A 112,700-nucleotide genomic window follows, 5' to 3' on the forward strand; every position below is an offset into this window, starting at 1 on the left:
AATCAGCATTACCGCCGGGACGAACACCTGGCTGACGCGGTCCACCAGCTTCTGGATGGGCGCCTTGGCCGCCTGTGCGTCTTCCACCAGGCGGATGATTCGCGCCAGCACGGTCTCACCACCAAGTGCCGTGGTACGCACCAGCAGACGCCCTTCGCCGTTGATGGCTCCTGCCGTGACGCGGTCGCCGGGCTGCTTGGGCACCGGCAGGCTCTCGCCGCTGATCAGCGCTTCGTCGGCGTGGCTTTGCCCTTCGCTGACCTCGCCGTCGGCGGGGAAGCGCTCGCCGGGCTTCACCACCAGCAGGTCACCAAGTTGCAAAGCGGCGATGGCGACGTCCTCCTCGCGGCCATCCCTAAGGCGAGTGGCGCGTTCCGGGCGCAGGGCTTCCAGGGCGCGGATGGCGGCGCTGGTCTGACGTTTGGCCCGGCTTTCCAGATATTTGCCCAGCAGAACCAGGGCAATCACCACGGCTGAGGCTTCGAAGTAGAGATGCGGTGTGTGGCCGGGATGCGCGGTCCACCATTGATAGAGGCTGAGGCCATAGCCGGCGCTGGTGCCAATGGCCACCAGCAAGTCCATGTTGCCGGCGCCTGCTTTCACCGCTTTCCAGGCTGCGCGGTAGAAGCGTGCGCCAAGGATGAACTGCACGGGCGTGGCCAGGGCGAACTGTGCCCAGGCCGGCAGCATCCAGTGCAGGCCGAACCATTCCAGCAGCATGGGGACCACCAGTGGCAGCGCCAGGGCGAGGGCAAGCAGGACGGCCCAGCGTTCACGGCTTAGGCGAGCTTCGGTGTCATCCACTGGTGGCTGATCTTCATCCACAAGGCTGGCGGTATAGCCGGCGGCTTCCACCGCCTGGACCAGGCGGGTGCCGTCGGGGGGGCCGAAGATTTGCAGGTGGGCGCGTTCGCTGGCCAGGTTCACGGTCACGTCGGCCACGCCCGGCACCTTGCGCAGGGCCCGCTCCACGCGACCGACGCAGCTGGCGCAGGTCATGCCGCCGATGGCCAGTTCCAGCCGCTGGGCGGGCACCTGGTAGCCCGCGGCTTCCACGGCCGCTACCAGGGCCGGCAGGCTGTCGCCCGAGGCTTTAACACGAGCCTGTTCGGTAGCCAGGTTGACGCTTGCGGCCTGCACGCCGGGCACTTTGGCCAGGGCGCGCTCCACTCGTCCGGCGCAGCTGGCGCAAGTCATCCCGGAGATGGGCAGGTCGAATGCGGTTGGGTTGGTCATGGGTCGATCCTCCTTGGCATGAACCTAGGATCAACCTTGACACGAGGGAAAGGTCAAGTGGTCATTGCACGGCGGCGGTCGGTACCAGATAGAGGCCTTCGGTGCTCTGCGCGAGGCGGTATTTGCGTACCTCGCCGGCCATCAGCGTGATGGTCTGCTGGCGCAACTGTTCGACCCCCGGCTTGCAGCGCCCGGGGCCGAGCAGGCTCAGTCGGATCGACAAGGGTCCCGGCGGCAGGTTGAAGGAAACGATCTGACCCTGCACCAGCCGCGCGGCCAACTGGTCTTCCAGATAGAGGCCGACGTCGCAGGCGGTGGCGAGTTCCAGGCGCTCCCGGGAGACGATCAGCACGCCATAGTCGACCGGAGGCTGGGCCTGGGCCAGCAGCGGTGCCGCCAGAAAAGCGAGCAGGGCAGGTCGGAAGCCGTACATGGCGAAAGTCTCCTGCAAGATGTTCAACCCAGTGTAGGACCAGCCCTTGACCTTGCCACGGTGGAAAGGATGAGACTGGCGTCAGGTTCCACTCACGAGGAGAACGACCATGCAGGTATTCAAGGTTCAAGGCATGTCTTGCGGGCACTGCGTCCGCGCCATCACCCAGGCTGTGCAGGCCCGCGACCAGGCGGCTGAAGTACAGGTGGACCTGGCGGCCGGCGAAGTGCGGGTCGCCAGCCGGCTTGCCGAAGAGCAGGTTCTGGAAGCGATCCGCGAAGAGGGTTATCAGGCCGAGGCGGCCTGAGGCCGGCCCCTGGATTTGGGAGCGATTTCAATCGCGAATGCATTCGCTCCCAACACCTTGGTTCTCAGTCCCAATCCTTCACCAGCCCCCGGAACAAGGCGTCCACCATGGGTTCGGCATCGGTCAGCGGGTCGAACAGCGCGGGGTCGCGGGTCCAGTCGCTGAACAGGCCGATCACCAAGCCATGCACCGCCCGGGACGCCACTAACGGCGTAATGCCCGGGCGCAGGCGCTCGTGGCAGGCGGGGCGGGCGAACAGCGCTTCGCTGAGCTGGATGAACTGATTGACGAAGGCGTAGTGACGCTCTTCGGCCTCGCGCAGCTCTTCGGTGAATTCGCAGCGGTGCAGCAGGATGTTGAAGATGCGTTTGCGCTGCTCGTCCCTTGCCAGGTTGACGATGGCTTCCAGGCACAGGTCGCGTAGCGACAGCATCGGGTCCTGGCCATTGCACCCGCAAAGCCGTTCGGTCATCTGCTCCTGGGGTAGGCGCACCTGGGAGAGCATCTCGTGGAACAGGTGGGCCTTGTTCTGGAAGTGCCAGTAGACCGCGCCACGGGTCACCCCGGCGGCGCGGGCAATCTGTTCCAGCGATGTATGTGCCACGCCGTTTTCCAGGAAAAGGTGTTCGGCGGCGTCGAGGATCGCCCCCCGGGTCTTCTCTGCTTCTTCTTTCGTTCTGCGCATAGCAGTTGGGCCAATAGTGACTAGGCTTCTTGTTTGGGGAGCGGAGTGTACCGATTTTGCTGGTACATGACCGTTACAGACACAAATGAATGTATAGCTCAGCGCCTGCTTCATTTGCCGATTCGGCACCGTATGGAGACACCTTATGCCGTTAACCCGCAGCCTTCCCTTCAGCCTTGCACTTCTCGCCGCAAGCGCCAGTTTTACCGGCCTTGCCGGTGCCGCTGATGCTCCGGGTGGCGCACCACCGGCCCCCGAAGTGGTGGTGGAGACCGCCAAGGCCGCGCCGCTCCCGCTTGTCCTCGAGTATGCCGGGCGTACAGCGGGATTCCGTGAAGTGGAGGTCCGGGCGCAAGTCAGCGGCATCCTCCAGCAACGCACCTACACCGAAGGCAGCCGGGTGAAGCAGGGCCAGATTCTGTTCCGTATCGACCCACGTACCTACGAAGCCGCCCTGGCTCGGGCCAAGGGCGCGCTGGCCCAGGAACAGGCGCGCTACCGGCAGACCGAGCGCGACCTCAAGCGAACCCGCGAGTTGCAGAAGAAGGGGTTCGCCAGCGAAAGCGAACTGGATAACGCGATTTCCAACTTCGAGCAGAGCAAGGCCAACGTCGAGGCCGCCCAGGCTGAGGTGAAGGCCCGTCAGATCGACCTCGACTACACCACGGTGGAAGCGCCCATTTCCGGCATGACCAGCAAGGAAACCCGATCCGAGGGCAGCCTCATCGTGGCAGGCGATCCGAATGGCAGCCTGCTGACCCAACTCACCCAGCTCGATCCCATCTACGTCAACTTCGCCTATCCCGATACCGAGGCCGAGCGCCTGCGCGAAGGTGTGAAGAACGGCAAGGTCGAGTTGCCGCCGGACGGATTGCTCAGTGCTGATCTGAGGTTTGGCGACGGTTCCACCTACCCGCTCTCCGGCCGGGTCGACTTCACCGACAGTTTCGTCAACACCGGCACCGGTACCGTCAGTGCGCGCGCCGTGGTACCCAATCCGGAGCAGAAGCTGTTGCCCGGTATGTTCGTGCGCGTGCTGGTGAAGGGCTTCACGCGGCCTCAGGCCATCACTCTCCCCGAACGTGCCCTTGCACAGGGGCCGCGCGGCACCTTCGTCTACGTGGTGGACAAGGACGGCATGGCGCGGGTGCGCCAGGTCAAGACCGGTGATACCCGCGACGGTCGCTGGGTGATCGAGTCCGGCGTCTCGACTGGCGACCGGGTGATAGTCGAAGGTCTGCCCAAGGTCCGCCCCGACTCGCCGGTAAAGGCCGTGGAGGCCAGCCAGGCCCCGGCCGAACAATCCGCCAAGCAATCCTGAAGGAGCGCCTAACGTGATCTCGCGCTTCTTTATCGACCGCCCGGTCTTCGCTGCGGTCATCTCCATCGTGATCGTGCTCGCCGGCCTTGCCGCCATGCGCGCGCTGCCGATCGCCCAGTACCCCGAAATCCTCCCGCCGCAAGTGTCGGTCTCTGCGGTCTATCCCGGTGCCAGTTCCCAGGTGATCGCAGAAACGGTTGCCGCCCCTCTCGAGCAGGAAATCAACGGCGTCGAGGGCATGATCTACCAGCTGTCCAACTCCGACAGCAGTGGTGCCATGAGCCTGACCGTGTATTTCGAAGTGGGCCGCGACCCCGACCAGGCCACCATCGACGTCAACAACAAGGTCCAGGCCGCGCTCGCCAAGTTGCCCGAAGAGGTGCGCCGGCAGGGCGTGAAGGTGGAGAAGAAATCCTCCGACATCCTCCAGGTGGTCACCCTCTTTTCGCCGGACAACTCCCGTGACCCGATCTTTATCAGCAACTACGCGCTGATCAACGTGATCGACGAGTTGAAGCGGATTCCCGGCGTGGGCGATGCCAGCCAGTTCGGCTCCAAGGACTATTCCATGCGTATCTGGCTGCGGCCGGACAAGCTGGCGCAGTACGACCTCACACCCAGCGACGTGGTCAGCGCCATCCGCGAGCAGAACTCCCAGTTCGCCGCCGGCAGCTTTGGCCAGCAACCGCTCAACCAGCCCCAGGACTTCACCTACACGGTGACCACCCAGGGTCGCTTCACCGATCCCAAGGAGTTCGAGGGCGTCATCCTGCGTTCCGACGCCACCGGCGCCAGCCTGTTGCTCAAAGATGTGGCGCGCGTGGAGCTGGGGGCCCAGGACTACTCCCTCATGACCTCCCTGAACGGCCAGCAGAACGCCGCCTTCGGTATCTACCTGCAACCGGGTGCCAACGCCCTGGATACCGCCGAAGCGGTCAACAACACGATGGAACGCCTGGCCAAGCGCTTCCCCGAGGGCATCGCCTACAAGATCCCCTATGACACGACCAAGTTCGTCGAGGTGTCGATCGAAGAGGTGATCCACACCTTCTTCGAAGCCTTGATTCTGGTGGTGCTGGTGGTCTTCATCTTCCTGCAGAACTGGCGGGCGACGCTGATCCCGGTGCTGGCGATCCCGGTGTCGTTGGTCGGTACCTTCGCCGGCATGTACGTGCTCGGTTTCTCCATCAACCTGCTGACGCTGTTCGGCATGGTGCTGGCCATCGGCATCGTGGTAGACGACGCCATCGTGGTGATCGAGAACGTCGAGCGGGTGATGGCGACGAAGAAGATCGGCCCGCGCGAAGCGGCGATCGAAGCCATGGAGGAGGTGACCGGGCCGATCATCGCCATCGTGCTGGTGCTCTGTGCGGTGTTCATCCCGGTAGGCTTCCTCGGCGGTCTGGCAGGACAGATGTACCAGCAGTTCGCGATCACAATTGCGGTATCCGTGGTGATTTCCGGCATCGTGGCGCTGACGCTTTCGCCAGCTCTCTGTGCCCTGATGCTCAAGCCTGGCCATGGCGAGCCGGCCGCGCCGTTCCGCTGGTTCAACCGCTTCTTCGAGCGCATGACCTCGGGCTATGGCGCTGGCGTGCAGTTCTTCCTCAAACGGTCGCTGATCGGCCTGTTGCTGTTTGGCGGCATGCTCGCCCTGCTGGTCATCCTCTTCGGCCGGGTGCCTGGCGCCCTGGTGCCGGATGAAGACCAGGGCTACGTGCTCAATGCCTACTTCCTGCCGCCGGCAGCCTCCCTGACCCGGACCGAGGAGCTCACCAGCGCCGTCGGAGAGCAGCTGATGAAACATCCGGCCGTGCAGGACGTGGTTACCTTCGCCGGCTTCGACATCCTCACCTTCGGCACGCGCAGCAACGCCGGGGTGTCCTTCGTGCCGCTGAAGGACTGGAGCGAGCGCACCACGCCCGAACTGGATGCGCGCAACCTCACGCACACTTTCATGGGCATGGGCGCCGGGCAGAAGGACGGCATTGTGCTGTCGTTCAACCCGCCTCCCATCACCGGCATGAGTACCACCGGCGGTTTCGAGTCCTATATCCAGGACCGTAGCGGCGGCACCGTGCAGCAACTGGAAGCGGTCGTGCAGAAGTTCGTTGCCGCGGCGTCGAAGCGGCCCGAGTTGGCCGGGGTGAACACCACCTTCAACGCCAACGTGCCGCAGTACTACATCGACCTGGACCGCACCAAGGCACGGGCCCTGGGCGTGGCGATCAACGACGTGTTCACCGCCATGCAGGCCACCTTCGGCAGCTACTACGTCAACGACTTCACGCTCTACGGCCGTACCTGGCAGGTGAGCCTTCAGTCGGAGCCGGAGTTCCGTCGCAAGCCGGATGACCTCAGCCAGGTCTATGTGCGTTCCACCACTGATGACCTGGTACCGCTGTCGTCACTGGTGCGCGTTGAGCGCATTCTGGGGCCGGACTCCTACGCCCGTTTCAACGTCTACCCGGCGGCCAAGGTGCTCGGCGGTCCGGCGCCTGGCTACAGCTCCGGCCAGGCGCTGGAGGCGATGCAGGAAGTGGCGAACGAGGTGCTGGGTGAGGACTACAGCCTTGGCTGGATCGGCTCGGCGTATCAGGAGCTGGCTACTCACGGTTCCGGTAGCACGGCGTTCATCTTCGGCCTGATCATGGTGTTCCTCATCCTTGCCGCCCAGTACGAGCGCTGGACCCTGCCGCTGGCGGTGGTCACCGCGGTGCCCTTCGCAGTGTTCGGCGCGATCCTCGCCGTGTGGTTGCGGGGTATCCAGAACGACGTGTACTTCCAGGTCGGCCTGGTGACCCTGATCGGCCTGGGGGCGAAGAACGCGATCCTCATCGTCGAATTCGCCGTGCTTTGCCGGGAACAGGGCATGGGGCCGGTGGAGGCCGCGCTTGAGGCTGCGAAGCTGCGCTTCCGCCCGATCGTGATGACCTCGCTGGCCTTCATCCTCGGTTGCGTGCCGCTGGCCATCAGCTCGGGTGCCGGCTCGGCAAGTCGTCATTCCATCGGCACCGGGGTGATCGGCGGCATGCTCGCCGCCACCGTGCTGGCGACCTTCCTGATCCCCATGTTCTTCATGCTGGTGGAGAAGGCCTCGGACTGGCTGGATCGCAAAAAGTCGTCCAAGGTCGAGCACGCGCATGAGGGTTAGGGGGGCCGTGGAGAGTCATTGTGGGAGCGAATTCATTCGCGAATGAATTCGCTCCCACGGACCAGCAGCCAAAGCCGCTTTTGCGCGAAATCCCCTGTTACTATCTGGCGCCTTAACCGCAAGGGATGGCGCCAGCCTCGACCATGACTTTCCGCATCCTCCTCCTGCTCGGGGCCCTCAGCGCCTTCGGGCCGATGGCCATCGATTTCTACCTGCCCAGCTTCCCGGCCATGGCCAAGGCCTTCGCCACCGATGTGGAGCATGTGCAGCTCACCCTGGCGTCCTACTTCATTGGCCTCGCACTCGGTCAACTGATCTATGGTCCGCTGGCGGATCGTTTCGGTCGGCGTCCGCCGCTGCTGGTGGGCGTGACCATTTTCACCCTGGCTTCGGTCGCCTGCTCCCTGGCACCCAGCCTGGAGTGGCTGGTCGGCGCACGCTTCGTCCAGGCCCTGGGCGGCTGTGCGGGGATGGTGGTGTCGCGGGCTGTGGTGCGTGACCTGTGCGATCCCATCGCCTCGGCCAAGGCCTTCTCGCAGTTGATGCTGGTGATGGGCCTGGCGCCGATCCTGGCGCCGCTGGGCGGAGGGCTGCTCCTTGAGCTTTTCGGCTGGCAGTCGATCTTCTGGGCGCTGACCCTGTTCAGCGCGCTGGTGCTGCTGGGAATCGCCTTCTGGCTGCCGGAGACGCTCTCCAACATCACTCCGCGTGCGCCATTGAGTGGCGCCCTCGGGCAGTACCGTCGGTTGCTCGGCGACTGGCAATTTCTCGCCTACGGCATGAGCGGTGGTTTCGCCATCGCCGGCATGTTCGCCTACATCGCCGGCTCCCCCTTCGTATTCATCCAGCTTTATGGCGTGCCGCCGGAGCACTATGGCTGGCTATTCGGCTCCAACGCCGCGGGCTTCATCCTGGTCGCCCAGATCAATGCCGTTTTGCTGCGCCGTCGCGGGCCGGCCTTCTGGATGCGACGGGTGATCTGGGTCTATCTGGTGTGCGCGTTGGCGCTGCTGGGGGTTTCCAGCTTGCAGACACAATCGCTGTGGCCGCTTCTGCTACCGCTGTTCGGCTGCATCGCCAGCCTGGGGTGCATCCTGCCCAACGCCTCGGCATGCGCAATGGCCGGCCAGGGCCAGAACGCGGGTAGCGCCTCGGCGCTGATGGGCAGTCTGCAGTTTGGAGTGGCGGCAGGAGCTGCCGCCCTTGTGGGCTGGTTGCACGATGGCAGTGCCATGCCCCTGGCCCTGGTCATCAGCCTGTGCGGCTGCGCGGCAGTCGCCTGTGCGCTGCTGACTTGGCGCCTCGACCGCAACGGCCAGGCGCCCCTGGGTTAACTCGCGATCCGTCTTGACCAGTCCGGTAGTACGTGGGGCGCCTTCAGGCGCTCCTCGAGGACGCTGACGAATCGGCGCGCTTCGGCCTCGCTACGAAAGCTCACCGCATGCTGGTCAAGGCAGACTTGCCAGCCAGAACCCTGAGGGGTGGCGGTCGGACGGACAAGAATTTTCACCTCGGTCATCTCCCAATCAAGTGGCGGGGAAGCTGAGTGTAGACCCGCCCAGATGACAGAAAATGACCAGCATCAAGCAGCCGACTGGTGGTCGATACCGTTCGTCCTGGCCCTGTTCGCCGCTGCTCGATCGCCGCTCCGGGGCGAGTTGGCCAAGGCTTTGCAGCAATTCCTGATAGCGATTCTCGCTCTGCCGGAGAGCGTCCCTCGCTGACTTCGGGGCACTGAAATCGATGTCGACGCAGTAGAGCTCCAACTGGTTGTGCAAGTTGCGCAGCACCAGGTGGCTGGAGAACACCGTCACCGGGTTGCCATCGCTGCGTTGCAGGGGCAATTCGCTGGCGCGGTTCCAGTGGATCACCCGACGCTGGCGATCGTAGCCCTGCACTGCGCTGCGGGGCGTCTGCTCGAACAACTGGCGGAAGCGCCGCTGACGAGGCCAGGAAAAATAAAAGTCTCTTACCCTCGCGTACCGGACCCTTCGCCAGCCCAACTGCTCGCCGGTCAGTGTCCAACTTGTAGGAGCGAGCTTGCTCGCGAACAGCCCGAGCGGAATCTTTCGCGAGCCGGCTCTCTTCTACAGAAATCGCCTCAGAAACCTTCCAGCACGATCTTGCCCTTAGCCTTGCCGCTTTCCAGCAGCACATGGGCACGGCGCAGGTTGGCGGCATTGATGGTGCCAAAGTGTTCGCCCACGGTGGTCTTCAGCACGCCCGCGTCGATCAGTTGGCTGACGCGCTCCAGCAGGCGGTGCTGCTCGAGGATGTCCGGGGTCTGGAACATCGAGCGTGTGTACATGAACTCCCAGTGCAGGGAGAGGCTCTTGCGCTTGAGCTTGGCCACATCCAGCGATGCCGGGTCGTCGATCAGGCCGAGGCGGCCCTGGGGCGCCAGGGCCTCTACCAACTGATCCAGGTGCTGGTCGGTCTGGGTCAGGCTGGCCACATGAGTAACCTGGGCGAGACCGGCGCGGCTCAGTTCATCGGCCAGGGGCTTGCTGTGATCCAGCACATGCTGGGCCCCCAGTTCGCGGACCCAGGACTGGGTTTCCGGACGCGAGGCAGTGCCAATCACGGTCAGGCCGGTGAGCTGTCGGGCCAGTTGTACGAGGATCGAACCCACGCCACCCGCGGCGCCCACCACCAGCAGGCTCTGGCCCAGGTCGGCCTTGCCTTCGGGGATCTGCAGACGGTCGAACAGCAGCTCCCAGGCGGTGATGGAGGTCAGTGGCAAAGCGGCGGCCTGGGCGAAGTCCAGGCTTTCGGGCATGTGGCCGACGATGCGTTCATCCACCCGATGGAACTCCGCGTTGCCGCCCGGACGGGTCAGGTCACCGGCGTAGAAAACGCGGTCGCCCGGCTGGAACAGGGTGACGTCGCTGCCCACCGACTTGACCACGCCGGCAACGTCCCAGCCCAGCACCTTGGGTTGCCCAGCCTCGGGAGGCGCGTTGCGGCGGACCTTGGTGTCCACCGGATTGACCGAGATGGCGCGTACCTCCACCAGCAGGTCGCGCGGGCCCGGTTGCGGCTCCGGCAGCAGGATGTCCTGCAGGGATTCGGGGTTGTCGATGGGCAGGTTGTGGAAGTAGGCGACGGCTTTCATCGGGATTCTCCGCGTGGGGCTTGATGGGCCGCATGGTCGGTTATTTCGCAGGCGAGAAAAATCGGCTAGAAAGCGACAGTCTTTCAATAGGAATTTGAAAATGCTGCGCCTCGACGACCTCGCTCTGTTCGTCAGTACCGCTGACCACGGTAGCCTCTCGGCCGCCGCCCGCAAGCTGGATGTCTCGCCCGCCGTGGCCAGTGCTGCGCTCAAGCGTCTCGAACAACAGCTCGAGGTCCGCCTGTTCGCTCGCTCTACCCGCAGCCTGCGCCTGACACCCGAGGGCGAGCAGTTCCTCGTCCATGCGCGCACTGCGCTGGCCAGTCTCGAGGAGGGGCAACGGCAACTGGCCGGCGGTCGCGAAGACATCGCAGGTGTGCTGCAGCTGTCCGCGCCCTCGGACTTCGGCCGCAATGTGCTGGTGCCCTGGCTCGATGACTTCCAGCGCGAGCATCCGCGCCTGGGCATTCGCCTGCACCTCAGCGACCGGGTGGCCGATCTGTTTCGCCAGTCGGTGGACATCGCCATCCGCTACGGCGAGCCGGAAGATTCCAGCCTGGTGGCGCTGCCATTGGCGGCCAGCAACCGCCGGGTGCTTTGCGCGTCCCCCGGCTATTTCGCCCGCCACGGCCGGCCCCAGCAGCCCGCGGAGCTGAAGGGGCACAACTGCTTGCTCTACCAGCTGGGCGGGCGTGTCCACGATCGCTGGAGCTTCAGCGAGGGCCGGCGCGAGCAAGTGGTGGCGGTAAGCGGCAACCGTGTCTGCGACGATGCCGATGTAGTGCGGCGCTGGGCCCTGGCTGGGCAGGGGCTCACCTACAAGTCCTGGCTGGATGTAGCCGGTGATATCCAGGCCGGGCGCCTGGAACTGGCCCTGCCGCAATACCGTGGCCAGGCCACGCCGCTGAACCTGATCTGCGCCCACCGCGCCCAGCTCAGCAAGCCGGTGCGGCTGCTCCGCGAGTTCGTCCAGGCACGTTGCGCCACGCTACTCGTCGGCGCGCCCTGGAGTTGAGTGTCGGTCTCGGCAATGCCGGCGTCTGATCGTCGAATTGCTCGGGCCCGAGGTTCCGCTATCGTCTGGATAAGCCGTGGCCTGCGTGGAGACTCCCGTGGCTGACTTGTGTCCGACCTGCTTGAATCCTGCCGGGCCCTCGCCCGGCGCCTGCCGTGGGGGTACCGGCTGATGCTGCGTAACCGCGAGCCTGGTGCTTTCCTGCCGACCGTGCTGCTGGCTTTCGCCGGCTACCTGCTGCTGGCCCTGGGGGCTGTCTGGCTGTCGCGCCAGCCCGGCAGCATTGCCACGCTCTGGTACGCCAACGCTTTCACCGTGGCGCTGCTCTGGGACCAGCCGTTGCGGCGCTGGGCGCCCCTGCTGACGGTGGCGATGCTGGCGGACCTGCTGGCGAACATAACGTTCGGCGATAGCCTCTTGCGGGCGGCGAGCTTCATCCCACCCAACCTGCTCGAAGTAGTACTGGCCGCGTCTCTTTTGCGGGTCAGCGGCGCCGCGTTGCGGATGAACGAAAGCCCCGGGGCCTTCCTGCAGTTCATATTCTTCGGCGCCCTGTTACCGCCGCTGGTGGGTGCCAGCCTGGGGGCGAGTATCCTTGCCTGGCAGGGGCTGGATTCCTTCGAGCGTGGCTGGATGTATTGGGTCGAGGGCGCCATGCTCGGCGCCGTCTCGGTGCTACCCCTGGCGGTCTGGCTGCGCCAGAACAGCGGGTGGGAGCTGATTGGCGAGCGCCGTCGCCACGAGTTGCTGCTCTACATCGGGCTGGTGTTGCTGGGCACGCCCTTCGCCCTGTTGCTGTTGCCATTCCCCTTCGTCTACCTGGCCCTGCCGCTGATCATCGCCGCGGTGCGTCTGACCTTCGCCAGCACCGCACTGCTGGTTGCGATGGCTTCGGTGAGCGGTGGCGCGATCATCGCCTTGGGCCTGCTTGAAGTACCAGTTCTGCAGAAGGGCTGGCGCGACCTGCTGATCTACCTGCCGTTGCTGCTGGCTCTGTTGCCGGCATTGCTGCTGGCTTCGGCGGTGGAGCAATTGCGTAGACGCCGGCGCGAACTGGCAGCCAGCGAATCGCGCTTTCGCGACGCCATGGACCACTCCGCCATCGGCATGGCGCTGGTGGGGCTGGATGGCCGCTGGCAGCGAGTCAACCGGGCGCTTTGCGACATGCTTGGCTATGCGGAGGAGGAACTCTCCAGCCTGAACTTCCAGGACGTCACCCACCCCGACGACCTGGCAGACGATCTCGAACTGGTGCGGGAGATCCTCGCCGGGCGGCGCCACAGCTACCGCCTGGAGAAGCGCTACCTGCACAAGAGTGGGCGGGAAATCTGGGGACTGCTGGCGGTATCCCTGGTGCGCGACCACGAGGGCGAGCCGCTGTACTTCATTTCGCAGATCGAGGACATCGACCGGCGCAAGCGTGCCGAGGAACGCGAGGCGGAACTGGCCCGTCGCTACTCGGTGGCGACCGAGGCCAGTGGCGTTGGCGTCTGGGAGTGGGATCTGGTCAACGATCGCCTGCTCTGGGACGAGGGTATGTATCGCCTCTATGGCCGCCGCCTGGGCGACGAGTTGTCCTTCGCCGACTGGCTGGCCCACCTGCATCCGGATGACGCGGCCCGTGCCGAACGTGAGGTGCTGGCTGCGCGAGAAGGTAGCCGGCGGCTGGACATCGAGTTCCGCATTCGTCGTGGCGATGGTGAACATCGGGTGCTCAAGGGGCACGCGCGTCTGGTCTGCGACGCCGGTGGCCAGCCGCTGCGCATGGTCGGCACCAACTGGGACGTCAGCGAGCTGCACCAGCTTGCCGAGCGCCTGCGAGATGAGCGCGAGCGCCTGCAGGTGACCCTCGATGCCATTGGCGACGGCGTCATCACCTCCGACCTGGAAGGCCGGGTCAGTTTCCTCAACCCGGTGGCCGAGCGCCTCAGTGGCTGGAGCAGCGACGAGGCCCGGGGTCTGCCCATCGAGCAGGTGCTGCTGCTGGAAGGAGAAGATGGGCGCCTGGTGCCCAACCCGGTGCGTGACTGCCTGGAGCGCGGCAGCGCTGCCAGCCTCCAGGGCCTGGCCTCGCTGCGTCACCCGGCAGGCGGCACCATCGCCCTGCGCGGCCAGGCGGCCCCCATGCGCGCAGGCGACGGCACCATGCTGGGGAGCGTGCTGGTGCTGACTGATGTCAGCGAAGCCCGGGCAATGCAAAAGCACCTGCGTTACGCCGCGACCCACGACGCGCTGACCGGCCTGCTCAATCGCCCTGCCTTCGAGGATGCCCTTGCCGAAAGCTGTCGCGAGGTGGTGCAGAACGACGGCAACAGCGTGCTCTGCTTCATCGACCTGGACCGCTTCAAGCAGGTAAACGACAACGCGGGCCACGCCGCCGGGGATGAATTGCTGCGCCAGCTCGCCAGGCTGATGCAGGCCCAGGTTCGCGCGGGGGACCAACTGGCGCGCCTGGGTGGCGACGAGTTCGCGCTGATCCTGCGCAGTTGCCCGTTGCCCCAGGCGGAACTGCTGGCGGCTCGGCTGATCGCCCAGGTCCAGGGCGTCGTGCTGGAGTGGGAAGGCCAGGAATATCGCGTGGGAGCCAGCGTTGGCATCGCCTGCATCCACGGCGCCAACGCGCAACCGGCGGAACTTCTGAAACAGGCTGATACAGCTTGCTACCGGGCCAAGCATGCAGGAAGGGGTCAATTCGCGGTCGAACGTCGCTGAGATCGGCAGGCCGGCATATGACAGCCCTCAGGGCCTGACCTACTCTCCATTGTCATGGCGGCAAATGAGAACGCCTTGCAATGTCTTCCGCATTACAACGTACGAATCGAGGTCGATACCATGCGTAAACTGCTGCTTCTTTCCCTGGCCCTCGTCAGCCCCCTGACCTTCGCCAAGACCGAGTGCACCACAGCCGACAAGGCTACCTGGCAAGACCAGACCAAGTTCCAGGAAGACCTCAAGAACCAGGGGTACGACATCAAGAAGTTCAAGGTGACCGATGGCAACTGCTATGAGATCTACGGCTGGGACAAGGACAAGCGCAAAGTCGAGATCTACTTCAACCCGGTCGACGGCAAGGTGGTCAAGCAGGAGATCGAGGACTGACCCGTGAGCACCGATACCGTTCGCCTCTGGGACCCGGTGGTGCGGATCGGCCACTGGTCCCTGGTGGCTGCCTTCATTGGTGACTACTTCCTCAATGAGGCAGGTGACGGCTGGCACCGCTGGCTCGGCTACTACGCCGTGGCGGTGGTGCTGGTGCGGCTGGCCTGGGGCTTCGTCGGCCCCCGGCCGGCGCGTTGGGCAGATTTCTGGCCGCGGCCGGCGCGCCTGGTGGCCCACGCCAGGGCACTGCTCACCGGCGGTCACATGCACCGCATGGGCCATTCACCCCTGGGCGGGCTGGTGATGATCCTCATGTTGCTGCTGATGTTCGGCCTGGGCGTCACCGGCTTCCTGATGGAAGAAGTCGACTACTTCTGGGGCGAGGACCTGCCCCGGGACATCCATGTCTTCATGGCCGACAGCCTGTTCTGGCTGGCCTGCCTGCACGTCGGCGCCGCGCTGGTGGAGAGTGTGCGCACGCGCGAGAACCTGCCCTGGTCCATGGTGACGGGGCGACGCAAGACGCTTCACGACTAAGGGCCGCATCGCGGCCCATTCCTTTTGCAGGGTCGAACTTGTTCGCCAAGGACAGCGAAGCTGACCCATGTGGGCAACACCAGGGCAGCCTTTCGGCCTGCTTGGCGAATGAATTCGCCCCTACTGCGTTATCGCCGTTGGATGCACGCGCCCGGGCAAAGCGTCTTTTCCTGACGCGTGGGTCAAGTTAGAATGCGCGCCGTCGTTGGCCATGGGGCCGCGACATGGGTTCCCTCACCCCATCGGCAAAAAGGATGCGAACCAACATGCCCGCTACAACGCCTTCGATCTGGCGTCCGGCACTGACCGGCCTGATCGCTTTCCACATCTTCATCATCATCGCCAGCAACTACCTGGTGCAGTTGCCGATCACTCTGTTCGGCTGGCACACCACTTGGGGCGCATTCAGCTTTCCGTTCATCTTCTTGGCCACTGACCTCACCGTACGCCTGATGGGCAAGGTCGCGGCACGCCGGGTCATCGCCCGGGTCATGGTGCCGGCGCTTCTGGCGTCCTATGTGGTGTCCGTGCTGTTCCAGGAAGCGAGCTTCCAGGGCTTCGCCGCACTCGGCGAGTTCAACCTGTTCGTCGCGCGGATTTCCCTGGCCAGCTTCCTCGCCTATGTATTGGGTCAGGTGCTGGATATCCAGGTCTTCGACCGCCTGCGCAAGATGCGCCAGTGGTGGGTAGCCCCGGTGGCCTCGACCATTGCCGGTAACCTGCTGGATACCTTCGCGTTCTTCTCCGTGGCCTTCTGGCGCAGCGACAACCCCTTCATGGCGGCGAACTGGGTAGAGATCGCCACCGTCGACTACGGCGTCAAACTGGCCATCAGCCTGGTGCTCTTCGTGCCGCTCTATGGTGTGTTGCTGGGCGGTCTTCTGCGCTTGCTGACGCCGAGTCCGGCGCGGGCTTCCTGAGGCGTCGCCACCACCATCCGCGCCTTTACGTCGGCTTCGCGGTCGACGTCCATTCCCAGCGATACCACCTCTACGCCGCTTTCCTCCAACCGCTCCATCCAGGCGAGCACACTGCTCAGCGTGCCCGCCAGGTTCAGGCTCATGCGGCCAGCGCCATCGCCATCCATGCGCTCAAGGGTGATTTCGGCATTGGCACTGGTCCTGGCAAGGAATCCGGGCAGTGCCGCGTTCGTAACGCGTTCGCCCGACGGGACGGAATTGGCTGGCAGGTTGGCCAGGTCGATCTGCAATTGAAGTTCCTCCTGATAATGACGTTCGGCGTGTTGCAAGGCTTGCTGCTGGGGCTGTCAGACCAGTTGCCAGGCCGAGGTGAGGCTGACCGACCTGCTGCATGCGCGCACGTACCTGGCGGCCAAGGTCGACGATGCGGCCCTCATCGACAATGACGATTCTGGTCTGCATGAAGAGGGAGCCTCGGTATCCATCGGGTTTTGGTCTTGTGGCGAAGACAGCGCGGGCGGTCTCGCAAGGCGATGGGAGGCATCTTAAGGGGCGCCGGAAGCGGGTCTGGTAGGGCGTCCATCCCGGACTACTTGGCTCTGGGAAATTTCCTACAAGCTACGGGCGAAGCCAGTGACCACTGGGCAATTTGAGGTTGGGGCAGGTGGCGATCCGCGAGCGCAGCGAAGCCCAACGATCCAGTGCCCAGAACCGGGCTCTGGCGTCGGGCCGTGCTGCGCCTGGCGCCGACCTGCGGTGACGATTACTTCACCAGGCGTGCGTCCAGGCTGTTCTGCGCCAGGCGCTTCGCCTGGTCCTCGGTCATGCCCAGGTGCTCGTGCAGGGCGGCGAAGTTCTCGGTGACGTAGCCGCCGAAATAGGCCGGGTCATCGGAGTTCACCGTTACCTTCACGCCGCGCTCCAGCATGTCGAGGATGTTGTGCTGGCGCATGTGGTCGAACACGCAGAGCTTGATGTTCGACAGCGGGCACACGGTGAGCGGGATCTGCTCGTCGATGATGCGCTGCATCAGCCGCTCATCCTCGATGGCGCGTACGCCGTGATCGATGCGTTCGATCTTGAGCAGGTCCAGGGCTTCCCAGATGTACTCCGGCGGACCTTCTTCGCCTGCGTGGGCGACAGTGAGGAAGCCTTCGGCGCGGGCACGATCGAACACGCGTTGGAACTTGCTAGGCGGGTGGCCCTTTTCCGAGCTGTCCAGGCCGACGGCGATGAAGGCGTCACGGAAGGGCAGGGCCTGGTCGAGGGTTTTCTGCGCTTCGTCTTCGGAGAGGTGGCGCAGGAAGCTGAGGATCAGCCCGGAGCTGATGCCCAGTTGCTCGCGACCGTCTTCCAGGGCCTGGCGAATGCCGGACAGCACCACCTCGAAGGGGATGCCCCGGTCGGTGTGGGTCTGCGGGTCGAAGAAGGGTTCAGTGTGGATAACGTTCTGCGCCTTGCAGCGCTCGAGGTAGGCCCAGGTCAGGTCGTAGAAGTCCTGCTCAGTGCGCAGCACGTCGGCGCCGGAGTAATAGAGGTCGAGGAACTCCTGCAGGTTGTTGAAGGCGTAGGCCTTGCGCAGGGTTTCCACATCGGCCCAGGGCAGCGCGACCCTGTTGCGTTCGGCCAGGGCGAACAGCAGTTCGGGCTCCAGCGAACCCTCCAGGTGCAGATGCAATTCAGCCTTGGGTAGGGCATTGAGCCAGTCGTACATGGTGGTTTCTCGTTTTCAGGCCAGATCGCCGGAAAGTTTAACTGGCTGGATGGGAATGTGCTGAGAGGGTGTCGGCCCGCCCGGGTTCACCAGGGAAGCTTTTTGGCTGTTTATTGATCATCCGCCTGCAAGTGCCGTGGCTCATGGGCTGCGGCGGATACTCCCAAGCTTATCCACAGTCTTTTCCCCGCTGGAGGTGGACAAGCGCGGCCACGAGGGTAGCCAGATGCGCAGCCTTGGTGCGCGTTGGAAAGTACCGAAAATCAGTTGCTTATCTTTGGTGCAAGAGAAAAGAGAGGGGGCTGGGCAAAAAGCGAACAACTCTCGCTAATCCGCACCACAGCGGCGTTACAGCGAGAAGTCCACGAGTTATCCACAGCCGGCTCCACAGAAATTGTGGGTGGGATTCGGAGCGGGTTCATTCTGTAGGGTGCGCTGCGCACACCAGGGATTCGGGGCCTGGGCTTGGTGCGCATGGCGCACCCTACGGCTGTGGATGGCTGATCGCCGAACCTTCGCTCCGGTTGGCGAATGAATTCATCCCTAGAGTCGTTTCACTTCCAGGCGTCCCCGACTGATGTCCCGCAGAACCTGTTCCAGCCCGGCGATGCGGCCATCGGGCAGGGCCAGGACCAGCTCGGCGCCTTCGGCATCGAAGCTTTCACTTTCCACCAGGGCTTCGAACTCGGCGAGGCGAGCCTTGAGTAGCGGTAGTTCGGCAAAACCGGGGTGGCAGCTGATGCGACTGCGCGCCACCAGCTCCACGCGTTGGCCGCCCTGCAGGCATTTGGCGGCGCTGCCGCCGTAGGCGCGTGCCAGACCGCCGGTGCCGAGTTGGATGCCACCGTAATAACGGATTACCAGCACTGCCACCTGGTCGCAATCCTGGCCTTCGATGGCGGCGAGGATGGGGCGTCCGGCGGTGCCTCCGGGTTCGCCGTCGTCGCTGAAACGATATTGGTTGCCCAGTTTCCAGGCCCAGCAGTTATGGGAAGCGCCGGGCTCGGACAGCCGTGCAATGAAGGCCTGGGCCTCCTCGACGCTGGCCACTTGTGCGGCGTGGGCGATGAAGCGGCTCTTCTTGATTTCCTCGCGGTATTCGGCGGGAGAGGACAGCGTGTATGGCATCAGGCGGTCGCGGGCGGCGTCAGGCCGCAGCCCTTGAGGATGATCTGGATGAGGTTCTGCGTGGCCGCTTCGAAATCGTCCTTGGTCAGGCGCTTGCGGCCGGTGACACGGCAGATCTGAGTGTTGAAGTCGGCGTAGTGCTGGGTGCTGCCCCAGAGCAGGAATATAAGGTTGACCGGGTCCACCGGATCCATCTTGCCAGCGGCGATCCAGGCTTCGAACACGCCTGCGCGTCCTTTGAACCACGTGCGGTAGTCCTGATCGAAGTGCTCTGCCAGGCAGCCGCCGCCGCTGATGATCTCCATGGCGAATATCTTCGACGCGAGCGGGTTGCGCCGGGAGAACTCCATCTTGGCGCGGATGTAGCGGGCCAGGGCCTCGGCTGGGTCGTCCTCGGCGGTCAGGGTATTGAAGGTGCTGTCCCAGAGTTCCAGTTGATTGCTCAACACCGCGACGTACAGACCCAGCTTGTTGGTGAAGTAGTAGTGCAGGTTGGCCTTCGGCAGCCCTGCGCGGACGGCGATGGTGTTCATGCTGGTGCCCTTGAATCCGTGGCGGGCGAACTCTTCTTCGGCGGCGGCAAGTATCAGTTCTTCGTTCTTCTGACGGATGCGTCCGGCGGGCTTCGCGGAAGGATTCGGGCTGTGGGCGGGCACCAGTGAGGTCATAGGCTTCCAGATTCTGAGATGGGGTGGCGACAGCACTGATAACTCAGGTTGGCGTGTCCGACAAGCCAAAACTGTAGCCGTGGTCAGGTTATTCGCGGGATTTGTCACGGCTGCACCCAAATGGGGCTGGGAAGCAGCCGTTTCGCACCGTCAGGTCGTCGCCGCCAGTGCTTCCAGGAAGCTCTCCAGCACCAGGTGCGGTCGGCGCCCCTTGCGGGTGACCGAGGCCAGCGACAGGTCGTAGAACCGGTTCGTCGGCTTCAGTGCCCGCAACCGCCCCTGTTGCACCCAGAAGGTGGCGTAATGGTCCGGCAGGTAGCCGATGTAGCGCCCGGTGAGGATCAGGAAGGCCATGCCTTCGCGGTCCGAGGCGCTGGCCGTGCTGTTGAGCACCTGATAGTGGGACTGGATGTCCGCCGGTAGACGGAAGGTGGGGGCAATGGCGTCCTGCTGATTCAGGCGCTCGTCGCTCAGTTGCGCATCGTCGGCGTAGAACAGCGGGTGACCGACGGCGCAGTAGAGCAGCGAACGTTCGCTGTACAGCGGTTGGTATTCCAGGCCGGAGAGGGCCGCGGTCTGGGGTACCACGCCGACATGCAGACGACCGTCGAGCACACCTTGCTCCACCTCGCTGGGTGGCGTCATGCGGATATTGATCTGCACATCCGGCCCGAGGGTCTTCAGACGGGCGAGCGCGTTGGTGATGCGCATGTGCGGCAGCGTCACCAGGTTGTCGGTGAGGCCGATGTTCAGCTCTCCGCGCAAATGCTGGTGCAGACCATTGACCTCGGTGCGGAAGGTTTCCAGTGCCGCCAGCAACTGCATGGATGACTGGAATACCTCGCGGCCTTCCTCGGTCAGCGCGAAGCCGGCGCGGCCGCGTTGGCACAGGCGCAGGCCGAGGCGTTGCTCGAGGTCGCTCATTTGCTGGCTGATGGCCGAGCGACCGATGCCCAGCACGCTCTCGGCGGCGGAGAAACCGCCGCATTCCACCACGCTGCGGAAGATGCGCAGCAGGCGGATATCGAAATCGCTGACCTGCGCCAGCGGCTCGGGGCGGCGGCTGCTCATGGTTTAGTAACCTCTGATCTAAAGATAAGTAAAGTTGGATTTTCGTGACTTTATGCCCGTGGCAATGTCGGCAGCAAGTAGCTCGTCGTTCCTCAGAACAAGACCCATTCGAGGCCACACATGAACATGCCGCAGACCGCCCAGCTTCCTCTCGCCAGCCAGCTCAAGCTGGACGCTCACTGGATGCCGTTTTCAGCCAACCGCAACTTCCAGCGCGACCCGCGCCTGATCGTCGCCGCTGAAGGCAGCTGGCTGATCGATGACCAGGGCCGTCGCATCTACGACAGCCTCTCCGGCCTGTGGACCTGTGGCGCCGGTCACTCGCGCAAGGAAATCCAGGAAGCCGTGGCCAAGCAGCTCGGCACCCTCGACTATTCGCCAGGCTTCCAGTACGGCCACCCGCTGTCCTTCCAGCTGGCCGAGAAGATTGCCAACCTCACTCCGGGCGAGCTGAACCACGTGTTCTTCACCGGTTCCGGTTCCGAGTGCGCCGACACCTCCATCAAGATGGCCCGCGCCTACTGGCGCCTCAAAGGCCAGCCGCAGAAGACCAAGCTGATCGGCCGCGCCCGTGGCTACCACGGCGTGAACGTCGCCGGCACCGCCCTGGGCGGCATTGGTGGCAACCGCAAGATGTTCGGCCAGTTGATGGACGTCGACCACCTGCCGCATACCCTGCAGCCGGGCATGGCCTTCACCAAGGGCGCAGCCGAAACCGGCGGCGTGGAGCTGGCCAACGAACTACTGAAACTGATCGAACTGCATGACGCGTCCAACATCGCCGCCGTGATCGTCGAGCCGATGTCCGGCTCCGCTGGCGTGATCGTGCCGCCGGCCGGCTACCTGCAACGCCTGCGCGAAATCTGCGACCAGAACAACATCCTGCTGATCTTCGACGAAGTGATCACCGCCTTCGGCCGCATGGGCAAGATGACCGGTGCCGAATACTTCGGCGTGACCCCGGACCTGATGAACGTGGCCAAGCAGATCACCAACGGCGCCATCCCCATGGGCGCGGTGATCGCCAGCCGCGAGATCTACCAGACCTTCATGAACCAGGCGACGCCCGAGTACGCCGTCGAGTTCACCCACGGCTACACCTACTCCGCGCATCCGGTTGCCTGCGCCGCCGGCCTGGCCGCCCTGGACCTGCTGGAGAAGGAAAACCTGGTGCAGCAATCGGCCGAACTGGCTCCGCACTTCGAGAAGGCCATCCACGGTCTGAAGGGCGCCAAGCACGTCGTCGACATCCGCAACTGCGGCCTGGCCGGTGCCCTGCAGATCGCCCCGCGTGACGGCGACGCCATCGTGCGTCCGTTCGAGGCCGGCATGGCCCTGTGGAAGGCCGGCTTCTACGTGCGCTTCGGCGGCGACACCCTGCAGTTCGGCCCAACCTTCAACGCCAAGCCGGAAGAGCTGGATCGCCTGTTCGACGCCGTCGGCCAGGCCCTGCAGGGCGTCAACTGATGAGCCAACGCCCGCAGGCCGTGCCCACCGTGCAGGTGGATAACGACGAGGTGATCGTCACCGAGTGGCGCTTCGCCCCCGGTGCCGAAACCGGTCGCCACCGCCATGGTTACGACTATGTCGTGGTGCCGATGACCAACGGCACCCTGCTGCTGGAAACCCCGGAGGGCGACAAGCACGCCCCCCTGGTGGCCGGCCAGAGTTACTTCCGCAAGGCAGGCGTCGAACACAACGTGATCAACGCCAGCGACCACGAAGTGGTCTTCGTGGAAACAGAAATCAAGTAATGCACGGTCTGCCCCCTCTCCCTCCAGGAGAGGGCTGGGGTGAGGGAAACCACCTCCCCTGCGGACCTACCGGACAAAATGCCCTACAAGAGACCCCACCCATGAGCCTCATTCCGCACCTGATCAACGGCGAACGTATCGACGACCAAGGCCGCACCGCGGACGTGTTCAACCCGTCCACCGGCGAAGCCCACCGCATGGTCGGCCTGGCCAGCCGCGCCACTATCCAGCAGGCCATCGACGCCGCCAAGGCCGCCTTCCCGGCATGGCGCAACACCCCGCCGGCCAAGCGCGCCCAGGTGCTGTTCCGCTTCAAGCAACTGCTGGAGCAGAACGAAGCAGTCATCGCCAAGCTGATCGCCGAAGAACACGGCAAGACCCTGGAAGACGCCGCCGGTGAGCTCAAGCGTGGTATCGAGAACGTCGAGTACGCCTGCGCCGCCCCGGAAATCCTCAAGGGCGAATACACCCGCAATGTCGGCCCGAACATCGACGCCTGGAGCGACTTCCAGCCGCTGGGCGTGGTCGCCGGCATCACCCCGTTCAACTTCCCGGCCATGGTGCCGCTGTGGATGTACCCGCTGGCCATCGCCTGCGGCAACACCTTCATCCTCAAGCCCTCCGAGCGTGACCCGAGCTCCACCCTGCTGATCGCCGAGCTCTTCCATCAGGCCGGCCTGCCCAAGGGCGTGCTGAACGTGGTCAACGGCGACAAGGAAGCCGTGGATGCGCTGATCGAAGCGCCCGAAGTGAAGGCCCTGAGCTTCGTTGGCTCGACCCCGATCGCCGAGTACATCTATGCCGAAGGCACCAAGCGCGGCAAGCGCGTGCAGGCCCTCGGCGGCGCCAAGAACCACGCCGTGCTGATGCCCGACGCCGACCTGGACAACGCCGTCAGCGCACTGATGGGGGCCGCCTACGGTTCCTGCGGCGAGCGCTGCATGGCCATTTCCGTGGCCGTGTGCGTGGGCGACCAGATCGCCGATGCCCTGGTGGACAAGATCGTTCCGCAGATCAAGGGCCTGAAGATCGGCGCCGGCACCCAATGCGGCCTGGACATGGGCCCGCTGGTCACCGCCGCCGCCCGCGACAAGGTGGTCGGCTACATCGACGACGGCGTCGCTGCTGGCGCCAAGCTGGTGGTGGACGGCCGTGGCTACCGCGTGGCCGGCCATGAAGACGGCTACTTCGTCGGCGGCACCCTGTTCGACCACGTCAAGGCCGACATGCGCATCTACCAGGAAGAAATCTTCGGCCCGGTGCTGTGCATCGTCCGCGTCGGCAGCCTGGAAGACGCCATGCAGCTGATCAACGACCACGAATACGGCAACGGCACCTGCATCTTCACCCGTGACGGCGAAGCCGCCCGCCTGTTCTGCGACGAAATCGAAGTGGGCATGGTCGGCGTCAACGTGCCGCTGCCGGTACCGGTGGCCTACCACAGCTTTGGCGGCTGGAAACGCTCCCTGTTCGGCGACCTGCACGCCTACGGCCCGGACGGCGTGCGCTTCTACACCCGTCGCAAGGCCATCACCCAGCGCTGGCCGCAGCGCGCCAGCCACGAGGCTGCGCAATTCGCCTTCCCCAGCAACGGTTGATTGACCCGTTGAACGAAAAGGCCCGGCATATTTGCCGGGCCTTTTTGTTTTGATGGGTAACTGAGCGGACAGTTACTTTCCGATCTTGCGGTTGCGCACGAACAGCACCTTTCCCCCAGTCGTGGTGGTTCCACGTTCCTCGAGCTCGAAGTGTTTCGGGTTCCCCTTGATCAGGTCGCTCAACTTCTTGAACCCGTACAGGCGCGGATCGAAGTCGGTGCGGATCTTGGTGATGTTGGAACCCACAGCTGCGAGGGGAGCCCAGCCGTCTTCTTCGTCTAGCCCGTCGATGACTGTTGCAATTGCGTTCACCGGAACTTTCTGCGGCTTCACCGGGGAGGGCTTATCAGTCGATTTGGGCGCCTCGGCCGGTTGCGGCGCTGCAACGGACGGCTTGTCACCGCTGGGGGTTGGCTCAGGCAGAAGCTCGGCGCGAAGTATCTCGGTGTAGATGAACTTGTCGCAGGCCGAGACAAAGGGCTTGGGTGTCTTCTCCTCACCGAATCCGTACACGGTCAGGCCTTCTTCCCGCAAGCGCGCGGCCAGGCGGGTGAAATCACTATCGCTGGAAACCAGGCAGAAACCGTCGAAGCGCCGGGTATAGAGCAGGTCCATGGCGTCGATGATCAGCGCACTGTCGGTGGCGTTCTTGCCCTTGGTGTAGGCGAACTGCTGGATGGGCTGGATGGAGTGGTCGAGCAACACTTTCTTCCAGCTGCCCAGTTGCGGGCCGGTCCAGTCGCCGTAAATGCGTTTCACGCTGGCCACGCCGTACTTGGCGATTTCTTCGAACAGGCCCTCGATGATAGCGGCCGGCGCGTTGTCGGCGTCGATCAGAACGGCCAGGTGCTTCTGCTGGCGAGGGGCTTGCTGCTTGATGGCCATGGTTCATCCTTGGGGTAGTGAATGCCTGACCATACTGCGGACCGGTGACTGGTGCCATGGCCAGCGATGGGTCGTTTTCGTAGGGTGGCGCAAGCTTCACCGGCTCACCGACGGAGGCTGGATGCGCATGTAAAGCGATGTCCCCCTGCAAGGCTGGCAGCGGTGCTGCGGGGATTGCAGGAGTTATGTCTGGTCACCTTGTTGGGCTTAGTTTCGCTCAGCGCCAACCTATGGAGCTTGCATCTATGACCCAACAAAAAGCCCGACAGATGCCGGGCTTTTGTCGGGGGGTAGAGACTTACACCTTGCGCACGAATTCCGATTTCAGCTTCATCGCGCCAATACCATCGATCTTGCAGTCGATGTCGTGGTCGCCGTCGACCAGGCGGATGTTCTTCACCTTGGTACCGACCTTCACTACCAGGGACGAGCCCTTGACCTTGAGGTCCTTGATCACGGTGATGGTGTCGCCGTCCTGCAGGACGTTGCCGACGGAGTCCTTGATCACCTTGTCGTCGCTGACTGCCTCAGCGCCGGTGTCGGCGGACCACTCGTGGGCGCACTCCGGGCAGATCAGCATTGCGCCATCTTCGTAGGTGTATTCGGAGTTGCATTTGGGGCAGGGCGGCAGGGTGCTCACGGTTTACCTCGACGTCGGTGTCACGAAAAACCATGGATTGTATAGGGTTTTGCCATCGCCTTGCCCATTTCTGCGCGTTCGTAATGCGTTTGTATCCGCCGCTTTACCGACTTGACCATGTCAAAATCTTCTCGGGAAAAGCGGCTGCTAGTCTGGCTCCATTGATAGTGCGCGGGCCTATCCCGCATCGAGGGTGCCATGCTGCAACGTGTGTTCTGGAAGCTGATCCCCAGGAAGCAGCGCAGTTTCCTGCGTAGCCGCCTGAGCGCGGTGGATCGTCAGGTAGTGAACCGGTCGATGTCCGCCAGGCTCGGGTTGCCGCCGCAGTTCAGCCTCAATGGTTGTCTCTTCATCCACGTCCCCAAGTTCGCCGGCAACAGCGTCAGCTCGGCGCTGTTCGGCAACTGGCGGCCGGGGCATGTGCCGCTGTACTGGTACGAGCAGCAGTTCCCCGAGCACTACGCGAGGGCGTTCAAGTTCACCTTCGTGCGCGACCCGCTGGAGCGCGCCTGTTCCGCCTACAGCACATGAACCACACGTTGCAGCGGCAGTCGGTCCCGGTGCGGGAATTCTGTTCGGCGCGCACTCGGCGCATAGTGCGCCGGGTCTATGCGCGAGATTACGAGTGGTTGGGCTATGAGTGAGGCAGTCACCTGCACGTTGGCCGTGCCTGCACGGGCCAGAGCTTCGATCAAGCATCAGCGTCCACGCTGCATCTGGCTGACCGGCCTGTCCGGCTCCGGCAAGTCCACCCTGGCCAATGCCCTGGAGCTTGAGCTCAACGCCCGTGGCCTGCACACCTATGTGCTGGATGGCGACAATCTGCGCGGTGGCCTCTGTCGCGGCCTGGGCATGAGTGCCGAGGATCGTCGCGAAAATGTCCGGCGCATCGCCGAAGTGGCACGGCTGATGGTGGATGCGGGGTTGATCGTGATCGTCGCGGCGATCTCGCCTTTTCGCGCTGACCGTGAAATGGCGCGGCAGTTGTTCAATCCGGGTGAATTCTTCTCTGTGTACGTCAGCACATCGTTCGATGTTTGTGCGCAGCGCGATCCGAAAGGCCTGTACCAGGCGGCGCTGGAAGGACGTATCCGTGACTTCACTGGCCTGGACAGTCCCTACGAGCCGCCGCTGGATGCGGACTGGGAAATTGATACCGGAGCTATTTCGCTGACGTCGGCGACTCACGAGCTGCTGGGATTCGTGCTGAGCACTTGAGGCTCAGGGCGTGTCGATGGGTTCGGGAATACTCAGAACGCCGGCGTCGGTGAAGCGCCGGGTTCCCCAGAAGCCGCCGCCCAGTTTGCCGCGCAGGGCGTAGGGCACGTTCTGGAACGGATGGGTGCCGCTGAGCGTCCAGGCCTGCCGCAGGACCGAAAAGGCCGAGATGGTCACCGGAACTTCGATCAGCGTCTCGCCAAATCCCGCCACCGTCCCGCCCTTGCTGCTGACCCCGCTGGCCATGGGCAGGTCGTTCAAGTCCAGTTCCAGGGCCACGCCGTTGTAATGGATGGCGCCCTCGTTGGGGTTCTGCACGCGGAGCTTGAGGTTGAAGCGCACTTCCAACCCCTCGCCGGGAATGGGCTCCATACCTGCCAGGTCGACCTGCAACGGGTCGCGTGTACCGAAGTCGGCACAGTCCGTCAGGAGCAGCAGGGGAATCAACAGGGCGGCAAGGCCGGTGGTGCGCATGGCGTGCTTCCTGCGTGAGGTCTTGCGTTGAAGTAAAGATCAGGCCCGTGAGGGCGTGCCCACATTTTCTGTGGAGCGAGCTGTGGATATCTTCTGGATGGATTGCCGCAAGGCCCGTGCCTGGCGGGTTGGCACTGGTTGCTCGTTTCATGTGCATGCGGGGTGCAACCCTATCCGCCTGAAGGCCTGCCGCAGATACTCACGGAATCTGTGGGGCAAGCTGTGGATAGCTTTGGGGTGGATGGCTACAGGCATTGAAGTGCGCGGCTTTCAGCGTGGTGGTTGGATTTTGCTCAGGTGTCTTGAGCTGCCTGGGCTGCGGGTTGCGATGGCTCTGAAACTCGCGAGTGAACTAGCTCCCATAACGCTAGGCATGCCCCCTGCTGCAGGTCAGGTAATGCGCATAAAAACTGTGGGTCGCTCTGTGGATATCTTTGGGGTAAATGCCGCTGTGGCCCGCGGGAGATGGGCTGGAAGCGCTTGCTCGGTTTTTCGGCGTCAGTCGTATTCAGCGGCTTCGTGATCGCCCATCAGGCGGCGCTGACGTGGAGAGCAGGCGGCCAGCACGTCCGGGTTGAAGCGGAAGGCGAGGTAGGGCGAGAACTTCTGCGCCACCATGCGTTGTCCGTAATGCACCTGCAGCAGGTAGCGAGTGCGGTCGGCTGTGCGATTGCGACTGCCGGTGTGCCAGAGCTCGCTGCGAAACACCAGCACATCGCCGGCCCTGCACAGCACGGCTTCGGCCGATTTGCCGCGCCAGCTGGTTTCTCCTGTGCAGGGCTTGCGTCCGGCGCGATGGCTGCCAGGAATCACCAGAGTGGGGCAGAGGTCGGCGTCGATATCGTCGAGGTAGAGGTGCGCTGTGCATATCTGCACCGGCAGCGAGAAGGCCGGGTCAGCCAGCAGGCTTTCCGGCAGTTCCATGGCCAGATGGTCCACGTGCAGTTCGCCGCCGATAAAGCCGGGGTGGCTTCGCCAGGCGGTCATGCCGACCAGGTGGCAGTCTCCGCCGAGTGCCGCTTCGGCCAGTTCGATCACTCCGGGCAGGTCGAGATATGGCAGCCACTCCGGGCCCCGGTTGAACACGCATTTGAAGTGGTCATCCACCAGGCCGATGTAGTCCCAGTGGATGGGCTGGAGTCGGTCCATCAGTGCGCGCAGGGTGGCGATGGCGGGGCCATCGAGTATGCCAGGAAGGAGGGTGAAACCCTGGTCGTGCAACGCCCGAAGGTGGTCGGTGGTGGACATGGGGATGTCCTCTTTCGCCGGTGGGGCTACCTGTAGGGTGGACCACGCGTCACCGGTCCACCATTCGAGCCCAGGCGTCAGCCCTTGAGCAGGCCGGCAAGGCGCTGGTGTAACGGCTCGATCTCGTCTTCCGTCAGGCTCAGCAGAAAGTCGTTTCTCAGCACTTCAACCAGTTCCGCTGCGTCTTCGATCTTACGGCTTTCCACCCGGCCATCGCGATGGCGCTTGTTGAAGGTGCCGTTGGCCAGGGTCAGGCGCCACTCGCCTTCGCTGCGGGCGGTCATCAGCATCTGCCGGAACACGCTATTGGGGTGGGTGGAGGTGTACCAGTTGCGCGGGATGCAATCGACCCAGGCGTTTACCTCCGCGCCGAAGCGATAGCAGGCCGCCCAGCCGGTTTCCGCGCGGAAGTTTTCCAGCTGCACTTCGCCGGTTCCGTCGTTCTGGGGGCGCAGGCGATAGGGGAGGTTGCCAGGCATTTCACCTGCCAGGGGCACGGCGCGCCAGGGGGTGGCGGAGCCGAAGCCGACATCCGCCAGGTAGGGGCCTTCCGGAAGCAGGACGCGCAGCATCAGGTGGGAAAGCATGGTCTGCGGTGCGTCCAGCGGCAGGCCCCAGCGCACCCGGCCGCCCAGCAGTTCGATCTGGTAGCCAAGGGCGAGCAGCAGGCGCGCGAAGAGATTGTTCAGCTCGTAGCAGTAGCCACCGCGTTGGCGCTCCACCACCTTGGCGAACACCGCGTCGGCGTCGATACGGATGGGGCGGTCGAGCAGTACGTCGACGTTCTCGAAGGCCACCCGGCGCTGATGAGCAGCGATGAGCCGGTCGAGGCTGGCAAGGTCGGGCTGCTTCGCAGCGGGGATGTCCAGATGGCGCAGGTAAGACTCGGTCTGTTGCGGGTTCAGCGCGTACATGCACGAAGGCTCCATGACGATGACGCCTGGATGCTAGCAGATGCCTTCCCACTGGCGATGAACGGTAGTTTGGTGTCGTTCTTAATCAACAGGCCATGTAAAAAATAAGAAACTAACAGGTCACGAGATGACGCGGAAAATAGAGATAAATCATGCGCTTGAGGTGATCTCTGTATTTTTGGCCAGAGTCGTTCTGTCGATTTTTTTGCTCATTGCTGCTGTATTTGTTTGACATATTTTACGTCTTTGGCAGACTTCGCTTCCGTGGTATCCGCCCGGTTCACTCCGTGCCGGGCTTCGCCGTCAATAACAAAAACTCCGTCAGTCGAGACTCCTGTCTCCCAGGTTTCCGGCCCCGACGGGCGTGCCTCTGGAACAAGAACAAATGCTTATCTGGTTTGTTGCGGTATACCTGCTGGTCACCGTCGGTGTCGGTTTCTACGCCGCCACCCGCGTCAAAAACTCCAAGGACTTCGCGGCCGGCGGCCGGAGCATGTCCTTCCCCCTGGTTGCGGCGATGGTGTTCGCCACCTGGTTCGGCTCGGAAGCCGTGCTGGGCATTCCCGCAAGCTTCATCGAGGAAGGATTCGCCGGGATCATCGAAGACCCCTTCGGCTCTTTCGGTTGCCTGATGCTGGTAGGCCTGGTGTTCGCCCGTCCCCTCTACCGCATGAACCTGCTGACCATCGGTGACTTCTTCAGGAAGCGCTTCGGTCCGAACGTCGAGCTGATCACCAGCCTGGTAATCATCGGTTCCTACCTGGGCTGGGTGGCTGCACAGCTCACCGCACTGGGCCTGGTGTTCAACGTGCTGTCCGACGGCTCCATTACCACTACCCAGGGCATGCTGATCGGCACCGGTATCGTGCTGCTCTACACCCTGTTCGGCGGTATGTGGTCCGTGGCCCTTACCGACTTCATGCAGATGATCATCATCGTCGTCGGCCTGGTGTACCTGACCTGGCTGATCGGTGACATGGCCGGTGGCGCCGACGTGGTGATCAGCCATGCCGCCAGCGAAGGCAAGTTCACCTTCATGCACGGCTTCGAGCCACGGGACATCGTCGCCTTCATCGGCGCGGCGGTGACCATGATGTTCGGCTCCATCCCGCAGCAGGACGTGTACGCCCGCGTAATGTCGGCCAAGACTGAGAACATCGCCGCCCGTGCCTCCATGACCGGCGCCGTGTTCTACCTCTCCTTCTGCATGCTGCCGATCTTCCTGACCTACGCTGCATCGCTGATCGACCCGGCCATGGTGCAGAAGTGGCTGGCCGAAGACTCGCAGATGATCCTGCCGCACCTGATCATGGAGCGCACTCCGCTGTTCGCCCAGATCATGTTCTTCGGCGCGTTGCTCTCGGCCATCATGTCCACTGCCTCCGGCACCCTGCTGGCACCGTCGGTGACCTTCACCGAGAACGTGCTCAAGCGCTTCATTCCGGACATGAACGACCGTCAGTTCCTGCTGGCCATGCGTCTGAGCGTGATCGCAATGACCATTGCGACCTCGCTGTTCGCCCTGTACTCGGATGCGAGCATCTACGAGATGGTGGGCAACGCCTACAAGGTGACCCTGGTCGCCGCCGTGGTGCCGCTGTTCGCAGGTCTTTTCTGGAAACGCGCCACCACCCAGGGCGCCCTGCTGGCAATCGCCGCGGGCCTGATCTCCTGGATCTTCCTGGAAGCCACCTACGCCGAAACCGACTTCTGGCCGCCGCAACTGGCTGGCCTGCTGTTCAGTGCCCTTGGCATGTTCGTGGGCTCGATGCTGCCGCAGTTCGTGCGCAGCCGTCGCGAGTCCCTGGAGCCTGTCGCGGCCTGATAGGTCGAGAAATGAAAAAGCCCCGCCAAGTGCGGGGCTTTTTCATTGGCGGCGAATGGCTTGTAGGGGCGAACTCATTCGCCAGGCAGGCCGAAGGTCTGCCCTACGAGGCTGAATGGGGTAGCTACGCCACCCTTGGCGAATGAATTCGCCCCCACAAATCAGGCTTCAGGCCACCAGTTCGACGAAGCCGCGCAGCACCGTGAGGCCGACGAATACGGCCATGGCAATCGAGCTGTTGCGGGGCACTTCGTCGCAGAGATTTCGGTAGTTGATGGGGGCGAAGAAAAGCTTCGGCCAGCAGGCGAAGATGGCGCAGAGGGCTATCAGGGAGAGTGCGGCGAGGCCGGAGGAGAAGTCGAAGGGCTCGCTGGCGAGGATGCAGCCGATGGGGGCGGCAATCGCGATGGCGATCCAGGCGCTGGAAACCAGTTTCTCACCCCGGGTGTGCGAAGTGGCTTGGGCGCTGTCGCTGGCCATCGGAAGGTTCCTTTTCTGACTGCAGGCTGAGACTGTCGCGCATTCTCTACCCGCCTTTTCCATGGTGCAAGACAGAGGGGCCCGACATTGTGCCGGGCCCCACAGGCATCAGAAATGCACCTTGGCCAGCAGGCTGAAGGTGTTCTGGTCGGTGCCGCCGAGGATCTCGTCGCCGAGGAAGCTGTTGTCGTCGATGGCGTACTTGTTCTTCCAGTAGTCGTACTCGATGCCGACGTAGAAGTGCTTCACCGCGCTCCAGCCCATGGCCTTGCCCAGGTCGTACTTGATCTGCGGGTTGAAGTGCAGGTTGGCGTGCAGGTCATTCGGACGGTCGGAAGTGGCGTCCTTGTTGTTCCATACCCAATCCATGAACCCGTCGATCAGGATGTCCGAATTGCCCACCGGAATGGTGTAGGACCACACCGGGGTGACCTGCCACTGGCCGGACGGGCTGTTGGTGATGCCGTCGGGCTTGCGGTAGTAGAAGTTCAGCTGGAAGTAGTCGAAGCCGGGGACCTTGAGGTCGAAGCCCGGGCCGAGCAGGTAGTTCTGGTTGCGGTTCTCGCCACGCTCGTAGGTCGCGGCCAGCAGCACGTCGCTGATGGGGCCCAATTCCAGCTTCTGGTCGAAGATCTTGCCGAAGGACAGGCGCGGGGAAATTTCGCCGTAGTAGGTGTTCTTGCCGGCGTTGGCGTCTTCCTCACCGTTGTAGTTGATCTGGTCGACGAAGATGAACAGGTCACCGAAGGTCCAGCCGCTGGCGTGCTCGAAGGTGAAGGTCTGCTGGATTTCAGGGTTGATCTCGAAACCCTTGCCGTAGAGGTAGGTCAGGCTGTTGTCCTGCCACAGCAGGGGGCCGTCGGCCAGGGCGTTGCCGGCCGCCAGCAGGCCACCAGCGAGCATCAGGGAGGAAAAGACGCGGTTCATCGGGTATTGGCTCCAGTGGTTTTAAGCTGTGTCTATCTGCGTAGAACTTGTCTGATTGGTCAGGTATGCCGGGCAGCAAAAAGAGCGCCAGGGTGCTCTGGGCAAACGACCGGGCGCGCGATTATCGGGTGAAGGCGAGGTTTTTCAAGCGGTTGTACGAGGTTCGCGGTGATTTCCCGACTGCTGGAAGCTGACCAGGTGCACAACTCTGGGGATGAATCTGACCGTGTGGGCGGTTTTGCCTTGAATTGGGGCGGCAGGGGGGCCATGTCTTAGGGGGGCCACGTTTCACCGGTCCACCATTCGGGGCGGGCATGGCGCCGCTGGTGGATGGAGAAGCGCTATCCACCCTACTGGGCTTGTGAGATTGAACGTCGGCTTGCTGAGCGTTGGGCCAATGCCAAACAAAAAAATCCCCCAGCCGCCCGACGCGACTGGGGGGAACTGGCGCTGAGCGATCAGCGTACGGTGATGTTGCCGGTGCGCACGCCTCCGAAGGTGGAGCGCACGGTGACCCCGGGGCTGGCGCTGGGGACGATAGCGGAGGAGTTATTCACCGACAGCTTCCAGCGGCCGTTCGCCGCCGGCGTGGCGGTGCCCAGCAGAGCGGTGCCTTGGGTACTGGTGACCTCGATGCGGATCTGGTTGTTCTGCGGCCGCGAGGTGGTGCCCTGGATATCCCAGGAGTAGCGGTTGTTGGAGCCCGCCTTCACTTGCGCCTGAGTGATCGCCAGGCTGTCGGCCGCCACGGCCGGGTTCACCGTCACGGTTACCGTTGCTGCCGACGAGGTGGCGCCGATCGAGTCCCGCGCCTGGTAATTGAAAGTGGTGGTAAAGGCGGTGGTCACGCTAGCCGGCGGGGCATAGGTCACCGTGGTGCCGTTGGTGTTGGTCGTACCGAGTCCTGTCGGCGGCTGGGTGAGGTTCACCACCGTCATCGGGTTGGCTTCCGGGTCTGCGTCATTGGCCAGCACATTGATCGTCACCGGTGCGCCGGCGCTGGTGGTCGCAGTGTCGTTGGCGACCACCGGCGGCAGGTTCGGTCGGACGGTGATGGTCACCAGGGCGGGGGCGGACAGGGCGCCCAGGTTGTCACGGACCTGATAGGTGAAAGTCTCTGTCTGGGTGTTCGCGACCTGGGGCGGCGGGGTGTAGATCACCGCACCGGTGCCGCTCTGTACCAGGGTGCCGAAGGTGACGCTGCCAAGGCTGGCGATGGACAGCGGCAGATTGCCGTCCGGGTCGCTGTCGTTGGCGGTCAGGGCCAGGGTCACAGTCACGCCGGCGGTCGTGCTGCCGCTGTCCGGGTTGGCCACGGGTGGCTGATTGGCCGGTTGGGTAACGGGGCTGCCTTCGATGACCACGAACTCCGTGTCGCTGCCGCCAGCGGCCGATTTCACCGTGACCTTCGCCGGGGGCTGCTCGATGCCGACGGCTACCAGGCGCTGGATCACACCGCTGACCGGCAGCAGGCGGCCGAAGCCTTCAGCGGCCATGGACGGAATTTCCACTTCGTCACTGGAGCGCGCCTCTACCGTCAGCGTCTTGTTCGGCCAGGAATAGCGCGCCTGGCTGATCTTGACGATATCGGTCAGTGGCTGGGTCAGGGTGGTGGCCGAGGCGTTGGTGTCTGTTGCGGTGATCAGCACGAAGGGCGGCAGGTTGGCCGGGGCCAGGTCCTGGCCGAAGAACAGCCCGCTGCCATCGCCGGTCATCTCGAACTGGCAAGGCGACGGCGGGTCACCCACCAGGTCGACGCTTTCGCGGAAGCACAGCGTTGCGCTGGCGCTGGAGTTGGCGAACACCGATATCCAGGTGCGCTGGGCGTCGCGGCTGTACGTGGCGCGGTCGACACCGACCTCGCTTGCGACGCCACCGGTGAAGAGCTTGCCGGACAGATTGAACAGGTCGGTCTGGATGGAAAGGCCATTGGGGCCGTCGATGCGCACGAAGTTGGTTCCGAAGGGACTGCCGGTTACCGCTTCGGTCAGGTTGGGGTCGCCGATGAAGGTTTCCAGTTCACCGGTCTCCGGGTTGGTTTCCTGGATGGGGCCTCCGGCTCGTGTCAGGAACGGGCCGATGTTCCCTGCCAGGGCACCGCTGAAGTTGCCGGGGGCGCCGATGCCAATGTCGCGGGTGATGTTGATGGCGCGACGCCCGGGCGCGGTAACGTTGAAGGTGTCCACGCCATAGGGATGGGTGACGGTATAAGTGCCGGCCACCGGCACCGTGGCGCGAATGCGGATGCGCGCGAAGCTCTGCTGGTCGCCCTGCCGCGGCACGCCGCCGGCGAAGGCCGCCTCGATGCCGGCCACATAGACATCCAGCTGCAGTCCGTTGCCGGGATCGTCGATGCTGGTTTCGGCGAGCATCCAGAAGCTTTCATCCGGGAAGTTGCCGGGGAAGGCCACGGGTTTGGTCTCGTCGAAGATGCCTGGGTTCGGCAGCAGGGTGCACATGAAATTACCCGGAGCCCGCGTGCTGAGGGTCTTGGACAGGCAAAGCTCCAGCGGCGTGCCCTGGGTGTCCTGATACCAGCGTGGGAAGTAGCCGCTGGCAGCGGTGTACGGACCGGGGTCCACCGCAGCCAGTTGCGCCTCGGCAACCGGGGCGCCGATAAGCACACCCAGCAACAGGGTGAGTATTCCTGGCCATTTGAACATGACTGCCTCCGTTCACTCGCCTGGGGCGGGTGAGTGTTGTTCTCAGGGGAGAATCAGGACTTCTTCGGTATCGGAACCGCCATTGGCCGAGCTCACATGGACGCTCGCCGGTGGAATGACGCCGGCCGGGAGATCCAGGTGTCCGGCTACCAGCGGGCCAAGTCCCTCCACTGTGAGCACCGGCTGGTCGGCCTGGTCGCTGGAGCTGGCGTCCACCGTCAGGCGGCCGGTGCCCAGGCTGTACTCAGCGCGGCTGATGGTTACCAGGTCCACCAGCGGCGCGGTCTTGGTAGCGGCCGTGCTGCCGGGGATGGCCACGCTGTTGTCGGCGATGAACGACACGCTTCCATTGGCCGTCGGGGTCGCTGCGGACTGGCCGTACCAGGCACCGGTGGCGCTGCCCAGCATGGCGCCGCTGGCAACGGCGGTATCGGTGTAGCGCACGGTGGCCGGGGCGGGTGGGGCCAGGGTGAAGAAGTCCTGCTGGGCGGTGCCGTCGGTACCGCCAGTGGAATAGGTCGCGCGTTCGACGATCAGGGGCGTCGGCAACGGCACCTGGGACAACTTGCCGGAAATGGCGAACTGCCGCGTTTCCGCGCGCAAGCCGTTGGGGCCTTCTATACGCACGAAATTGGTCCCGAAGGGGCTGCCAGTGACTTCTTCCAGCACGTTCGGGTCGCCGATGAAGGACTCGGGCAGGCTGGTGACCGGGTTGACCTCCACATAGGGTCCGTTCACCGAGCGCAGGAAGGGCCCGACGTCACCTTTCAAGGCCCCGCTGAAGTCGCCGGGCGTGCTGATGCCGATGTCGCGGGTCAGGTTGATGGCGCGCGTCCCGGGGGCATCCACATCGAACACTTCCACGCCGTAGGGGTGAGTGACGGTGTAGGTGCCAGCCACCGGTACGGTCACCCGGATACGGATTCGCGCGAAGCTGATCTGGTCGCCCGCTGCAGGCAGACCACCCCCGAAAGCCGCTTCCAGTGCGGAGACATAGATCAGGTCGATGCCGGTGGCCGCATCGGTGATGACGGCATCGCCGGTGAACCAGAACGCCTCGTCCGGGAAGTTGTCGGGAAAGGCGACCGGCTGGGTTTCGTCGAATACACCCGGGTTGGGCAGCAGGTTGCACATGAAGGAGCCGGGGACGCGGGTGCTCTGTGCCTTGGATAGACAGAGATCGAGGGCGCGGCCATGGGTGTCCTGATACCAGGCCGCGAAGAACCCGTTGGCCTCGGTAGTGGCTGTCTGGTCGACCGCATAGAGACCGGCCTTGGTCGGGACGACCGTGAGTCCGAGCAATAGTGGGAGCGCGAGTTTCGGCAGTGCGTTGTGCATGGTGTTGCCCTTCCAGTCGATGAACTTCGCCGTTTGTCAGGCTCCGATAGGCCGGGGGCCCGTCGTTGACCAGGAAAGGGCGCAAACCCCATGCCAGAGCGGTTCGGCCGCTCTGGCATGGGGGCGACGTCTGAAACATCTTGAAAAGAGTCGTCGGGAGCTTTCGCCGGAGCTGGGGATTGGCACCCCAGAAGTGGGGGAAAAGTGGGTGGCGAAATGGGGAATTTCCGGCCGTACCGTTCGGCGACCGCTGAACGGTACGGCCGCGAATCACGGGGCCTGCGCTATAACTACCCGCAGTCGGCGCAGGAGTTGCCGGCCCGGCCGGAGGCACCTTTTCACGCCCGCCTTGCGAGCGATCCGACGGTCACACTAGGGGAGGTTTCGATGAAGATGGCGCTGGTGACCAAGCCCTTCAATCTGTTCCGCTGGTTCTCCCTGGTGAGCCTGGTGATCATCCTCGCGGTGGCCATCCTGCTCGGCTCGGCGGCGACCCGCTTCCTCATGCGCGAGAGCATCGACCGCGATGCCATGCTCAGTGCCCAGTTCATCAAGTCCATCGCCGATGTCGAAGTCATCCACGGCAACTTCTCCCCCGGCCTGACCCTGGGCGAGTTCCTCGACAAGCGCGTCGATGGCGCGCGCCTTGGCGTCTCCCATGAACAACTGATCAAGTCCCACGAAGAGTTCTTCGACCACATCGTGCGCCTGCCCGATGTGCTGCTGGCCAACGTCTATGCGCCCGACGGCGTGGTGATCTGGTCGACCAATCCGAAGCTGGTGGGTGGGCATTCTCTGGAGCGCGCCAAGCTCAGTGAGGCGGTCAGCAGCGGCAACACAGTGACCACCGAGCATCACGGCCCCGATGCCTGCCCGGCGGAAGACTATTTCATGCGTGTGCCGCACAGCCTCTACCTGGAAAGCTTCATCCCGCTGCTGGACAGCCGGGGCGAGGTGCTCTCGATCATTGAGATCTACAAGGAACCGGTGGATCTGATCGCCCGCATGAACCGCGGGCTTGTGCTGCTGTGGATCGCCACGGCAGTGGGCGGAGCGGTGATCTACCTCAGCCTGTTCTGGTTCGTGCGCCACGCCTCGCGCCTGGTGGACGACCAGCAGCGGCAACTGGTGGAGAACGAAACACTGGCCCTGCTCGGCGAGATGTCCACAGCGGTTGCCCACAGCCTGCGCAATCCGCTGGCATCCATCCGCTCCAGCGCCGAGCTGGCGCTGGAGGTGGATCCGGGGCCGCTGCACAAGAACCTGGGCGACATCATTACCCAGGTGGATCGCATGTCGAAGTGGGTGCGCGAGCTGCTGCTGTCAGCCCGCCCGCTGGCCGGCGACCAGGAGCCGGTGGACCTCACCAACGCCCTGGAGGAAACCCTCGCCGCCTACGAGCCACAGATTCGCCACGCCGGCATCGAGGTCGACTGGCAAACCCGGCAGGCCCCCAAGGTGGTCAGCCATCCGGTACTCCTGCAACAACTGCTCGGCAGTGTCCTTTCCAATGCCATCGAGGCCATGCCGCGCGGCGGTCGCCTGGCCATCTGCCTGGAACCCGATGCGCGTCGCCATCTGCTGACCCTGACCGTCAGCGATACCGGCAGCGGCATGTCGCCGGCCATGCTGGAGATGGCCTTCAAACCTTTCCACACCACCAAGCGTGGCGGTCTGGGCGTCGGCCTGGTGCTGGTGCGCAAGATCGTCGAGCGCTTTGGTGGAGCAGTCAGCATCGATAGCCGGGAGAACGCCGGCACCAACGTGCACCTGACCTTCAGGGCCACGGCAGGGGGATAACAAAAATGGGCAACAGCATTCTGATTGTCGAAGACGACGAAATCCTGGCCGACAACTTCTGCACCTACCTGCAACGGCGTCAGTTCGACGTCATGGTCTGCAGCTCGGCCGAAGAAGCGCTGCCGATCATCGAGGCGCAGCATCCGGACCTGGTCCTCACCGACTACTGCCTGCCCGGCATGAGCGGTTGCGACCTGATCAGCCGTGCCCGCGCGATGGACGAACAGCTCAAGGTCATCATGATCACCGGCCACGGCAATGTGCAGGGCGCGGTAGAGGCCATGAAGGCTGGCGCCAGCGACTACCTGACCAAGCCGGTGGCGCTCGCCGAGCTCAAGCTGGTGGTGGACAAGGTGCTGGAAGCGCGGCGACAGGAACAGCGATTGTCCTTTTACCAGCAACGTGAAGCCCAGGACTCCGGGCTCACCGGACTGATTGGCGATTCCGAACCCATGCGCACCATGAAGGACATGGTGCGCCAGGTGCTCGGTGCCGAAGAGCGCATGGCCGGGGAAGACCTGCCAGTGGTACTGGTCGAGGGTGAGACGGGTACCGGCAAGGAGCTGGTGGCTCGCGCGCTGCACTTCGACGGCGCGCGCAGCAAGGGCCCTTTCGTCGAGTTCAACTGCGCCTCGATTCCCTCTCACCTGCTGGAAGCCGAACTCTTCGGCCACGAGAAGGGCGCCTTCACCGACGCCAAGGACCGTCGCGTGGGCCTGGTTGAAGCTGCTGACGGCGGCACCCTGTTCCTTGATGAGGTGGGCGAGATCGACCTGCTGCTCCAGGCCAAGCTGCTCAAGTTGCTGGAGGACCGCACCATTCGTCGCCTGGGTTCGGTGCGCGAGCGCAAGGTCAACCTGCGCATCATCAGCGCCACCAACTGCAACCTCGAACAGATGGTCCAGGAGGGCAAGTTCCGCCGCGACCTGTTCTTCCGCCTGCGCATCATCACCATCAAGGTGCCGCCACTGCGCGCCCGTGGCGACGACGTCCTGACCTTGGCCGAACATTTCGTCGCCCAGCATGGCAAACGCTATGGCAAGCCGGGGCTGCGTTTCAGCGCAGAAGCCAAGTCCGTGCTCAAGGGCTACAGCTGGCCGGGAAACGTGCGCGAACTGCGCAACATGCTGGAGCAGACCGTGCTGCTGGCGCCGGGCAACCTCATTGGCCCGGACCAGCTCACCATCTGCCGTGGCCTGCTGGCGGGCGCCGGCGTCACCGAAGCGGCGATGCCGCAGATGGCCAGCAGTCCGCTGGGGCTGGAAGACGAGAACATGAGCCTGTCCGACGCCGAGCGTGACCTGGTGGTGAAGGTGCTGGGCAAGACCGACTGGAACATCTCCAAGTCCGCCCGCATGCTCGGCCTGACCCGCGACATGCTGCGTTACCGTATCGACAAGCTGGGCCTGGAACGGCCCGACCGGCAGCAACATTGAAATCCTCCCCGATTCAGGGGTTTCCCCCGACCAAGGTCGGGGGATCAATGTCTGGTGAAACTTCCGCGCCGATCTAGACTCTAGAAATCATCGACCCAGCCGGGTCGATGCAGCCTTGGCTCGGAACGTGCAAGGATGCAAGTAGCGGTCAGCCTGGCCGCCGTCCGATCTCCTGACAGGGGAGCAGCCGCAGTGTCGAAGAAAGTATTGATAGTCGACGATGAAGAAATCCTCGCCGGGAACTTCCAGACCTACCTGGAAATGCTCGGTTGCGAAGTGCGCACCGCCGCCAACGGTGCCATCGCTCTGGAAGTCGTGGTGAACTTCAAGCCCGACTTGCTGGTGCTCGATTATCGCTTGCCGGACATGACCGGTTTCGATGTCTTCGATGCCATCCGCACCCTGCACAGCTGCGAAGCGGTGCTGATGACCGCACATCCCAGCATCGAAGTGTGCAACCGCGCCATCGAGCGCAAGATCGACATCATCCTGCTCAAGCCTTTCCCCCTGCATGAGTTGGGCAACGTGGTGCTGCATGGCCTGCCTACCGGCGCCCTGCGCGAGTCCCCGAGCGAACCGTCGTCCCAGATGGAACGTCGTCGTGGCGGCGAAGTGAATTTCCCGCTGAAGCTGTATGACGGCGCCTGGGTACTTTCCGATCGCCGCCGTCCCGCGGCAGGCTCCGAAGAACCCGTGAAGCAGGTCAAGAAAGGTACCTGACGTCGCCGGTTCAAGAAGAAGCGCAGGCTTGGTCCTGCGCTTTGTTTTTTCTGGCTGGACTCCGCTTGGTGGACGAGGTGCGTGCCGGTTGCGGACGAGCCAACCGCAGGGAACGTGCGGAGGAAAACGCCCTTTTATCCACCATCGGTGCTGGACCGAAGCCTGCCTGGTCGAACGGACCGCGACGGGGTCGCTGCGCGGCCTTTGGTGAATGAATTCGCCCCTACCAGCACGCGCGGATCACTGGATGCTGGATGCCAGCTCGAAGATCGGGATGTACATCAGGATCACGATCACCCCGATGATCAGCCCGATGAAGGTCATCAACAGCGGTTCGAACAGACGCACGAACCATTCGATCCAGCGGCCGGTTTCCTCGTCATGGAAATCGGCCGTGCGCTCCATCATCTCCCCGAGGTTGCCGGACTGTTCACCGGCCCTGAGCATGCGCAGCGATACCGGCGTCGACAGCCCATGCTCTTCCAGCGCGCGTGACAACGACTGCCCTTCGCGAATGCGCGCGGCGGCCTGGTCCAGCCTCGGGCGCGAGGCGGCGCCGAGCAAGCCGCGCACCATCTCGATGGCGGTGAGGATGGGGATCCCGCCCTGCAGCAGGATGCCCAGGGAGCGATAGAAACGCGCCAACTCATAGACCTGGATGCGCTCTCGGATCGCCGGTAGTCGCTCTATCTGCCGGCCAAGGGCGCGGCGCACGCTCTCCTGGCGCAGCAACAGCACAAGGGCCACCAGGACCAGCGCGGCGCCGCCGAACACCTCCGCCTGATGCGAGTGCAGGAACAGGCCGCTGTGCAGCAGGACCCGGGACAGCCAGGGCAGGTTCGAGCCCAGGCCTTCGAACACCAGGCTGAAGCGCGGCACCACATAGCCCACTAGGAACAGCAACACACCGCAGCCGACCATGAACAACAGCACCGGGTAGACCGAGGCACTGATGATCTTCTGGCGCACCTCATCCATCCGCGTGCGATAGGCCACGTAGCGGCCGAGGGCGTCACCGACCGCGCCGGTCTTCTCGCTGGACTGCACCAGCGCGACGTAGAGCGCAGGAAATACCGACGGGAACTGCGCCAGGGCCTGGGACAGCGACTTGCCCTCATAGAGCAGCCGCACCAGGGCCCCCAGCACCTTGCGCGCCTGCAGGTCGGCTTCCTTCTCCGCCAGGCTCTCCAGCGCATCGATCAGCGACAGGCCGGCGTTCAACAACGTGGTCAGTTCCTGGCTGAACAGCAGCAGCGGAAACGCCTCACGGCGCCGCCAGTTCTGCAGCGACCAGCCGCGTTCGGCCTGCAGGGCCAGCACCCGCAATCCCTGGGCTTCGGCCTGGCGACGGGCGTCGTCCTGGCTTGCCGCCTCCACCACCAGGGCGACTACCCCGGCCTGGGCGCGTACCGCCTTCACCTGGAAGCGCATGGCGGTCACTGCCAGCTGGTGACTTCGGCGTTCTCGCCGTCGCCGCCAGGCTGGCCGTCCTTGCCCAGGGTGAGCAGGTCGAAATCGCCGTTCTCACCGGGAGCGCGATAGACATAGGCGCGGCCCCAGGGGTCCTGCGGCACTTCCTTCTGCAGGTAGGGACCGCCCCAGCGCGGCTCGTCGGACGGGGCGCTCACCAGTGCCGTCAGGCCCTGCTCGGTGCTGGGGTAGCGGCCCACCTCCAGGCGGTAGATATCCAGGGCCTTCACCAGCCCCTCGATCTGCGCCCGGGCCACCTTGGTTTCCGACTTGCCCAGCTGGTTGAAATACTTCGGTGCCACAATGCCGGCCAACAAGCCAAGCACCACCAGCACCACCAGGAGTTCGAGAAGGGTGAAGCCCTGTTCGGGTCGACGAAGCATCTTCATGGGAGCCTCCGCTGCGGGTCACTGCGTATGGCTATGCAAGAGCTATGCACGACAGACGGGCGAGGGGGGCGACACATCGCCGGACCGACCTTCCGGCACGTGCTTTGCTGACGGAACAGCACCGAGCAACCCCAAGGGCTCCGGCCCCGCAGGGAGAGAACAATGATCAGAGTGCCCGTCCTGGTGCTGTCCAGCATCCTTGCAAGCAGCGCGTTCTGCGCCCATGCCGACATCTTCCGGGTTGTCTCGGCGGACGGCAGCATCACCCTCACCAACATCCAGCGCAGTGATCGCAAACTGGTTCGCGTGGCCCGTGAGAAACCCTTGCTGGCCAAGGCCCCAAGCCTGGTCCAGCCGATCCGCAAAGGTAAGACCAAGGCCCCGCGCTACGCGCTGATCGTCGCCCAGGCGGCCTTCGACTACGAACTGCCGGCGGAGCTGTTGCACGCGGTGATTCAGACCGAATCCAACTACGATCCTTCCGCCCTCTCGCCCAAGGGCGCTGCCGGCCTGATGCAGTTGATGCCCGACACCGCGAAGGACCTGGGCGTGCAGGACGTGTTCGACCCGGCCGCCAACGTGCGTGGCGGCGCGCGCTACCTGAAGCGCCTGATGACGATGTTCGACAATGACCTCTCCCTTGCCCTGGCCGCCTACAACGCGGGTCCCGGGACCGTGCTCGCCTATGGCAGTGCCATTCCTCCCTACCCGGAAACCCAGCGCTACGTGCCCAGTGTCCTGGGTCACTACCAGCGCCTCCAGGCCGACGCAAAACGACCCCGCTAGTGGGGAAATTCCCCAGATGCGGGGGCGTTTTCCTGCGAATCCTTCACCGCCATCACCCCGATTCCATAGTCCTGTGGGAGCGAATTTATTCGCGAATGAGTTCGCTCCCACAGGAATTGCATTCGGGCCATGGATTCTTCTGTGGGGGCGACTTCAGTCGCTGAACAGGCCGGCGCTGAATCGAACTCCGCCTGGTGGACGGAAAAGCGTCGTCCACCCTACGAGGTGCTGGCCGATTGCGAACGAGTTCGCCGCAGGGTGCGTAGGGGGGATAACGCTCTTTTTATCCTGCCCCCACGCACTCCATCACGATTGAAATCACCCTTCACGAATCACTCCACGCCCCATCGCCCCCACCCCGTAGAAACCGGGGAATTGGGTGGGAATCGGGTGGGGGAAATACTGGCAATTCCCCCATTGGCGATTGCAACTATCTGATTTTAAAGGCCTTGCTCTGATGGCACAGGCATTGCTCGATCAGTCCTGCCCTCTCTTGGCATCCGTGCACCTGATACCGAGGTCAGCCAAATGAAACGGACTTACCCTTCGCGCAGTGCAAACCCCATTTCCGATGGTGCCCCGAGGGCATCTCTTTATCTGGGCGGCGTCTTCCTGTTGCTGGGCGCGCTCTTCTCCACCGAGGAGGCACGGGCGGCCGTGCAGTGCCAGCGAAACCTCGTGGCCAATGTCGTGGCCCTGGATCAGCCATTGATGTTCAACCGCCTCGGTGCCCAGAACATCAACGGCATGATGTTCGCCCTGCGTCGTGACGTGGTGGACCGGAACGAAGTGCCGCTCACCCAGGGCGGCGCGGCAGTGCCCGGCGAGGTGGCGCTGCGTCCGGACAAGCGTCCTCGCCCGCTGGTGCTACGGGTGGCCGCAGGCGACTGCCTGACCATCAACCTGCAGAACCTGCTGGCCTACCAGGCCAACCCCAACAATCCCGAAGACCCGCTGTTCAAGAAAGACGAGCAGGTCGCCGACCGTCATGTCGGTTTCCAGGTCAACGGCATGCAGGCGGTCAACGACATTGGCGACATCGCCACCAACGCTGGCCGCAACCAGAACAACCTGGCCCCGCCGGGTGGCAGCCGCACCTACACCCTGTATGCCGAGCGCGAGGGCGCTTTTGCCGCCACCAGCTACGGCGCCACCTTTGGTGGTGAAGGCACCGGCGGCAACACCGCCAACGGCCTGTTCGCCCAGGTGGTGGTGCTGCCCAAGGGCGCCCGCACCTACCGTAACGTGATCACCGAAGAAGAAATGCGCCTGGCCACCACCGGACGCACCCCGGCCGGCCAGCCGATCATCGACTACGAAAAACGCTATCCTCAGGCTGCGCCCTGGAACGAGGAAGGCAAGGCCGGGCTGCCGGTGATCGCCATGATGGACAACGGCGAGATCATCTCCAGCGACACCGATGCCGTGGTCATGGGCCCCAACCCCGATGGCACCTTCCCGCAGAACACCTACCCGCTGGAAAGCTACGGCAAGCGCAACCCGGCGCTGCCCAATCGCCTGGAACCCTTCCGCGATTTCTCGTCCGTGTTCCATGACGAAAACGCCGTGGCCCAGGCCTTCCCCGGCTACTGGAATGACCCGGTGTTCGGCCATGTGCTGGAGCCGACCCGCGACTCCTTCATGATCAACTACGGCGCTGGCGGTATCGGTGCCGAGGTGGTGGCCAACCGTCTTGGTGTCGGCCCGATGCATGACTGCCTGTCCTGCGCGTACGAAGAGTTCTTCCTCAGCGCTCACGCCGTCGGCGATATCGCCATGCAGGTGGACGTACCGGCCAACGTCGGCCTGGAAGCCATCCTGCCTGGCCAGGTACCGCCGGAAGGCACCACCGGGGTGAAGGCCACCATGGCACTGTTCCCGGCCGAGCCGTCCAACGTCGCCCACAGCTACATCGGCGATGCCGTGCGCTTCCGCAACACCCATAACGGCTACGAGCAGCATGTATTCCATCTGCACGGCCACCAGTGGCTGTTCAACCCCAATGACGACAACTCCGACTACATCGACGCCCAGGGCATCGGGCCGGGTTCGGGCTACACCTACGAAATCGCCAACGGTGGCTCCGGCAACCGCAACCGCACCTCGGGCGATGCCATCTACCACTGCCACTTCTACCCGCACTTCGCCCAGGGCATGTGGGCCATGTGGCGCATCCACGATGTATTCGAGGAAGGCACCCGCCTGGCGGTATCCGAGGAAGGCGACGACGGTTATCACAAGAAGGCCTTCGAACTGCGCAGCGGCCTGCCTGCACAGGGCGCCCGCGCCCTGCCGGATGGCGAAATCGTCGCCGGTACACCGATTCCCGCTATCGTCCCGCTGCCGGGCAAGGCCATGCCGCCCATGCCGGGCAAGGTCACGGTGGTCGCCAAGTACGGCGAAGAACTGGTGGCTGCGAACGACGATGACGACGAGCACGAAGAGGGCGATGACGATTCGAACCACGAACCTGAACGCAAGGCCGTGGGCTCGGTGGCCCTGGTGGACCGCAGCGAGGCCAACCGCAACGCCGACGGCACCCTGAAAAACCCGGGCTTCCCGTTCTGGATCGGTGGTATCGAAAGCACCGTTGGCCAACGCCCCAGCACTCCGCCACTGGACATGCTCGACACCGCCAGGGCCCAGAGCCTGCGTGATTCGGGCAATGCCCTGTGGGCAAACATCGACCCGGCCCAGGCCGGTGGCTGGGACGGCGGCCTGCCGCGCCACACCCTCGACGGTGTGTCCGCTGGCGGTGAGGCCGAAGTGGTCACCAGCGCCCTGGACTTCTCCAAGGTGGTCCACCGCGCCAAGGCCGTGTTCATCCCGGAAGAGGGGACCGACGTCGAACAGTCGGTCATGGCCTTCCACGCCAAGGCCAGCCACCCTAGCTTCGCCGTGTCGCCCAGCGGCGCCGTGCAGGCGAAGAACTTCCGCACCAACGGCAGCCTGCCGGTGGGCGGTGCGCCGTACTACGAGCCGTGCATGGACGACACCGGCAAGCGCCTGATCCAGGCCTCCGCAGTCGGTCGCTACAACAGCGGCGACACCATCAACGGCCAGTCCTTCACCGGCAGCTCGGCCTACACCGCCGACCGCCCGCGCGTCTACAAGGGCGCCAACATCCAGTTCGACGCCGTGTTCAACAAGGTTGGCTATCACTTCCCGCAGACGCGCATCCTCGCGCTCTGGGAAGACGCCTGGCCGGTGATCAACAAGCAGCAGCCGCCGGAACCGCTGGTGATGCGGATGAACACCTTCGACTGCACCATGTACCAGCACACCAACCTGATCCCGGCGGTGTACGAGCTGGACGACTACCAGGTGCGCACCCCCACCGACATCATCGGCCAACACATCCACCTGCCGAAGTGGGACCTGACCGCGGCCGACGGCTCGGCCAATGGCTGGAACTACGAGGACGGCACCCTCTCGCCGGCCAGCGTGGTGGAACGCATCCACGCCATCCGCGAGTACAACCACTGCGTCGACGCCGACCCGCGCGACGGTTCCCAGGAGTGCCCGGTGGCCAGGCAGCACCCGTATTTCGGCCAGTTCGGCCGCGCTGACTGGCTGGGTGCGCGCACCACCCTGCAGCGCTGGTTCGCCGACCCGCTGATCAATACCTACAACGTCGACCGCGGTCTGGGGAACATCTTCACCCACGACCACTTCGGCCCGTCCACCCACCAGCAGCTCGGCCTCTACGCCACCGTGCTCACCGAGCCGGCCGGCTCCAGCTGGTACCACGGCGAAACCGGGCAGCCGCTCTACAGTGGACGCCAGGACGGCGGCCCGACCTCCTGGCAGGCGGTGATCGCCACCGGCGACCTGGATGGCGACGGCAAGAACGACAGCTTCCGCGAGTTCTTCATGGAGTACAGCGACTTCCAGCATGCCTACGAGGCGGGCGTCTACGTCGGCGCCGGTCCTGACGGCATCCCGGATGCCGGCGCCTATCCGACCTCAATGGACAGCTTCCGCTACGCCATCAACCCTCCCGTGCGCCAGTCCGGTTCGAACCTCTTCGAGTCGGTGCGTGAGGCTGCTGGCGGCCAGGTCCTGGGCTGCCCGAGCCGTCCTTGCCCGCAGGCGATCTCGGTGGATGACCCCGGCATGTTCGTCGTGAACTACCGCAACGAGCCTGTGGGCCTGCGCATCTTCGACCCCAACAAGGTGGCCCCGGACGGCAAGCCCGGCATGCAGGCCGACGGCCTGGCGGGCGATCTCGCCTATGCCCTGCAGACCCGTACCGATCGCGCCATTCCCGCGCTGAACCTGGCGCCCAGCGCCATCAGCTCGGCCACCGGCCCCACCGGTGCCAGCACCGCGTTCCCGCCCCACATCAACTTCGGCGGCGATCTGCCGGGCGACCCGTTCACTCCGTTGCTGCGGGCATACTCCGGCGACAACGTGCGCCTGCGCATGCACGCCGGTGGCCATGAGGAGGAGCACAACGTCACCCTGCACGGCGTGAAGTGGCTGCACTCGGGCACCGGTTTCGGCAACAGCGGCAACTCGGGATGGAAGGCTTCGCAGATGGTTGGCATCTCCGAGCAGTTCGGCTTCGTCGCCCCGGTGACCATGATGTCCGGCAACACCACCTATGAGGCTGCCGACTACCTCTACAACATGGATGCCTCCATCGAGGGCTACTGGAACGGCATCTGGGGCGTGATGCGCAACTACACCCAGCCGCGCACCGACCTGTTCGCCCTGCCGAACAACCCGCGCCCGGTCTCGTCGCGCAACACCACCCAGTTCGATGGTGTGTGCCCACGTACCAGCCCCAACCCCAATGGCATTGGTACCCGCACCACGGTGCAGCGCAATTACGAGATCGTCGCGGCGCTCGCCAACGACATTCTCGGCAATCCGCTGGGCCTGACCATCGGCGATCCGGCCGGGGCGGGCATGCATGCCGGCGGGCCGCTCAACCCGCAGGGTGGCACCCTGGTGTTCAACGCGCGGCCGGTGACCATTGCGCAGGCAACGGTGATCGACGAGGAAGACGGCGAGGTGTTCACCATCGGCGGCCAGTCCGGCCCGCTGCATGACCCGACCGCCATCCTCTATGTGCGCAAGGCCGACCTGGACCCGCTCACCGGCAAGCTGAAGCCCGGCGTGCCCGTCGAGCCGCTGGTGCTGCGCGCTGCCGCTGGCGACTGCGTGAACATCACCCTGGAAAACCGCCTGCCGCAGACGATGCCTGACCTGCCGACCTACGCGGTGATGCAGGGCCTGGTCAAGCGCGACCGCAACAGCGCGCAGGGTCCAACCACCTTCAACAACAACATGATGCGGCCCTCCAGCCATGTCGGCCTGCACACCCAGTTGTTGGCGTACGACATCACCAAGTCGGACGGTTTCAACGTCGGCATCAACCCGGTGCAGACGGTCGAGCCGCGCGGCGCGGCGGGCGGCGCCTGGCCGTCGAAGAGCTACAAGTTCTACGTCGGCCACCTGGAACGCGAGGGCAAACCGGTGACCCAGCTCGGCCGCAGCGTCGACAACATCACCGCGACCCCGGTCGAGTTCGGTGGCTTCAACCTGCTGCCGGCCGACCCGGTCAAGCAGGGCCAGAAAGGCCTCGCCGGCGCCATGAGCATCGCCCCGCAAGGCGCCACCTGGGTCGAGGACGCCGGCATGCGTGCTGCCGCCACCGTGACCCCGCTGTCCGGCACGCCGTACCGCGACTTCTCGCTGGTGCTGCACAAGTCGCTGAACATGCGTTGGGCCAATGGCCGGCCGGTGGAAAACATGGCCTCCGAAGGCTTCGGCATCCCGGCCGATCCCAAGGACAACTCCGGCATGGCGGTGAACTACAAGAGCGAGCCGCTGTGGTACCGCTTCGGCAAGGCGCCGGACGCGCCCTTCGGCCATGCCCAGGGCCACGGCTGGGGCGACGTACCCAACGCGCACATGGCGTACAACAACGAGCTGGTGGGTGGCGACCCGTTGACCCCGATCATGAAGGTCAAGCCCGGCCAGCCGTTCCGTACCCACGTGACCATGCCCTCGGGCGGTAGCCGTGGCATGACCTTCCAGCTCGATGGCCATGTCTGGGCGTTCAACCCCTTCCTGTCCGAGAAGCTGGACGTCTGGGGCTACCCGCAGAAGAACGCTGGCATCGGCTCGCTGCGCTTCGGCATCAACCCGGCGGCGCTCTACATCGGTGCCCAGGAAAGCGTGCTACCGGCGGCGCACTACAGCCTGTCGATCCCCAGTGCTGGTGGCGCCAACGCGGTGCCGGGGGATTACCTGTACCGGGATTACGCTGCCTTCGGCAACGTCGGCGGGGTCTGGGGTCTGTTGCGGGTGACCAATGAGCAGTAGGGCCTGATGAACGACTGTGGGAGCGAATTCATTCGCGAATGAATTCGCTCCCGAAGGTCCACTCTGCCGATGGGTTTCGTGCCTCTACCCACTCTGCGGTGGGCCCATCGAGCTCGGCCAGCCATGACACTGAAATCGCAGGCCAGGCATGGCCTGCGATTGTCTTTTCCGGGCATCCGCGGATCGTTCACCAGAGAGAACTGCGTCCTGCTTGGCGAATGAATTCGCCCCCACAAGGGTGGCTTCCCGGGGCAGGGTGCTGCCGGCGCGAGTCACCCCTCTCCACTTCAGAGAGAGGGGACGGGGGAGAGGGTGGCTTCAGGCGGGCTCGAACCTGCCGGGCAGCGTTCCCCCAAAAGAGGGGATATGGGTGGGGAATAATCCGGGCTCTGCCCGTCCACGACTTCACAAGTCGTTGAATCTGTTGACCTTTAACGGCTGGCACAGGCATTGCTCCTGCATCAGCACGAGGTCCAGACCAAGGGGAAGGACGCCAGATGAAAGCCTTGCACAAAGCTTCCAGCCTGCTGCTGTTCACCGGCCTGCTGGCCGTCGAGGTCCCTGCGGCCGAAGCGCCGGCTGGCGTTTCCCAGCGTCTGGTGCGCGATGGCGTCGCCATCGAGTTCGAGGCCCGGCCGCTGGGCAGCGATGGCGTGCTCACCGAAGGGATGTTTGCCGATGTCCGCTTGCGCATCTCTGATGCCACCACTGGCCAGCCGCTGGCCGGGCAGGTACCGGGGGCCTGGCTCGACCAGGCGCTGCCGGAAGGCCAGGCCGACCAGTGCAAGGTACGCATCGGCACCTACCTCAAGGGCGTGCTCAGCGCCCGCCCGCTGGTGGACCTGAACAGCTACTACCTGGTGGTGATGAACAAGGATTCCGCCCTTACCGTGATCGATCCGGTGACCTCGGTGGGCGGCATCACCAGCACCCTGACTCGCGTCGCTCTCAAGCGCCCACCGATGGACTGGGCTGCCAGCGCCGACGACCGCCTGCTCTACGTTTCCATGCCCAGTGCGGGGGAAGTGGCGGTGGTGGATACCACCGAATTCAAGGTGCTGGGCAACCTGCCGGCCGGGCCCGAGCCGGTGCGCGTGGCGCTGCAGCCGGATGGCCGCTACCTCTGGGTTGGCAACAATGCCCAGCGCGGGGAGGAGGGCGGCGTGACCGTGATCGACACCCAGGCACGCAAGACCGTGGCGACCCTGGCCACCGGTGGCGGCCATCACGAAATCGCCTTCAGCGCCGACTCGCGTTTTGCCTTCGTCAGCAGTCGCGATGCCGGCCGGGTGACGGTCGTGGATGTCGCCAGCCTGAAGAAGGTGCAGGACATCGAGACCGGGCCGAGCCCGCTGTCCCTGGCCCTGTCGAACCTTTCCGGTGCGCTCTACGTGAGCGACGGCAAGGCGGGCACCGTCACCGTCATCGACGCCCGCAGCCTCAAGGTGCGCAAGGTGATCGATGCCGGCCACGGCCTGGGGCCGCTGCGCTTCACGCCGGACGGTCGCTTCGGCCTGGCGCTGAACAGCCTGAACGACCAGGTGCTGGTGCTGGATGCCGGCAGTGACGAGATCGTCCAGCGCGCCGAGATCACCGCCGAGCCCTATCAGCTGGTGTTCACCCGCAACTACGCCTATGTGCGCGGCCTGGCGTCGCCGAAGGTGAGCATGATCAACCTGGAGTCACTGGGCAAAGACAAGCAGATCATCGTCCAGGCCTTCGAGGCAGGTCCCGCTGCCCCCAAGCTGGCCGGCGAGCTGCCACTGGCCGATGGCCTCAGCCAGGCTCGCGATGAAGGCGCCGTGTTCGTGGTCAACCCGGTGGACAACACCACCTACTTCTACATGGAAGGCATGAACGCCCCCATGACCGGCTACCTCAATCGGGGCCACACCTCCCGCGCCGCGCGGGTCATTGACCGCAGCATGCGCGAAGTCGAGCCGGGCCTGTTCAGCAGCCGGATCAAGTTGCCGGCACCGGGCAAGTTCGACCTGGCGGTGATGCTCAACCAGCCGAAGATCGCCCACTGCTTCAGCGCCGATGTGCAGCCCAACAAGGCCATGGCCGCCCAGCGCAACAAGCCGCGCGTGGAGTTCCTCATCGACCAGCCGCTGGTGACTGCGGGCGCCACCACCAAGGTGCGCTTCCGCATTCTCCAGGGCGGCGCCGACCAGCCGAAGACCGGCATTGCCGACCTGCGCGTGCGCTACTTCCAGGCGCCGGCCTCACGCCCCTACGAGGTGGCTGCAGTGGAAGTGGGCGAGGGTGTCTATGAGGCGCCGATCGAGCTGAAACAGGTCGGTGCGTATTACCTGCACGTGGGCTCGTCCTCCCTGGGCATGCCCTTCGGCTCGCAACCCTATGCCAGCCTGCGTGCCGTCCAGGGCCAGGCACGGACCAACCCGTAAGGAGCACACCATGGAACCGTTGAAAACTGGCATCGCTGCCGCGCTGGTCACCCTGGGTCTCGTTGCCGGCCCTGTTCTGGCGGACCACAGTCAGGAAGAACATGCCGCTCATATGGCCCAGATGGTCGCCGACCCGCATGCGCAGCACCAGGGGCACGCCAGTTCGCAGGCGGGCGCCCAGGTGGTCTTCGCCGATGTGCCGCTGCTGGACCAGGATGGCCGCGAGTTGCGCCTGAAGGACGACCTGGTCGGCGACCGCATCGTCGTCATGGGCTTCGTGTACACCAGCTGTACCACGGTCTGCCCGGTTATCTCGGCGATCATGCAGAAGCTGCAGAAACAACTGGGCGAGCGCGCCGGTCGCGACGTTCAGCTGATTTCCCTCAGCATCGACCCGCTGCGCGACACCCCTGAACGTCTCCACGAATATGCCGGCCGCTTCGACGCGGGTGGGGGCTGGCGCTGGGTCACCGGCAGCAGCGAGGCCGTGACCGACACCCTCAAGGGCCTCGGCACCTGGACCGCGAACTACCAGGACCACCCTCCGCTGATCATGGTGGGCGATGGCCGCACCCAGCAGTGGACCCGCTTCTACGGCTTCACCGATCCCGCCGTGCTGATGGCGCGGGTCGACGAGCTCAGCGCCGCCCGCGAACACGGCGGCCGCAGCCATGACGCCCTTGCCCAGGAGACCCACCCATGAAGCGCCTGCTCCCGCTCGTCCTGGCCATGGCCCTGGCCAACGTCGCCAACGCCCACGAAGGCCACGAGAACCATGAAGCCGCCCCGGCCTCCAATGCCCCCGCTGCCCAGCCCCTGAAGGCCGGTGGCACGACGGACGCCCAGACCTATTTCACCGATACGCTCTTGCGCGACCAGAACGGCCAGGAAGTGCGCTTCTACAGCGACGTATTGAAGGGCCGGCTGGTGATGCTCAACGTGATCTTCACCCACTGCAATGACGCTTGCCCGTTGATCACCCGCAAGCTCAAGGAAGTGCGCGAAGCCATGGGCGAAGACCTGTCGAAGCAGGTGTATTTCATCTCCCTTTCCAGCGATGCCGAGAACGACACCCCGGAAGTGCTCAAGGCCTTCGCCGCCAAGCACGGCGTGGATTCGCCCAACTGGATCTTCCTGACCGGCGACAAGGCCAACATGGACCTGGTGCTGGCACGCCTGGGGCAACTGGGTGAAAGCCCGGAGGCCCATTCGACCCTGCTGATCGCCGGCGATGTACCGAACAAGCGCTGGAGCAAGATCCGCCCCGACGCGCCGGTGAATGCCATCGCCCAGCGCCTGCAACTGATGACTATGCCCGTGGCCGGGCGTTGAGGGCCGCAGCCATGTGGCGCGCCCTGCTGCTGGTCATGCTGATCGCCCAGGCGGGCCTGGCCGTTGCGCTGGAACTCAGCCCTGAGGAAGCGGCGGGTCGGCGCATCTACCTGGAGGGCATGGGCTCGGCCAATGGCGAGATCAGCGCGCGGGTCGGTGCCGGCGATACCCTGGTGCCGGCGGCGGTGATGCCCTGTGCCAACTGTCACGGCGCCGATGGCCGCGGGCGCCCGGAAGGCGGTGTGCGCCCACCGGATATCACCTGGCGGCGCCTTTCCCTGCCTTATGGCCAGCGGCAATCCAACGGCCGCAACCATGGGGCCTACGACGAGGGCGCATTGGCCCGCGCGGTGGGCGAGGGCCGCGACCCCGCCGGCAACCGCCTCGACCCGGCCATGCCGCGCTTCGTCATGTCCCTGCGTGACATGGCCAATCTGACCGCCTATCTCAAGCGGTTGGAAGATGACCACGATCCCGGTGTGCAGGAGGCCGAGCTGCGCCTGGGGACACTGCTGCCAACGCAGGGGCCCCTGGCCGAGCTGGGGCGCACGGTGGAGGCGGTGTTGCGCGGTGCCCTGGCGCAGGTCAACGAGGCGGGCGGCATCCATGGCCGGCGGTTGTCGCTGGTGGTGCGTGACCCCGGCATGGACCGGCAAAGCACACAAAGGGCGCTGGAGAAGTTGCTCGCCGAGGATCAGGTCTTCGCTTTGCTGGCACCCCTGGTGCCGGCGCTGGATGGCGACCTTTCCGAGTCGATCGGCAAGGCTGGCGCACCGCTGGTGGGGCCACTGGCCCTGTTCGATGAAGCTGGAAGCAATCCGCTGGTTTTCAATGCCCTGCCGGGCCTGCGCGAGCAGCTTTTCGCCCTGGCGGGTTACGCCAGCAGCGACCTCGGCCTGGAGCAGTCGGAAGCCCTGGTGGTCTACCCCGGGGAGGCCCGGCAGCAGGGCTTGGCAGAATCCCTGGCCCTGCGCCTGATGGACCAGGGGTGGTCGCGGGTACGCCTGCTGGGCTACGACGCCGAAAACGGCAGTAGTGCCCTCAGCTCCGCAGCCAGGGGGGCGCAGGGTGTGTTCTTCCTCGGCCAGTCGGAGGACTTCGCCCGGCTCGCCGACCGGCTCCAGGCAGACGACCTTTCGCCCTACCTGTTCGCCGCCTCGGCGCAGGTTGCCAGCAGCGCCCTGCGCATTCCGCCGCGTTTCTCCGAACGGGTGTTCCTCGCCTATCCATTCATGCCCGCCGACTGGACCCCGGAAGGCGAGGCAGCGCTGCTGGCGATTCGTCGCAGCCAGGGATTGGGCGGTCAGCACGCGGCATTGCAGGTGGGCGCCTACTGCGCCGCCATGCTGGTCAGCGAGGGGTTGAAGCGCGCGGGTCGGGACGCCAGCCGGAAGAAGCTGGTCAGCGCCCTGGAAGGCCTGCGTGGTTTCCGCACCGGCCTGACCCCGGCGCTGGATTTCGGGCCAGGGCAGCGGGTGGGCCTGGCCGGCGCGCATATCGTCACCGTCGATCTGCACGGCCAGAGCTTCCGGCCACTGGGCAAGTTCATCAAGGTGGACACGCGACTCTAAGCGTCACGAAGGGGAGGACAGGACATGCAAGGCAATCCATGGTTCGGGCTGGTCATAGGCCTGCTCACGCCCCTGGTACTGGCCGGGGAAACCGGCATTGCCGCGCGGGTCAACGGCACCGACATCAGCAACTTCCGGCTGGAGCGGCATTTTGCCGACTACCTGAAGATCCAGGGCCGCCAGGTTGGCGCCATCCGCAGCCCGGTGGCCTACAAGCGCCTGAAGCGTGAGGCGCTGCAGCAACTGATCGACAAGGAACTGCTCTGGCAGGAGGCGAGCCGACTGGGCATCAGCGTGTCGGATGAGGAAATCAGCGGCAGCCTGGCCGAAATGAAGGCCGCCTTCCCTGACACCCAGGGTTTTGCCCGCGCGTTGGACGAGGCCGGTTTCGACGAGGCCTCGTATCGCGATTACCTGCGCCACGAGCTGGTCGCCAGCCGCGTCCTCGACGAAATCGCCCATGTGGACCCGCCCAGTGACACCGATGTGCGCGTCGCCTTCGAGAGCCTGAAACCGCAGATCGACCCGGGCATGGAAGAAGCGCGCGCCCTGGCTTTGGTGCGCCAATACATCATTGGCCAACGCGTAGCCCAGGGCCGCGAGCTGGCGCTGGAGAAATTGCGCGAGAAGGGCAGGGTGGAAGTGCTGGTGGCGTTGTAGGTCGGCGATCCGCAGGGCCTGCTTTTCTGTGGGGGCGAATTCATTCGCGGCGGAAGCCGCAGGGCTCCCCAATGATGTGCCGCACGGAGGAGCCACCCTCACCCTCTCCCGGAGGGAGAGGGGGCTATCCGTGCAGCTCGCAGTCCCGCTTTTCTGTGGGAGCGAATTCATTCGCGAAGGAGCCGGCAGGGATCCCGCGAAAGGCCATCCCCCACTTCTGGGGATAGCCACTGGCCAACATCGGCCATTCCCCCGGTTTTGGGGGAACCCCCGATGGCGGGTAAACCACCCCCATTGCAAATCAGCGACTTAGAAGCCTCTCCAGCGAGCAAATCGGCTGGCACGATGCGTGCGTATGTCCAGGCAAAGGCGGATTCCGGCAAGACCGGACCGCCATGGCCCCTGGAGGTACAACCATGGACAGCCAGCTCCTGACGCAGCCTGTACCGGAGCGTTTCGATACCGAACTGATGCGCGCCGCGCGCAAACGTTCGGACGAGCTGGGGCATCGTCTGGTGGATGCCCTGGACGAGCTGGCCAACCTGGCGCCGGATGCCTTCGCCCGGCACCTGGGCAGCACCCTGCATTACCCGGTGCTGGCCTTCGAGGCCCTCAGCCGCGGCACACCTTGTTTCGAACGGATTCCCCTGGCACTGGCCCTGAAGCGCGAGTTCGTGCTGCTGGAGCTGGACGGCGAAACCCTTGGCGTGTTCGCCGACCCCTTCGACGAGTCGCGGCTGGCCTGGATCGAGGAGCAACGCCAGGACGCGCAGCTGCACCTGGTGCATCCCCGCGAGCTGGCCGCCTTCCTCGAACGCCACGAGGAAAGCTTCCACGCCGTCGACTCCCTGCAGGCCGGTGCCGGCACCGTGCAGGAAAGCGAGTCTTTTGAAACCCTCTCCCTGGCCCGCATCAGCGAAGACGCCAGCGTGGTGGTGAAGCTGGTCAACTCCACTCTCTATGACGCGCTCAAGCTGCACGCCAGCGATATCCACCTGGGCATGACCGGCAACGGCCTGTCCATCAAGTACCGCATCGACGGCGTGCTGGGTGGCGGCAGCCGCGTGCCCGGCATGGAGCTGGCAGAGCAGGTCATCTCGCGGGTGAAGGTGATGGCCGAGCTGGACATCGGCGAGAAGCGCGTGCCCCAGGACGGGCGCTTCAAGATCGGCATCAATGGCCGGCAGATCGACTTCCGCGTCTCCATCATGCCGAGCATCTTCGGCGAGGATGCGGTGTTGCGGGTACTCGACAAGCAGGACCTGGCCGACCAGGTCAACGGCGTGCGCCTGGAGGCCCTGGGCTTCGAGGACGGCACCCTGCGCAGTCTGCGCCGGCTGGCCTCCGAGCCCTACGGCATGGTGCTGGTCACCGGCCCCACCGGCAGCGGCAAGACTACCACGCTGTACGCGATGATCACCGAGATCAACCACGGCGTGGACAAGATCATCACCATCGAAGACCCGGTGGAGTACCAGCTTCCCGGCGTGCTGCAGATCCCGGTGAACGAGAAGAAGGGCCTCACCTTCGCCCGTGGCCTGCGCTCCATCCTGCGCCACGACCCGGACAAGATCATGGTCGGCGAGATCCGCGACCCCGACACCGCACAGATCGCCGTGCAGTCGGCGCTGACCGGTCACCTGGTGTTCACCACCATCCACGCCAATAACGTGTTCGACGTGATCGGCCGCTTCAGTCAGATGGAAGTGGACCCCTACAGCTTCGTCTCCGCCCTTAACGCGGTGCTGGCCCAGCGCCTGATCCGCCTGGCCTGCCCGAGCTGCGCCGAGGTCGTGCAGCCGGGCGAGGAAGAGCTGCTGGCCTCGGGCATCGACCCCGCCAGCGCGCACCAGTACCGCTTCATCACCTGCCCGGGCTGCGGGCGATGCCGGGGCACCGGTTATCGCGGACGGACCGCCATCGCCGAACTGCTGCGCCTGGACGATGACCTGCGCCAGCTGATCATCGAGCGCCAGCCCATCAGCCGCATCAAGGAACTGGCCGTCAAACGCGGCCTGCGCCTGCTGCGTACCTCGGCCCTGGACCTGGTCCGTGAAGGCCGCACCACGCTGGAGGAGATCAACCGTGTCACCTTTGTGGCCTGAGACCTACATCGCCGTGCTCGGGCCCCGCAGCGTGGGCCTGTTCCGGTGCCGTGACCGCCAGTGGCTCGGCAGCACCGCCTTCGACATCGTCGGCGGCCTGTCCTGGCCCTCCGCCGTGGCGGCACTGGAAACCCTGCTGGCCGGGCGCAAGCCGGAGCGGGCAATGCTCAAGGTGCTGCTGGCCAGCCACTACACGCGCTTCTGCCTGGTGCCCTGGAGCGAAGCCATCAACACCCCCGAGGAGCTGGCCGGTTACGCGCGCCTCTGCTTCGAAGACATCTACGGCACCCTGGGCGAAGGCTGGAACCTGAGTCTGGCGCCAGAAGCCGCCGGCCAGCCGCGCCTGGCCGCCGCCATGCCGGAGGAGCTGCTGACCCAGCTGCGCAGCCTGGCCAAGGCCAGTGGCCTGCGACTCGCGTCGGTGCAGCCCTATCTGGTCGCCGCCTTCAACCGCTACCGCGCCGCGCTGTCGATGGACGACTTTCTCTTCCTGGTGGCCGAACCCGGTCGCGGCAGCCTGCTGCTGGCGCGCGACGGTCGCTGGGCCACCGTGCGTTCGGTGACGCTGGACGAAAGCGACGTGGCGCTGAATGACCTGATCGCCCGCGAAGGCGAACTCCGTGGCCTGGAGCAGGGCGCTCCGGCTGCCTTCTTCCTGCATGCACCAGGACGCACTGGCCAGTTCGCCACTGACGTCGCCCGTCTGGATTCCGTGCTGCCAGACGGGCAGTACCAGGACCCCTTGCACGCCATGGCGATGACGGTGAGCTGAAATGCGCCAGATCGATCTCGACTTCCAGCACAAACCTGTTTCCAGCGTCCCCGGCTGGCTGCTGCTCGGCGGCGGGATGCTGATGTCAGTGCTGATGCTCGCTGCGCACCAGGACATTGGCGCCGAGACCGATGCACGCACTGCCGAATTGCAACGCGTCGATCAGCAATTGCAGAAACGCGGCCTGCGCCAAGCACCGCTTTCGGCCGGAGAAGAGAAGGCCCGCGCCGCCAGCGTGGCGGAGCTGCGGCGCATCACTGCACAGATGAACCTGCCGTGGGATGGCCTGTTCGCCATGCTCGAAGGGCAGTCGCGCAAGGACATCGCTTTGCTGTCCCTGACTCCCGATGCCCGCAAGGGCCAGCTGCGCATCTCCGCCGAGGCGCGCGACCTGCCGGCCATGCTGGCCTTCCACCGGGAACTGGAAGCCAGCGACGCGCTGAGCGATGTCTCGCTGCTCAACCACGAAATGGTCACCGAGCAGGCCGAGCGGCCCATTCGCTTCAACTTGCTGGCGAACTGGGGGGTGAAGGATGCGCGTCCCTAGGCTGATCCTCATCGAACAGACCCGGCGCCTCGGTTGGCCGGGTCTGGCCGGCGGCACACTGCTGGCCCTGGCCCTGGGCTATGCCCTGCTGGGGCTGCTGCCAGCGCGCCAGGCGTTGGCCAACCTGGATCTCCAACTGGCTGCGGATCGCGCGCAACTGTCGGCTGCCGCCAGCGTCGTTTCCAGCAAGCCGACCAGTGACGCGTCGTCGGCCCAGTTGGAAGACTTCCGCCGCAACCTGCCGGCGCAACTGGACGCCACCGGCGCCATCGACCGCATCTACGCCCTGGCCAGGGAAGAGGGCATCTCACTGGCCCGTGGCGAATACGCCCTCGGACTCGATCCCAAGACCCGCCTGGCGCGCTACCAGGTACTGCTGCCAGTGCGCGGCAGCTACCCGCAACTGCGCCGTTTCCTCCATGGCCTGCAGGCACAACTGCCGGCCCTGGCCCTGGAAGAGGTGGACCTGCAACGCAAGCAGATTGCCGACTCGGAACTCGAGGGGCGTATCCGCATGACCCTGTATCTGGCGAGGTGACCATGGCACGCCGTCTGTTCTGGTTGGCATTCCTCGGCTCGGCCGCCGTTCTGGCGGTGGTCCCTGAGTTCTTCAGCGAGCAGGCCGAACCCATGGCCATGCCGCGCCCACCACGCCTGGCGGCAACGCCCGAGACCGCCGCGCAGGTACCTGCGCCAGTGGCGTCGGCGCTGTCCGAGGTCGCGGTACCGGCGGCCGACCTGTTCGCTGTGCAGAGCTGGTATGTGGCACCACCGCCGCCTCCGGCGATGGCCTCCGTGGCTCCCCCCCCGCCACCGAAGCCAACCGCGCCGCCATTGCCGTTCAAGTTCATCGGCAAGATGGATGACCGCCAGCAAATGCAGGTTTTCCTGATGCGCGGCGAGCAAGTGCTGGTGGTGCGTGAAGGCGACCTGATCGACAAGACCTACAAGGTCCAGCGCATCGATCCCGAGCGCATGACGCTGGTCTACCTGCCCCTGGACATCGCCCAGACCCTGGTCGTGGGGAGTTCGCTATGAGCCGCCTGACCTGCTGCCTGGCACTGGTGCTACTCGCCGGTTGCGCCACCAATCTGGCCCAACGTGAAGGGCTGGATCTGATCGATGCCGGCCAGTTCGAGGAAGGCCTGGCCAAGCTGGAGCAGACGGCGCGCGAGTCGCCCCGCGATGTCGGCGCGCAGATGGCCCTGACCACCCAGCGCGAGCGCGCAGTGAAGGCGTTGCTCAGCAACGGTGACCTCGCACGCAGCCAGCGTGACTTCGCCACCGCACGCCTGAACTACGAGCGCGTACTGCGCATCGAGAGCCACAACCAGCGGGCGCTGGACGGCCTGCACATGATCGAGCAACAGCGCAACATCCAGGACATGCTGCGCCAGGGCCAGACCGACCTGCGCCGGGGTGATGTGGTCGGCGCCTCGCGCCAGGTGCGCGGCATTTTCGCCCTGGACCCCGAGCATGAAGGCGCCCGCGAATTGAAACGCAGCATCGAAGTGGTCCAGGCCCGCTCCGCCGTGCCCTATCCGCAGCTGCGTTCGCGACTGGACCGGCCAGTGACCCTGGAGTTTCGCGACGCCAACCTCAAGGTGATCTTCGAAGTGCTGGCGCAGACCTCGGGACTGAACTTCATCTTCGACAAGGATGTGCGCCCGGACCTCAAGGCCACCATCTTCGTCCGCGAGGTGCCGATCGAGGATGCGGTGGAACTGCTGCTGCAACAGAACCAGCTGCACCAGCGCGTGGTGAACGACAACACCATCGTCGTCTACCCCGACTCGCCGCAGAAGCTGAAGGATTACCAGGACCTGGTGATGCGCACCTTCTACCTGACCAATACCGACGCGGCGACGGCGATGAACCTGGTCAAGACGCTGTTGAAAACCCGCGACGTGTTCATCGACGAGCGCCTCAACACACTGACCATGCGTGATACGCCGGACGCTGTGCGCATGGCGGAAAAACTCTTCCAGGCCCAGGACCAGTCCAACCCCGAGGTGGTGCTGGAAGTGGAAGTGATGGAGGTATCGCGCAAGCGCATCCTCGACCTCGGCCTGCAATGGCCCAACACCTTCGGTGTGATCAACGACGACGGCTCGCCCGTGACGATTCTCGACCAGCTCAAGGGCATCGATTCCGGTCGCATCAGCATCTCGCCGTCGCCGCAGCTGAAGATCAACGCCCAGGACAACGACGTGAACACCCTGGCCAGCCCGGTGATCCGCGTCAGCAACCGCGAGCAGGCCCGCGTCCATATCGGTCAGCGGGTACCCATCGTCAGCGCCACGTCGGTGCCTTCCACCCAGGGCCCGGTAATCACCGAGAGCATCACCTACCTGGACGTCGGCCTGAAGCTGGAGGTACAGCCCACGGTGCACCTGAACAACGAGGTGGCCATCAAGATCGCCCTGGAGGTAAGCAACGCCACTCCACTGACCCCGACCCAGGCGGGCACCATCCCGGTCCAGGTGGACACTCGCAACGCCCAGACCACTCTGCGCCTGCGTGACGGCGAAACCCAGGTCCTGGCGGGCCTGGTGCGCAACGACCAGTCCAACAGCGGCAACAAGATTCCGGGTCTCGGCGACATTCCCGGCATCGGCCGGCTGTTCGGCAGCAACAACGACCAGCTCGCCAAGTCCGAGCTGGTGCTCTCCATCACCCCGCGCATCGTGCGCAACCTGCCGTACCAGAGCCCCTACGACATGGAGTTCCCCTCGGGCACCGAGAGCAGCATGCGCGTGCCGACGGTGCGCGGCCCGGTGGAAGCCCTTGGCGTCGATTTGCCCGATGCACCGGCGGTGGTGGTCAGCCCCGCTCCCATCAGTGGGAGGCCCTGAACCATGCAACGCCAGGCTGCCTTCTCGCTGATCGAACTGGTGATCGCCATGGCCATTCTCGGCCTGCTTGCCGGCATGGCCGCGCCGCTGGCCGAAACCGTGATCCAGCGTGGCAAGGAACAGGCACTCAAGGCCGCCCTCTACGAGATCCGCGACGCCATCGATGCCTACAAGCTGGCCGCGGACGCCGGGCATATCGAGAAATCCGTCGCCAGCTCCGGTTACCCGGCGTCGCTTTCGGTACTGGTGGAAGGAGTGCGTGACCTGCGCAGCATCAAGGGCGAGCGCATCTACTTCCTGCGCCGCATTCCACGCGATCCTTTCGCCGACACCCGCCTGGAGCCCGAGGAAAACTGGGGCCTGCGCGCCTATACCAGCCCGGCGAACGACCCGCGGCCCGGCGTGGACGTGTTCGACGTCTATTCCTTGTCCTCCGGCCGTGCACTCAATGGCACGCTTTACCGGGAGTGGTGACGATGACTCGGCAGAAGGGCTTCACCCTCATCGAACTGCTGGTGGTCATGGCCATCATCGCCACGCTGATGACCATTGCCGTGCCGCGCTATTTCTCCAGCCTGGAGAACTCCAAGGAGACCACCCTGCGCCAGAGCCTCTCGGTCATGCGCGAGGCCCTGGACCAGTTCTACGGCGATACCGGGCGCTATCCTGATTCGATAGAGGAACTCGTTGCCCAGCGCTACCTGCGCGCCCTGCCACAGGACCCGATGACCGAGCGCAGCGACCTGTGGGTGGTACTGCCTCCCCCGGAAGGCGCGCCGGGCAGCGTCTACGACGTCAAGAGCGGCGCCCCGGGCCGGGCGCGTGACGGGAGCCTCTATGCGGACTGGTGAGCAGGGTTTCACCTACCTCGGCGTGCTCTTCCTCGTGATGCTGATGGGGATGGCACTGGCCGGCGCGGGACAGCTCTGGTCCACCAGCAGCCAGCGCGCCCGCGAGCGCGACCTGCTCTGGGTCGGCAGCCAGTACGCCCAGGCCCTGCGCAGTTACTACCGCTCCTCGCCGGGGGTGGCGCAGTACCCGGCGACCCTGGAAGAGCTGCTGGAAGACAACCGTTTCCCGCAGGCCGTCAGGCACTTGAGGCAGCTCTATCCCGACCCCATCACCGGCAGCACGGACTGGGGCCTGATCCGCTCCTTCGACGGACGCATCGCCGGCATCTACAGTCAGGCCCGCCAGCGCCCGATGAAACAGGCGCACTTCCCCGCGCAATGGGTGGAGTTCGAAGGCACGGGCAGCTATGCCGACTGGCGCTTCGTCGCCGAGAAAGCCTTCATGGAGAACACGCCGGCGAGGGCCTTGCCATGAACCGCGCACCGCTGCTGGCCGTCCTCGCTCTGTGCTGCGCCCTGGGCGCGGCGCGTGCTGATGAAGACGAGATCATGGGCTTCATCGTCGACTACACCATTTCCCACATCGGCCACGACTTCTATCGCTCCTTCAGTGAGCGCCTGCGCGACACCAGCAAGCTGGATTTCAACCTGGTGGTGCGCGAACGCCCCGATGCCCGCTGGGGCAGCCTGATCTGGGTGGAGTACGAGCAACGCGTGCTCTACCGCCAGTTTCTTCCGCCCAACACCGCAGAACTGCAACCCACTGCCTATGCAGCGGCGGACCTGGTGCTGGAGGCCATCGCCCAAACGAAGCTGCAACGCCTCCTGCAAGACACACACGACATGGAGAGGGACGAACTATGAACAAGAACAGACTTGCCCTGTGGTTGCTCGGGTTCGGCCTGGTCGGATCGGTCCAGGCTACCGAGCTGGTGTACACCCCGGTCAACCCCGCGTTCGGCGGCAACCCGCTCAATGGCACCTGGCTGTTGAACAACGCCCAGGCGCAGAACGATCACGATGACCCGGACTCCCGCTCCACGGCGACCCGGCAGAGTGCCCTGGAACGGTTCACCAGCACCCTGGAATCGCGCCTGCTGTCGCAGTTGCTGACCAATATCGAGGAGGGCAATACCGGCAGCCTCACCACCGAGTCCTTCATCATCAACATGATCGACGATGGTGGTCAGCTGACCATCGAAATCACCGATCGCGCCACCGGCGAAGTTTCGGAAGTCGTCGTCAACGGCCTGCTCCCCTAATCCAGGCATCGACAGGAAGCCACGACCATGAACAGAGTGCTGATGCTGGTCCTGCTGCTCGCCACCCTGCAAGGCTGCGGCCTTCGCCAGCCGATGTCGGCCGATACCGAAGGCCAGACGCCAACGCTGACCCCGCGCGCCTCGACCTATTACGACCTGCTGAACCTGCCACGACCCAAGGGCCGGCTGGTGGCGGCCGTGTACGGCTTCCGCGACCAGACCGGACAGTACAAGCCGACCCCGGCCAGTTCCTTCTCCACCAGCGTCACCCAGGGCGCCGCCAGCATGCTGGTTGATGCGCTGCAGGCCAGCGGCTGGTTCATGGTGCTGGAACGCGAGGGGCTGCAGAACGTGCTGACCGAACGCAAGATCATCCGTGCCTCGCAGAACAAACCCAATACGCCGGCGAACATCCAGACCCAGCTGCCGCCGTTGCAGGCCGCCAATCTGTTGCTGGAGGGCGGCATCATCGCCTACGACACCAACGTGCGCAGCGGCGGCGAAGGCGCCCGTTACCTTGGCATCGGCGCTTCCCACGAGTACCGGGTCGACCAGGTCTCGGTGAATCTGCGCGCGGTGGACGTGCGCAGCGGCACGGTTCTGGCCAACGTGATGACCACCAAGACCATCTACTCGGTGGGTCAGAGCGCCAGCGTGTTCAAGTTCATCGAGTTCAAGGAACTGCTGGAGGCCGAGGCCGGTTACACCACCAACGAACCGGCACAGCTGTGCGTGCTGTCAGCTATCGAATCCGCCGTGGCCCACCTCATTGCCCAGGGCGTGGAACGCCGGCTGTGGTCGGCGGCCGGGGACCAGCCGGTGGAACAGACCTCGCTGAAAAAGTACATGGGGGCGCAGGTCTCCATCCACTGACCCTCCGTCGCCATGGCGGAACCCGCTCCCGCGTTCGGGTGGTCAACCTTGTGTGACTACCCAGCGGGGAGCCCGCCATGACCACGCCGATTACCCGTAACACCGCCATGCGCCTGGCCAGCGAAGCCTTCGTACCCTACGGCTGCAAGGTAAGAAGCCACGAAGCGGACGACAGCTTCAGCCTCACCGTCCACGACCTGCAGGGCCAGGTAGTACTGTCCATCGAGAACATCCAGAGCACGCAGTACGCCAACCCGTTGCGGCTGGCCGGGGTGATCGGGCAGGCCCGCGCCGACCTGCAGCGCCAGGGGCGCAACCTGGACCCTTGGGCCATGCCCTTCATTCCTGATCCGGAAGTATTGCCCGAAGCACCGCCGGTCTATTGATGCCAGTGGATCTGGTGCGAGGGGCGGCTGCGCAGCCCTTCGCGAATGAATTCGCTCCCACTAGATGACCGGTGGGGCTCGATGGGCAGGTCTGTGTCCTGCTTGGCGAATGAATTCGCCCCCACAGGTAAAGCCATAGTCCCGGTTGGCGGGCCGCCCTAAAGCACGGCCCACTCCGCCTGAGCTTCCTGCTCCACGCCTTCTACCCACCATCTGAGCTGCGCTTCGACTTGCGTTCCCGGCGCAAGCTGGAGGGTGTTGGTTACCGGGCAGGTTTGGTCGGCCACACCGCTCTGGCGCGACCGGCTGCGGCCGGCGGGGCCTTGGGCGGTGACCTGGAGTTCGTAGCGGATGGCGGGCGTGGGGTTGGCGAAGCACAGGCGCACTTCGGCCTGGCCGGGGGCCAGAGGGTGCAACTGGAGGCTGGCGCTGGCCAGCAGGGCGGCGAGGAGCATGGGGAAAAGACCGCCGCCCACGAAGGGGCGGCGGCATCGGGGGACTACTGCTGGACGACGATGGCGCTGTTGCCGGTGCCGTTCTGGTCGATAACGGAGTTCTGGTTGAAGTTGCTCTGGGTGACCAGGGCCTGGTTGTCCCAGCCCACCTGGGTGACGACGGATACGTTGTTCATGTCGGCCTGGGTGATGATGGCGCTGTTGCCGCCACCGGCGCTTTGGAAGATCTGGCTCAGGTTGTCGCTGCCGGACTGGTCGACTTCGACACTGTTGCCGATACCTTCGCTGGAGCCTTCTGCCAGGTTGCCGCCTTCACGCTGGGCGACCACCAGGGTGTTGTCGTCGCCAGTCTGGTCGAAGTACAGCTCGTTGAAGTTGCCTTCCTGGGTGAAGTTGGCGGTGTTGCCGTTGCCGTTCTGGCTCAGCTCCACGGTCTGGTCGCTGCCGAACTGGCCGCCCTCCTGGGCGCCTTGCCAGTTACTGGCGTAGACATTGTTGTCGTTGCCATTCTGGTCGACCGTCAGGTTGAGGTTCGTGCCTTCCTGGTAGGTCAGGCTGAGGTTGCTGTTGCCGGTCTGGGTGACGGTGCTGGTGGAGTCGGTGGATTCGTACTGGTCGGCCCAGGCAGCGTTGGCGTCGCCGGTCTGGGTCATGGTGGCCACGTTGCCCGAGCCGAAGCTCTGGTCGACGACCACTTCATTGAGGGCGCCGCCGCCCTGGTCGATGGTGGCCACGCTGTTGTCCTGTTCGGTCTGCCAGATTTCGGCGTAGCCGGTCTCGCCGCTCTGGAAGATCACGGCCTGGTTATCGTTGCTGGGACCGGTCTGATCGACGTAGCCCTCGTTATCGCTGCCCGATTGCTGGATATCGATACGGCTGCCGGTCTGGTCCACTTGCCAGGTGCCAGCCTGGTTATGGGTGCCGCTCTGGTTGATGGTGGTCGTATTGTTCGTGCCGAATGTCTGCTCGGCATCGGCGATGTTTCGCTGGTCGACCTGGGTAATGTTGACCGTGCTGGCTATCTGGCTGTCCTGGAAGCTGAACGCGTCGTTCTCGCTGCCATTCTGAGTCACGTTGGCCTGGCTGTTCTCGTTGAACCATTGCTCGCTGTGGGCGAGGTTCCATTCACCGCTCTGGGTGTGGGTGACCTGGCTTTCGGTTTCCGTGTTCTGCACCGCGGTGGAGGCGTTGTACTCGCCGTCCTGGGTCTGGGAGACGGTACCGGTTCCGTCTGCCTGGTTGGCGTAGGCATTGTTGCCATCGCCGGTCTGGAGCTGGGTAGCGGTGCTGGAGGGCGCGGCGGCCTGCTGCACTTCGGCGATGTTCTCCAGGCCACTCTGGGTCTGGGTCGATTGGCTGTCGTCGGCGAAGGCCTGGATGCTGACCAGGGCCAGGATAGCTGCGGCGAGCGGTTTGTACTGGAACATGGTGTTGCCTCCTGGGGACGGTCCCCGCGAGTCGTTGGATCGTGAGTGCGCCTTCAGTGCTGGATCACCTGCACGCTGAGGCCGTTTCCGTACTGGGTAACGCTGCTGTTCAGTCCGTCCCCGGACTGCACGATGGATGCGCTGTTGTCGGCACCGACCTGGCCGATCTCGGCCCGGTTGTTGGTGCCACTCTGGGAGATGTAGGCCTGGTTGCCCGTGCCCTGCTGGGAGATGGACGCCAGGTTCTGCACACCTTCCTGGAGGATGTAGGCCTCCTGGTCGCTGCCGTTCTGGATGATCTGTCCCAGCAACGAATGCCCGTCCTGCGTCAGCAACGCGACATTCGCGTCGCCCAGCTGGCGCACCAGGGCCTGTTGGTCCAGCGGGGCGCCTTGCGGGCTTGCGAGGTCGGTGTTGCCGCCGGCCAGGTCGAAGTTGTCCATCAGGTCCGCCGCCTGCGGCACGCCACTTCCGAGCCCGAGGACCAGGAGGAGGACGGTGCGCGACAGGACGGCGGCGTTCATGGCCAGCCTCCTAGCGGGGAACCAGGGTTACGGTGCGAACCGTGCCCTGAGAGGTGGTGATGGTGGCCGTCGGGCTCGCGGTGGGAACCGCGCCGGTGGTGGTCACCGACATCCGCCAGCGTCCGCTTGCCGGCACCACGACCGAGCCCAGGTCCAGCAGGCCGGTGGTGGTGGTCACCTGGACCCGCACACTGTTGCCGACGGTGACCGAGCTGGTGCCGTCCAGGGCCCAGGTCACCCGGTTGTTGGAGCGCAGGGTGAACTCGTTGGTGGCGACGGTGAAGTTCTCCGCAGCGGCCGGTGGCGGCGATACCTGCACGGTCACGTTCACCTGGGTGGAGAGGGCGCCGAAGGCGTCCCGGGCCTGGTAGGTGAAGGTGGCGGCGAAGGCAGCGGTGACATTGGCCGGCGGGGTGTAGGTGATGCTGGTGCCGTTGGTGCTCACCGTGCCCTGGCCGGCTGCCGGCTGGGTGAGGTTGACCACGGTCAGCGGCACGTTGCCTTCCGGATCGCTGTCGTTGGTCAGCACGTTCAGGGTCAGCGGTACGCCGAGTGTCGCGCCGGTATCGGCGGTGGCCACAGGCGGCTGGTTGGGGCTGACACTGACCGTAACGGTCGCCGGAGCCGACGCCGCGCCGCGTACGTCCTGGGCGCGGTAGGTGAAGGTCGCGGTGAGCGGACTGTTGACCACCGGCGGCGGCGTGTAGATCACGCTGGTGCTGCCGTTCAGGGCCACGGTGCCTAGGCCGGGGGCGGGCTGGTTCAGATCGGTGATGCTGAGCGGGACGTCGCCGTCGGCATCACTGTCGTTGACCAGCACGGCGATGGTCACCGGTACGCCGAAGCTGGTGCTGGCGCCGTCGCTGAGCGCCACCGGCGGCTGGTTGGGCACTTCTTCCGGTGCGCTGCCGACCACCACCACAGGCTCGGTATCGGCACCGCCAGCGGCGGACTTGACCGTAACCACAGCTGGCGGCTGAGCCAGGTCAGTGACCCGCAGGGACTGCAGGACGCCGGCCTTGGTCAGACGGCCGAAGCCCTGGGCGGCGAGGTCGGGAATCTGCACCTCATCGCTGGAGCTGGCTTCGATGGTCAGCGAATTGTCGGCCCAGTTGTAGCGAGCGGTGCTGACTTTCACCACGTCCGTGACTTCCTTGGAAAGCGAAGTCGGTTTGGTGGCGCCCGACGGGTCGGTAGCGGTCACCACGACGAAGGGCGGCAGCACGCCCGGTGCCGGGTTGTGGGCGAAGAAGAAGCCGGCGCCGTCGTTGACCATGTCCGCCAGGCAGGCCGGGTTGGTACCGTCCTGGACCAGCTCCAGGGTTTCCCGGTAGCAGAAGTCGGCATCTTCCGGACCATTGGCGAACACTTCCAGGCGCGTGCCCTGGTTGGTGCGCCGGTAGCTGGCCCGTTCGATTTCCACCGGGGTGGCGGCGCGGGAGTCGAACACCTTGCCGGAGACCGAGAACAGGTCGGTACGGATGGTCCCCGCCGGCCCGCTGATCTCGACGTAGTTGGTGTCGAAGGGGCTGCCCGTCACGGCCGAGGGGACGTTGGGGTCGCCGATGAACTGCTCTGCTTCGCCGGTTTCCGGATTGGTGCCCGGATAGGGGTAGCCAGGGCCTTTCAGGAAGGGGCCGACGTCGCCGGTGAGGGCACCACTGAACACGCCCGGCGCGCCGATACCGATATCGCGGGTCATGTTGATGGCGCGACGGCCACCTCGTTCTGCGATATCAGCCGCGGTCACGTCGAAGACATCCACGCCGTAGGGGTGGGTGACCGTGTATCTGCCCGGCGTGGGGATGGTGGCGCGGATGCGGATGCGCGCGAAGCTCTGCTGGTCGCCGACGCGCGGCACTTCCAGGGCAAAGGCGGCTTCGACGGCAGCGGTGTAGACCTCGAGACCGTAATTGCCCGCGTCCGGGATGCTGGCCTCGGCCATGAACCAGAACAGCTCGCTGGGCCAGTTGTTGGGGAAGACCATCGGCTGCAGGTCATCGAACTGGCCCGGTTCCGGCAGCAGGGTGCACATGTAGCCGCCGGTGGGGCTGAGGGCCTTGGATTGGCAGAGCTCCAGGCTCTGGCCGTCGCTGTCCTGGTACCACTGCGGGAAATAGCCGGTGGATGCGGTGTATGGGCCTGGGTGGACCGCCTCGAGGGCGGCCTCGGCCGTGTCGATGCCTTCGACAGCGAGACCCAGGGTTGTGAGAAGCAGGCAGGGCCACTTGTTCATGTTGCCTCCTGGCGCTTGAGCGCTCGGCTCTGGGTTCGCTTAGGGAAGAATGACCACTTCTTCGGTATCACTGCCGCCGCTGAGCGAGGTGACGGTCACCTTCGCGGGAGGTGTGGGGGTGATGCCGGTGGTAAGCGACTTGGTGGCGCCGTCCCCGCTGAGCGTCCCGATGGCGGCGCCGCTACTGGTGGTGGCGGTGAGTTCCGGGGGCGAGGTTTCGTCGCTGCTGCTGGCTACCACTGTCAGTTCGCCGGAGTTCAGGTTGTATTCGGCGCGCTCGATCCGAACGAGATCGACCAGTGGGGCGCTCAGGGTGGTGGGCGTGCTCTCCGGAATGGCCACGCTGTTGTCGGCGTTGATCGTGACGCTGGCCGGCAGGGTCGGATTGCCGGTGGACTGGCCGTACCAGTTGCCGGTGGCGTTGGCTTCGGTCATGGCCACTGCGTCGCCGGCGCTGTCCTCGTAGTCGGCGGTGCCGGGGGGCGGCGGCGCCATCACGAAGACGTCCTGCTGGGCGCTGGCCCCGGCTTCACCTGCACTGCGCGAGTAGGTGGAGCGCTGGACGATCACCGGAGTCGGCCGGACCACCTCGGAGAGCTTTCCGGAGACGGCGAACAGGTTGGTGCGCAGGTCAATGCCGCCAGGGCCCTGGATGCGCACGTAGTTGGTGTTGAAAGGACTGCCGGTGACCGGCTCGTTCAGATTGGGGTCGCCGATGAAACGCTCGGAAAGGGTGGTTTCCGGGTTCACCTCGGTATAGGGGCCGTTGACGCTGCGCAGGAACGGACCGATGTCGCCGCCCAGGGCGCCGTTGTAGGTCTTGGGTGCACCGATGCCGATGTCGCGGGTCATGTTGATGGCGCGGCCACCGTCGGCTCCGAACTCGGCCGCGGTGACTTCGAAGACCTCCACGCCATAGGGGTGGGTGATGGTGTAGGTACCGATGGTTGGGACATCCACCCGGATGCGGATGCGGGCGAAGCTGATCTGGTCGCCCTCGGCCGGAGTTTCCACCGCGAAGGCGGCCTCGATCGCCGAGCCCCAATCGAGGTTGATACCGCTGGCTGCGTCGGCGATGGCTGCGTCGGCGGTGAACCAGAAGGCTTCCGGCGGGAAGTTGGTGGGGAAGACCAGCGGCTGGGCATCGTCGTACACGCCAGGCTCTGGCAGCAGCGAGCACATGTAGCCGGGTGCTCCAGGTGCACCGGGAGCCCGCGAGCTCACTGCCTTGGACAGGCAGAGGTCGAGCGTACGGCCGTGGGTGTCCTGGTACCAGGCAGCGAAGGAACCGATATCGGGGTTGTATGGGCCGGGGTCCACGTCGAACAGGGCGGCGGGAACCTGGTCTGCCGCGACGATCAGGAGGAACGAAGTGGTGGCCTTGGAGAGTGTGCGTTGCATGAGCGTTTCCTCTTGCAATGTGGGCGCCTCCCTGCGGAATCGCGTCGTCACAGGCTGGCTGACCGGCCCTCCGCAACGACCGTGCCAGTGTTTCGAGATCGCCTCGCAAAGCCGCGCCGTACAGGGCTCACGGCCGTCGCCGAAATAAACGCCGAGCAGGCCGCCGAGGTGGGGGAGGCCCCCCACAACTGGGTGAATTTGGGGGTGGTGGGGGAGTGGGGAAAAGCCGGGGAATGGCTGGGTTAATTCTGGGGAAACCGCATGGGGCGCGGCTTTCAGGCGCTATGGGGGAAACCGGCCTGGTTTATGCACCGGTACAAGTGTCCAAGGCCGCCCGGTTGGCACGACGGGCCGAACCCATCACGCAACGCATAGGAAGGCTTCCATGAGCGCTCTGTCGGTGATCTGGGATAGGTATGCGATCGGCAAGACCGGCGATTCGCCGCCGCAATTCAACCTGCTGCGCTGGTTCTCGCTGGTCAGCCTGGTGGTGATCGCCAGCGTGGCCATTGGCCTGGGCATCATCTCCACGCGCTTCGTGGTGACCGAGAGCATCGAGCGCGACGCGATGCTCAGCTCGCAGTTCATCCAGTCCATCGCCTCGGCCGAAATCCGTCATGTGGCGCTGCCGGCGAGCATGACCATGGGCGAGCTGCTGGACGCCCGCCAGGACGGGCACCATCCGCAGCACATGCTGGAAGCCCGGCAGCGGGCCCGCAACGAATTCCTCGATCACCTCTCCATGCTGCCCGATGCCCTGCTGGCCAACATCTATGGCGCCGACCGGGTGATCGTCTGGTCCACCAACCCGGCGCTGGTGGGCAAGGACATGAGTGGCAACGACGATCTGGAACAGGCTTTTTCGTCACCGATGCAAGTCGCCTCCAGCTATGACGAGGTCACCGGAGGGCGTGCCGAGCAGAAGTTCCTGCGGGCACCTCGCACCCTGTTCATCGAGAACTACATCCCGTTGCTGGACGACCAGGGCAACGTGGCCTCGGTAGTGGAAATCTACAAGGAGCCCCGTGACCTGGTGCAGCGCATCCAGCGTGGCTTCGTGCTGATCTGGATGGCCACTGCCATCGGCGGCGGGCTGATCTATTTCGGCCTGTTCTGGATCGTGCGCCGGGCCTCGGGCCTGCTGGCCCGGCAGCAGAGCCTGCTGATCGCCAACGAAACTTTCGTCGCCCTGGGTGAGATGTCTTCCGCGGTGGCCCACAGCCTGCGCAATCCGCTGGCGGCGATACGCTCCAGTGCCGAACTCGCCCAGGAACTCGTGGACCCGCCGGTACGCAAGAACGTCGCGGACATCATCAGCCAGGTGGACCGTATGTCGAAGTGGGTACGCGAACTGCTGATTTCGGCGCGGCCGCTGTCCGGTGACTCCGAGGCAGTGGAACCGGTGGCAGTGATCAGCGAGGCGCTGCACGGCTTCGACCAGCAGATTCGCCATTCCGGTGTGCGGGTGGAGTTCCATGCCGAGGCGGCGCCGGCGGTGGTCAGCCACAAGGTGCTGCTGGCGCAGGTGCTCAACAGCCTGTTCGCCAACGCCATCGAAGCCATGCCCAACGGCGGCCTGCTACGCATCGAGGTCAAGCCCGACAGCACCGGCAAGCGCCTGCTGCTGGCCATCACCGATACCGGTCAGGGCATGACGCGCAAGCAGGAAACCATGGCCTTCAAGCCCTACTACACCACCAAGCAGGGTGGCCTCGGCGTGGGCCTGGTGATGGTCAAGCGGATCATGGAACGCTTCGGCGGCAAGGTCAGCCTGACCAGCCGCGAGCGTGAAGGCACCCGCATCTGCCTGAACTTCAAGGTTGCTGGAGGACGGGTGTGATGGAACACAGCGTATTGATAGTCGAAGACGACGAGATGCTGGCCGGCAATATCCAGACTTACCTGGAGCGCAAGAACTTCGAGGCCCTGGTATGCCATTCGGCTGAAGAGGCACTGGAACTGTTGCGGGACCAGGTGCCCGATGTACTGCTCACCGACAACTCGCTGCCGGGTATGAGCGGTCATGAGCTGATCCGCGAGGTGAGCAACCGTGCTCCGCAGATCAAACCGATCATGATGACCGGCTACGGCAACATCGAGGACGCGGTGCAGGCGATGAAGGCCGGCGCCTTCCACTACCTGACCAAGCCGGTGGCGCTGGCCGAGCTCAAGTTGCTGCTGGACAAGGCCCTGGACGCCCAGCGCCTGGAGCACAAGCTGGACTTCTACCAAAGCCGTGCAGCGCAGAATGCCGGGCTGGCCGCGCTGATCGGCGAGTCGCCGGCGATGATGGAAGTCAAATCCATGGTGCGCCAGTTGCTGGATGCCGAAAGCCGCATGGCCGACGCCGAACTGCCTGCGGTGCTGATCGAAGGCGAGACCGGGACCGGCAAGGAGCTGATCGCCCGCGCTCTGCACTTCGACGGCGCTCGCAGCAATGGCCCCTTCGTCGAGTTCAACTGCGCCTCGATCCCCGCGCACCTGCTGGAGGCCGAGTTGTTTGGCCATGAGAAGGGCGCTTTCACCGATGCCAAGGATCGGCGCCTGGGCCTGGTGGAAGCGGCCGATGGCGGCACCCTGTTCCTCGACGAAGTCGGCGAGATGGACCTGGTGCTCCAGGCCAAGCTGCTCAAGCTGCTGGAAGACCGCACCATCCGCCGCATCGGTTCGGTGAAGGAGCGCAAGGTCAACCTGCGCATCATCAGCGCGACCAACTGCAACCTCGAACAGATGGTTCAGCAGGGCAAGTTCCGCCGCGATCTGTTCTTCCGCCTGCGTATCATCTCTGTCCGTGTGCCTCGGCTTTATGCCCGCGGCGACGACATCCTGCTGCTGGCTCGGCATTTCCTCAAACAGCACGGCAAGCGCTATGGCAAGTCGGGGCTGCATTTCTCCGTCGAGGCCGAGCACCTGCTGCAGAGCTACAGCTGGCCGGGGAACGTGCGCGAGCTGCGCAACATGCTGGAGCAGACCGTGCTGCTGTCGCAGGGGCAACTGATCGGCGCCGCGCAATTGCACATCTGCCCGAGCCTGGTGGAGGACTCCACTGCCCACTACCGCACCGATGGCAATGGTCATGGCGCCGAGCCCGAGGCCGAGCGGGAAATGGTCATTCGCATGCTCGACAAGACCGACTGGAACGTCACCAAGTCCGCCCGCCTCCTGGGCCTGACGCGGGACATGCTGCGCTACCGAATCGAAAAACTGGGCCTGATCCGGCCGGATCGCCGTCACTGATCCGCCACCAGGCCCCGACGTCCACGGGCGTCACAGTTCCCTAGCACTCCCTCTCGCCAATACGGGAGGAGGAGATCCTTGTGGCCGGGCTGCGATCCTGCTCGCATCGCCGCATCGTCCACCGGGGTTCGGTGCCCTCACACCGGCCCCGCTTTCTTATTCCATAGCGCCAGCCCTGCAAGGGGCTGGCGTCTTCGCATCCGGGAACGATTCACGCCTGCCAGGACGAGGAATCCATCGATCAGATTCCCTGAACTTCACTGTCACTTCGCGCTTCTACCGGCATATTCACCTGTCATCCGAGGTGACCGTCATGACCGTCAGCATTGATCTGGATCGCGACCTCTGCAGCCTGGAACTCAACGGCAAGCTGATCGAACTGCCGATCAACCAGGTCGTGGTCAGAACCGATGAAGTGATGTGCGCTTCGGTGATCCGGTGCGTGGAGGGCAATGCGGTGATCAGCGAGGACCAGGCGCAGATGCTGATCGGCGCCGGGGCCAAGGATGACCGCAAGCACCTGTTCGTCGACGGAGGAAACGGACCGGGCGAGCACTGATCGATCCTGACGACTGGCAGAACGAAGCGACGCGCACGACGCTCAAATAAAAGTGATCCATCGTTTCTCAAGAGGTCCAGCATGAGCAGCGAACGTAGTAGCGACACGCGCAGACGTGAAAGCAAAACCCTGGCGGACTTTCCGCGCTGGCTGGTCGACCCGGATTACGTCGACCTGGTCCTGGAGCGCGACCCGGATGATCCGCTATTCGACCCCACCCTCGACGACGCGGAAACCTTCCGTCATTCCCATCACGGATAACGAGAATTGCTTTAGCTGTAGCGTCGCCTGACTGGCTGGTGGCAGAATGCGATCAGACACGGATGTCACCCATCTTCATCGCGCAAGCGACCCCTGCAGGCCAGCCAGGCCACCTTCTTCCAGACTCATTTCGCAGTGATTCCCCCGGCAGTCGCCAGGGGTTGTCCACGGTCTCAAGAAGCCGGCAGCGCTGCCGATGCAGGACGTACTTCCCTGCGTTATCACCTCCCCGAGCCCCGACATGTTCAACTCCCGTTTGAAACAGGAACTGCTCAGCCTGCGCGAAGAGCTGTCTTCCATCCAGCAGGTCCGCGACAGCCTCGATGAAGAAATGCTTGCGCTCTACCTCGACGCGCGCGGCCGCATCGAGTCGGTCAACGCCAACTTCGAGCAGGAGATGCTTTACCGCGCCGACCAATTGCTCGGCAAGAGCTTGCTGGAGCTGATCCCTGAACATGTGCGCGGCCTGGACTTTCACCTGAAGGTGAAGACCGCGCTGGACCGTGGCGAGCACCTGGCAGGGGTGGTGCGCCTGCTGCGTGGCGACGGCGAAGAGGCTTGGCTGCGCTGCATCCTGCAGCCGCTGCGCGACAGTACCGGGAAGCTGCAGCGTTTTTCCCTTTACGCCAGCAACCTGACCCGCACTATCGAGACGTCCCGCGAGCATGAGAACCTGATCAACGCCCTGCAGCGTTCGACTGCGGTGATCGAGTTCAACCTACAAGGCGAAGTGCTGACCGCCAATGACCGCTTCCTCGACGGCATGGGCTACAACCTGGAGCAGATTCGCGGCAAGCATCACCGCATGTTTTGCGAGCCGGCGGAATACAACTCCCCGCAGTACCACGCCTTCTGGGACAAGTTGCGTCGTGGCGAATTCGTTGCCGACCGCTTCAAACGCATCGACAAGCATGGCCGCACCGTCTGGCTGGAGGCTTCCTACAACCCGATCATCGATGCCCACGACCGCCTCTACAAAGTGGTCAAGTTCGCCACCGTGATCACCGACCAGGTGAACCGCGAGGCCGCAGTGGCCGAGGCTGCCAGCATCGCCTTCGAAACCTCCAAGGGCACCGACGACAGCGCCCAGCGAGGCGCTGCCGTGGTGCAGCAGACGGTGGAGGTGATGCGCGAGCTGGCTACCCGCATGCAGGAAGCCGTACAGGGCATCGAGGCGCTGGACCAGCAGTCGCAGGTCATCGGCGCCATCGTCAAGAGCATCAGCGGGATCGCCGACCAGACCAACCTGCTGGCCCTCAACGCGGCGATCGAAGCGGCCCGTGCGGGTGAACAGGGGCGCGGTTTCGCGGTGGTTGCCGACGAGGTCCGCCAACTGGCCTCGCGTACCAGTTCGGCAACGGTGGAAATTTCCAAGGTGGTGGAACAGAACCAGCAACTGGCCGAGCGCGCCGTCGCCATGATCGACCGTGGGCGCGAGCAGGCCGAACTTGGCCTGCAACTGTCCGGACAGGCCGGCAACGCCATCGTTGAAATCCAGGACGGCGCGCAACGCGTCGTCAGCGCCATCGGGCAGTTCTCCAGCCACCTCTCGCGCTGATCCCTTGGCCCCGTAGGGTGGAAATCGCTTTTCATTTTCACCTTTGGCGTCCGGCCCGCAGCGTGGTGGTGGAGGGAAAAGCACCATCCACCCTTTTACGCACTCGGATTGCCAGGATGAAATCGGACTTTCTGCAGGAGCGAAGGGGACGCCGAGTTCTTGCTTGCGAATGATTGTGCTCGGGCTGTTCGCGAGCAAGCTCGCTCCTACCAACCGGTGCCGCTTCCCAGCAGCCTCCGTCCAGCCCATGCACTCCCGGCATCGAAAATATAGGAACAAGGCATTTGTTCCCGCCCTGAGGGCTGGTTTTAAATGCAGGCTCTTATTCCTCAAAGTCCTTTTAAATTAATTAAATATATTTAATGGGAATAAGAATATGACCTTGCAGCCTCCGGGGGAGCCTATGAACAGAGCCGCCGCACCACCTGTCCCGCGCATGATCGGGCGCCGCTGTCGCTGACCGCTTGCCGCGTCATCAGCGCGGGTATCCCGAAATCACTCGATTCATCTCAACGTCGCGCCGACTGCGCGATGCGGCCCCGTTCTGCCCGGGCCTTGGTACAGGAAGCACGCACATGCCATACCGCTCTCTCTCTCGCATTGCCAGGCCATTGGCCCTGCACCGCCTGACGACTCCCGAATACGCCCTGACCCTGTTGCTCGCCCTCGGCGGCCTGGTTACGCCCGCCCATGCCGAAGATTCCGCCGCCAAGCCCGGCGCCAAGGAAGATACGGCGCTGGAGAAAGTCACGGTCACCGCTCGCCGTCGCGAGGAGGACGTGCAAGAGGTGCCGACGCCCATCACGACCCTCAGCGGCGACAATCTCGAGGCGCAGAAGGTCTACAAGGTTCAGGACCTGCAGCAGGTACTGCCCAGCGTCAACGTCGCCTACATCCATGCGCGCCAGTCCAGCGTGGCGGTGCGCGGCATCGGCAATAACCCCGCGAGCGATGGCCTGGAGGGTAGCGCCGGCATCTACCTGGACAACATCTACCTGGGGCGGCCGGGCATGGCCGTGTTCGACCTGCTCGACGTGGAGCAGCTGGAACTGTTGCGGGGACCGCAGGGCACCCTGTTCGGCAAGAACACCACGGCGGGCGTGATCAACATCAGCACCCGCAAGCCCACCTTTACCCCCGAGCGCAGCCTGCAGCTGTCCGGCGGCGAGCGCGGCTACTTCCAGGGCAGGGGCTCGGTATCCGGCGCGCTGACCGAGTCAGTCGCTGGGCGTCTGTCGTTCTATCGCACTCGTGAGGACGGCTATATCGACAACCAGCATGACGGCCGCACCTTCGTAGGCGGCGAGCGGGAAGGCGCACGCGGGCAGTTGCTGTTCGAACCGAACGAAGACTTCAGCCTGCGCTGGATCACCGATTACAACCAGGAGGATTCCACCAACGGTGTCTGGGCGCTGTATGGCGTGTCGGACCGCTTCCGCCAGCGTGCCGCGCTGATCGGCGCCAACCCGCAGCTCGATGTGAAGAAGCGCGAGGTGAACATCGACTCGGTGCAGTCAGTGAATGTCTGGCAGGGCGGATCGTCGCTCGAGGCCAACTGGAACCTGGACAGCGGCTACACCTTCACCTCCATCAGCGGTTACCGCTACTGGCACTTCGTCCCGCACAACGATGCCGACCTCACCGATGTCTCGGCGATCGTCGACAGCGGGGTCGAAGTCCACGACCGGCAGTTCTCCCAGGAATTCCGACTGGCCTCGCCCACCGGTGGTGCTTTCGACTATGTGGTGGGTGCCTACCTGTTCAACCAGAACCTCGGCAACAACACGCGCACCCAGTACGGTCCCTTCGCCGATCTTTACCTCACCGGGGCAAACCGCAACCTCTTCAACAACGTTTCCACCCAAACCAACGGCAAGATAGAAACCGACAGCTTCGCGCTGTTCGGCCAGGGTAACTTGCATATCACCGACCGCCTGGACTTCACCTTCGGCCTGCGTGGCACCTACGAGGAGAAGCAGGCGCGGCTGCACCGCTTCGCCCCGGTGGGCGGCGCCAATCTGACCGGGCCGCTGGCGGCTGCACGGCAAGCGCAATTGGGCGCACTGGATACCGGCGACTTCGGCCTGCACAACGCCGCACCGTCCGGGCTGCTCAGCCTCAGCTACAAGGTCAGCGACGGACTGCTCGGCTACGCCAGCCTGGCCCACGGCGAGAAGTCCGGTGGGGTCAACCTGGTGGCGCCTGTGGCGGGGCTGGGAAGCGATTCGCTGATCGTCGGCCCCGAGCGTGCCAACGACGCCGAGCTGGGATTCAAGAGCACCCTCGACGACGGCCGCCTGCTGTTCAACGCGAACATCTTCTGGACCGGTATCCACGGCTACCAGGCCACCACCCTGACCACCACCGCGGCCTCGCTGACGCCCGTATCGGTGCTGGCCAACGCCGGTAGCGTGCGTTCCCGTGGCGTGGAGTTCGAATCCAGTTGGCGCCCGCTGCGCGGGCTGACCCTGAACGCCAACGGCTCGTTCAACGACGTCACCTACCTGAGCTTCAAGGACGCGCCGTGCCCGGGCGAGATCAACACCGTGACCCCCACTGCCAAATGCGACCTCACCGGCGAGCGGGTGGTGGGCGCTTCGCGCTGGATCGGCAACGTCAACGGTGAGTACACCTGGCAGACCGGCAATGGCCTGCGCCCCTACGTCAATGCCAGCTACTCCTACCGTTCCGAAGCCGAAGGCACCCTGGACAACTCCGAGCTTTCCAAGATCGACGGCTACGGCCTGGCCAACTTCGCCGCCGGCATCCGCGCCGATCTCGGTGACGGCCTGCTGGACACCTCGCTCTGGGTGCGCAACGCCTTCGACAAGGACTACTACCTGACCGCCTTCGCCTTCAGCAACGGCGCCTACACCGCTTCCGTGGGCCAGCCGCGCACTGCCGGCGTGTCCCTGCGTTACGACTTCTGACCCGCGACCAAGGAGAACCCCATGAGCACTGTCGTCACCGCCTTGCGCCAGCCCCTCGACGGGCTGCGCATCGAACCCCTCGCCGCACCCCTGGGCGCCGAGGTTCGTGGCCTGGATGGCCGCCGCGACCTGACCTCGGCACAGATCCTCGCCCTCAAGCAGGCCCTGCGCGACCATCACATCCTGATCTTCAAGGGCCAGGAACTGGACGATGCGCAGTACCTGCGTTTCACCTCCTGGTTCGGCTCGGTGTTCCAGCCCCATCCGGATTACCTGGTGCTGTCTTCGGGCACCGACGGCAAGGCGCCGGACATCGTCAAAGTGGCCAACACCGAAGATGGCGAACTGAGCAACATCGCTCTGCCGGCCCACAGCGATCACCACTGGACGCCGACCCCCTCGGCCGGCTCCCTGCTCTACGCGCTGGAGGTCCCGGAGGAGGGCGGCGAAACCACCTGGACCAACCTGGCCCTGGCCTACAGCGCGCTGGACGAAGACACCCGCCGCGAGATCGATGGCCTCAAACTGATCAACTACAACCCCTTCGTGCGCCTGCGTGACGGTTACAACGTCGGCATCACCTACCGCACGCCGGACATCGAACCCATCCAGGGCACCGAGCACCCGCTGGTACGTACCCATCCGGAGAGCGGCAAGCGCCTGCTCTACCTCGGCGTGCACACAGAAGTGGAAATCCCCGGCTACGCCGCGGACAAAGGCGTCGAACTCATCGGCCGCCTGCGCGAGCACCTCAAGGACCCGCGCTTCTCCTACACCCACCGCTGGGAAGTGGGCGACATCGTGTACTGGGACAATCAGGCTACGCTGCACGCCCGCAACGGCTTCCCGGCAACCCAGCGGCGCCGCCTGAAACGCATCAGCCTGGCCGGCAGCCGGCCCTTCTGAGGATAAAACGACCATGACCACATTGTTCATCGCCCCCGGTGCCTGCTCGCTGGCCTCCCACATCGCCGTGCACGAACTGGGGTTGCCTATCCAGATCGAAAAGGTCGCCTTGCGCACACCGGATTCGCCCATCCACGCCATCAACCCACTGGGCCGCGTGCCCGCCCTGCAACTGGACGACGGCACGGTGCTGACCGAGAACAGCGCCATCCTGCCTTTCCTTGCCGACCAGGTTCCCGGTACTCCGCTGTTCGCTCCGGCCGGCAGCGCCGAGCGCGGGCAGATCCAGGGCTGGCTCGGCTACCTTGCCGCGGAGGTTCACACTGCCTCATTCCGCCCGCTGAACCGCCCGGAGCGTTACTCCGCCGACGAATCCGCGCATACCGGTATCCGTGAACAGGCGCGTATTCAGTTGTTCAAGGCGTTCGAGCACATCGAGCGGCACCTGGAGGGGCGCCAGTGGCTGGTGGGTGAGCGCTTCACCCTGGCGGACATTTATCTCGGCGTCTTCGCCACCTGGTTGACCCGCCTGGGTGCGCCGTTCGATGGCCTGGACAACGTCACCCGTCTGCGCCAGAAGTGGCTCGAACGTCCGGCAGTGCAAGAGGCGCTGCGTGACGAGGGACTGCTCAAGTAACCTGACCGGCCCGGCGCGCGAGCCGGGCACCTTGGCATCCACAGCAACGGGACTGGCAGGCAAGGCGATCGCCACACCTGCCAGAGGCTGAGAGAATCCTCCGGGTCGAATTCAGCGTCTTGTGCCGGGTGGATGCCCAAGGAGGAGTGCATGGTCGCGCTGACATTGCGCCTTGCCATCCTCAGTGCGCTGCCCTACGTGCTGGTGTTCCTGGTCGACGCCATGCCCGGTCTCGCGCCCGCCTGGGACTTTGCCAACGCTGCAGGCCTGTTCGGTGGCGTGATCCTCCTCCTCTTGTTCGTCTACTGCGGCCGGCCGATGTCGCGGCCGTACTTCGACGGGAAGTTCTTCATGGTCCTGCATCGTGACCTGGGCTACGCGGTGCTGATCCTGTTGGCGCTGCACGTTGGCCTGCTGCTAGTGGACGAGCCGCTGGTGGTGGATTACCTGCTGCCTTCGGCTTCCCTGCCCATGCTGGCCGGCACGCTCGCTGCCTTGCTGCTGCTGATTCTCGTGCCCATCAGTCTCCCCGCCGTGCGCCAGCGCCTGTGGCGTCATCACCTGCGTTTTCGCCGTTGGCACTACGGGATCAGTTCCGTGCTGCTGGTGCTACTGGCGGTGCACGTGATCGGGACCGGGTTCTACACCGGTGCGTGCTGGAAGGCCGTGCTCTGGGGCGTCATCACCAGCTGCGCACTGATCTGGCCCCTGCTGCCGCGTAGCCCCCTGGCGCCAGCCGAGGGGCACAGGCGTCGTAACACGGGGGGACTCGCCAGCCGGCTCTGCGCGGGCCTGTTGGTGTTCGTCCTGTGCCTGGCCGGGGGCTACGCCCTGCTGACCAACAGCGATCTGCCGCTATGAAGTGGCTCTACCTGTTGGTCTGCCTCGGACTGCTGGCGCTGCTGGGCTACGGCCTTGCGCAGGGGCACGCCGAGTTGGTGCGACAGCGTCCTTTGCTGCCGCTGAACTTCGATCACGGCGTACATGGCCAGGTGAATTGCCTGAACTGCCATCACGACTACGCTGACCGCTCCCCGGCCCCGCCTTCCGGTGACCGCACTTGCCTGTTCTGCCACAAGAGGTCTCAGGAGCTGGCCGTGCGCATTGAGCAGGACTTCCACCAACTCTGCCGGGGCTGCCACCTGGAACGGGTGCAGGCCATCGAGGCCGCCGGCCCGGTGCGGGCCTGTCAGCAATGCCATGCGCCCGCGATTCTTCCGTAGGAGCGAGCTTGCTCGCGAACTATCGTGCTCGGAGTTCTCGCGAGCAAGAACTCGGCGTCTCCCTCGCTTCTACACGTTTCTTAAAATTAATGAAATTTGCTCACAAGCACATGCAATTTTCTTGGGATTATCACAGCAGTCAGCCAGCCCTACAGTGAACGCAACTCAAACAGAAAGCCCGCGCGGTGCGGGTTCCACACAGGAGAGTTGCTATGCGTACCTGGTTCATTACTGGAGCTTCCCGTGGTCTTGGCGCCCTCATCGCTGCAAAAGCGCTGGAGGTAGGCGATGCGGTGATCGCCACCGCCCGTAAACCCGAAGACGTGATTGCCCGCCTGGGCGAACATCCCAACCTGCTGGCCGTGCGCCTCGATGTAACCCGCGAAAGCGAGGCCCATGAGGCGGTCGCCGAAGGTATCAAGCGCTTCGGCCGCATCGACATCCTGCTGAACAACGCCGGCTACGGCATTCTCGGTGCGGTAGAGGAAACCAGTGCCGCCGAAGTCGAGCGCATCTACGCCACCAACGTGTTCGGCCTGCTCAACGTCACCCGTGCCGTGTTGCCGCACATGCGTCGCCAGCGTTCCGGCCACGTCGTCAACATTTCCTCGCTGGGCGGCTACCACGCCTACTACGGCTGGGGTGTCTATGGCTCCACCAAGTTCGCCGTGGAAGGTCTCAGTGAAGCGCTGCACCAGGAGCTGGCGCCGCTGGGCGTGAACGTCACTGTGGTCGAACCGGGCTTCTTCCGCACCGACTTCCTCGATGACCAGTCGCTGGTGAAGACCGCCCTGGAGCTGCCCGACTACGACGAAACGGTGGGCGCCATGCGCCGCTTCGCCGAAGGCGCCAACCACGCCCAGCCGGGTGACCCGAGCAAGTTCGCCGGCGCCATGCTGGAGCTGGTGAACGCCGCCAACCCGCCGCAGCGCCTGGCCCTGGGCAGCGACGCCGTCGCTCGCATCGCCGCCAAGCACAGTCTGGTTGATGGCGAAGTGGCTGAATGGAAAGTGCTGTCGATGTCCACCGACTTCGGGGACTGATCCACCCGTCCAGCCTGGAGGACAACCTGATGAAAGCAACCCTGATCGCCTTGGCCGGTGGCCTGTTGTCCACACAGATAGTGGTCGCTGCTGAGCTGGGCCCGACGTCGACCCTGAACGCTGCGGACAAGGGCGGGAAGTATCACTACGGAATGGACCTGGACATCGCCCAGGTGTTGTCCCACAGCGAGATTCCCAACGTCTGCAAGGTGGTGCCGGCGGAAATGACCTACGTGGACTCCGAAGGAGAGCACCACACCCTGCAATACAAGGTCATGGGGACGGGTTGTCACGGGTGAAGCCCAGACGCGCCACACGATGAAAAAAGCCCCTGGAGATCGCCTGGTCTCCAGGGGCTTTGCACATGCTGCCGACGAGTAACGGTCCGTAGGATGGGTAGAGCCTGCGATACCCATCGACCATGATGCGCATGGGTTTCGTTCCTCAACCCGTCCTACCCGCCACGCAGGTCTTTTCTGCCGTCTTGACGCGTTATTCATGGTCAAACGGCCCGTCTAGGCGGATGCTCGTGGCATGAGCTTTTTTCCAACAACGCGCGGTCCCAGCGGCGCGAGTTCAAGGACCTTACGCCATGTCGGTAATCGAACCCCTGCTGCTGAGCACCGTGCGCATTTGCACCCTGGCCGGTACGCGCGTGCTGACCAATGCCAGCGGATTCTTCTTTGCGCGTGACGAGCGCCTGTTCCTGGTCACCAGTCGGCACGTGGTGCTGGATGCTCCGAGCCGGCATTTCCCCGATCGACTCGAAATCGAACTGCACACGGATCTTCACAACATGGCCCAATCCTGCGGCTTCTCCGTGCCCTTGTATCGCGACCGGGAAAGCCTGTGGCGACAGGGGCGGGATACGGCAGGTGGCGTCGATGTGGCGCTGATCGAGATCGAGCGCTCGGCGTTGCCGGCTGCCACGGTCTACCACGCATTCACGCCGAGGCACCTGCAACTGCCCGGCGAGCCCATCGAAGTCGGCACCGCGCTATTGGTTGTGGGTTTTCCCCTGGGCTTTCACGACAGCCTTCATCACATGCCGGTGGTACGGCATGCCATTGTCGCGTCGTCGTTCGGCCTGCGCTTCCAGGGACAGGGCTATTTCCTCACCGATGCACGCACCCATCGTGGCACCAGTGGCGCGCCGGTGGTGATGCGCGCGCCGGAAGAGTGCCAGGATCTTGGGGCACTGCCCTGGATGTTGCTCGGCGTCCACTCGGCACGCCTGGACCTTGGCAGCCGCGACCTCGTGCAGGACGAAGCGCTTGGGCTCAATTGCACCTGGTATGCCGACATCCTCATGACCCTGAGCGAGACCTGAAGAAAACGTTGCCAGGTGTCCATGCTGCTGGCCTAAAAAAGCCCGCACGGGGCGGGCTGTGGCAACGTGGCCTCGGCAGCTATGAGTCAGCCATGAGGTCCACAATGGTTTCGCTGATGAAATCGGCGTTGGCCTCCAGGGTCGCCAGGCGATGGCAGATCTGCTCAGAGGCGTCCGGTGAGCCGCATTGGTCGATCCAGATCGCCAGTTCGACAAGGGCCGCACCCAGCATGATCTGATTCATGTGGATGCGATGGAGCACGAGCGGCAGCGCATCACGCTTGGCCATGGAAACCTCGGGGTGAGACTCATCGTGGACGCCGTTGCAGGTCAGCACTCGCGCGAACTGAACACTGGCGCGCCGTGAGTATCGAATCCCAGGACCTTGTCCAGCGCACGTTCCGCTGCGCTGATCGCTTCTGAAAGTCGAGAAAAGCTGGTGCCGTCATAAACCTGGTGAAAGCGTACTTCCGTGCCGCTGTTGCGCGTTTTGAATGCGACGAATGCCAGCGCATGGTCACCATTCATCTGGGCCTGGCTCCATGCAACGTGCTCGGGGAAGTCTCGTTTCATGGTGGCCTCGGTCTGTGTATGCCAATGCTCGGATTTCCACTATCTACCCACAGACCGGCAATTGCTTGGCTTTATTGGTAAACCGGACCAAGGGTCCTGCACGGCCAGCCGGCAGGCCCTTTCGCCAGGAAGGCGGCCAGATCTCCGGTGGGGCAGATCCGTCATAAAAATCCAAGGTTCGTGATCAGGAGTTATTGGCGTCGATGGTACTTGGGTGTTGGGTTTAATACTTGTGTATAGGTTGAGCATATTTATTGATTAATGGATTTAATCCTCCGCACAAATGAAGCTCTGCGGCCCTGGCGATATATTCGGCATCAAGGGTTCGGAGGGCTTCATCATGAGGCACTTCACAGATGAATTAGCGGACAGTTTTTCGGCGATTCGCCCAGCACTGTTTGCCTGCTTGACCCTGCTAACTACCCGCATCGTCCGTCAGCTGAATGCTCTGATACCAGAGCGGAAGCCTTTCGCCAAAGCGCGCGGCCGGGGACAGTTGACAGGCCCTTCAGCGGGTTCGTTGTTCAGGCTGGAAGATATCAAGCAAGGCGCAAGCAGCTTGCCTGTCGGTTCGCATTTGATTAGCCCGCGCACGCTTTATGCGCATCACGGAATTTATCTTGGTGGCGGTAATGTCGTTCACTACTCCGGATTCGCTAGTTCGATAAAACCCGGCCCCGTTGAAGTGACCGATCTTGAGTGCTTCGCCAATGGACATGATGTCTGGATAGTTCAAGAACAATGCCGATATTCCAGCGATGAAATCGCAAGTCGGGCGCGCTCAAGAGTGGGTGAGAATCAGTACAGGTTGCTTTCGAATAACTGCGAGCATTTTTGCAACTGGTGCATTAGCGGAGAAAGCTACAGCTCTCAAATTAATGCCTGTCTCCAATTCCCGCGCCACGTATTCTCTTTGATCTCGGCGTCTCAACCTTCCTTCATTTGAACCTGGGTAATGGTTTGTGCGGTAGAAAGCACTTGTGGTCTGGAGGAAGGGCGCGGCGCGAGCGACGCGCTTCCATATTCCTCAGTGCATTTGCAGATCGAGGCGTGCGTCAGCTACGACGGGCCAGCACGAACCCGAACAGGAAGGCTGCGGCGGCGCTGGCGCCTATCACTTTCCAGGGTTGCTCGTGGACATAGTCATTGGTGGCGGCAGCGCTCTTGCGGCTTTGCTGAGCGAGCTTGTCACCCAGTTGCTCCATCGACGCCCTCGCCGCTGATATCCGTTCGCTGAGCATGGCCTGGGCTTGTGTCAGCTCCTCCGCGCTAAGCGAGGTAGTGTCCTTCATCAGGTCTTCGACATCTGCCAGAAAGCTGTGAAACTCCTGGCTGGAGCTGTTGCTGTTCGATCTGAGACCGTTCGATTTGGTAGGCATGAGGTGACTCCATTGATGGGTTGATGTGGTGCTGGCGGGCCTCGAGTCTTTCGCTCGAAGGCGTCCGAAGTAGTTGACTGTTCACATTGACCCCATCTTCTCGGCCCGTCGGTTCGCTGTGCCGCTTAGCCGAGCAGCTTGCTGTAGGAGTCTGTCGTTGCGCAGTAACATTCGCAGGCCGCTGCTTCGAGCCCTGCGCGATCGAGGATGGTGATTTCGCCGCGGGTATAGCGGATGAGGTGTTGTTCCTGCAGCGCCCCTGCGGCCACCGTGATGCCACTCCGACGCACGCCGAGCATGTCAGCGAGAAACTCATGGGTGAGGTGGAAATGGTCGCCCTGCGCCCGGTCGTGGGTCATCAGCAGCCAGCGCGCCAACCGTGGCTGGATCTCATGGAAATGGATGCAGGCGGCCGATTGCGACAGTTGCGTCATCGATATGTAGAGGTAGCGATTCAAGCTGCGTTGCAGGTCGGGGCATTCGTGCAACTCGTGCAGAAGGTGGGCGGATGAAATGCGCAGGGCGTTTCCGGCACCTTGCACAACTGCGCGGATTGGCGCCTTGCGTACCCCCAGTATCAATGTGACGCCCAGCATGCCTTCGCTGCCGATCAGGCCCATTTCCAGCGGCCTATGGGAATCCAGATGGGTCACCAGCGAAATGAAACCGGTAATCGGGAAGTAGGCATGCCTGTATATCCGACCTGTTTCGCAAAGAAGGCTGCCAAAGACCAACTCTACCGATTCGCAGTGATTGAGAATCCTGTTGCGCTCTTTGCTCGGGATGCCATTGAGAAGTTGGTTGGTCACTATGGTCGCCTCCCTTTGCCCTGTCGCACGCGCGGGTCCTGGACGGTGCGATAGGGCGGCTAGGTCATGCTGCACTCTTGCGCCCAGTGGTCGCGGCGGTCTGTTCGTTAGGACACGCAAGCGGGATGGATTGCGGTCGAGGGCGCGAGGGCCATGGGGAAGTGTTGCGCCCGGCCTGTTTGCGGTGAAGCTGCTGGCCTTGAGTGCGATACCGTACAGACCGTCCTTCCGGCGCGGATGCAACCTGCAACAAGGCAGGTATTTGCCATGACGCAGCGGAGAATGGACATGTTCGAATTCGTCGTAATCGGATTGTTGGCCCTGTGGGCGTTGGGACTGCTTACGTCCTTCTACATGGGGGGACTCATCCACATCCTGCTGTTTCTGTCGATCGCGCTGGTCATGTTCCGGTCCAGGCTGGGACGGCGAGAGTGAGCCCAAGACGTCCTGGCAATCACAAAGCCCCCGCCGCGAGGGGCATACCGTTCACTCCCATCCCGTCCTTCCGTAGAAGCGGCTGATCTGCATTTGCCAGCGCTGGTCAGCCATGTCAGGCCAATGGCTCTTGTCGAATCCGGGGGCACCTTTCAACTGGTGCCGATCAACATCGAGCATGAAGCGCTTGTGCTCGGTATCCCGGGTCAACGCTCTCCAGGGCACCGCGAAGAGTTTTTCACCCAGGCCGAGGAACGACTTGAAGGACAGCACTGCATAGATGATGCGGCCGCTGCGCATATCCAGCATGAGTTCCTTGATTACTCCGAGGTCATCTCCCGCGAGGTTGTAGACATCGTTGCCGATGAGCGTGTCTGCGCCCATCAGGTTAGGTCCAGGCCCGGTTCGAGAGGCGTGGCCGGCTTCGTTGTCTTCGTTGCCGGCGTTCTTTCCCTGATGGTTCATGAGTACCTCCAATTGCAGAAAGTTTGGCTGGCCCTTTCCCTGTAGAGCCTGCGTACGGGGAACGAAGGCAGCGCCAGGGAAGGGGAGCCAATCATGAAACCGAGTCAAGGCCTCTTGATGTCCTCCTTGATGTCGCCGACCGTCTCCTGGATATCACCGGTGGCATTTTGTGCCTTGCCTTCGTTTTCGAGCCGTTGGTTGCCGATAAGCCTGCCTGTGGTTTCCTTGATCAGGCCCTTCAACTGATCGACCTTTCCTTTGAATTGATCTTTGTTCATGAGCTTGCTCCATGAGCAGCGAGAGCGGTGATGCCTTGTGCCCAGCCCGCGCACGATTGCGATGAGCCGAGTCATGACCTTGTCGGCAAGCCGGTGGGGTGTCTGTGCGTTAGCGCACCCATGCCGTTCAGTCAGTCGGATGGCTGTTGCTCAAACCAGCTTTTGCCAAACCTCAGCGTTGGCCAGCTGATCCTGGCTGGCATGCTTGTGCTCGCCATGTATCGGGCTGAGTTCATAGATTCCGTCCGCTTCGGAGGTTGCCGCATAGCGGACACCTGTGAGCTTGTGCAGGTAGCGCAGCAGCGGCTGGCACTGCGCATCCAAACGCTGAAACAAGGTCGAGTCGTACATTCCATTCATGGCCAGTGCCTGCTGCAGCCGGTGCTGCTCTGCTTTTATTTCATTCTGTGCTGTCTGCACACACCGGTATGTACGCCATCGCACCAGGGCGAAACTTGCAGGGTTATGAGCGCTAGCGCACCGACGCAGGCACGGCCATTGACCATTTTCTCATCCGATATCTCGCCGCATAGCGTGGAGGTTGTGATGAGTTCGTCGATCAATCCAAAGCGCGTTGAGAGCCCTATCGGCCTGAGACGCGAGTCAGCCTGCTCCGGAAGGGTCGCTCTTTCCCTAAGGGTGGAGCCTGCCAAGCAGGTACCGCTGCATGTCGCCAGGGAGCGCGTCGCGCCGCTGCGCCGGAAGTCGCCTCTACTGCTGCTTGTTTCGATGGTTGTCCTGCCATTGGTCGTGAGCGGCGATGTCCTTGCGATGGACGACTCTTCGCCGGGCCTGACCGGGAAGGTACGTACCGAAACGACACTGATGCAGAGCGCCTATGTGCAGTTCGATGATCGCGAAGCCGAGGGCGGCATCAGTGAATCGGGCGCGGGAGGGCCAGGGAACAATCAGGCCCGCGAGCCGACGCGAAGTAATGGGGAGTATCAGGTGATCAGCATCCCGCGTATCTCGTTCTGAGTCAGTTCTGTTCGATGCCGTACAGATGTGGCCGATGGATGGGATCAATCTGGTTCTCGGCAGATTGCTGCTCGCATATCGAGCGCCGGCGAGCAGTCTTCTGATTGTTCGCATCCGAGGATATAGCCATGAGTCTGGGTACCATTCTTTTAATCGTTCTCATCCTGCTGCTGATCGGGGCCTTGCCGAACTGGCCGCACAGCAGAAGCTGGGGATATGGGCCAACCGGTGGGTTGGGCATCGTCTTGATCATCGTCATTGTGCTGCTGCTCACCGGGCGGCTTTGAGTGGCCTGCCGTCGGTTCGGATCAGAGCGAGACTCACCGGGCAAATGGGGCATCAACCCATAAGAGAAGTGCAAGCGCGGGGACTGGATTTTCGGCGATCTCACCTAATTGCTGCCTTGGTTTGGCAGGGGAGAAGCACATGCAACTCACATCGCATCTTTTATCGAACGCCTTTCCTGGTTATGAGGTGTCGCTGGCATCGCGGCCGGATGGCCGGGTACTGATGGTCCTCGCGCGGCCAGGGCAGCAGAGCTCAAGCAAGGTCATCGATGCGGGGGCTCTGTCCATCCGCGCGAAAGCGGCCAAGTTGATCAGGCAGGTCGAACGCGAGCTGAAACTGGAGGAGGGCGCTTTGAGATGGCACTCGCCAGACGATTACTGGATAAGCCTCGAACTTCCCACCTATCACGACCAGCCCTTGCGGAAACTATCCGTCTGGAGCTGGGCGGAACGGCGTAATAGAAAGCACTTCTAGGCTCTGTAGGAAAAGTTCTCGACGACTTTGCGTACGGGCCCTAATGGCCGAACTGCTTTCTTCGGCCAGGGCAGCGCAGTTTCCTGACGATTGAAATTGCCGCTCGCGGCTTGTGCCTTGGGGCTGAGCCCGCCTCGCACGCGGCGCGTGACACAGCGTTTCCAGGGGGATAAGCGCGGTGGCGCACCGACGGGAGCACTGCCCCACTGCCAGAGTACAGGCCCCACTACCGACCTCAGAGGTCAACATGAGCAAGCACAGCAAATCTATCCCGAACAGTGGCGCGGCACCGGCCAGCAAGGCGGCCAGGAAGCCTGGCCCGACCATCGGCTCACCCACTTCCATCAAGCCTGAACGCATGTCTGATCCCAAGACTGTGCCTCGCGAAGAGACCAGAAGGACCAAGCCCCAGGATGCAGACAAGGCACCTGCCAAGGCCTCCGCGAAAGAACCACCACGCGCAGCCAAGGGAGATGACGACCTCATGAGCGAGGAGCCCAGAAACTCATGAGCCTATCTGGCACGGTTGGCCTGCCGGGTGTAGGACGGACGCTACGCCATCAGCCGCCGAAAGGCGGAAAAGCAGGTAAAGCACTTCCTTGAGAAATGCAGGCACTGAGCCACACAAGATCCCCTGATGCACCGCCTCGCGGCTCATCAGGCGGCCCAAACCAGCGGCCCAGTCGTGCACGGGTTCCGGTTCGGATCTCTCTCCTTCCCGAATGGTGAAACCAGATGCACACACAATCCCGAAAGCAACTCCTTGCCGCCTGCATCGCGCTGGCGCTGGGGACGACGGGCGGCATGGCCGCCGCAGAATCACAGACCTTTACCGATAACCGCCAGGAAACCCAGATTTGGACGACCTATGCGTTGAACCCCCATCTGCGGGCCAATGATCTGAAAGTGTCGGTCCTGAATGGCAAAGCCACACTCACCGGAAACGTCGCGGAAGAGGTCAATAAGGATCTTGCCAAGGAGATCGCACTGGGCGTCAGCGGAATCGACTCGGTGGATAACCAGATCGTGGTCAAGCCCGACTACGTTCCGCCGAAGGCGGGCAAGGATCGGAGCTATGGGGTCATGGTCGATGACGCCACGATTACCGCTTCGGTCAAGTCGAAGCTGCTCTGGAGCAAACAGGCTGATGGCATGACGACTCAGGTCAAAACCCAGTCAGGTAAGGTAACGCTGACTGGCAACGCCGATAGCCAGGCAGACAAGGATCTTGCCGGCCGCCTCGCCATGAACACCGATGGCGTGATGCTGGTGGACAACCAGCTTGTGGTCGACGCCTCGAAGCCAGCGCCGGTCGACAGTGCCAAGAGCACTGCGAAGGAAACAGGTGGGGATATTGCCGATAGCTGGATCACGACCAAGGTGAAGTCCACCTTGATGTATTCCAGCAACGTCAACGGGTCCGACATCTCCGTGAGCACGAACAGCGGCATCGTTACGCTGAGTGGCCTCGTCGACAACGATGCCGAGCGTGACCGGGCGATCGAGCTGGCGCAGAACGTCCGAGGCGTGAAGAGCGTTCGTTCAACGGAACTTCGCTACTGACGTCGGGGGCTCAGCCCTCTGAGTCGCCATGCTCGAACAGTCACGCGCCGTGATCAGTAAGCCTCGACTCGTGATGGGGCTGGTTGGGTGAGGTGAGTAGAACCCCCACTATTCACCTCCGGCCAGCAACTACTTGCCCAGGGGCTGCCGCCAGCCGTTTTCACCCTGGCAACAGCTGCCGGCGGCGTGCTCACAAGAAGAGAATGGTGCATCGAAAGCCTTATGTCCGATAGCGCACACAACGGCGGTCCCGTTGACCTATCGTTACAGGATAAAGGGCCTTTTTCAGGTGCTTGGCTCGATGGTGGCGCCCATGTCGGATACACCTTCACCTTTGCAGAACCACTTGCTCGCGACCTTGCCGGTAGAGGTTCAGAAGCGCTTGATCCCACAGATGCAACTGGTATCGCTGCCACTTGGCAAAGTGCTGTATGAGTCGGGGGATACGTTGCGTCATGTCTTTTTCCCCACCGACTCGATCGTGTCCCTGCTGTATGTGATGGAGAACGGCTCCTCGGCGGAGATCTCGGTCGTCGGCAACGAGGGGATGATAGGCCTGGCGGTGTTCATGGGGGGGGAAAGCACCCCGAGCCGGGCCATCGTGCAGAGCGCCGGTCACGCCTATCGGTTGCGGGGGAATGAGTTGAAAACCGAGGTCAATCGGCATGGGGAGTTACTGCTTCTGATGCTGCGCTATACCCAGGCCCTGATTACCCAAATGGCACAGACCGCAGTCTGCAATCGCCACCATTCAATCGACCAGCAACTGTGTCGATGGTTGCTGCTGTCGTTGGATCGCCTGCCGAGTAACCATCTGACGATGACCCAGGAACTCATCGCCAACATGCTCGGTGTGCGTCGCGAAGGGGTGACGGACGCTGCCGGCAAACTGCAGAAGCTTGGCGTGATCGCGTACAGCCGCGGGCACATCACGGTGCTTGACCGGGCCAAGCTCGAGGCGCTGAGCTGCGAGTGCTATGCCGTGGTCAAGAAAGAGACCGACCGACTGCTGCCCTGCAAAACTCCCACCCGACACGATACTTCCCTTTGACGGACTCAAGTCATGCCCTGCGCATTGCGCGCTGAATTGCGCAGGGGCGCGTTCGGGCTGCGGACAGTTCATGGGCCACAAGTATTTTTCCTTTGGTGCGTTGCCATACAGACGAGCCTTTCGCTCCGGATGCAACCTGTGAGCAGGCAGTTGCTTCGCGCTGCAAAAGGAGAACAGAAATGCTCCAGACACTTGTGGTCGTGTTGCTGGTCTTGTGGGTGTTGGGACTGATCACGTCCTACTCCATGGGTGGGTTTATCCATATTCTCCTGGTAGCGGCGATTGTGCTGTTCCTGCTCCAGTTCATTCAGGGACGTCGTTCGTAAGCGTGGAGTAGGAGGCCCAGCAAACCTCTTGCCACTCAGCGTATGCAGTTCGGCTGCCAGGGCCTCTTTCGGGGCCACCCCTCCTGGCAGCCCGGACTTCACCGGTGTCGCGTTACTCCTCTCTTTTCCCTGCTTTCCATGACCCAGCCGTAGGTATCAGGGGATGCCATCCTCGCGCCGCGGCAGCTTCGCCATCGTCTCTTCGCGCCCGCTTCGCGGCTGCGCGGGTCCGCAGGGTTGGCAGTGGATTTCGACCTGGTGGGTCCGGCCATCGTCCAGCAGCGGGACACGGCGATCCTGGAGCCATTCACCATCGAGGCTGACCTGCTGGCCGTCCGGCACGCCTTCGGTCTGAACCAGGTTGATGTGGTACAGCGCGGAACCGAAGCGGTAGCGCAATGTGTAGCCGCGCCAATCGGCCGGCAGCACGGGTTCGAAGCGCAGGCTTGCGCCCTCGCGTCGCAGGCCTAGCAACGACTCGAGGATGAGGCGGTACATCCAGCCGGCCGCACCGGTGTACCAGCTCCACCCGCCACGCCCCAGGTGTGGGGTGCTGGCGTAGACATCGGCGGCCAGCACATAGGGTTCGATCTTGTATGTCTCGATATGGCTTGCGATGCCATGGCCGACCGGGTTGATCATCTCCAGCAGTTCCCAGGCGCGCGCGCTGTCGCCCATCTCGGCGAAGGCCATGCACGCCCACACCGCGGCATGGGTGTACTGGCCACCGTTCTCGCGCACGCCGGGGACGTAGCCCTTGATGTATCCAGGGTCGGGCAGAGAGTGATCAAAGGGTGGTGCAAGCAGCAGGATCAGGCGGGAGTCACGTCGTACCAGATGTTCGAGGAGCGACTCCATCGCCCGGTACCGTCGCCCGGGAGGTGCCACGCCGGAAAGCACCGACCAACTCTGGGCAATGGCATCGATGCGGCATTCGTCATTGCTGGCCGAACCGAGCGACGAGCCGTCGTCGAAGTAGGCCCTTCGATACCAGGCCCCATCCCATCCGTGTTGCTCCAGGCTTGCATGCAGCTGCGCGGCCTGTTCGTGGCAACGTTGGGCGAAGTCGGTATCGCTGCGCTCCTGCGCGATGTTCGCGAACCGCTCAAGTACCAGGTGCTGGAAGAATCCTAGCCAGACGCTTTCGCCCCGCCCCAGTTCACCGACACGGTTCATGCCATCGTTCCAGTCGCCGTCACCCATCAACGGCAGGCCATGGGCGCCTCGCGGCATTCCGCGCTCCAGCGCTCGCACGCAATGCTGGTAGAGGCTTTCCTGTAGCGTCGAATGTTCCGGCAGGTCGTAGTAGGACGCCTCGCCGGCATTCAGTTCGCGACCCTGGAGATAACCCACCTGTTCATCGAGCACAGTCTGGTCGCCGGTCAGCTCTACATAGCGGCTTACGGCCAGGGGTAGCCACAGGTAGTCGTCCGAGCAGCGCGTTCTGACGCCGCGTCCCATCGGTGGGTGCCACCAGTGCTGGACATCGCCCTCCTCGAACTGACGGGCTGCGCAGAGCAGCAGGTGCTGGCGGCCACTGGCCGGGGCGGTATGCAGCATGGCCATGCTGTCCTGCAACTGGTCTCGGAAGCCATAGGCACCGCCGGACTGGTAATAGCCGCTGCGGGCGAGGAAGCGAGAGGCGATGACCTGGTACAGCAGCCAGCCATTGAGCATCAGGTCTACGGCAGGGTCGGCCGTTTCAACCTGTATTTGCCCCAGGGTTTCGCGCCAGTGCTCGCGTACTTGCTGCAAGGCCACATGGGCCGCTCCCGAACTGAGGGCTCTGCGCAGCAGGCCGGTAGCGGTCTCGATGTCCTGCTCGGCACCCAGGCAGAACACCAGCTCGTATGAGTCTCCGGGGGCCAGTTCGATGCCCGCCTGGAGGGCTGCGCAGGGGTCGAGGCCGCCACCAAAGTGCCCGAGGAGTTGCCCTTGCGCCATCGCCGCGGGTGCCTGGAGGTTGCCGTTGCGGCCGATGAACTCGCTGCGGTCGGCGGTACGGCTCCGGCTCGGCGGGTCCATCGCGAAGAAGGCGACCCGTCCCGGGAACTCCATCGAATAGGGATTGCGCGCGATCAGCGCGCCGGTGCTGCTGTCGACTTCGGTGACCAGGTGCATGGCGGTCTTGTCCCGCAGATCCCCGAGTACCCATTCGACATAACCGGTGACGGAGAGTTTGCGTGGCTGACCGGACAGGTTGCGGAGTTTCAGCAGGGAGTACTTGACCGGCGCGTCGAGCGCCACGTAGACCCAGAGTTCGCTCTCAATGCCTTTTTCACGGTGCTCGAAGCAGCTGTAGCCAAACCCGTGGCGTATTGCGTAGGTGCCGCTGCCGCGCCTGGGCAGGGGCGTGGGTGACCAGTAGTGCCCGGTCTCATCGTCCCGCAGGTACAGGGCCTCGCCGCTGAGGTCACGCACGGCATCGTTATGCCAGGGTGTCAGGCGGAACTCGTGGGCGTTCAGGTGCCAGGTATAGGCACTGCCACTCTCCGAGATGACGGTACCGAACGTGGCGTTCGCCAGCACGTTGACCCAGGGGGCCGGGGTGGCGACACCGGGTTCCAGCTTCAGCATGTACTCGTTGCCGTCGCGACTGAAACCGCCATAGGCGTTAGCCATGCACAACGCCGGGTCGGCTGCGCTGCTCATCGATTCCTGGGGCTGCACGGGCGGCAGGATGAGGTCCGGCTCGAAGCGTGGCCAGTAGGTCCTGGGCTGTCGACGCACGACCTGGTCCTGCAGAGTGCCGGCGGTGTCGCTGAGAATGACGCGTGCGACGGCCTTGATCAGGGTGCGATCTTCCTGCGAGAGCTGGTGTGCCGGACGCACGAAGATTCCGCCCGGACGGTCGATCAGGTTGGCTTCGGCGCCGGAGGTGATCAGCCCAATGATCTGGTCCTGGAGTTGCTGCCGGTAGCCGGCACTGTCTTCGTTCCAGATCACCAGGTCGACGGCAAGGCCCTTCAGCCGCCAATACGCATGGGCCTGGACCAGCTGGCGCACCATCTCGATGTTGGCCGCATCGGTGATCTGTACCAGCACGATTGGCAGGTCGCCCGAAATCGCCTGGCCCCAGAGGCCGGACTGGTTGCGCTGATTTCCCGTCAGGGCGCCATTCTTCGGCCTCAGCGCGCTATTGGCGTAAAGGATGGAGGCCGCCATCTGCTCGTACAGCCAGGCGTCGGCATGGGAGGCATTGAGCTGGCGCAGCAGCACCTGGCAGTGGGTCCAGGCGAGGTCGAACACGCGGTCGGCGAGGTGGCGGTCGCGGTATTTGTCGATCAGTTGCAGGCATCCGTCGCGGCTGTCGCTGATGCCGCTGACCAGGTCGATGGTGGCGGCCTGGCCAGCGTCGAGGGTGATGCTGCAGCGGATCGCGACGATGGGGTCGAGGACGGAACCGGAGGTGTTGCCGAGGGTCTCCCGGCCGGCGTCCATGGCGGCTGGATTGACCAGATCGCGACCACGACCGATGAAGCGGGCGCGGTCGGTCTCGTAGGAAATAGCGTCTATGTCCGCACCGTGGACCGCCAGCAGGTGGCAGAACCAGGGCACCTGCTCCTTGTCCGATCGTGGCCGGCGTGTGCAGAGGATCGCCTGCAAGGGCGTGCACAGCTCGGTCTGGACGAACAGGTTGCTGAATGCGCGGTGTAGCGCATCGCTCATGGGGGGCGCGAGCACCACTTCGGCGTAGCTGGTGAGCTCGATGCTGCGCCGGGTTCGGGCGCGGTTGGTCAAGGTGATCCTGCGCAACTCGATGTCATCTTCCGGCGAGACGACGATCTCGCTGTGGGCGTCGAAGTCACGGTGGCGAACCCGGAACTCCGCGCGGGCATCGGAGAAGATCGCTTCGTGCTGGTCCGGCTTCTTCAGCGTTGGCTGGTGTGTACTGGACCAGAAGTCGCCGCTGGCTAAGTCGCGCAGGTAGCAGAACATGCCCCAGTCGTCGCAGGTGGCATCTTCGTGCCAGCGCGTCACTGCCAATTCGCGGCAGCGGCTGTAACCGCCGCCGGCGCTGCTGATCATCACGTGGTAGCGGCCGTTGGAAAGCAATTGCACGGCCGGGTGGCGGCGTCCCGGATCGGCATAGATTCGCAGCCTGTTCTCGACCGGCCGGGTGGCGGTGCTGCTGGTTTGGAAATCGGCGGTGTATAGGAATTCCTGTGCGCTCCTGGGGACACGCTCTTGCAGTAACAGTGCGCTGGCCTGGAACTGCGGGTTGGACTCGAAGCGCTTCTGCATGGGGCGATCCCGTAGCAGGCTGACCAGCGCCAGCAGGCTCATGCCCTGATGGTGGGCCATGTACGAACGCACGACTGCGGAGTTTTGTCCGCGTGGCAGGCGCGCCGGGGTGAAGTCAATGGCTTCGTACAGGCCGTAGCGGCCCGCCAGACCCTGTGCTGCCAGAGCCTGCAGGTTGCGGCAGGCCAGTTCGGGGGCGACCAGCAGGGCGAGCGTCGTGGCGTAGGGCGCCACTACCCGGTCGTCACCGAGGCCACGCTTCAGCCCCAAGCCTGGTACGCCGAAAGCCCGGTACTGGTAATTGAAGTGTGCATCCAGCGTGTTGTAGCCCGATTCCGATACGCCCCAGGGGATTCCCAGTTGCTGGCCGTACTCGACCTGCCTGGCGACGGCGGCGCAGCACGTCTGGTCGAGCAGGGTGCCTTCGTATCTCGGCATCACCAGCAACGGCATCAGGTATTCGAACATCGAGCCCGACCAGGACAGCAGCACCGGTACGCCTCGAGTGCTGGTGAGCAGGCGGCCGAGGCTGAACCAACTGGCCTGGGGCAACTGGCCGTGGGCAATCGCCACGAAGGTGCTCAGCCGCGCTTCAGACGCAAGCAGGTCGTAGTAGCTGGAGTCGAGACGGCGTTCGTCGACGTTGTAGCCAATGCAGAACAGGTTGCGCTGGATGTCATAGAGGAACCCGAAATCCATCATGGCCAGGTTTGCCGCTGCTTCGGCCAGGCGCTCGGCATTTTCGATCCGTGCGGCGGCGTGTCGACGCACCGCCAGGATGGGCTCGCGCATCGCTTCCGGCCATTGCCCGGCATCGAGCAGGGCGAGCTGGCGCCAAGAAGGCATGGGTGGGAAATCCACCGAAGCGGCTGAGTCGTCGACGTTCGGCAACAGGCACAGGCGCAGCTGGTCGTGCTGGTCCACGCATTGCGCATGCAGGGCTGCTACCCAGAACGCGGTATCGCTGTCAGGGGCGGCATCGCTGGCTGTTGCCAACTCATCCGCGCGGTCGCGCAGGACCTGCAGGAACTCGAATGCGGCCGCCAGCGATTCCGGTGGCTCGTCCAGCATGGCCTCCAGCGTGCCGCGAAACCTGCGCAAGGAGGCCCTGGTGTTACGGTCGTCGGTGCAGGCGGTCTCCAGTACATCGAGGGTGTCTTCCAGGCCACGCAGCTGTTCAGTGCGAAACGGGCTGTCGTCGGCCAGCGCCAGAAGTCCGGGGGCCAGGGTCAGCAACATGCCCGCCAGGTTGCCGCTGTCCACGGTCGACACATATTGCGGTGCCAGGGGCTGGAGGGTCTGGGTGTCATACCAGTTGTAGAAGTGCCGGCGATGGCGCTCGAGTTTCGCCATGCTGGCCAGTGTCAGCTCGCAGCGCTGCAGCAGGCGCTCGGCACTCAGGTAACCGAAGTCATAGGCGGCGAGGTTCGCCAGGATGGCCACGCCAATGTTGGTTGGCGATGTGCGATGGGCGATGGTAGTGGAGGGGTGTTCCTGGAGGTTGTCGGGTGGAAGCCAGTTGTCCGCAGGGCCGACAAGCTGGTCGAAGAAGGCCCAGGTCTGGCGTGCGAGGTTGCGCAGGAAGCGCAGTTCGCCTGGTGCCGGCACAAAGCGCCTGGGGAGCGCAGGCCTGCTCAGCCACCAGGCGATAGCCGGGCTCGCCAGCCAGAGCAGGAGCAGCGGCGCGGCGGCCGCCAAGGCCAAAGGCGTCATCGCCAGAAGCACTGCAAGCAGCAGGGTCAGTGCGGGGCCGGTCCACATCATCCGGTACAGGCCGCCCAGTTGATTGGTACTGGTTCTCTCCACTTCCCGTGAGGGGCTCCACTGCAACAGCTGCTTTTTGCTGAAGTACATGCGCCACAGAGTGCGGAGGATGGCGTCGAGGCTGTAGTGCGCCTCATGGGGCAAGCAGGCGAGGGTCAGCAGGGCCCGGGCAAAGTGCTGGGAAGCGCCGCGCAGCGTGGCGGAAAGATGCTGCCTCAGCGACATGTCGTGGGGCTTTCTCAGGAGATCGAGCAGCGAGGCGAGCAGCGGCGTGAGCATGCTGACGGCCAGTACTGCCAGGGTCCAGGCAACGGGCTGGGCCATCAGCAGCCAGCCCGCCAGGAACATGCAGAGAAATGCAGCAGGTTCCAGGCTACGGCGCATATTGTCGGCAATTTTCCAGCGCGCCAGGGCGCTCAGTCGGTTGCGCTCGTAGCCTCCCCGTGCGTCCGGCGACCATGGCAGGGTCCAGGGCAGGAGTTGCCAGTCGCCGCGAATCCAGCGGTGGTGGCGCTTCACATCGCTGCTGTAGCGAGAAGGGAATTCTTCGTAGAGCTGTACGTCACTGAGCAAGCCGGAGCGGGCGAAGCAGCCCTCGATCAGGTCATGACTGAGGATGCGGTTATCTGGAAAGTGGCCGCAAAGCGCGTGCTCGAAGGCATCCACGGCATAGATGCCCTTGCCGATGAACGAGCCCTGCTGGAACAGGTCCTGGTAGACGTCCGACACGGCACGGGTATACGGATCTACCCCGGCATCGCTGCCGAGCAGCCGGGCATAGGCGGAGCGGGCGGTGCTCGGCAGGCTGATGCCTACCCGTGGTTGCAGGATGGCGTAGCCACCTGTGATGCATTTTCCCTCTGTATCGAAGCGCGCCCGGTTGAGCGGGTGAGCCAGGGTGCCGATGAACTGCCGTGCCGCATCGCGTGGTAGCTGGGTATCGGTATCGAGGGTGATGACGTAGTTGACCTGCTGCAGGATGTCGATCTCGCCGACGATCAAGGCGAAGCGCTCCAGGCCGTTGCCGCGCAGTACGGCGTTGAGCTCGGAAATCTTGCCACGCTTGCGCTCGAAGCCCATCCAGCTGGCCTCGGCGGGGTTCCAGCGACGCGCTCGATGGAAGAGGAAGAAGCGGTCCTCGGCTGCATCGGGGTACTTGCGGTTCAGTGCTTCGATGCGCTCCTGCGCCAGGGCCTGAAGCTCAGCGTCCTGTTCGCGGACCTCGGTGCTGGCGTCCAGGAAGTCGCTCAACAGGCCGAAATGCAGATGGGGGTCGCGGTTGGCGAGGAACCGTACCTCGAGGCCTTCGCAGAGTTCGTCGATGTCCGCAGCGCAGCCGATCAGGGTCGGCACCACCACCAGGGTTCGCGCCTCGGCAGGGATGCCCTTGCGATAGTCCAGGCGCGGCAGTTGGTGCGGAGCCACGGTGAGGGTGACCAGCCAGTTCACCAGGCTGATCGCCAGTCGGCTCGCCATCACGGCAGCTGCCAGTGCCAGCAGGGTAATGGCGAAGGTGGGCAGCCCGCTGGCTTGCGCCCAGAGTATGAAGGGCCAGGTCAGGCCCAGTGACAGCAGCGTCACCGGAGCCAGATAGAAGAGCAGCGGTGCGCTTTGTAGCAGGCGCTCCCAGCGTTCCCGCAGTGTCGGCTTCACGGACAGGCGTCGCTCGAGTTCAATCCGCCCCTTGTCGATCAGGTAATAGCCGACGTGGCCAGTGATCCCTCCGGCTGCTGCACCACCGGCCAGCTCGAGGGCCCGGCGAGCCACTGTCGTCTCCGGGCTCGCGCAGTGTTTCGCCAGGTGCTCCACTGCATGTCGATAGAGGTCCCGGGTGGCGAATTCCATGGTTTCGTATATGCCGGCTGGGTCCTGTCGCAGGGCCTGTTCGACGTGGCTCATGTCTTCGACGAAGTCGCGCCAGTCGGTTGCCGACAACAGACGCAGGCTGGCGATGCTGTTGCTGATGGCCACCTGGTCGGCGGCCTGCTGCTGGGCATCGGATGACACGAGGCGCTCGATGCTCAGTCCGGTTTCGGCCAGGTGCTGTTCGATCCAGCTCAAGGGCAAGGCCAGTGCTGCGCTCTGGCCCTGCAGGCGTCGGGCGAGTTCTGCGACGAAGGAACTGGTCATGGGTGGGTCGGTGCGCGCCATGTCGGCCACCGTCAGCACGACGCTTTTCGGATCCTGCTCGGCAATCTCGGCCAGCCGGTCAGCCCAGTCATCGGCCAGGTTGCGGTCCCCCCAGTTGGCCATGACGCGCGCGGCCACACGGCGCAGGTTTTCGATCAGTGCCAGGCGCAGCATGATGGGAATGGCCCAGAGTTCGCCAAGTTTGAGCGGCGTCACGTTCTGGTAGGCATTGACGAAGTGACCAAGGCTGCCACAGTCCACCCTGCCATCTCCGTGGGAAATGGTTTGCAGGGCGATGTCATAGACCCTCGGCAAGCCCTTGGAATCGCCGGAGGCTAGGTGAGGAAGCTCGTGGCAGTAGCCCTTGGGCAAGTGCTTGCGGGCGGTGCGGATCTGCTCTTCGATCAGGTAATGATTGTCCAGCAGCCATTCGCCGGCGGGGGTGATACGCCGGCTGGACAGTGAGGCCGCGGTGAGGATCCGACAGCTGCTGGCCAGGGTTACTTCGTTATCGGCAAGTCGCTGCAACAACCCATCCGGGGTCCGATTCGGGCTCAGTCGGTGCATCCCGGCCAGGGCCGGGCCGTGCTGCTCCATCTGCTCGGCGCTGAACAGGTCCGAGCGCAGGTCGGGTTCGTACTCGAAGTTTCGAAACGCCGTTCGCCAGCGCAGGAGCCTCGTGTTGAAACGTGGGATTCGGAGCGATGCCAGGGTACGAAAGATGTCCATCCCGGGGCCTGAGGTAATGGTTGCCGCTTCAGGGATCAGCCCGCTGGATATCGGCACGATCCAGCAGGAAGCCGCACAGGAGGCCAATGCCAAAGGCAGTTGCGTGCCAGGGGCCAGCCACCAGTGCCAGGGGCATCAGCAGAAGCACACCGAGCAGGACGAAAATCACCAGCAGCGGCGGAATGGTCGAGCGCACATGCGCCGGTCGCGGCCAGGTTGCGTAATGCCGCAGCAATGCAACGACGGGGCGCGTCGCTGCCAGGCCGATCATGGCCAGGGCCGTAGCTTCCTGCCATGCCTCCAGTGGCCCAGCGAGCAGCAGAAAGATCACCAGTACGAGTGCCGCGCTGCTGTTCATCAGCAGGTCCAGCCGATTCGCCATGGAGTTGCGTTTGAGTTGGAACAGATTCATCAGGCGTTTCCCCGCCATGAGGGGCTGTGCAGCGTTGTCTAGTCGAGTCTCGAGGCGTCGGCAGTGGGCGTCTGTCTGCTACCGCACATAGGCGGGACAGAGGAGAGGGGGGGCTTGCGAGTCAGTCGATCCGGCACGAATTCTGGGGTTTCGCAGTGTCGGCCTTGGCCGGCCGGGTGACGCTTTGCAGGCTGATCAGGTCCTCGCTATCGGCATACAGGCTGTCGTAGCGCATCTGGTTGGAGGTCGAGATGGGGACGTTGAAAACAGTGGGCGTATCATCTGGCGGGCTCTCTCGCCGAGTGATCCGGATGATGTTGCCGGAGCTTCTTGCAACGACGAAGTATGCAGTGATCATGGGCTGTTCCCTTGTTGGCGCAGGTCCCTGCTGCACGCGCAGCTACAGGGTGCGGCTTCTCTCGAAGAAGCTGAGCACTTGTTTTTCAGCCTCTTCATGGGTCATCTCGTAGCGTTCCTCGATCAGGTTCGCCAGCTTTTGTGCATCCCCTTCGGAGTTGATCAGCTCGGCCACGGTCAGCTCGTCCCAGAGGATCCTGGCGGTACCCACCAGCTCTCGCCATTTGCTCTTGATGATGTCTGCAAGGAGCCTGCTCATGGTCTGTCCTCAGTCTGCGGATGGTGTTAAGCGTTTCGGAGCCTCGTCAGGGCCCGAATTGGTAAGTTCGTCATCGCCGCGCGGGGTGATGGAATGATGGAAGGCCGGTGGCATTTGCACCTCTTGTCGCTGAGGCTTGTTACCCGAGGCCGCCTCCCTGGTCTGTCGCGCCAGTAACAACGCGCAGCGTTTCTTGATGATGGCGTCGACCCTTTCCAGGAAGTGATGGAGGGCGTGTGCTCGCTGCGTGTGCGGCGGGATGTCCGGCTTCTGTGCAGGGGCGACGGTGTCGGCGTCGTGGCTGTCGGCTTTATCTGTCATGTCTGTTCCTTGAAGGGCATGCGAAATGCTGTGCTTCAAGCAGCGTGGCAGTACCGTCGCGCGCAGTCGGTGCGTTGGAGCACTTAGCCGTCTGTGGGATGACGCACCGAGACGCCCGGTCCGAACTGCAATGCTCGATGGGCAAGGCACTGCCCACCGCAGCGCCAGCACCCCGAGGTCGCCATGCATACCCACATCGATCCCAATCCGCCGCGCAAACCTCGCAAGCCGAACTCGAAGCACTCACCGCGGATCAAGACCCCCGGTGAGCTGCTGCACAAACGTGCCGAGGAGGCGAATGAAGCGGCACGCGTACCGCAGGATGACGAATTGGCTCCGCACCAGGGGCCGACGCCTTGAGGTGGCTTTGCTGCAAAGCATCAGTGCTATAACGCACCGACAGCTCTCAAACGACCTGACACGCTGACAGCACCAGCCCAAAGCGTATTGGGCGTTATCGAGAGCACCATGAACATCCAAAGCTGTTGCGACAAACCCGTCCTCCCGCCGGTCATCCGCAAGCCCCACGACCCGCGCGAGCCCAGCGAGAAATCGCGACACTTGCCGTTGTTTTCCCGCTCGGAGCTCTACTCGTTCCCCGACCCGGAGGAAGACGCCGAGGCAGTCCCGGACAGCGAGCCCGCAGGTCCCGGGACATCCCGGCCAAAGGGGCACTGCGAATAACGATTACGCCGGAATCCGGCAGCACATCAATACACCGCTGTCGCGGTTTCGGTGCGGGGGCAACGATTCAGCTACCCAAAGGCCAAGCGGCCCACGCATTGCGGCATACCTTTGCAAGCCACTTTGTCCAGAATGGCGGCAACATCGTGACCCTCCAGGAGTCCTGGGGCACTCCACGCTGGTGATGACCCTGCGTTATGCCCACCTTTCGCCGGATCATCTTCAGGACGCGATCCGTTTGGGCCGCTCGGTACTCCTTCTATTCAGCTCCTCGATGTCGTGTGGCCTTTCGGAGCTGCACTGATAGTCTTGTGCCATCATTCAAGGGCTTGTTCGTTGATAGCAAGGAAGGAGTGGGGCATGACCGCTTATAAGCCGGAGAAGGTCAGCGATGAAGTTGTTAAGGAGGCCCTAGAGGGGATCTCAAAGGCATCGGAGAGCGCTGCAAAGGTTGATGCGGAAGAATTGAAGGCAAGTGCCGCCACCTCAGAAGCACTGATGGAAGCTTTGAAGGAGGCAATCAAGAATGCTGATTCCCCTGAGGAGCGGATGCGGTACGCGAAGATGGCGGAAAATGGGGACAAGCGGCAGAAGAAGGAAGCCCGTGATTGTGGGGAGCGCTCCACAACTACTCAGCGAGGGAATATGAGAATCGGTGCGATGATCGCGACAGGCCTTGGTGCCGCTGCGCTAACGGCAGGCGCGGTTTTTTTGCACGGGAAACTGAAGTAGGGAGCTTTGCAAACCCTTGCTTCGACCCGAAGGGTCATCGATGTTCGACACTTCTTCGAGACATCCAGGCAGAAACGAAAAAGCCCCTGAAATTCGCTAGGAAAATCAGGGGCTTAGTCGTTGTTTTTGGTGGAGCCGGGGGGATTTGAACCCCCGTCCGCCAGCTCTCCGCTTTCGGGACTACATGCTTAGCCAAGTCTACTGAGTTAGCTCTTTGCGGCCCGACTGGCAGGGTGCTCAGAGCGAGCTGTATGAGTTTTAGCCGTTACGTCTACAGCGAACTTGGCGGCGATCCTGTTCTATCTGACAGTCATTTCGGGTTTACAGGCATCCCCTCATGACTGCTGGCAGCCGAAGCCGCCAGAAGGGTTAGGCCGCGAGGGCCGCCCCGTAGTTGTCGTCGTTGGCAACTAATAGTTTGCAGCAGCTAATTTACGAGGTCTGCTACCAGCTCGGCATGCCCCTAGAGTTTTGTTACCGGCGTCGAATCCTAATCGGCCCCAGGAACTGCAGGGTGTACAACAGTGCGGATTCTACGGCAAAAAGGGGGGCAGCGTCGACCGCGCTTTTAACCTAATGTCATGGGTGCTTGCGATATGATTGCAGGCTATTGTCAGGAAGACCTTTGAGCCGAGACGTCGCCATGCCGCGTTCTGCCCGAACTCCCCTCCGCCAGTGGATCTGGCGTGCCTTCGTACAGAGTGCCCTGATCCCGCTGATTCTGGTCGAATCGGTGTTGATCACGGCTTATCTGTTGACCAACAGTGCGATTCGCGATGCCCAGGTGGACTACCTGCAGCAGAGCGCGCTGGAGGACTTGAGTGGCGCGGTGCTGCGCGAGGGAAAAGTGATCGATATGCGACTGCAGGGCATCGAGGTGCCCACGCGCCTGTTCCGTGATGCGGTTGGCCGGGCGATTCAGGATCGCAGCTTCAGGCCGGATGACCTGGAGCGCCAGCGGCATGTGCTGAGTTCGGATGGCGTCTATTACACCCGCACCGACGATGGCCGCGCCGCGTCCTTCTATGCCAGCAGCACGCCGGTGGAGAAGCAGGATCACGACAAGGCCCTGCGCCTGTCCCAAGTCGACCCGCTCATGCGTTCCATCCGCGAGTCCAACCCGCTGGTGGCAGCGGTCTACTTCAACAGCTGGGACAGCTACAACCGCATCTTTCCGTTCTTCATGACGCCCGAGCAGTATCCCCATGACATGGTGATACCCAACTACAACTTCTATTACCTCGCCGACGCCAAGCACAATCCGCAGCGCAAGACGGTCTGGACGGACGTTTACCTCGACCCGGCCGGACTTGGCTGGATGATGTCGGCGATCACCCCGGTCTACCGTGGCGATTTCCTTGAAGGGGTGGTGGGACTGGATATCACCGTCGGGCAGATGCTTGGCGAGATAGGTAGCTTGAAGGTGCCGTGGCAGGGCTACGCAATGCTGGTGAGCCGCGACCACAGCATCATGGCGCTGCCGGAGGCGGGCGAGCGTGATTTTGGCCTGCGCGAGCTGACCCGCTTCTCCTACGACGAGGCCGTGCGCCGCGAAGTGCTCAAGCCCGAGGACTTCAACCTGGCTCGCCACCGCGAGATGCAGCCGCTGCTGGAGGCCATGGCCGCCGGCAAGGGCAATGTCCAGGAAGTCGAGTTGGGTGGGCGCAAGCAACTGGTGGCCTGGGCCGAGATTCCGCAAACCGGCTGGCGGCTGATGATGGTGGTGGACGAGGCCAACATCTTCAAGGAAACCAACCGGCTCGCTGAGCGTTACCAGCAGATCGGTTACCTGCTGATCGCCGGACTCGGTTTCTTCTACGCGCTGTTCTTCGCCTGGATGTGGTCGCGGTCACGGCGACTCAGCGGTGAGCTGGCCACGCCCATGGCCGGCATCATGGGCATGATGAAACGCATCGGCCAGGGCGACTTCCGCCCACCTGCACCCAGTAGCCGCATTGCCGAACTGCAGGCGTTGGCGGAGGCGGTGCAGCTTAGCGGCGCGCAATTGCAGGCGAGCGAGGAGGAGCGGCTGGAAGCCCGGCGCAACCTCGATCTGGTGCTGGAGAGCACCACTGAAAGCCTCTGGGAAGTAGATGCCATCACCCTGTCGATCAAGATGAGTGGGCGATTCGTCAAACGCTTTGGCCTTCGCAGCGACAACATCACGTTCGCCGAATTCAACGAGCGTGTGCACCCGGACGATGTGGAGCGGGTGCGTCGCCTACGGATGCTGTTCTCGGTCAGCGACCAGGACAACTTCGACGCCGAGTACCGCTTTGCCGATGTGGAGGGGCGCTATTCCTGGTTGCTCAGCCGCGGCAAGGTGCTTGAGCGCGACTCCGACGGCCGAGCCCTGCGAGTCGCTGGTACACACGTGGATATCACCCGGCTCAAACAGGTGGAAGAAGAGTTGCGTGTCGCCAGTCGCGAGGCCCAGGCCGCGAGTCAGGCCAAGAGCCGCTTCCTGTCCAGCATGAGCCACGAACTGCGTACGCCGCTCAATGCCATAAACGGCTTCGCCCAGCTCATCGCGCTGGAGGCGGAAGGGCAGGAAGATCGCAAGGTGGAAGGGGATTACGCGCAGGAGATCGTCAACGCCAGCCGTCACCTCACGTCACTGGTGGACGACATTCTCGACCTGTCGAGCATCGAGAACAGGCGCCAGAAGCTGCAGCTCAAGCCGGTGGAGATCGGCCCGTTGCTGGCCAGCTGCTCCGAACTGATCCAGCCCGAGCTGCAGGCGCGCAACCTGCAGTTGCAGCTGATGCCGCCGCCTGCACCGCCGTTGCACGTGATGGCGGATGCCCGGCGCCTGCGCCAGGTGATGCTGAACCTGCTGTCCAACGCGGTGAAGTACAACAGCCCACAAGGGATGGTGAGCATGGGCTACGAGATACGCCCGGCCGCGGTGCGTCTCTGGGTGGCTGACAGTGGCCCGGGCCTGAGCCAGGAGCAGCAGACGATGCTGTTCCAGCCTTTCCAGCGGCTGGGCCGGGAAAACTCGACCATTCCGGGAACCGGTATCGGTCTGGTGCTGTGCCGCGAACTGGCGGAGTTGATGGGTGGCGAAATGGGCTTCAGCAGCGCGCCGGATATCGGTAGCCGTTTCTGGATCGACCTGCCCAGTGTTGCGGCATCGGACGACTTCGAGCCGCCAGCGCCGGTCAAGCCTGACTTGGAGGAGCCGCAGGTACTGCCGAAGGTGCTCTGTGTGGAAGACCATCCGGCCTGCCTCAAGGTGTTGCAGGAAGGCCTGCGCGACATGGCTGAGGTGCGCGGCGCCGGCTCGGTGGGCAAGGCGCTGGGACTGTTGGCGGATATCACGCCGTCGCTGTTGTTGCTCGACCTGGACTTGCCGGACGGTGATGGCCTCGATGTGCTCGACTTCGTGCGGTCGAGCCCGCGTTTGGCAATGACGCCAGTGCTGGTGGTGAGTGCGGCTGTGGATGAAAAGCTACTGGCCGAAGCGCGCCGTCGCGGTGCCGACGCCTGCCTGAGTAAGCCTGTGGACTTGAAGCAGGTGCGCCGCATGGCGCTTTCGCTGCTGGGCCAGGAGGCCTGAAGCCCAGGATCCAGCTCGCGCTGGATCCTGGGCGATTTCCTATTCGCTGGACTGCAGCAGGTTCAGCGCTTCAGCCAGCACTTTCTCAGACTCGGCATGATCGCCGGAGTTATGCAGCTCTTCGCCCTCGGCGCGGAGCTTTTTCACTTGATCGAGTACGGCGGGGTCAGCGGGTGGATCGGTCTTCAGGATTGCATCGATCTTTGCCATATCTGCTGGGCAGTGTGAGGCAAGAACTGGAGCACTGAGCAGTACGGCGGCAAGGAAAACGGCAAGACGGCGCATGTCGAACCTCCTTTCGGGTTAACCGCTGAGCAGTATAGGTAAGCCCCTGACTTGTGCCGCATGGTTGGGATAACGGCGAGCAGGGCCGCGCGCAGCCCCACTCAAGTCACGGAAGGGTTAACCCGGTATCAGCTGGATTCACCCGAGCCGCCATCCGTAGCCGGTTGCTGGAGACGTTGCAGGGCCATGCTGCTGTGGTTGATACAGGCCTTGGTGTCACCACTCTGTTGGGCCTGTTCGGCCTTCATGCGCAGGTCCTCGACCTCCTGGCGCAGTGGGTCGCCGAGGTTGGTGTTGGTAGCCATGGCATCGTTGAGTTTCTGCAGGTTGACTGCGCACAGATCGTCGGCGGCGAATATGGGCGAAGCAAGCAGGGCGGCGGTGATGAAGAGGGCGGTGCGTTTCATGGGGAGTCACCTCTCGATTTTTCGGCACTCGGGGCCTTCGTGTCCGAGACGGATAAGCCCGTGGCCATTTGCAGGGCTCATGGGGGTGGACTGCCCTGTTTGCGAGGGGGTTCAGGTTTTTTGCCCAAGTGGCAAGACGTGGAATGTTTCGCTGTGGGGCGAATTCATTCGCGAATGAATTCGCCCCCACGCAGCGAGGCGCTGCCCTGACTCACGCCACTACACGGGGACGGGTAACGCGGTCCACCAGGTAGACCAGCCCGTGATAGTCGATGCCGCCATGCTGGGATAGGCCGATCTCGCAGGTACGACTGGTGGAGATGCCTTCGTCGCAGATCTGCACGGCGTCTTTCAGGGAACGCAGGGAATGGGCATTCAGTTCCGGGGTGGTGAATCCCTTGTCACCGGCGAAGCCGCAGCAATGGATACCTTCCGGTATCACGACTTCCCGCGTGCAGCGTTTGACGATATCGATCAGACCCTGTGCCTCGCCCAGGTGCTGGGTGCTGCAGGTGACATGGATGGCCACTGGTTTGTCCTGGGGGGTGAAGTCCAGCCGTTCCAGCAGATAGTTGCGGATGAAGCGCACTGGGTCGAACAGCTGCAGGCGTGAATCCAGTCCGTCCTGCACCAGGCGCAAGGTGCAGGGGCTGGTGTCGCAGTAGATCGGGTCCAGGCCGCCGCGGCTGGCGCTGAGCAGGGCATCCACCAGTTCGCGGCGCTTGTTTTCGGCCTGATCGGCGTAACCCTTGGAAGCAAACGGCTGGCCGCAGCAGAGGCTGTCGAGGTTCTCCGGGAACACCACTTGGTAGCCGGCCTTCTCCAGCAGCATTCGAGTCTTGTCGATCAAGGGCACCTGCTCGCGGTCGCCTGCCGATGGGCCCATGGCGCGGGAGACGCATGCTGCGAGGTAAACCACCCTTGGCTGATTGCCGGTGGTGGGCGGGGTAATGTGGATGGGGGCTACGGCCTGGGGCAGGGCGGGTGTCCATTGTGGCAGGCGGTTGCCGGAAAGCTGGCGCAGGGCACCGGAAGCTTTCTCCAGCAAGGGCGCGCCGAGCACGCGGCGGGCGCCGTTGGCGACACGCAGGGTCAGGCGCGCGCCGCTGAGGGCGGTAGCGAAGTGGCCGGCCAGCCAGTTGGCGCTGCCAGCATGGAGGGCGCTCTTCGCACGTAGCTTGCGCACCAGATCACCGGTGTTAATGCCCACCGGGCAGCGCTGGGCGCAGAGGCCGGTGGCGGCGCAAGTGTCGATGCCCTGGTATTGGTAGGCCTGTTCAAGTTCGGTGGTGTCGATGCCCGCGCGCTGTTTGGCCTGAATGTCACGCCAGATCACGATGCGTTGGCGCGGACTCAGGGTCAGTCCCTTGGATGGGCATACCGGTTCGCAGAAACCGCATTCAATGCACTTGTCGACGATTTCGTCGGCGGCCGGAAGCGGCTTGAGGTTCTTCAGGTGAATGTCGTTGTCTTCACTGAGTATCACGTCAGGGTTGAGCACGCCGCGTGGGTCCAGCAGGCGCTTGATCTTCCACATGAGCTGATACGCATCGCTGCCCCATTCCAGTTCGACGAAGGGCGCCATATTGCGTCCGGTACCGTGTTCGGCCTTGAGAGAGCCTCCGAACTCCACTGCCACCAGTTGCGCCACGTCCTGCATGAAGGCTTCGTAGCGGGCCACCTGTTCGGGGCTGTCGAAACCCTGGGTGAAGACGAAGTGCAGGTTGCCCTCGAGGGCGTGGCCGAAAATGATCGCTTCGTCGTAGCCGTGCTTGTCGAACAACGCCAGCAGGCGATTGACGCCTTCGGCCAGTTGCTCGATGGGGAAGGTGACGTCTTCGATGATCACTGTGGTGCCGGTCTGGCGTACAGCTCCGACGGCGGGGAAGGTGTCCTTGCGGATTTTCCACAGCAGGTTGTAGACGGTTGGGTCTTCGCTGAAGTCGACCTTCTGTTCCAGCGGGAAATGAGCAATGGACGCCATGATCTGCGCCAATTGCTCGTGCAGCAGGCTCTGGCTGGCCGCGCGGGATTCGATCAGCAGGGCGCAGGCGTTGGCCGACAGTCCTTTCACCCAGTCGGGCATGCCGGGCTTGCTCTGGACCGAGCGCAGGCTGCGCCGGTCCAGCAGTTCCACTGCCGAAACCGGCTGGCTTTTCAGCAGGGTCACCGCCTTGCAGCAGCTTTCCACGTCGGGGAAGACGATCAGCGCGCTGGCCTTATGCGGGTGGTCGGGCACGGTGTCGTAGGTAACTGCACTGATGAAGCCGAGGGTACCTTCGGAGCCGACCAGCAGGTGGCTGAGGATATCCAGGGGCTGGTCGAAGTCCACCAGGGCGTTGAGCGACAGGCCGGTGGTGTTCTTCAGGCGGTACTTGTGGCGAATCTTCGCAGCCAGTTCGGTGTTGGCGCGGGTCTGTCGGCCCAGCTCGGCCAGCTCGGCCAGCAGTGGGCCATGGCTGTGGCGGAAGGCAGCGATGCTGGCAGGGTCTTCGGTATCCAGCAGGGTACCGTCGGCCAGCACCAGGCGCAGCCCGGCGAGGGTGTGGTAGCTGTTCTGCGCGGTGCCGCAGCACATGCCGCTGGCATTGTTGGCGACGATGCCGCCGATCTTGCAGGCGTTGATGGAGGCTGGGTCCGGGCCGATCTTGCGGCCGAAGGGGGCCAGCCAGGCGTTGGCCTGGGCGCCGATGACGCCGGGTTGCAGGCGAATCTGTGCGCCGCCTTGGCGAATGTCGCGGCCGTTCCAGTTGTCACCCAGGACCAGCAATACCGAATCGGTGATGGCCTGGCCGGAAAGGCTGGTGCCGGCCGCGCGGAAGGTCACCGGGACCAGTTCGGCGTGGGCGGCTTTCAGCAGGGCAATGACTTCGGCTTCACTCTCCACGCGGATCACCAGCTTGGGAATCAGCCGGTAGAAGCTCGCGTCGGTGCCGAAGGCCAGGGTGGACAGCGGATCGTCGAAACGACGCTCGCGGGGGATCAGGTGTTCAACGGTGTTGAGGAAAGGAATCGGCAGGCTCATGCGGTGTCCCGTCTATTTGTCGCGGGCCGCGGGCGGCCCGCCGGAGTTGGGTGGCCGGTCAGCGACCGAGTTCGCGTACCAGCGAGTCGGTGCTGATTTCGCCGATGGATTTGGCGCCGGTAAGCACCATGGCCACACGCATTTCCTTTTCAATCAGGTCCAGCAGGTTGCTTACGCCTGCTCCGCCTGCTGCGGCCAGAGCGTAGACGAAGGCGCGGCCGAGCATCACGGTGTCGGCGCCGAGGGCCAGCATGCGCACCACGTCGAGGCCAGTGCGGATGCCGGAGTCAGCGAGAATCTTCAGTTCGCCCTTCACTGCATCGGCGATGGCCGGCAGGGCGCGGGCGCTGGAAAGCACGCCATCGAGTTGGCGGCCACCGTGGTTGGAGACAACGATGCCGTCAGCACCGAATTTCACCGCGTCTTTTGCGTCCTCGGGGTCGAGGATGCCCTTGATCACCATCGGGCCTTTCCAGAAATCGCGGATCCACTCCAGGTCCTTCCAGGAAATCGATG

Annotated in this window: 102 protein-coding genes, 1 other RNA gene and 5 pseudogenes (2 of these 108 running past the window's edge); 64 read left to right on the plus strand and 44 right to left on the minus strand. The window is 63.9% G+C overall.

Annotation, left to right across the window (positions count from 1 at the left end; genetic code table 11):
- Positions 1–1,236 carry the 5' portion of a heavy metal translocating P-type ATPase gene (locus D6Z43_RS23350; RefSeq protein WP_120654394.1) on the minus strand. 1,149 nt of this gene lie to the left of the window's left edge, so 1,236 of the gene's 2,385 nt are visible here — the first part of the coding sequence; its start codon is at positions 1,234–1,236; the stop codon falls past the left edge of the window.
- A gap of 61 nt (positions 1,237–1,297) precedes the next feature.
- Positions 1,298–1,669 (minus strand): hypothetical protein, encoded by a 372-nt coding sequence (locus D6Z43_RS23355; protein WP_120654395.1) that lies wholly within the window; start codon positions 1,667–1,669, stop codon positions 1,298–1,300.
- Between the two features lie 109 nt (positions 1,670–1,778).
- On the opposite strand from D6Z43_RS23355, the gene D6Z43_RS23360 reads away from it, so the two are divergent.
- On the plus strand, positions 1,779–1,976 hold the full coding sequence (locus D6Z43_RS23360) for a heavy-metal-associated domain-containing protein (RefSeq protein ID WP_069085773.1): 198 nt from the start codon (positions 1,779–1,781) through the stop codon (positions 1,974–1,976).
- Between the two features lie 64 nt (positions 1,977–2,040).
- Here D6Z43_RS23360 and D6Z43_RS23365 read toward each other — a convergent pair whose 3' ends face one another.
- Positions 2,041–2,661 (minus strand): TetR family transcriptional regulator, encoded by a 621-nt coding sequence (locus D6Z43_RS23365; RefSeq protein WP_120654396.1) that lies wholly within the window; start codon positions 2,659–2,661, stop codon positions 2,041–2,043.
- Between the two features lie 145 nt (positions 2,662–2,806).
- On the opposite strand from D6Z43_RS23365, the gene D6Z43_RS23370 reads away from it, so the two are divergent.
- The 3 genes from D6Z43_RS23370 (at position 2,807) to D6Z43_RS23380 (ending at position 8,470) form a co-directional block, all read left to right on the plus strand.
- Positions 2,807–3,982 (plus strand): efflux RND transporter periplasmic adaptor subunit, encoded by a 1,176-nt coding sequence (locus D6Z43_RS23370; protein ID WP_120654397.1) that lies wholly within the window; start codon positions 2,807–2,809, stop codon positions 3,980–3,982.
- Between the two features lie 13 nt (positions 3,983–3,995).
- Positions 3,996–7,136, plus strand: coding sequence for an efflux RND transporter permease subunit (locus tag D6Z43_RS23375; RefSeq protein WP_120654398.1), 3,141 nt, complete (start codon positions 3,996–3,998; stop codon positions 7,134–7,136).
- Between the two features lie 143 nt (positions 7,137–7,279).
- Positions 7,280–8,470 carry a Bcr/CflA family multidrug efflux MFS transporter gene (locus D6Z43_RS23380; protein WP_120654399.1) on the plus strand — a complete coding sequence of 397 codons (1,191 nt, stop codon included), beginning with the start codon at positions 7,280–7,282 and terminating at the stop codon, positions 8,468–8,470.
- On the opposite strand, the gene D6Z43_RS28460 is transcribed toward D6Z43_RS23380, so the two are convergent.
- The 3 genes from D6Z43_RS28460 to D6Z43_RS23395 form a co-directional block, all read right to left on the minus strand.
- Positions 8,467–8,646 carry a hypothetical protein gene (locus D6Z43_RS28460; RefSeq protein WP_120655344.1) on the minus strand — a complete coding sequence of 60 codons (180 nt, stop codon included), beginning with the start codon at positions 8,644–8,646 and terminating at the stop codon, positions 8,467–8,469. The genes D6Z43_RS23380 and D6Z43_RS28460 overlap by 4 nt on opposite strands.
- Before the next feature lie 16 nt (positions 8,647–8,662).
- Positions 8,663–9,061 (minus strand): hypothetical protein, encoded by a 399-nt coding sequence (locus D6Z43_RS23390; RefSeq protein ID WP_120654400.1) that lies wholly within the window; start codon positions 9,059–9,061, stop codon positions 8,663–8,665.
- A gap of 176 nt (positions 9,062–9,237) precedes the next feature.
- Complete coding sequence (locus D6Z43_RS23395) at positions 9,238–10,251, minus strand: zinc-binding alcohol dehydrogenase family protein (protein ID WP_120654401.1); 1,014 nt, start codon at positions 10,249–10,251, stop codon at positions 9,238–9,240.
- Positions 10,252–10,351: 100 nt separating this feature from the next.
- On the opposite strand from D6Z43_RS23395, the gene D6Z43_RS23400 reads away from it, so the two are divergent.
- From D6Z43_RS23400 to D6Z43_RS23420, 5 genes are all read left to right on the plus strand, one after another.
- Positions 10,352–11,266, plus strand: coding sequence for a LysR family transcriptional regulator (locus D6Z43_RS23400; protein ID WP_120654402.1), 915 nt, complete (start codon positions 10,352–10,354; stop codon positions 11,264–11,266).
- A gap of 108 nt (positions 11,267–11,374) precedes the next feature.
- Positions 11,375–13,978 (plus strand): PAS domain S-box protein, encoded by a 2,604-nt coding sequence (locus D6Z43_RS23405; protein WP_120654403.1) that lies wholly within the window; start codon positions 11,375–11,377, stop codon positions 13,976–13,978.
- A 120-nt stretch (positions 13,979–14,098) separates the two neighbouring features.
- Entirely contained in the window at positions 14,099–14,365 is a 267-nt protein-coding gene (locus D6Z43_RS23410) for a PepSY domain-containing protein (protein ID WP_120654404.1), read from the plus strand.
- A 3-nt stretch (positions 14,366–14,368) separates the two neighbouring features.
- The gene (locus D6Z43_RS23415) at positions 14,369–14,902 is read left to right on the plus strand and encodes a cytochrome b/b6 domain-containing protein (RefSeq protein WP_120654405.1); all 534 of its coding nucleotides are present in this window, start codon (positions 14,369–14,371) and stop codon (positions 14,900–14,902) included.
- 266 nt (positions 14,903–15,168) lie between these two features.
- Positions 15,169–15,822, plus strand: a complete 654-nt coding sequence (locus D6Z43_RS23420) for a 7-cyano-7-deazaguanine/7-aminomethyl-7-deazaguanine transporter (RefSeq protein ID WP_120654406.1) — start codon at positions 15,169–15,171, stop codon at positions 15,820–15,822.
- Here the strand turns inward: D6Z43_RS23420 and D6Z43_RS23425 are convergent.
- The 5 genes and pseudogenes from D6Z43_RS23425 to D6Z43_RS23445 all read right to left on the minus strand — a co-directional run.
- A pseudogene (locus D6Z43_RS23425) lies at positions 15,759–16,157 on the minus strand (hypothetical protein); the annotation flags it as partial. The gene D6Z43_RS23420 and the pseudogene D6Z43_RS23425 overlap by 64 nt on opposite strands.
- Positions 16,158–16,585: 428 nt before the next feature.
- Positions 16,586–17,536 (minus strand): adenosine deaminase, encoded by a 951-nt coding sequence (locus tag D6Z43_RS23430; RefSeq protein WP_120654408.1) that lies wholly within the window; start codon positions 17,534–17,536, stop codon positions 16,586–16,588.
- A gap of 543 nt (positions 17,537–18,079) precedes the next feature.
- Positions 18,080–18,664 carry a YigZ family protein gene (locus D6Z43_RS23435; RefSeq protein WP_120654409.1) on the minus strand — a complete coding sequence of 195 codons (585 nt, stop codon included), beginning with the start codon at positions 18,662–18,664 and terminating at the stop codon, positions 18,080–18,082.
- Positions 18,664–19,332, minus strand: coding sequence for a TetR/AcrR family transcriptional regulator (locus D6Z43_RS23440; RefSeq protein ID WP_120654410.1), 669 nt, complete (start codon positions 19,330–19,332; stop codon positions 18,664–18,666). Before D6Z43_RS23440 ends, D6Z43_RS23435 begins: the two co-directional genes overlap by 1 nt.
- Before the next feature lie 150 nt (positions 19,333–19,482).
- A complete protein-coding gene (locus D6Z43_RS23445; protein WP_120654411.1) occupies positions 19,483–20,403 on the minus strand; it encodes a LysR family transcriptional regulator in 921 nt (306 codons plus the stop codon).
- A 120-nt stretch (positions 20,404–20,523) separates the two neighbouring features.
- On the opposite strand from D6Z43_RS23445, the gene D6Z43_RS23450 reads away from it, so the two are divergent.
- From D6Z43_RS23450 to D6Z43_RS23460, 3 genes are all read left to right on the plus strand, one after another.
- Positions 20,524–21,870, plus strand: a complete 1,347-nt coding sequence (locus D6Z43_RS23450) for an aspartate aminotransferase family protein (protein ID WP_120654412.1) — start codon at positions 20,524–20,526, stop codon at positions 21,868–21,870.
- Positions 21,870–22,157 carry a cupin domain-containing protein gene (locus D6Z43_RS23455; protein WP_120654413.1) on the plus strand — a complete coding sequence of 96 codons (288 nt, stop codon included), beginning with the start codon at positions 21,870–21,872 and terminating at the stop codon, positions 22,155–22,157. The genes D6Z43_RS23450 and D6Z43_RS23455 overlap by 1 nt, the downstream gene beginning before the upstream one ends.
- Positions 22,158–22,258: 101 nt before the next feature.
- On the plus strand, positions 22,259–23,755 hold the full coding sequence (locus D6Z43_RS23460) for a CoA-acylating methylmalonate-semialdehyde dehydrogenase (protein WP_120654414.1): 1,497 nt from the start codon (positions 22,259–22,261) through the stop codon (positions 23,753–23,755).
- A 72-nt stretch (positions 23,756–23,827) separates the two neighbouring features.
- Here D6Z43_RS23460 and D6Z43_RS23465 read toward each other — a convergent pair whose 3' ends face one another.
- A complete protein-coding gene (locus D6Z43_RS23465) occupies positions 23,828–24,640 on the minus strand; it encodes an NYN domain-containing protein (RefSeq protein ID WP_120654415.1) in 813 nt (270 codons plus the stop codon).
- Positions 24,641–24,938: 298 nt separating this feature from the next.
- Positions 24,939–25,280 carry a zinc ribbon domain-containing protein YjdM gene (locus D6Z43_RS23470; RefSeq protein ID WP_120654416.1) on the minus strand — a complete coding sequence of 114 codons (342 nt, stop codon included), beginning with the start codon at positions 25,278–25,280 and terminating at the stop codon, positions 24,939–24,941.
- A 198-nt stretch (positions 25,281–25,478) separates the two neighbouring features.
- On the opposite strand from D6Z43_RS23470, the pseudogene D6Z43_RS23475 reads away from it, so the two are divergent.
- Both D6Z43_RS23475 and cysC read left to right on the plus strand, forming a co-directional pair.
- Positions 25,479–25,924: pseudogene (locus tag D6Z43_RS23475) on the plus strand (sulfotransferase family 2 domain-containing protein).
- Complete coding sequence (cysC, locus tag D6Z43_RS23480; RefSeq protein ID WP_120654417.1) at positions 25,917–26,498, plus strand: adenylyl-sulfate kinase; 582 nt, start codon at positions 25,917–25,919, stop codon at positions 26,496–26,498. The pseudogene D6Z43_RS23475 and the gene cysC overlap by 8 nt, the downstream one beginning before the upstream one ends.
- A 3-nt stretch (positions 26,499–26,501) precedes the next feature.
- On the opposite strand, the gene D6Z43_RS23485 is transcribed toward cysC, so the two are convergent.
- From D6Z43_RS23485 to D6Z43_RS23495, 3 genes are all read right to left on the minus strand, one after another.
- Complete coding sequence (locus D6Z43_RS23485; protein ID WP_120654418.1) at positions 26,502–26,972, minus strand: LEA type 2 family protein; 471 nt, start codon at positions 26,970–26,972, stop codon at positions 26,502–26,504.
- 498 nt (positions 26,973–27,470) lie between these two features.
- A complete protein-coding gene (locus D6Z43_RS23490) occupies positions 27,471–28,220 on the minus strand; it encodes a phytanoyl-CoA dioxygenase family protein (protein ID WP_120654419.1) in 750 nt (249 codons plus the stop codon).
- Positions 28,221–28,297: 77 nt separating this feature from the next.
- A complete protein-coding gene (locus D6Z43_RS23495; protein ID WP_120654420.1) occupies positions 28,298–29,134 on the minus strand; it encodes an arylamine N-acetyltransferase in 837 nt (278 codons plus the stop codon).
- A gap of 385 nt (positions 29,135–29,519) precedes the next feature.
- On the opposite strand from D6Z43_RS23495, the gene D6Z43_RS23500 reads away from it, so the two are divergent.
- On the plus strand, positions 29,520–30,959 hold the full coding sequence (locus tag D6Z43_RS23500) for a sodium:solute symporter family protein (RefSeq protein WP_120654421.1): 1,440 nt from the start codon (positions 29,520–29,522) through the stop codon (positions 30,957–30,959).
- Between the two features lie 168 nt (positions 30,960–31,127).
- Here D6Z43_RS23500 and D6Z43_RS23505 read toward each other — a convergent pair whose 3' ends face one another.
- The 4 genes from D6Z43_RS23505 to D6Z43_RS23520 all read right to left on the minus strand — a co-directional run bounded on the left by D6Z43_RS23505 (position 31,128) and on the right by D6Z43_RS23520 (position 36,367).
- Positions 31,128–31,439, minus strand: coding sequence for a hypothetical protein (locus tag D6Z43_RS23505; RefSeq protein ID WP_120654422.1), 312 nt, complete (start codon positions 31,437–31,439; stop codon positions 31,128–31,130).
- Between the two features lie 108 nt (positions 31,440–31,547).
- Complete coding sequence (locus D6Z43_RS23510) at positions 31,548–32,366, minus strand: outer membrane protein OmpK (RefSeq protein WP_120654423.1); 819 nt, start codon at positions 32,364–32,366, stop codon at positions 31,548–31,550.
- A 458-nt stretch (positions 32,367–32,824) separates the two neighbouring features.
- The gene (locus D6Z43_RS23515) at positions 32,825–35,029 is read right to left on the minus strand and encodes an Ig-like domain-containing protein (RefSeq protein WP_120654424.1); all 2,205 of its coding nucleotides are present in this window, start codon (positions 35,027–35,029) and stop codon (positions 32,825–32,827) included.
- A gap of 42 nt (positions 35,030–35,071) precedes the next feature.
- Complete coding sequence (locus D6Z43_RS23520; RefSeq protein ID WP_120654425.1) at positions 35,072–36,367, minus strand: hypothetical protein; 1,296 nt, start codon at positions 36,365–36,367, stop codon at positions 35,072–35,074.
- 387 nt (positions 36,368–36,754) lie between these two features.
- Between D6Z43_RS23520 and D6Z43_RS23525 the strand changes: the two genes are divergently transcribed.
- The 3 genes from D6Z43_RS23525 (at position 36,755) to D6Z43_RS23535 (ending at position 40,323) form a co-directional block, all read left to right on the plus strand.
- The gene (locus tag D6Z43_RS23525) at positions 36,755–38,167 is read left to right on the plus strand and encodes a sensor histidine kinase (RefSeq protein WP_120654426.1); all 1,413 of its coding nucleotides are present in this window, start codon (positions 36,755–36,757) and stop codon (positions 38,165–38,167) included.
- A gap of 5 nt (positions 38,168–38,172) precedes the next feature.
- The gene (locus D6Z43_RS23530; RefSeq protein ID WP_120654427.1) at positions 38,173–39,603 is read left to right on the plus strand and encodes a sigma-54 dependent transcriptional regulator; all 1,431 of its coding nucleotides are present in this window, start codon (positions 38,173–38,175) and stop codon (positions 39,601–39,603) included.
- A gap of 192 nt (positions 39,604–39,795) precedes the next feature.
- Complete coding sequence (locus D6Z43_RS23535; RefSeq protein ID WP_120654428.1) at positions 39,796–40,323, plus strand: response regulator; 528 nt, start codon at positions 39,796–39,798, stop codon at positions 40,321–40,323.
- A gap of 240 nt (positions 40,324–40,563) precedes the next feature.
- Here the strand turns inward: D6Z43_RS23535 and D6Z43_RS23540 are convergent, their stop codons facing one another.
- Positions 40,564–41,754, minus strand: coding sequence for a type II secretion system F family protein (locus D6Z43_RS23540; protein ID WP_120654429.1), 1,191 nt, complete (start codon positions 41,752–41,754; stop codon positions 40,564–40,566).
- 5 nt (positions 41,755–41,759) lie between these two features.
- Positions 41,760–42,182, minus strand: coding sequence for a type II secretion system major pseudopilin GspG (gene gspG / locus D6Z43_RS23545; RefSeq protein WP_120654430.1), 423 nt, complete (start codon positions 42,180–42,182; stop codon positions 41,760–41,762).
- Positions 42,183–42,344: 162 nt separating this feature from the next.
- Between gspG and D6Z43_RS23550 the strand changes: the two genes are divergently transcribed.
- From D6Z43_RS23550 to D6Z43_RS23645, 20 genes are all read left to right on the plus strand, one after another.
- A complete protein-coding gene (locus D6Z43_RS23550) occupies positions 42,345–42,968 on the plus strand; it encodes a lytic transglycosylase domain-containing protein (protein ID WP_120654431.1) in 624 nt (207 codons plus the stop codon).
- 528 nt (positions 42,969–43,496) lie between these two features.
- Positions 43,497–49,304, plus strand: a complete 5,808-nt coding sequence (gene mnxG / locus D6Z43_RS23555) for a manganese-oxidizing multicopper oxidase MnxG (protein ID WP_256660911.1) — start codon at positions 43,497–43,499, stop codon at positions 49,302–49,304.
- A 497-nt stretch (positions 49,305–49,801) separates the two neighbouring features.
- Positions 49,802–51,712: a cytochrome D1 domain-containing protein gene (locus D6Z43_RS23560; protein ID WP_120654432.1), complete on the plus strand. Its 1,911-nt coding sequence runs from the start codon at positions 49,802–49,804 to the stop codon at positions 51,710–51,712.
- 10 nt (positions 51,713–51,722) lie between these two features.
- A complete protein-coding gene (locus tag D6Z43_RS23565; protein WP_120654433.1) occupies positions 51,723–52,415 on the plus strand; it encodes an SCO family protein in 693 nt (230 codons plus the stop codon).
- Positions 52,412–53,044 carry an SCO family protein gene (locus D6Z43_RS23570; protein ID WP_120654434.1) on the plus strand — a complete coding sequence of 211 codons (633 nt, stop codon included), beginning with the start codon at positions 52,412–52,414 and terminating at the stop codon, positions 53,042–53,044. The genes D6Z43_RS23565 and D6Z43_RS23570 overlap by 4 nt, the downstream gene beginning before the upstream one ends.
- A gap of 11 nt (positions 53,045–53,055) precedes the next feature.
- Positions 53,056–54,615, plus strand: coding sequence for an ABC transporter substrate-binding protein (locus tag D6Z43_RS23575; protein ID WP_120654435.1), 1,560 nt, complete (start codon positions 53,056–53,058; stop codon positions 54,613–54,615).
- 24 nt (positions 54,616–54,639) lie between these two features.
- A complete protein-coding gene (locus tag D6Z43_RS23580) occupies positions 54,640–55,275 on the plus strand; it encodes a SurA N-terminal domain-containing protein (RefSeq protein ID WP_120654436.1) in 636 nt (211 codons plus the stop codon).
- A gap of 416 nt (positions 55,276–55,691) precedes the next feature.
- Complete coding sequence (locus tag D6Z43_RS23585) at positions 55,692–57,380, plus strand: GspE/PulE family protein (RefSeq protein ID WP_120654437.1); 1,689 nt, start codon at positions 55,692–55,694, stop codon at positions 57,378–57,380.
- Positions 57,361–58,152, plus strand: a complete 792-nt coding sequence (locus D6Z43_RS23590; RefSeq protein ID WP_120654438.1) for a hypothetical protein — start codon at positions 57,361–57,363, stop codon at positions 58,150–58,152. The genes D6Z43_RS23585 and D6Z43_RS23590 overlap by 20 nt, the downstream gene beginning before the upstream one ends.
- Position 58,153: 1 nt before the next feature.
- Positions 58,154–58,699: a PilN domain-containing protein gene (locus tag D6Z43_RS23595; RefSeq protein ID WP_120654439.1), complete on the plus strand. Its 546-nt coding sequence runs from the start codon at positions 58,154–58,156 to the stop codon at positions 58,697–58,699.
- Positions 58,686–59,237, plus strand: a complete 552-nt coding sequence (locus D6Z43_RS23600) for a GspMb/PilO family protein (protein ID WP_120654440.1) — start codon at positions 58,686–58,688, stop codon at positions 59,235–59,237. The genes D6Z43_RS23595 and D6Z43_RS23600 overlap by 14 nt, the downstream gene beginning before the upstream one ends.
- Positions 59,238–59,239: 2 nt before the next feature.
- Positions 59,240–59,737, plus strand: coding sequence for a secretion system X translation initiation factor (locus D6Z43_RS23605; RefSeq protein WP_120654441.1), 498 nt, complete (start codon positions 59,240–59,242; stop codon positions 59,735–59,737).
- Positions 59,734–61,554 carry a type II secretion system protein GspD gene (locus D6Z43_RS23610; RefSeq protein ID WP_120654442.1) on the plus strand — a complete coding sequence of 607 codons (1,821 nt, stop codon included), beginning with the start codon at positions 59,734–59,736 and terminating at the stop codon, positions 61,552–61,554. Before D6Z43_RS23605 ends, D6Z43_RS23610 begins: the two co-directional genes overlap by 4 nt.
- Before the next feature lie 3 nt (positions 61,555–61,557).
- Positions 61,558–62,028 carry a type II secretion system protein gene (locus D6Z43_RS23615; protein WP_120654443.1) on the plus strand — a complete coding sequence of 157 codons (471 nt, stop codon included), beginning with the start codon at positions 61,558–61,560 and terminating at the stop codon, positions 62,026–62,028.
- Between the two features lie 2 nt (positions 62,029–62,030).
- Positions 62,031–62,405 (plus strand): type II secretion system protein, encoded by a 375-nt coding sequence (locus D6Z43_RS23620; RefSeq protein WP_120654444.1) that lies wholly within the window; start codon positions 62,031–62,033, stop codon positions 62,403–62,405.
- A complete protein-coding gene (locus D6Z43_RS23625) occupies positions 62,392–62,880 on the plus strand; it encodes a type II secretion system protein (protein WP_120654445.1) in 489 nt (162 codons plus the stop codon). Before D6Z43_RS23620 ends, D6Z43_RS23625 begins: the two co-directional genes overlap by 14 nt.
- A complete protein-coding gene (gene csgE, locus D6Z43_RS23630) occupies positions 62,877–63,269 on the plus strand; it encodes a curli production assembly/transport protein CsgE (RefSeq protein WP_120654446.1) in 393 nt (130 codons plus the stop codon). The genes D6Z43_RS23625 and csgE overlap by 4 nt, the downstream gene beginning before the upstream one ends.
- Entirely contained in the window at positions 63,266–63,667 is a 402-nt protein-coding gene (locus D6Z43_RS23635) for a curli assembly protein CsgF (RefSeq protein ID WP_120654447.1), read from the plus strand. Before csgE ends, D6Z43_RS23635 begins: the two co-directional genes overlap by 4 nt.
- Positions 63,668–63,694: 27 nt before the next feature.
- A complete protein-coding gene (locus D6Z43_RS23640) occupies positions 63,695–64,540 on the plus strand; it encodes a CsgG/HfaB family protein (RefSeq protein WP_120654448.1) in 846 nt (281 codons plus the stop codon).
- A gap of 77 nt (positions 64,541–64,617) precedes the next feature.
- Positions 64,618–64,926 (plus strand): hypothetical protein, encoded by a 309-nt coding sequence (locus tag D6Z43_RS23645; protein WP_120654449.1) that lies wholly within the window; start codon positions 64,618–64,620, stop codon positions 64,924–64,926.
- Positions 64,927–65,084: 158 nt separating this feature from the next.
- On the opposite strand, the gene D6Z43_RS23650 is transcribed toward D6Z43_RS23645, so the two are convergent.
- The 5 genes from D6Z43_RS23650 to D6Z43_RS23670 are packed head-to-tail and all read right to left on the minus strand — an operon-like array spanning position 65,085 to position 70,969.
- On the minus strand, positions 65,085–65,381 hold the full coding sequence (locus tag D6Z43_RS23650) for a hypothetical protein (RefSeq protein ID WP_120654450.1): 297 nt from the start codon (positions 65,379–65,381) through the stop codon (positions 65,085–65,087).
- 44 nt (positions 65,382–65,425) lie between these two features.
- Positions 65,426–66,808, minus strand: coding sequence for a curlin (locus D6Z43_RS23655; protein WP_120654451.1), 1,383 nt, complete (start codon positions 66,806–66,808; stop codon positions 65,426–65,428).
- Positions 66,809–66,861: 53 nt separating this feature from the next.
- On the minus strand, positions 66,862–67,332 hold the full coding sequence (locus D6Z43_RS23660) for a curlin (RefSeq protein ID WP_120654452.1): 471 nt from the start codon (positions 67,330–67,332) through the stop codon (positions 66,862–66,864).
- A gap of 10 nt (positions 67,333–67,342) precedes the next feature.
- Entirely contained in the window at positions 67,343–69,568 is a 2,226-nt protein-coding gene (locus tag D6Z43_RS23665; RefSeq protein WP_120654453.1) for an Ig-like domain-containing protein, read from the minus strand.
- Positions 69,569–69,607: 39 nt separating this feature from the next.
- The gene (locus D6Z43_RS23670) at positions 69,608–70,969 is read right to left on the minus strand and encodes a hypothetical protein (RefSeq protein ID WP_120654454.1); all 1,362 of its coding nucleotides are present in this window, start codon (positions 70,967–70,969) and stop codon (positions 69,608–69,610) included.
- Positions 70,970–71,354: 385 nt separating this feature from the next.
- Here D6Z43_RS23670 and D6Z43_RS23675 point away from each other — a divergent pair, with 385 nt between their 5' ends.
- The 14 genes and pseudogenes from D6Z43_RS23675 to D6Z43_RS23735 all read left to right on the plus strand — a co-directional run bounded on the left by D6Z43_RS23675 (position 71,355) and on the right by D6Z43_RS23735 (position 84,653).
- A complete protein-coding gene (locus D6Z43_RS23675) occupies positions 71,355–72,809 on the plus strand; it encodes a HAMP domain-containing sensor histidine kinase (protein ID WP_120654455.1) in 1,455 nt (484 codons plus the stop codon).
- Entirely contained in the window at positions 72,809–74,206 is a 1,398-nt protein-coding gene (locus tag D6Z43_RS23680) for a sigma-54 dependent transcriptional regulator (protein ID WP_120654456.1), read from the plus strand. The genes D6Z43_RS23675 and D6Z43_RS23680 overlap by 1 nt, the downstream gene beginning before the upstream one ends.
- A gap of 313 nt (positions 74,207–74,519) precedes the next feature.
- Positions 74,520–74,765 (plus strand): DUF3203 family protein, encoded by a 246-nt coding sequence (locus D6Z43_RS23685; RefSeq protein WP_120654457.1) that lies wholly within the window; start codon positions 74,520–74,522, stop codon positions 74,763–74,765.
- A gap of 81 nt (positions 74,766–74,846) precedes the next feature.
- On the plus strand, positions 74,847–75,026 hold the full coding sequence (locus D6Z43_RS23690; protein WP_120654458.1) for a hypothetical protein: 180 nt from the start codon (positions 74,847–74,849) through the stop codon (positions 75,024–75,026).
- A gap of 331 nt (positions 75,027–75,357) precedes the next feature.
- Positions 75,358–75,996: pseudogene (locus D6Z43_RS28825) on the plus strand (PAS domain-containing protein); the annotation flags it as partial.
- A gap of 159 nt (positions 75,997–76,155) precedes the next feature.
- A pseudogene (locus D6Z43_RS28830) lies at positions 76,156–76,584 on the plus strand (methyl-accepting chemotaxis protein); the annotation flags it as partial.
- 575 nt (positions 76,585–77,159) lie between these two features.
- Positions 77,160–79,514: a TonB-dependent receptor gene (locus D6Z43_RS23700; protein WP_120654460.1), complete on the plus strand. Its 2,355-nt coding sequence runs from the start codon at positions 77,160–77,162 to the stop codon at positions 79,512–79,514.
- A gap of 21 nt (positions 79,515–79,535) precedes the next feature.
- Positions 79,536–80,420, plus strand: coding sequence for a TauD/TfdA family dioxygenase (locus D6Z43_RS23705; protein WP_120654461.1), 885 nt, complete (start codon positions 79,536–79,538; stop codon positions 80,418–80,420).
- Between the two features lie 13 nt (positions 80,421–80,433).
- On the plus strand, positions 80,434–81,057 hold the full coding sequence (locus D6Z43_RS23710) for a glutathione S-transferase C-terminal domain-containing protein (protein ID WP_120654462.1): 624 nt from the start codon (positions 80,434–80,436) through the stop codon (positions 81,055–81,057).
- Positions 81,058–81,207: 150 nt separating this feature from the next.
- Positions 81,208–81,918 (plus strand): ferric reductase-like transmembrane domain-containing protein, encoded by a 711-nt coding sequence (locus D6Z43_RS23715; RefSeq protein WP_120654463.1) that lies wholly within the window; start codon positions 81,208–81,210, stop codon positions 81,916–81,918.
- On the plus strand, positions 81,915–82,280 hold the full coding sequence (locus D6Z43_RS23720; RefSeq protein ID WP_120654464.1) for a cytochrome c3 family protein: 366 nt from the start codon (positions 81,915–81,917) through the stop codon (positions 82,278–82,280). The genes D6Z43_RS23715 and D6Z43_RS23720 overlap by 4 nt, the downstream gene beginning before the upstream one ends.
- Positions 82,281–82,492: 212 nt before the next feature.
- Complete coding sequence (locus D6Z43_RS23725; RefSeq protein ID WP_120654465.1) at positions 82,493–83,323, plus strand: oxidoreductase; 831 nt, start codon at positions 82,493–82,495, stop codon at positions 83,321–83,323.
- A 29-nt stretch (positions 83,324–83,352) separates the two neighbouring features.
- A complete protein-coding gene (locus tag D6Z43_RS23730; protein ID WP_120654466.1) occupies positions 83,353–83,622 on the plus strand; it encodes a DUF2790 domain-containing protein in 270 nt (89 codons plus the stop codon).
- Positions 83,623–83,915: 293 nt separating this feature from the next.
- Entirely contained in the window at positions 83,916–84,653 is a 738-nt protein-coding gene (locus D6Z43_RS23735; RefSeq protein WP_120654467.1) for a serine protease, read from the plus strand.
- Between the two features lie 79 nt (positions 84,654–84,732).
- Here the strand turns inward: D6Z43_RS23735 and D6Z43_RS23740 are convergent, their stop codons facing one another.
- Positions 84,733–84,942: a hypothetical protein gene (locus D6Z43_RS23740; RefSeq protein WP_120654468.1), complete on the minus strand. Its 210-nt coding sequence runs from the start codon at positions 84,940–84,942 to the stop codon at positions 84,733–84,735.
- 41 nt (positions 84,943–84,983) lie between these two features.
- A complete protein-coding gene (locus tag D6Z43_RS23745; RefSeq protein WP_120654469.1) occupies positions 84,984–85,226 on the minus strand; it encodes a hypothetical protein in 243 nt (80 codons plus the stop codon).
- A 340-nt stretch (positions 85,227–85,566) separates the two neighbouring features.
- Between D6Z43_RS23745 and D6Z43_RS23750 the strand changes: the two genes are divergently transcribed.
- A complete protein-coding gene (locus D6Z43_RS23750) occupies positions 85,567–86,172 on the plus strand; it encodes a lecithin retinol acyltransferase family protein (protein WP_120655346.1) in 606 nt (201 codons plus the stop codon).
- Positions 86,173–86,281: 109 nt separating this feature from the next.
- Here the strand turns inward: D6Z43_RS23750 and D6Z43_RS23755 are convergent, their stop codons facing one another.
- Both D6Z43_RS23755 and D6Z43_RS23760 read right to left on the minus strand, forming a co-directional pair.
- The gene (locus D6Z43_RS23755) at positions 86,282–86,605 is read right to left on the minus strand and encodes a YqjD family protein (protein WP_120654470.1); all 324 of its coding nucleotides are present in this window, start codon (positions 86,603–86,605) and stop codon (positions 86,282–86,284) included.
- Between the two features lie 125 nt (positions 86,606–86,730).
- Positions 86,731–87,414: a Crp/Fnr family transcriptional regulator gene (locus D6Z43_RS23760; RefSeq protein ID WP_120654471.1), complete on the minus strand. Its 684-nt coding sequence runs from the start codon at positions 87,412–87,414 to the stop codon at positions 86,731–86,733.
- A gap of 288 nt (positions 87,415–87,702) precedes the next feature.
- On the opposite strand from D6Z43_RS23760, the gene D6Z43_RS23765 reads away from it, so the two are divergent.
- A complete protein-coding gene (locus D6Z43_RS23765; protein ID WP_120655347.1) occupies positions 87,703–87,849 on the plus strand; it encodes a lmo0937 family membrane protein in 147 nt (48 codons plus the stop codon).
- A gap of 51 nt (positions 87,850–87,900) precedes the next feature.
- On the opposite strand, the gene D6Z43_RS23770 is transcribed toward D6Z43_RS23765, so the two are convergent.
- From D6Z43_RS23770 to D6Z43_RS23780, 3 genes are all read right to left on the minus strand, one after another.
- Complete coding sequence (locus D6Z43_RS23770; RefSeq protein ID WP_120654472.1) at positions 87,901–88,314, minus strand: PRC-barrel domain-containing protein; 414 nt, start codon at positions 88,312–88,314, stop codon at positions 87,901–87,903.
- Positions 88,315–88,418: 104 nt separating this feature from the next.
- A complete protein-coding gene (locus D6Z43_RS23775; RefSeq protein ID WP_120654473.1) occupies positions 88,419–88,592 on the minus strand; it encodes a CsbD family protein in 174 nt (57 codons plus the stop codon).
- 150 nt (positions 88,593–88,742) lie between these two features.
- Entirely contained in the window at positions 88,743–89,012 is a 270-nt protein-coding gene (locus D6Z43_RS23780) for a hypothetical protein (protein WP_256660912.1), read from the minus strand.
- 126 nt (positions 89,013–89,138) lie between these two features.
- On the opposite strand from D6Z43_RS23780, the gene D6Z43_RS23785 reads away from it, so the two are divergent.
- The 6 genes from D6Z43_RS23785 (at position 89,139) to D6Z43_RS23810 (ending at position 93,272) form a co-directional block, all read left to right on the plus strand.
- Complete coding sequence (locus D6Z43_RS23785; RefSeq protein ID WP_120654475.1) at positions 89,139–89,570, plus strand: hypothetical protein; 432 nt, start codon at positions 89,139–89,141, stop codon at positions 89,568–89,570.
- 128 nt (positions 89,571–89,698) lie between these two features.
- Entirely contained in the window at positions 89,699–89,857 is a 159-nt protein-coding gene (locus D6Z43_RS23790) for a DUF3309 family protein (protein ID WP_120654476.1), read from the plus strand.
- Between the two features lie 139 nt (positions 89,858–89,996).
- Positions 89,997–90,332, plus strand: coding sequence for a DUF3509 domain-containing protein (locus D6Z43_RS23795; protein ID WP_120654477.1), 336 nt, complete (start codon positions 89,997–89,999; stop codon positions 90,330–90,332).
- Between the two features lie 735 nt (positions 90,333–91,067).
- On the plus strand, positions 91,068–91,895 hold the full coding sequence (locus D6Z43_RS23800) for a BON domain-containing protein (protein WP_120654478.1): 828 nt from the start codon (positions 91,068–91,070) through the stop codon (positions 91,893–91,895).
- Between the two features lie 313 nt (positions 91,896–92,208).
- Positions 92,209–92,946, plus strand: a complete 738-nt coding sequence (locus tag D6Z43_RS23805; protein WP_120655348.1) for a Crp/Fnr family transcriptional regulator — start codon at positions 92,209–92,211, stop codon at positions 92,944–92,946.
- Between the two features lie 179 nt (positions 92,947–93,125).
- Positions 93,126–93,272: a lmo0937 family membrane protein gene (locus tag D6Z43_RS23810; protein ID WP_120654479.1), complete on the plus strand. Its 147-nt coding sequence runs from the start codon at positions 93,126–93,128 to the stop codon at positions 93,270–93,272.
- A 156-nt stretch (positions 93,273–93,428) separates the two neighbouring features.
- On the opposite strand, the gene D6Z43_RS23815 is transcribed toward D6Z43_RS23810, so the two are convergent.
- From D6Z43_RS23815 to D6Z43_RS23835, 5 genes are all read right to left on the minus strand, one after another.
- The gene (locus D6Z43_RS23815) at positions 93,429–102,140 is read right to left on the minus strand and encodes a GH36-type glycosyl hydrolase domain-containing protein (protein ID WP_120654480.1); all 8,712 of its coding nucleotides are present in this window, start codon (positions 102,138–102,140) and stop codon (positions 93,429–93,431) included.
- Positions 102,141–102,168: 28 nt separating this feature from the next.
- Positions 102,169–102,552, minus strand: a complete 384-nt coding sequence (locus D6Z43_RS23820; protein WP_120654481.1) for a hypothetical protein — start codon at positions 102,550–102,552, stop codon at positions 102,169–102,171.
- Positions 102,553–102,673: 121 nt separating this feature from the next.
- Positions 102,674–102,910: a hypothetical protein gene (locus D6Z43_RS23825; RefSeq protein WP_120654482.1), complete on the minus strand. Its 237-nt coding sequence runs from the start codon at positions 102,908–102,910 to the stop codon at positions 102,674–102,676.
- Between the two features lie 42 nt (positions 102,911–102,952).
- Positions 102,953–103,168 carry a CsbD family protein gene (locus D6Z43_RS23830; RefSeq protein ID WP_120654483.1) on the minus strand — a complete coding sequence of 72 codons (216 nt, stop codon included), beginning with the start codon at positions 103,166–103,168 and terminating at the stop codon, positions 102,953–102,955.
- A 9-nt stretch (positions 103,169–103,177) separates the two neighbouring features.
- Positions 103,178–103,489, minus strand: a complete 312-nt coding sequence (locus D6Z43_RS23835) for a hypothetical protein (RefSeq protein WP_120654484.1) — start codon at positions 103,487–103,489, stop codon at positions 103,178–103,180.
- A gap of 183 nt (positions 103,490–103,672) precedes the next feature.
- On the opposite strand from D6Z43_RS23835, the gene D6Z43_RS27995 reads away from it, so the two are divergent.
- The 3 genes and pseudogenes from D6Z43_RS27995 (at position 103,673) to D6Z43_RS23845 (ending at position 104,905) form a co-directional block, all read left to right on the plus strand.
- Positions 103,673–103,849, plus strand: a complete 177-nt coding sequence (locus tag D6Z43_RS27995) for a hypothetical protein (protein WP_153920530.1) — start codon at positions 103,673–103,675, stop codon at positions 103,847–103,849.
- Positions 103,850–104,235: 386 nt separating this feature from the next.
- Positions 104,236–104,477 (plus strand): annotated as a pseudogene (locus D6Z43_RS28475) (tyrosine-type recombinase/integrase); the annotation flags it as partial.
- Positions 104,478–104,533: 56 nt separating this feature from the next.
- Positions 104,534–104,905: a hypothetical protein gene (locus tag D6Z43_RS23845; RefSeq protein ID WP_120654485.1), complete on the plus strand. Its 372-nt coding sequence runs from the start codon at positions 104,534–104,536 to the stop codon at positions 104,903–104,905.
- Positions 104,906–105,032: 127 nt separating this feature from the next.
- On the opposite strand, the gene ssrA is transcribed toward D6Z43_RS23845, so the two are convergent.
- Positions 105,033–105,407, minus strand: a transfer-messenger RNA (tmRNA) gene (gene ssrA, locus D6Z43_RS23850).
- A 141-nt stretch (positions 105,408–105,548) separates the two neighbouring features.
- Here ssrA and D6Z43_RS23855 point away from each other — a divergent pair.
- Positions 105,549–108,467, plus strand: a complete 2,919-nt coding sequence (locus D6Z43_RS23855) for an ATP-binding protein (RefSeq protein WP_120654486.1) — start codon at positions 105,549–105,551, stop codon at positions 108,465–108,467.
- 39 nt (positions 108,468–108,506) lie between these two features.
- On the opposite strand, the gene D6Z43_RS23860 is transcribed toward D6Z43_RS23855, so the two are convergent.
- The 4 genes from D6Z43_RS23860 to lldD all read right to left on the minus strand — a co-directional run.
- Entirely contained in the window at positions 108,507–108,752 is a 246-nt protein-coding gene (locus D6Z43_RS23860) for a hypothetical protein (RefSeq protein ID WP_120654487.1), read from the minus strand.
- A 128-nt stretch (positions 108,753–108,880) separates the two neighbouring features.
- A complete protein-coding gene (locus D6Z43_RS23865; protein ID WP_120654488.1) occupies positions 108,881–109,159 on the minus strand; it encodes a hypothetical protein in 279 nt (92 codons plus the stop codon).
- A 211-nt stretch (positions 109,160–109,370) separates the two neighbouring features.
- Entirely contained in the window at positions 109,371–112,184 is a 2,814-nt protein-coding gene (locus D6Z43_RS23870; protein ID WP_120654489.1) for an FAD-binding and (Fe-S)-binding domain-containing protein, read from the minus strand.
- 58 nt (positions 112,185–112,242) lie between these two features.
- A protein-coding gene (gene lldD / locus D6Z43_RS23875; protein WP_120654490.1) for an FMN-dependent L-lactate dehydrogenase LldD crosses the window boundary here: on the minus strand, positions 112,243–112,700 show its 3' end. Its footprint extends 688 nt past the window's final position; the window shows 458 of its 1,146 coding nt (coding positions 689–1,146); its start codon lies beyond the right edge, outside the window; its stop codon occupies positions 112,243–112,245.

The organism is Pseudomonas sp. DY-1, assembly GCF_003626975.1.
Lineage (GTDB): Bacteria > Pseudomonadota > Gammaproteobacteria > Pseudomonadales > Pseudomonadaceae > Metapseudomonas.

Bases quoted from the DNA above. Each gene is read 5' to 3' on its own strand.
- D6Z43_RS23650 (WP_120654450.1), bottom strand. From the start codon at position 65,381: ATGCTCCTCGCCGCCCTGCTGGCCAGCGCCAGCCTCCAGTTGCACCCT.
- D6Z43_RS23450 (WP_120654412.1), top strand. From the start codon at position 20,524: ATGAACATGCCGCAGACCGCCCAGCTTCCTCTCGCCAGCCAGCTCAAG.
- D6Z43_RS23815 (WP_120654480.1), bottom strand. From the start codon at position 102,140: ATGGACATCTTTCGTACCCTGGCATCGCTCCGAATCCCACGTTTCAAC.
- D6Z43_RS27995 (WP_153920530.1), top strand. From the start codon at position 103,673: ATGCATACCCACATCGATCCCAATCCGCCGCGCAAACCTCGCAAGCCG.
- D6Z43_RS23455 (WP_120654413.1), top strand. From the start codon at position 21,870: ATGAGCCAACGCCCGCAGGCCGTGCCCACCGTGCAGGTGGATAACGAC.
- D6Z43_RS23460 (WP_120654414.1), top strand. From the start codon at position 22,259: ATGAGCCTCATTCCGCACCTGATCAACGGCGAACGTATCGACGACCAA.
- D6Z43_RS23740 (WP_120654468.1), bottom strand. From the start codon at position 84,942: ATGGCCAAGCGTGATGCGCTGCCGCTCGTGCTCCATCGCATCCACATG.
- D6Z43_RS23505 (WP_120654422.1), bottom strand. From the start codon at position 31,439: ATGGCCAGCGACAGCGCCCAAGCCACTTCGCACACCCGGGGTGAGAAA.
- D6Z43_RS23680 (WP_120654456.1), top strand. From the start codon at position 72,809: ATGGAACACAGCGTATTGATAGTCGAAGACGACGAGATGCTGGCCGGC.
- csgE (WP_120654446.1), top strand. From the start codon at position 62,877: ATGAACCGCGCACCGCTGCTGGCCGTCCTCGCTCTGTGCTGCGCCCTG.
- D6Z43_RS23500 (WP_120654421.1), top strand. From the start codon at position 29,520: ATGCTTATCTGGTTTGTTGCGGTATACCTGCTGGTCACCGTCGGTGTC.
- D6Z43_RS23660 (WP_120654452.1), bottom strand. From the start codon at position 67,332: ATGAACGCCGCCGTCCTGTCGCGCACCGTCCTCCTCCTGGTCCTCGGG.
- D6Z43_RS23870 (WP_120654489.1), bottom strand. From the start codon at position 112,184: ATGAGCCTGCCGATTCCTTTCCTCAACACCGTTGAACACCTGATCCCC.
- D6Z43_RS23705 (WP_120654461.1), top strand. From the start codon at position 79,536: ATGAGCACTGTCGTCACCGCCTTGCGCCAGCCCCTCGACGGGCTGCGC.
- D6Z43_RS23750 (WP_120655346.1), top strand. From the start codon at position 85,567: ATGAGGCACTTCACAGATGAATTAGCGGACAGTTTTTCGGCGATTCGC.
- D6Z43_RS23810 (WP_120654479.1), top strand. From the start codon at position 93,126: ATGCTCCAGACACTTGTGGTCGTGTTGCTGGTCTTGTGGGTGTTGGGA.
- D6Z43_RS23420 (WP_120654406.1), top strand. From the start codon at position 15,169: ATGCCCGCTACAACGCCTTCGATCTGGCGTCCGGCACTGACCGGCCTG.
- D6Z43_RS23395 (WP_120654401.1), bottom strand. From the start codon at position 10,251: ATGAAAGCCGTCGCCTACTTCCACAACCTGCCCATCGACAACCCCGAA.
- D6Z43_RS23670 (WP_120654454.1), bottom strand. From the start codon at position 70,969: ATGCAACGCACACTCTCCAAGGCCACCACTTCGTTCCTCCTGATCGTC.
- D6Z43_RS23615 (WP_120654443.1), top strand. From the start codon at position 61,558: ATGCAACGCCAGGCTGCCTTCTCGCTGATCGAACTGGTGATCGCCATG.
- D6Z43_RS23465 (WP_120654415.1), bottom strand. From the start codon at position 24,640: ATGGCCATCAAGCAGCAAGCCCCTCGCCAGCAGAAGCACCTGGCCGTT.
- D6Z43_RS23690 (WP_120654458.1), top strand. From the start codon at position 74,847: ATGAGCAGCGAACGTAGTAGCGACACGCGCAGACGTGAAAGCAAAACC.
- D6Z43_RS23565 (WP_120654433.1), top strand. From the start codon at position 51,723: ATGGAACCGTTGAAAACTGGCATCGCTGCCGCGCTGGTCACCCTGGGT.
- D6Z43_RS23655 (WP_120654451.1), bottom strand. From the start codon at position 66,808: ATGTTCCAGTACAAACCGCTCGCCGCAGCTATCCTGGCCCTGGTCAGC.
- D6Z43_RS23720 (WP_120654464.1), top strand. From the start codon at position 81,915: ATGAAGTGGCTCTACCTGTTGGTCTGCCTCGGACTGCTGGCGCTGCTG.
- D6Z43_RS23370 (WP_120654397.1), top strand. From the start codon at position 2,807: ATGCCGTTAACCCGCAGCCTTCCCTTCAGCCTTGCACTTCTCGCCGCA.
- D6Z43_RS23380 (WP_120654399.1), top strand. From the start codon at position 7,280: ATGACTTTCCGCATCCTCCTCCTGCTCGGGGCCCTCAGCGCCTTCGGG.
- D6Z43_RS23540 (WP_120654429.1), bottom strand. From the start codon at position 41,754: ATGCGCTTCCAGGTGAAGGCGGTACGCGCCCAGGCCGGGGTAGTCGCC.
- D6Z43_RS23855 (WP_120654486.1), top strand. From the start codon at position 105,549: ATGCCGCGTTCTGCCCGAACTCCCCTCCGCCAGTGGATCTGGCGTGCC.
- gspG (WP_120654430.1), bottom strand. From the start codon at position 42,182: ATGAAGATGCTTCGTCGACCCGAACAGGGCTTCACCCTTCTCGAACTC.
- D6Z43_RS23860 (WP_120654487.1), bottom strand. From the start codon at position 108,752: ATGCGCCGTCTTGCCGTTTTCCTTGCCGCCGTACTGCTCAGTGCTCCA.
- D6Z43_RS23635 (WP_120654447.1), top strand. From the start codon at position 63,266: ATGAACAAGAACAGACTTGCCCTGTGGTTGCTCGGGTTCGGCCTGGTC.
- D6Z43_RS23560 (WP_120654432.1), top strand. From the start codon at position 49,802: ATGAAAGCCTTGCACAAAGCTTCCAGCCTGCTGCTGTTCACCGGCCTG.
- D6Z43_RS23360 (WP_069085773.1), top strand. From the start codon at position 1,779: ATGCAGGTATTCAAGGTTCAAGGCATGTCTTGCGGGCACTGCGTCCGC.
- D6Z43_RS23725 (WP_120654465.1), top strand. From the start codon at position 82,493: ATGCGTACCTGGTTCATTACTGGAGCTTCCCGTGGTCTTGGCGCCCTC.
- D6Z43_RS23755 (WP_120654470.1), bottom strand. From the start codon at position 86,605: ATGCCTACCAAATCGAACGGTCTCAGATCGAACAGCAACAGCTCCAGC.
- D6Z43_RS23825 (WP_120654482.1), bottom strand. From the start codon at position 102,910: ATGATCACTGCATACTTCGTCGTTGCAAGAAGCTCCGGCAACATCATC.
- mnxG (WP_256660911.1), top strand. From the start codon at position 43,497: ATGAAACGGACTTACCCTTCGCGCAGTGCAAACCCCATTTCCGATGGT.
- D6Z43_RS23490 (WP_120654419.1), bottom strand. From the start codon at position 28,220: ATGTCCACCACCGACCACCTTCGGGCGTTGCACGACCAGGGTTTCACC.
- D6Z43_RS23805 (WP_120655348.1), top strand. From the start codon at position 92,209: ATGTCGGATACACCTTCACCTTTGCAGAACCACTTGCTCGCGACCTTG.
- D6Z43_RS23485 (WP_120654418.1), bottom strand. From the start codon at position 26,972: ATGCGCACCACCGGCCTTGCCGCCCTGTTGATTCCCCTGCTGCTCCTG.
- D6Z43_RS23445 (WP_120654411.1), bottom strand. From the start codon at position 20,403: ATGAGCAGCCGCCGCCCCGAGCCGCTGGCGCAGGTCAGCGATTTCGAT.
- D6Z43_RS23640 (WP_120654448.1), top strand. From the start codon at position 63,695: ATGAACAGAGTGCTGATGCTGGTCCTGCTGCTCGCCACCCTGCAAGGC.
- D6Z43_RS23620 (WP_120654444.1), top strand. From the start codon at position 62,031: ATGACTCGGCAGAAGGGCTTCACCCTCATCGAACTGCTGGTGGTCATG.
- D6Z43_RS23835 (WP_120654484.1), bottom strand. From the start codon at position 103,489: ATGACAGATAAAGCCGACAGCCACGACGCCGACACCGTCGCCCCTGCA.
- D6Z43_RS23355 (WP_120654395.1), bottom strand. From the start codon at position 1,669: ATGTACGGCTTCCGACCTGCCCTGCTCGCTTTTCTGGCGGCACCGCTG.
- D6Z43_RS23730 (WP_120654466.1), top strand. From the start codon at position 83,353: ATGAAAGCAACCCTGATCGCCTTGGCCGGTGGCCTGTTGTCCACACAG.
- D6Z43_RS23700 (WP_120654460.1), top strand. From the start codon at position 77,160: ATGCCATACCGCTCTCTCTCTCGCATTGCCAGGCCATTGGCCCTGCAC.
- D6Z43_RS23435 (WP_120654409.1), bottom strand. From the start codon at position 18,664: ATGCCATACACGCTGTCCTCTCCCGCCGAATACCGCGAGGAAATCAAG.
- D6Z43_RS23785 (WP_120654475.1), top strand. From the start codon at position 89,139: ATGAGTTCGTCGATCAATCCAAAGCGCGTTGAGAGCCCTATCGGCCTG.
- D6Z43_RS23610 (WP_120654442.1), top strand. From the start codon at position 59,734: ATGAGCCGCCTGACCTGCTGCCTGGCACTGGTGCTACTCGCCGGTTGC.
- cysC (WP_120654417.1), top strand. From the start codon at position 25,917: ATGAGTGAGGCAGTCACCTGCACGTTGGCCGTGCCTGCACGGGCCAGA.
- D6Z43_RS23830 (WP_120654483.1), bottom strand. From the start codon at position 103,168: ATGAGCAGGCTCCTTGCAGACATCATCAAGAGCAAATGGCGAGAGCTG.
- D6Z43_RS23865 (WP_120654488.1), bottom strand. From the start codon at position 109,159: ATGAAACGCACCGCCCTCTTCATCACCGCCGCCCTGCTTGCTTCGCCC.
- D6Z43_RS23525 (WP_120654426.1), top strand. From the start codon at position 36,755: ATGAAGATGGCGCTGGTGACCAAGCCCTTCAATCTGTTCCGCTGGTTC.
- D6Z43_RS23745 (WP_120654469.1), bottom strand. From the start codon at position 85,226: ATGAAACGAGACTTCCCCGAGCACGTTGCATGGAGCCAGGCCCAGATG.
- D6Z43_RS23510 (WP_120654423.1), bottom strand. From the start codon at position 32,366: ATGAACCGCGTCTTTTCCTCCCTGATGCTCGCTGGTGGCCTGCTGGCG.
- D6Z43_RS23775 (WP_120654473.1), bottom strand. From the start codon at position 88,592: ATGAACAAAGATCAATTCAAAGGAAAGGTCGATCAGTTGAAGGGCCTG.
- D6Z43_RS23595 (WP_120654439.1), top strand. From the start codon at position 58,154: ATGCGCCAGATCGATCTCGACTTCCAGCACAAACCTGTTTCCAGCGTC.
- D6Z43_RS23820 (WP_120654481.1), bottom strand. From the start codon at position 102,552: ATGAATCTGTTCCAACTCAAACGCAACTCCATGGCGAATCGGCTGGAC.
- D6Z43_RS23410 (WP_120654404.1), top strand. From the start codon at position 14,099: ATGCGTAAACTGCTGCTTCTTTCCCTGGCCCTCGTCAGCCCCCTGACC.
- D6Z43_RS23665 (WP_120654453.1), bottom strand. From the start codon at position 69,568: ATGAACAAGTGGCCCTGCCTGCTTCTCACAACCCTGGGTCTCGCTGTC.
- D6Z43_RS23715 (WP_120654463.1), top strand. From the start codon at position 81,208: ATGGTCGCGCTGACATTGCGCCTTGCCATCCTCAGTGCGCTGCCCTAC.
- D6Z43_RS23520 (WP_120654425.1), bottom strand. From the start codon at position 36,367: ATGCACAACGCACTGCCGAAACTCGCGCTCCCACTATTGCTCGGACTC.
- D6Z43_RS23580 (WP_120654436.1), top strand. From the start codon at position 54,640: ATGCAAGGCAATCCATGGTTCGGGCTGGTCATAGGCCTGCTCACGCCC.
- D6Z43_RS23365 (WP_120654396.1), bottom strand. From the start codon at position 2,661: ATGCGCAGAACGAAAGAAGAAGCAGAGAAGACCCGGGGGGCGATCCTC.
- D6Z43_RS23495 (WP_120654420.1), bottom strand. From the start codon at position 29,134: ATGTACGCGCTGAACCCGCAACAGACCGAGTCTTACCTGCGCCATCTG.
- D6Z43_RS23845 (WP_120654485.1), top strand. From the start codon at position 104,534: ATGACCGCTTATAAGCCGGAGAAGGTCAGCGATGAAGTTGTTAAGGAG.
- D6Z43_RS23710 (WP_120654462.1), top strand. From the start codon at position 80,434: ATGACCACATTGTTCATCGCCCCCGGTGCCTGCTCGCTGGCCTCCCAC.
- D6Z43_RS23625 (WP_120654445.1), top strand. From the start codon at position 62,392: ATGCGGACTGGTGAGCAGGGTTTCACCTACCTCGGCGTGCTCTTCCTC.
- D6Z43_RS23605 (WP_120654441.1), top strand. From the start codon at position 59,240: ATGGCACGCCGTCTGTTCTGGTTGGCATTCCTCGGCTCGGCCGCCGTT.
- D6Z43_RS23770 (WP_120654472.1), bottom strand. From the start codon at position 88,314: ATGAACCATCAGGGAAAGAACGCCGGCAACGAAGACAACGAAGCCGGC.
- D6Z43_RS23585 (WP_120654437.1), top strand. From the start codon at position 55,692: ATGGACAGCCAGCTCCTGACGCAGCCTGTACCGGAGCGTTTCGATACC.
- D6Z43_RS23570 (WP_120654434.1), top strand. From the start codon at position 52,412: ATGAAGCGCCTGCTCCCGCTCGTCCTGGCCATGGCCCTGGCCAACGTC.
- D6Z43_RS23735 (WP_120654467.1), top strand. From the start codon at position 83,916: ATGTCGGTAATCGAACCCCTGCTGCTGAGCACCGTGCGCATTTGCACC.
- D6Z43_RS23645 (WP_120654449.1), top strand. From the start codon at position 64,618: ATGACCACGCCGATTACCCGTAACACCGCCATGCGCCTGGCCAGCGAA.
- D6Z43_RS23600 (WP_120654440.1), top strand. From the start codon at position 58,686: ATGCGCGTCCCTAGGCTGATCCTCATCGAACAGACCCGGCGCCTCGGT.
- D6Z43_RS23800 (WP_120654478.1), top strand. From the start codon at position 91,068: ATGCACACACAATCCCGAAAGCAACTCCTTGCCGCCTGCATCGCGCTG.
- D6Z43_RS23765 (WP_120655347.1), top strand. From the start codon at position 87,703: ATGTTCGAATTCGTCGTAATCGGATTGTTGGCCCTGTGGGCGTTGGGA.
- D6Z43_RS23795 (WP_120654477.1), top strand. From the start codon at position 89,997: ATGCAACTCACATCGCATCTTTTATCGAACGCCTTTCCTGGTTATGAG.
- D6Z43_RS23550 (WP_120654431.1), top strand. From the start codon at position 42,345: ATGATCAGAGTGCCCGTCCTGGTGCTGTCCAGCATCCTTGCAAGCAGC.
- D6Z43_RS23685 (WP_120654457.1), top strand. From the start codon at position 74,520: ATGACCGTCAGCATTGATCTGGATCGCGACCTCTGCAGCCTGGAACTC.
- D6Z43_RS23430 (WP_120654408.1), bottom strand. From the start codon at position 17,536: ATGTACGACTGGCTCAATGCCCTACCCAAGGCTGAATTGCATCTGCAC.
- D6Z43_RS23530 (WP_120654427.1), top strand. From the start codon at position 38,173: ATGGGCAACAGCATTCTGATTGTCGAAGACGACGAAATCCTGGCCGAC.
- D6Z43_RS23440 (WP_120654410.1), bottom strand. From the start codon at position 19,332: ATGACCTCACTGGTGCCCGCCCACAGCCCGAATCCTTCCGCGAAGCCC.
- D6Z43_RS23400 (WP_120654402.1), top strand. From the start codon at position 10,352: ATGCTGCGCCTCGACGACCTCGCTCTGTTCGTCAGTACCGCTGACCAC.
- D6Z43_RS23675 (WP_120654455.1), top strand. From the start codon at position 71,355: ATGAGCGCTCTGTCGGTGATCTGGGATAGGTATGCGATCGGCAAGACC.
- D6Z43_RS23790 (WP_120654476.1), top strand. From the start codon at position 89,699: ATGAGTCTGGGTACCATTCTTTTAATCGTTCTCATCCTGCTGCTGATC.
- D6Z43_RS23515 (WP_120654424.1), bottom strand. From the start codon at position 35,029: ATGTTCAAATGGCCAGGAATACTCACCCTGTTGCTGGGTGTGCTTATC.
- D6Z43_RS23575 (WP_120654435.1), top strand. From the start codon at position 53,056: ATGTGGCGCGCCCTGCTGCTGGTCATGCTGATCGCCCAGGCGGGCCTG.